This is a genomic window from Antiquaquibacter metalliresistens (genome assembly GCF_029211225.1).
GTDB classification, from domain to species: domain Bacteria; phylum Actinomycetota; class Actinomycetes; order Actinomycetales; family Microbacteriaceae; genus Rhodoglobus; species Rhodoglobus metalliresistens.
Window position 1 is genome coordinate 255,516 of record NZ_JARGEM010000004.1, and the last position, 115,343, is coordinate 370,858.

Annotated in this window: 102 protein-coding genes and 2 tRNA genes (2 of these 104 cut by a window edge); 68 read left to right on the forward strand and 36 right to left on the reverse strand. The window is 69.4% G+C overall.

Annotation, left to right across the window (positions count from 1 at the left end):
* Positions 1-358, reverse strand: the beginning of a protein-coding gene (pucL, locus tag PYV02_RS09300; protein WP_275758420.1) for a factor-independent urate hydroxylase. Its footprint begins 536 nt before the window's first position; the window shows 358 of its 894 coding nt (coding positions 1-358); the start codon lies at positions 356-358; its stop codon lies beyond the left edge, outside the window.
* Between the two features lie 59 nt (positions 359-417).
* Entirely contained in the window at positions 418-1,716 is a 1,299-nt protein-coding gene (gene allB, locus PYV02_RS09305; protein WP_275758421.1) for an allantoinase AllB, read from the reverse strand.
* Positions 1,717-1,788: 72 nt separating this feature from the next.
* Here allB and PYV02_RS09310 point away from each other — a divergent pair, with 72 nt between their 5' ends.
* From PYV02_RS09310 to PYV02_RS09320, 3 genes are read left to right on the forward strand one after another with little or no spacing between them, the layout of a single operon-like run.
* A complete protein-coding gene (locus PYV02_RS09310) occupies positions 1,789-2,829 on the forward strand; it encodes a methylenetetrahydrofolate reductase C-terminal domain-containing protein (RefSeq protein WP_275758423.1) in 1,041 nt (346 codons plus the stop codon).
* Positions 2,826-2,975, forward strand: a complete 150-nt coding sequence (locus tag PYV02_RS09315; RefSeq protein WP_275758425.1) for a hypothetical protein — start codon at positions 2,826-2,828, stop codon at positions 2,973-2,975. Before PYV02_RS09310 ends, PYV02_RS09315 begins: the two co-directional genes overlap by 4 nt.
* Positions 2,972-3,544 (forward strand): class I SAM-dependent methyltransferase, encoded by a 573-nt coding sequence (locus tag PYV02_RS09320; protein ID WP_275758427.1) that lies wholly within the window; start codon positions 2,972-2,974, stop codon positions 3,542-3,544. The genes PYV02_RS09315 and PYV02_RS09320 overlap by 4 nt, the downstream gene beginning before the upstream one ends.
* Here the strand turns inward: PYV02_RS09320 and PYV02_RS09325 are convergent.
* The 9 genes from PYV02_RS09325 to PYV02_RS09365 form a co-directional block, all read right to left on the reverse strand.
* Positions 3,525-5,141 (reverse strand): ABC-F family ATP-binding cassette domain-containing protein, encoded by a 1,617-nt coding sequence (locus tag PYV02_RS09325; RefSeq protein ID WP_275758429.1) that lies wholly within the window; start codon positions 5,139-5,141, stop codon positions 3,525-3,527. The genes PYV02_RS09320 and PYV02_RS09325 overlap by 20 nt on opposite strands.
* 230 nt (positions 5,142-5,371) lie before the next feature.
* Positions 5,372-5,920, reverse strand: a complete 549-nt coding sequence (locus PYV02_RS09330) for a pyridoxamine 5'-phosphate oxidase family protein (RefSeq protein WP_275758431.1) — start codon at positions 5,918-5,920, stop codon at positions 5,372-5,374.
* Positions 5,913-6,659, reverse strand: a complete 747-nt coding sequence (locus PYV02_RS09335; protein WP_275758433.1) for a creatininase family protein — start codon at positions 6,657-6,659, stop codon at positions 5,913-5,915. Before PYV02_RS09335 ends, PYV02_RS09330 begins: the two co-directional genes overlap by 8 nt.
* Positions 6,656-7,969, reverse strand: coding sequence for an FAD-binding oxidoreductase (locus PYV02_RS09340; RefSeq protein ID WP_275758435.1), 1,314 nt, complete (start codon positions 7,967-7,969; stop codon positions 6,656-6,658). Before PYV02_RS09340 ends, PYV02_RS09335 begins: the two co-directional genes overlap by 4 nt.
* Positions 7,970-8,140: 171 nt before the next feature.
* Positions 8,141-8,899 carry an SDR family NAD(P)-dependent oxidoreductase gene (locus tag PYV02_RS09345; protein WP_275758437.1) on the reverse strand — a complete coding sequence of 253 codons (759 nt, stop codon included), beginning with the start codon at positions 8,897-8,899 and terminating at the stop codon, positions 8,141-8,143.
* 7 nt (positions 8,900-8,906) lie between these two features.
* Positions 8,907-10,079, reverse strand: a complete 1,173-nt coding sequence (locus tag PYV02_RS09350; protein WP_275758439.1) for an ABC transporter substrate-binding protein — start codon at positions 10,077-10,079, stop codon at positions 8,907-8,909.
* Positions 10,080-10,137: 58 nt separating this feature from the next.
* A complete protein-coding gene (locus PYV02_RS09355) occupies positions 10,138-10,977 on the reverse strand; it encodes an ABC transporter permease (RefSeq protein WP_275758440.1) in 840 nt (279 codons plus the stop codon).
* Positions 10,977-11,735, reverse strand: coding sequence for an ABC transporter ATP-binding protein (locus PYV02_RS09360; protein WP_420833609.1), 759 nt, complete (start codon positions 11,733-11,735; stop codon positions 10,977-10,979). Before PYV02_RS09360 ends, PYV02_RS09355 begins: the two co-directional genes overlap by 1 nt.
* A complete protein-coding gene (locus PYV02_RS09365) occupies positions 11,732-12,982 on the reverse strand; it encodes an amidohydrolase family protein (RefSeq protein ID WP_275758444.1) in 1,251 nt (416 codons plus the stop codon). Before PYV02_RS09365 ends, PYV02_RS09360 begins: the two co-directional genes overlap by 4 nt.
* A gap of 177 nt (positions 12,983-13,159) precedes the next feature.
* On the opposite strand from PYV02_RS09365, the gene PYV02_RS09370 reads away from it, so the two are divergent.
* Positions 13,160-13,729, forward strand: a complete 570-nt coding sequence (locus PYV02_RS09370) for a helix-turn-helix domain-containing protein (RefSeq protein WP_275758468.1) — start codon at positions 13,160-13,162, stop codon at positions 13,727-13,729.
* Positions 13,726-14,679 (forward strand): PDR/VanB family oxidoreductase, encoded by a 954-nt coding sequence (locus tag PYV02_RS09375; RefSeq protein ID WP_275758470.1) that lies wholly within the window; start codon positions 13,726-13,728, stop codon positions 14,677-14,679. Before PYV02_RS09370 ends, PYV02_RS09375 begins: the two co-directional genes overlap by 4 nt.
* Positions 14,680-14,833: 154 nt before the next feature.
* Here PYV02_RS09375 and PYV02_RS09380 read toward each other — a convergent pair whose 3' ends face one another.
* Complete coding sequence (locus tag PYV02_RS09380) at positions 14,834-16,075, reverse strand: amidohydrolase family protein (RefSeq protein WP_275758472.1); 1,242 nt, start codon at positions 16,073-16,075, stop codon at positions 14,834-14,836.
* 60 nt (positions 16,076-16,135) lie between these two features.
* On the opposite strand from PYV02_RS09380, the gene PYV02_RS09385 reads away from it, so the two are divergent.
* Positions 16,136-17,059, forward strand: a complete 924-nt coding sequence (locus tag PYV02_RS09385; protein WP_275758474.1) for an XdhC family protein — start codon at positions 16,136-16,138, stop codon at positions 17,057-17,059.
* Here PYV02_RS09385 and PYV02_RS09390 read toward each other — a convergent pair.
* Together PYV02_RS09390 and PYV02_RS09395 are read right to left on the reverse strand one after the other, a co-directional pair.
* Positions 16,989-19,577, reverse strand: a complete 2,589-nt coding sequence (locus PYV02_RS09390) for a molybdopterin-dependent oxidoreductase (protein ID WP_275758476.1) — start codon at positions 19,575-19,577, stop codon at positions 16,989-16,991. The two genes, PYV02_RS09385 and PYV02_RS09390, sit on opposite strands and share 71 nt — an antisense overlap.
* Positions 19,574-20,320 carry an FAD binding domain-containing protein gene (locus tag PYV02_RS09395; RefSeq protein ID WP_275758478.1) on the reverse strand — a complete coding sequence of 249 codons (747 nt, stop codon included), beginning with the start codon at positions 20,318-20,320 and terminating at the stop codon, positions 19,574-19,576. Before PYV02_RS09395 ends, PYV02_RS09390 begins: the two co-directional genes overlap by 4 nt.
* 117 nt (positions 20,321-20,437) lie before the next feature.
* Between PYV02_RS09395 and PYV02_RS09400 the strand changes: the two genes are divergently transcribed.
* From PYV02_RS09400 to serA, 4 genes are all read left to right on the forward strand, one after another.
* Positions 20,438-23,584, forward strand: a complete 3,147-nt coding sequence (locus tag PYV02_RS09400; RefSeq protein ID WP_275758480.1) for a lamin tail domain-containing metallophosphoesterase family protein — start codon at positions 20,438-20,440, stop codon at positions 23,582-23,584.
* Positions 23,585-23,593: 9 nt separating this feature from the next.
* Positions 23,594-24,004, forward strand: a complete 411-nt coding sequence (locus tag PYV02_RS09405; protein ID WP_275758482.1) for a hypothetical protein — start codon at positions 23,594-23,596, stop codon at positions 24,002-24,004.
* On the forward strand, positions 24,001-24,384 hold the full coding sequence (locus PYV02_RS09410) for a bacitracin resistance protein (protein ID WP_275758483.1): 384 nt from the start codon (positions 24,001-24,003) through the stop codon (positions 24,382-24,384). The genes PYV02_RS09405 and PYV02_RS09410 overlap by 4 nt, the downstream gene beginning before the upstream one ends.
* A gap of 82 nt (positions 24,385-24,466) precedes the next feature.
* Positions 24,467-26,059 (forward strand): phosphoglycerate dehydrogenase, encoded by a 1,593-nt coding sequence (serA, locus tag PYV02_RS09415; protein ID WP_275758485.1) that lies wholly within the window; start codon positions 24,467-24,469, stop codon positions 26,057-26,059.
* A 4-nt stretch (positions 26,060-26,063) separates the two neighbouring features.
* On the opposite strand, the gene PYV02_RS09420 is transcribed toward serA, so the two are convergent.
* Positions 26,064-26,321: a DUF6458 family protein gene (locus tag PYV02_RS09420; RefSeq protein WP_275758486.1), complete on the reverse strand. Its 258-nt coding sequence runs from the start codon at positions 26,319-26,321 to the stop codon at positions 26,064-26,066.
* A 108-nt stretch (positions 26,322-26,429) separates the two neighbouring features.
* On the opposite strand from PYV02_RS09420, the gene PYV02_RS09425 reads away from it, so the two are divergent.
* Both PYV02_RS09425 and PYV02_RS09430 read left to right on the forward strand, forming a co-directional pair.
* Positions 26,430-27,467, forward strand: a complete 1,038-nt coding sequence (locus tag PYV02_RS09425; protein ID WP_420833610.1) for a 3-isopropylmalate dehydrogenase — start codon at positions 26,430-26,432, stop codon at positions 27,465-27,467.
* 33 nt (positions 27,468-27,500) lie between these two features.
* A complete protein-coding gene (locus PYV02_RS09430; RefSeq protein ID WP_275758488.1) occupies positions 27,501-28,607 on the forward strand; it encodes a branched-chain amino acid aminotransferase in 1,107 nt (368 codons plus the stop codon).
* A gap of 485 nt (positions 28,608-29,092) precedes the next feature.
* On the opposite strand, the gene PYV02_RS09435 is transcribed toward PYV02_RS09430, so the two are convergent.
* Positions 29,093-29,722 carry an alpha/beta family hydrolase gene (locus PYV02_RS09435; protein ID WP_275758490.1) on the reverse strand — a complete coding sequence of 210 codons (630 nt, stop codon included), beginning with the start codon at positions 29,720-29,722 and terminating at the stop codon, positions 29,093-29,095.
* 36 nt (positions 29,723-29,758) lie between these two features.
* On the opposite strand from PYV02_RS09435, the gene PYV02_RS09440 reads away from it, so the two are divergent.
* The 12 genes from PYV02_RS09440 to PYV02_RS09495 all read left to right on the forward strand — a co-directional run bounded on the left by PYV02_RS09440 (position 29,759) and on the right by PYV02_RS09495 (position 45,958).
* The gene (locus PYV02_RS09440; protein ID WP_275758492.1) at positions 29,759-30,523 is read left to right on the forward strand and encodes a fumarylacetoacetate hydrolase family protein; all 765 of its coding nucleotides are present in this window, start codon (positions 29,759-29,761) and stop codon (positions 30,521-30,523) included.
* Position 30,524: 1 nt separating this feature from the next.
* On the forward strand, positions 30,525-32,162 hold the full coding sequence (locus PYV02_RS09445) for an MFS transporter (protein WP_275758494.1): 1,638 nt from the start codon (positions 30,525-30,527) through the stop codon (positions 32,160-32,162).
* A 23-nt stretch (positions 32,163-32,185) separates the two neighbouring features.
* A complete protein-coding gene (gene gltX, locus PYV02_RS09450; RefSeq protein WP_275758496.1) occupies positions 32,186-33,664 on the forward strand; it encodes a glutamate--tRNA ligase in 1,479 nt (492 codons plus the stop codon).
* A gap of 35 nt (positions 33,665-33,699) precedes the next feature.
* On the forward strand, positions 33,700-34,383 hold the full coding sequence (locus PYV02_RS09455) for a hypothetical protein (protein ID WP_275758497.1): 684 nt from the start codon (positions 33,700-33,702) through the stop codon (positions 34,381-34,383).
* 60 nt (positions 34,384-34,443) lie between these two features.
* Positions 34,444-34,515 (forward strand) — tRNA-Gln (locus tag PYV02_RS09460).
* Positions 34,516-34,893: 378 nt separating this feature from the next.
* Positions 34,894-36,189: a CehA/McbA family metallohydrolase gene (locus PYV02_RS09465; protein WP_275758499.1), complete on the forward strand. Its 1,296-nt coding sequence runs from the start codon at positions 34,894-34,896 to the stop codon at positions 36,187-36,189.
* A 17-nt stretch (positions 36,190-36,206) separates the two neighbouring features.
* The gene (locus PYV02_RS09470; RefSeq protein WP_275758501.1) at positions 36,207-36,623 is read left to right on the forward strand and encodes a DUF4430 domain-containing protein; all 417 of its coding nucleotides are present in this window, start codon (positions 36,207-36,209) and stop codon (positions 36,621-36,623) included.
* 299 nt (positions 36,624-36,922) lie between these two features.
* Positions 36,923-38,677, forward strand: coding sequence for a LuxR C-terminal-related transcriptional regulator (locus PYV02_RS09475; RefSeq protein WP_275758503.1), 1,755 nt, complete (start codon positions 36,923-36,925; stop codon positions 38,675-38,677).
* Positions 38,678-38,938: 261 nt separating this feature from the next.
* Positions 38,939-42,970: a DUF7927 domain-containing protein gene (locus PYV02_RS09480; protein ID WP_275758505.1), complete on the forward strand. Its 4,032-nt coding sequence runs from the start codon at positions 38,939-38,941 to the stop codon at positions 42,968-42,970.
* A gap of 41 nt (positions 42,971-43,011) precedes the next feature.
* Entirely contained in the window at positions 43,012-44,475 is a 1,464-nt protein-coding gene (locus tag PYV02_RS09485) for a SpaH/EbpB family LPXTG-anchored major pilin (RefSeq protein ID WP_275758507.1), read from the forward strand.
* 75 nt (positions 44,476-44,550) lie between these two features.
* Positions 44,551-45,441: a class C sortase gene (locus PYV02_RS09490; protein WP_275758509.1), complete on the forward strand. Its 891-nt coding sequence runs from the start codon at positions 44,551-44,553 to the stop codon at positions 45,439-45,441.
* On the forward strand, positions 45,428-45,958 hold the full coding sequence (locus PYV02_RS09495) for a hypothetical protein (RefSeq protein ID WP_275758511.1): 531 nt from the start codon (positions 45,428-45,430) through the stop codon (positions 45,956-45,958). The genes PYV02_RS09490 and PYV02_RS09495 overlap by 14 nt, the downstream gene beginning before the upstream one ends.
* 27 nt (positions 45,959-45,985) lie before the next feature.
* On the opposite strand, the gene PYV02_RS09500 is transcribed toward PYV02_RS09495, so the two are convergent.
* From PYV02_RS09500 to PYV02_RS09520, 5 genes are all read right to left on the reverse strand, one after another.
* A complete protein-coding gene (locus tag PYV02_RS09500) occupies positions 45,986-47,617 on the reverse strand; it encodes an FAD-dependent oxidoreductase (protein WP_275758514.1) in 1,632 nt (543 codons plus the stop codon).
* A 34-nt stretch (positions 47,618-47,651) separates the two neighbouring features.
* A complete protein-coding gene (locus PYV02_RS09505) occupies positions 47,652-48,572 on the reverse strand; it encodes a PDR/VanB family oxidoreductase (protein ID WP_275758516.1) in 921 nt (306 codons plus the stop codon).
* A 67-nt stretch (positions 48,573-48,639) separates the two neighbouring features.
* Entirely contained in the window at positions 48,640-49,017 is a 378-nt protein-coding gene (locus tag PYV02_RS09510; protein ID WP_275758518.1) for a VOC family protein, read from the reverse strand.
* Between the two features lies 1 nt (position 49,018).
* Positions 49,019-50,407, reverse strand: coding sequence for an FAD-binding oxidoreductase (locus tag PYV02_RS09515; RefSeq protein WP_275758520.1), 1,389 nt, complete (start codon positions 50,405-50,407; stop codon positions 49,019-49,021).
* Positions 50,404-51,522: an amidohydrolase family protein gene (locus PYV02_RS09520; RefSeq protein WP_275758522.1), complete on the reverse strand. Its 1,119-nt coding sequence runs from the start codon at positions 51,520-51,522 to the stop codon at positions 50,404-50,406. The genes PYV02_RS09515 and PYV02_RS09520 overlap by 4 nt, the downstream gene beginning before the upstream one ends.
* Here PYV02_RS09520 and PYV02_RS09525 point away from each other — a divergent pair.
* Positions 51,493-52,002 (forward strand): cupin domain-containing protein, encoded by a 510-nt coding sequence (locus PYV02_RS09525; protein WP_275758524.1) that lies wholly within the window; start codon positions 51,493-51,495, stop codon positions 52,000-52,002. The genes PYV02_RS09520 and PYV02_RS09525 overlap by 30 nt on opposite strands.
* Here the strand turns inward: PYV02_RS09525 and PYV02_RS09530 are convergent.
* From PYV02_RS09530 to PYV02_RS09540, 3 genes are read right to left on the reverse strand one after another with little or no spacing between them, the layout of a single operon-like run.
* Entirely contained in the window at positions 51,989-52,909 is a 921-nt protein-coding gene (locus tag PYV02_RS09530) for a cytochrome b/b6 domain-containing protein (protein WP_420833613.1), read from the reverse strand. The two genes, PYV02_RS09525 and PYV02_RS09530, sit on opposite strands and share 14 nt — an antisense overlap.
* 14 nt (positions 52,910-52,923) lie before the next feature.
* The gene (locus PYV02_RS09535; protein ID WP_275758526.1) at positions 52,924-53,874 is read right to left on the reverse strand and encodes an electron transfer flavoprotein subunit alpha/FixB family protein; all 951 of its coding nucleotides are present in this window, start codon (positions 53,872-53,874) and stop codon (positions 52,924-52,926) included.
* Between the two features lie 25 nt (positions 53,875-53,899).
* A complete protein-coding gene (locus PYV02_RS09540) occupies positions 53,900-54,667 on the reverse strand; it encodes an electron transfer flavoprotein subunit beta/FixA family protein (protein WP_275758528.1) in 768 nt (255 codons plus the stop codon).
* Positions 54,668-54,856: 189 nt separating this feature from the next.
* On the opposite strand from PYV02_RS09540, the gene PYV02_RS09545 reads away from it, so the two are divergent.
* From PYV02_RS09545 to PYV02_RS09565, 5 genes are read left to right on the forward strand one after another with little or no spacing between them, the layout of a single operon-like run.
* The gene (locus tag PYV02_RS09545) at positions 54,857-55,999 is read left to right on the forward strand and encodes an acyl-CoA dehydrogenase family protein (RefSeq protein ID WP_275758530.1); all 1,143 of its coding nucleotides are present in this window, start codon (positions 54,857-54,859) and stop codon (positions 55,997-55,999) included.
* A complete protein-coding gene (locus tag PYV02_RS09550; RefSeq protein WP_275758532.1) occupies positions 55,996-57,027 on the forward strand; it encodes an enoyl-CoA hydratase/isomerase family protein in 1,032 nt (343 codons plus the stop codon). The genes PYV02_RS09545 and PYV02_RS09550 overlap by 4 nt, the downstream gene beginning before the upstream one ends.
* A 15-nt stretch (positions 57,028-57,042) precedes the next feature.
* A complete protein-coding gene (gene mmsB / locus PYV02_RS09555) occupies positions 57,043-57,939 on the forward strand; it encodes a 3-hydroxyisobutyrate dehydrogenase (RefSeq protein ID WP_275758534.1) in 897 nt (298 codons plus the stop codon).
* Positions 57,936-58,715: an enoyl-CoA hydratase gene (locus PYV02_RS09560; protein ID WP_275758536.1), complete on the forward strand. Its 780-nt coding sequence runs from the start codon at positions 57,936-57,938 to the stop codon at positions 58,713-58,715. Before mmsB ends, PYV02_RS09560 begins: the two co-directional genes overlap by 4 nt.
* Positions 58,716-58,725: 10 nt before the next feature.
* Positions 58,726-59,487, forward strand: a complete 762-nt coding sequence (locus PYV02_RS09565; protein ID WP_275758537.1) for a 3-hydroxyacyl-CoA dehydrogenase — start codon at positions 58,726-58,728, stop codon at positions 59,485-59,487.
* A 63-nt stretch (positions 59,488-59,550) separates the two neighbouring features.
* Here PYV02_RS09565 and PYV02_RS09570 read toward each other — a convergent pair whose 3' ends face one another.
* Together PYV02_RS09570 and PYV02_RS09575 are read right to left on the reverse strand one after the other, a co-directional pair.
* Complete coding sequence (locus PYV02_RS09570; protein ID WP_275758539.1) at positions 59,551-60,081, reverse strand: MarR family winged helix-turn-helix transcriptional regulator; 531 nt, start codon at positions 60,079-60,081, stop codon at positions 59,551-59,553.
* A gap of 3 nt (positions 60,082-60,084) precedes the next feature.
* A complete protein-coding gene (locus tag PYV02_RS09575; protein WP_275758541.1) occupies positions 60,085-60,720 on the reverse strand; it encodes an MBL fold metallo-hydrolase in 636 nt (211 codons plus the stop codon).
* A 164-nt stretch (positions 60,721-60,884) separates the two neighbouring features.
* On the opposite strand from PYV02_RS09575, the gene PYV02_RS09580 reads away from it, so the two are divergent.
* Genes PYV02_RS09580 through PYV02_RS09590 form a run of 3 tightly spaced genes read left to right on the forward strand, consistent with a single transcriptional unit; the run spans position 60,885 to position 64,216 of the window.
* Positions 60,885-61,166: a metal-sensitive transcriptional regulator gene (locus PYV02_RS09580; protein ID WP_275758543.1), complete on the forward strand. Its 282-nt coding sequence runs from the start codon at positions 60,885-60,887 to the stop codon at positions 61,164-61,166.
* Position 61,167: 1 nt separating this feature from the next.
* On the forward strand, positions 61,168-63,258 hold the full coding sequence (locus tag PYV02_RS09585; protein WP_275758545.1) for a copper-translocating P-type ATPase: 2,091 nt from the start codon (positions 61,168-61,170) through the stop codon (positions 63,256-63,258).
* 19 nt (positions 63,259-63,277) lie between these two features.
* On the forward strand, positions 63,278-64,216 hold the full coding sequence (locus PYV02_RS09590; RefSeq protein ID WP_275758547.1) for a diacylglycerol/lipid kinase family protein: 939 nt from the start codon (positions 63,278-63,280) through the stop codon (positions 64,214-64,216).
* Here the strand turns inward: PYV02_RS09590 and PYV02_RS09595 are convergent.
* Positions 64,200-64,658 carry a hypothetical protein gene (locus tag PYV02_RS09595; RefSeq protein ID WP_275758548.1) on the reverse strand — a complete coding sequence of 153 codons (459 nt, stop codon included), beginning with the start codon at positions 64,656-64,658 and terminating at the stop codon, positions 64,200-64,202. The genes PYV02_RS09590 and PYV02_RS09595 overlap by 17 nt on opposite strands.
* Positions 64,659-64,742: 84 nt before the next feature.
* Between PYV02_RS09595 and PYV02_RS09600 the strand changes: the two genes are divergently transcribed.
* From PYV02_RS09600 to PYV02_RS09615, 4 genes are all read left to right on the forward strand, one after another.
* Positions 64,743-64,818, forward strand: a tRNA-Glu gene (locus PYV02_RS09600).
* A 264-nt stretch (positions 64,819-65,082) separates the two neighbouring features.
* A complete protein-coding gene (locus tag PYV02_RS09605) occupies positions 65,083-65,343 on the forward strand; it encodes a type II toxin-antitoxin system Phd/YefM family antitoxin (protein WP_275758550.1) in 261 nt (86 codons plus the stop codon).
* Positions 65,340-65,690 carry a type II toxin-antitoxin system RelE/ParE family toxin gene (locus tag PYV02_RS09610; protein ID WP_275758552.1) on the forward strand — a complete coding sequence of 117 codons (351 nt, stop codon included), beginning with the start codon at positions 65,340-65,342 and terminating at the stop codon, positions 65,688-65,690. Before PYV02_RS09605 ends, PYV02_RS09610 begins: the two co-directional genes overlap by 4 nt.
* A 189-nt stretch (positions 65,691-65,879) precedes the next feature.
* Positions 65,880-66,278: a hypothetical protein gene (locus PYV02_RS09615; protein WP_275758554.1), complete on the forward strand. Its 399-nt coding sequence runs from the start codon at positions 65,880-65,882 to the stop codon at positions 66,276-66,278.
* Here the strand turns inward: PYV02_RS09615 and PYV02_RS09620 are convergent.
* Positions 66,268-66,642, reverse strand: a complete 375-nt coding sequence (locus tag PYV02_RS09620) for a DUF2200 domain-containing protein (protein WP_275758556.1) — start codon at positions 66,640-66,642, stop codon at positions 66,268-66,270. The two genes, PYV02_RS09615 and PYV02_RS09620, sit on opposite strands and share 11 nt — an antisense overlap.
* A gap of 87 nt (positions 66,643-66,729) precedes the next feature.
* Between PYV02_RS09620 and PYV02_RS09625 the strand changes: the two genes are divergently transcribed.
* Positions 66,730-67,263, forward strand: coding sequence for a prepilin peptidase (locus tag PYV02_RS09625; RefSeq protein ID WP_275758558.1), 534 nt, complete (start codon positions 66,730-66,732; stop codon positions 67,261-67,263).
* Here PYV02_RS09625 and PYV02_RS09630 read toward each other — a convergent pair.
* Positions 67,260-67,544 (reverse strand): 2TM domain-containing protein, encoded by a 285-nt coding sequence (locus tag PYV02_RS09630; protein WP_275758560.1) that lies wholly within the window; start codon positions 67,542-67,544, stop codon positions 67,260-67,262. The genes PYV02_RS09625 and PYV02_RS09630 overlap by 4 nt on opposite strands.
* A gap of 186 nt (positions 67,545-67,730) precedes the next feature.
* Between PYV02_RS09630 and PYV02_RS09635 the strand changes: the two genes are divergently transcribed.
* The 22 genes from PYV02_RS09635 to PYV02_RS09740 all read left to right on the forward strand — a co-directional run bounded on the left by PYV02_RS09635 (position 67,731) and on the right by PYV02_RS09740 (position 104,395).
* Positions 67,731-68,735, forward strand: coding sequence for a TerC family protein (locus PYV02_RS09635; protein ID WP_275758562.1), 1,005 nt, complete (start codon positions 67,731-67,733; stop codon positions 68,733-68,735).
* A gap of 105 nt (positions 68,736-68,840) precedes the next feature.
* On the forward strand, positions 68,841-69,719 hold the full coding sequence (locus PYV02_RS09640; protein WP_275758564.1) for a PP2C family protein-serine/threonine phosphatase: 879 nt from the start codon (positions 68,841-68,843) through the stop codon (positions 69,717-69,719).
* Positions 69,720-69,723: 4 nt separating this feature from the next.
* Positions 69,724-70,905 carry an FHA domain-containing protein gene (locus tag PYV02_RS09645; protein ID WP_275758566.1) on the forward strand — a complete coding sequence of 394 codons (1,182 nt, stop codon included), beginning with the start codon at positions 69,724-69,726 and terminating at the stop codon, positions 70,903-70,905.
* Complete coding sequence (locus tag PYV02_RS09650; protein WP_275758568.1) at positions 70,905-72,503, forward strand: serine/threonine-protein kinase; 1,599 nt, start codon at positions 70,905-70,907, stop codon at positions 72,501-72,503. The genes PYV02_RS09645 and PYV02_RS09650 overlap by 1 nt, the downstream gene beginning before the upstream one ends.
* Complete coding sequence (locus tag PYV02_RS09655; RefSeq protein WP_275758570.1) at positions 72,500-73,216, forward strand: hypothetical protein; 717 nt, start codon at positions 72,500-72,502, stop codon at positions 73,214-73,216. The genes PYV02_RS09650 and PYV02_RS09655 overlap by 4 nt, the downstream gene beginning before the upstream one ends.
* A 96-nt stretch (positions 73,217-73,312) precedes the next feature.
* Complete coding sequence (locus PYV02_RS09660) at positions 73,313-78,844, forward strand: Ig-like domain-containing protein (protein ID WP_275758572.1); 5,532 nt, start codon at positions 73,313-73,315, stop codon at positions 78,842-78,844.
* A 263-nt stretch (positions 78,845-79,107) separates the two neighbouring features.
* Positions 79,108-84,558: an Ig-like domain-containing protein gene (locus PYV02_RS09665; RefSeq protein WP_275758574.1), complete on the forward strand. Its 5,451-nt coding sequence runs from the start codon at positions 79,108-79,110 to the stop codon at positions 84,556-84,558.
* 53 nt (positions 84,559-84,611) lie between these two features.
* Positions 84,612-85,580, forward strand: a complete 969-nt coding sequence (locus tag PYV02_RS09670; RefSeq protein ID WP_275758576.1) for an AAA family ATPase — start codon at positions 84,612-84,614, stop codon at positions 85,578-85,580.
* Positions 85,581-85,584: 4 nt separating this feature from the next.
* Positions 85,585-86,880 (forward strand): DUF58 domain-containing protein, encoded by a 1,296-nt coding sequence (locus tag PYV02_RS09675; protein WP_275758578.1) that lies wholly within the window; start codon positions 85,585-85,587, stop codon positions 86,878-86,880.
* Positions 86,877-89,225, forward strand: a complete 2,349-nt coding sequence (locus PYV02_RS09680) for a transglutaminase-like domain-containing protein (protein ID WP_275758580.1) — start codon at positions 86,877-86,879, stop codon at positions 89,223-89,225. The genes PYV02_RS09675 and PYV02_RS09680 overlap by 4 nt, the downstream gene beginning before the upstream one ends.
* Positions 89,222-93,679, forward strand: a complete 4,458-nt coding sequence (locus PYV02_RS09685; RefSeq protein ID WP_275758582.1) for an FtsK/SpoIIIE domain-containing protein — start codon at positions 89,222-89,224, stop codon at positions 93,677-93,679. The genes PYV02_RS09680 and PYV02_RS09685 overlap by 4 nt, the downstream gene beginning before the upstream one ends.
* 109 nt (positions 93,680-93,788) lie before the next feature.
* Positions 93,789-94,082, forward strand: coding sequence for a WXG100 family type VII secretion target (locus tag PYV02_RS09690; protein WP_275758584.1), 294 nt, complete (start codon positions 93,789-93,791; stop codon positions 94,080-94,082).
* Between the two features lie 64 nt (positions 94,083-94,146).
* A complete protein-coding gene (locus PYV02_RS09695; RefSeq protein WP_275758586.1) occupies positions 94,147-94,425 on the forward strand; it encodes a hypothetical protein in 279 nt (92 codons plus the stop codon).
* On the forward strand, positions 94,422-96,737 hold the full coding sequence (locus PYV02_RS09700) for a hypothetical protein (RefSeq protein WP_275758588.1): 2,316 nt from the start codon (positions 94,422-94,424) through the stop codon (positions 96,735-96,737). The genes PYV02_RS09695 and PYV02_RS09700 overlap by 4 nt, the downstream gene beginning before the upstream one ends.
* Positions 96,734-97,339: a hypothetical protein gene (locus tag PYV02_RS09705; protein ID WP_275758590.1), complete on the forward strand. Its 606-nt coding sequence runs from the start codon at positions 96,734-96,736 to the stop codon at positions 97,337-97,339. The genes PYV02_RS09700 and PYV02_RS09705 overlap by 4 nt, the downstream gene beginning before the upstream one ends.
* 106 nt (positions 97,340-97,445) lie before the next feature.
* Positions 97,446-98,009, forward strand: coding sequence for an FHA domain-containing protein (locus PYV02_RS09710; protein WP_275758592.1), 564 nt, complete (start codon positions 97,446-97,448; stop codon positions 98,007-98,009).
* A gap of 163 nt (positions 98,010-98,172) precedes the next feature.
* Positions 98,173-99,600, forward strand: coding sequence for a 3-isopropylmalate dehydratase large subunit (gene leuC / locus PYV02_RS09715; RefSeq protein ID WP_275758594.1), 1,428 nt, complete (start codon positions 98,173-98,175; stop codon positions 99,598-99,600).
* Positions 99,600-100,196 (forward strand): 3-isopropylmalate dehydratase small subunit, encoded by a 597-nt coding sequence (gene leuD / locus PYV02_RS09720; RefSeq protein WP_275758596.1) that lies wholly within the window; start codon positions 99,600-99,602, stop codon positions 100,194-100,196. The genes leuC and leuD overlap by 1 nt, the downstream gene beginning before the upstream one ends.
* A gap of 12 nt (positions 100,197-100,208) precedes the next feature.
* A complete protein-coding gene (gene murA / locus PYV02_RS09725; protein WP_275758598.1) occupies positions 100,209-101,576 on the forward strand; it encodes a UDP-N-acetylglucosamine 1-carboxyvinyltransferase in 1,368 nt (455 codons plus the stop codon).
* Positions 101,577-101,579: 3 nt separating this feature from the next.
* On the forward strand, positions 101,580-102,314 hold the full coding sequence (locus PYV02_RS09730; RefSeq protein ID WP_275758600.1) for a lysophospholipid acyltransferase family protein: 735 nt from the start codon (positions 101,580-101,582) through the stop codon (positions 102,312-102,314).
* Positions 102,311-103,309 (forward strand): NAD(P)H-dependent glycerol-3-phosphate dehydrogenase, encoded by a 999-nt coding sequence (locus PYV02_RS09735; RefSeq protein WP_275758602.1) that lies wholly within the window; start codon positions 102,311-102,313, stop codon positions 103,307-103,309. Before PYV02_RS09730 ends, PYV02_RS09735 begins: the two co-directional genes overlap by 4 nt.
* Positions 103,310-104,395 carry a D-alanine--D-alanine ligase family protein gene (locus tag PYV02_RS09740; protein WP_275758603.1) on the forward strand — a complete coding sequence of 362 codons (1,086 nt, stop codon included), beginning with the start codon at positions 103,310-103,312 and terminating at the stop codon, positions 104,393-104,395.
* On the opposite strand, the gene PYV02_RS09745 is transcribed toward PYV02_RS09740, so the two are convergent.
* Entirely contained in the window at positions 104,385-104,834 is a 450-nt protein-coding gene (locus tag PYV02_RS09745) for a DUF3515 domain-containing protein (protein WP_275758605.1), read from the reverse strand. The genes PYV02_RS09740 and PYV02_RS09745 overlap by 11 nt on opposite strands.
* Positions 104,831-105,304, reverse strand: a complete 474-nt coding sequence (gene rraA, locus PYV02_RS09750) for a ribonuclease E activity regulator RraA (RefSeq protein WP_275758607.1) — start codon at positions 105,302-105,304, stop codon at positions 104,831-104,833. The genes PYV02_RS09745 and rraA overlap by 4 nt, the downstream gene beginning before the upstream one ends.
* A 36-nt stretch (positions 105,305-105,340) precedes the next feature.
* On the opposite strand from rraA, the gene thiL reads away from it, so the two are divergent.
* Complete coding sequence (thiL, locus tag PYV02_RS09755; RefSeq protein ID WP_275758609.1) at positions 105,341-106,300, forward strand: thiamine-phosphate kinase; 960 nt, start codon at positions 105,341-105,343, stop codon at positions 106,298-106,300.
* On the opposite strand, the gene PYV02_RS09760 is transcribed toward thiL, so the two are convergent.
* Together PYV02_RS09760 and PYV02_RS09765 are read right to left on the reverse strand one after the other, a co-directional pair.
* A complete protein-coding gene (locus PYV02_RS09760) occupies positions 106,297-107,049 on the reverse strand; it encodes a site-2 protease family protein (RefSeq protein WP_275758611.1) in 753 nt (250 codons plus the stop codon). The two genes, thiL and PYV02_RS09760, sit on opposite strands and share 4 nt — an antisense overlap.
* On the reverse strand, positions 107,046-107,603 hold the full coding sequence (locus PYV02_RS09765) for an RsmD family RNA methyltransferase (protein ID WP_275758613.1): 558 nt from the start codon (positions 107,601-107,603) through the stop codon (positions 107,046-107,048). Before PYV02_RS09765 ends, PYV02_RS09760 begins: the two co-directional genes overlap by 4 nt.
* Positions 107,604-107,710: 107 nt before the next feature.
* Between PYV02_RS09765 and PYV02_RS09770 the strand changes: the two genes are divergently transcribed.
* Positions 107,711-109,834: an ATP-dependent DNA helicase RecG gene (locus PYV02_RS09770; RefSeq protein WP_275758615.1), complete on the forward strand. Its 2,124-nt coding sequence runs from the start codon at positions 107,711-107,713 to the stop codon at positions 109,832-109,834.
* Positions 109,835-109,869: 35 nt separating this feature from the next.
* Entirely contained in the window at positions 109,870-110,358 is a 489-nt protein-coding gene (gene coaD, locus PYV02_RS09775; protein WP_275758617.1) for a pantetheine-phosphate adenylyltransferase, read from the forward strand.
* On the opposite strand, the gene PYV02_RS09780 is transcribed toward coaD, so the two are convergent.
* Complete coding sequence (locus PYV02_RS09780; RefSeq protein WP_275758619.1) at positions 110,355-110,921, reverse strand: TetR/AcrR family transcriptional regulator; 567 nt, start codon at positions 110,919-110,921, stop codon at positions 110,355-110,357. The two genes, coaD and PYV02_RS09780, sit on opposite strands and share 4 nt — an antisense overlap.
* A gap of 108 nt (positions 110,922-111,029) precedes the next feature.
* Between PYV02_RS09780 and PYV02_RS09785 the strand changes: the two genes are divergently transcribed.
* From PYV02_RS09785 to PYV02_RS09800, 4 genes are all read left to right on the forward strand, one after another.
* Positions 111,030-111,860 (forward strand): alpha/beta hydrolase, encoded by an 831-nt coding sequence (locus PYV02_RS09785; protein WP_275758620.1) that lies wholly within the window; start codon positions 111,030-111,032, stop codon positions 111,858-111,860.
* 135 nt (positions 111,861-111,995) lie between these two features.
* Complete coding sequence (locus PYV02_RS09790; protein ID WP_275758622.1) at positions 111,996-112,619, forward strand: hypothetical protein; 624 nt, start codon at positions 111,996-111,998, stop codon at positions 112,617-112,619.
* Positions 112,620-112,683: 64 nt separating this feature from the next.
* Positions 112,684-113,694 carry a glucose-6-phosphate dehydrogenase (coenzyme-F420) gene (fgd, locus tag PYV02_RS09795; RefSeq protein WP_275758624.1) on the forward strand — a complete coding sequence of 337 codons (1,011 nt, stop codon included), beginning with the start codon at positions 112,684-112,686 and terminating at the stop codon, positions 113,692-113,694.
* A 61-nt stretch (positions 113,695-113,755) separates the two neighbouring features.
* On the forward strand, positions 113,756-113,899 hold the full coding sequence (locus tag PYV02_RS09800) for a DUF1905 domain-containing protein (RefSeq protein ID WP_275758626.1): 144 nt from the start codon (positions 113,756-113,758) through the stop codon (positions 113,897-113,899).
* Between the two features lie 240 nt (positions 113,900-114,139).
* Here PYV02_RS09800 and PYV02_RS09805 read toward each other — a convergent pair whose 3' ends face one another.
* A complete protein-coding gene (locus PYV02_RS09805; protein ID WP_275758628.1) occupies positions 114,140-114,817 on the reverse strand; it encodes a DUF998 domain-containing protein in 678 nt (225 codons plus the stop codon).
* A gap of 58 nt (positions 114,818-114,875) precedes the next feature.
* Entirely contained in the window at positions 114,876-115,259 is a 384-nt protein-coding gene (locus tag PYV02_RS09810) for a VOC family protein (RefSeq protein ID WP_275758629.1), read from the reverse strand.
* 81 nt (positions 115,260-115,340) lie between these two features.
* On the opposite strand from PYV02_RS09810, the gene PYV02_RS09815 reads away from it, so the two are divergent.
* Positions 115,341-115,343 carry the start of a flavodoxin family protein gene (locus PYV02_RS09815; protein ID WP_275758631.1) on the forward strand. 492 nt of this gene lie beyond the right edge of the window, so 3 of the gene's 495 nt are visible here — the first part of the coding sequence; its start codon is at positions 115,341-115,343; its stop codon lies off the right edge, out of view.

Below are 115,343 nucleotides of genomic sequence, written 5' to 3' on the forward strand. Positions count from 1 at the left end.
AGGTGTGATCGTGCTCGGCGCCGTCGATCACGACGCGATCCCACGCGAACTCCTCGATCTCGATGCGCGCACCCTCGATCGGCTCCACGTCCGTGACGAAGTGACGGGCGAGCGCGAGCCCGTACTCCTCGATGGTGGGGATGCCGAACGACTTCGCGTAGGCGAAGGCCGTGTTCTTCTGGGTGTCGGTCGGCAGCACGTTGGACTGGTCGCCGACCAGGTACGCCGGATCGAACGGACCCCGCATCGCGGTGGTCACGTTGAGGTCGCGGATCTCGTGTCGAGGCGAGTCGCGCACGATGCGCACGACGCGATTCTCTGCCTTGCCGTACTGGTTGTCGCCGAGGATGATGCCCATGCTGCGATCCTGCCACCGTGATGTGTCGGGCGCGTTTCCGGTGGTCGAGCGGATCTCGTTCACCGCTGCAGCAGCTGCCCCGACCCTGGGGCTTCGCCCCGCACCCACACCCGCCGGGCCACTCCGCGCAGCTCGCGTCCCTCATAGGCCGACACCGGGTTCTTGTGCAGCAGCGACTCGGCGTGCACGGTGAACGTCTCCTGCGGCGCGAAGGCCACGAGGTCGGCGTCGGCTCCGATGGCGATGCGGCCCTTCTGCTGCAGACCGACGAGGTCGGCCGGGCCACGTGACATCCACCCCACCACCGTCTCGAGCGGGATGCCGCGGCGCGACGCCTCCGTCCACACCGCACTGAACCCGGTCTGCAACCCCGCGATGCCGCCCCACGCGAGCTGGAAGTCGCCATCGCCCGCCGTCTTGAGCTCGACGGTCGCGGGGGAGTGGTCGGTGACGACGAGGTCGATGTCGCCGTCGATGAGCGCCGTCCAGAGCGCATCACGGTTGGCGTCGTCGCGGATCGGCGGGCAGCACTTGAACTGAGTGGCACCGTCGGCGATCTGCTCCTCGGCGATCGTCAGGTAGTGCGGGCAGGTCTCGACCGTGATCGGCAGTCCCTGCGCCCGCGCGGCGCGCAGTGCGGGCAGGGCGGCCGATGACGAGAGGTGCAGGATGTGCGCCCGCGCCCCCGTGCGCCGCACTCCCGCGATCACCCGCTCGATCGCGGTCACCTCGGCCTCGTCGGGCCTGGACTGCACGAAGGCGCCGTAGTCGGTGCCGCCGTGGCCCACGTGCGCGTCGAGCACGCCCGGGTCTTCGGCGTGCACGATGAGCAGACTGCCGAGTTCGGCGATCTCCTCGAGCGCGCGTTCGAGTTGCTCGGCGTTCAGGTGGTCGAACTCGGGCACGCCGCTCGGGGCGAGGAAGGCCTTGAACCCGAAGACGCCGGCCTCGTGCAGCGGGCGCAGCGCCCCGAGGTTCTGCGGCACCGCTCCGCCCCAGAAGCCGGTGTCGACGCTCACGGTCGCGACCGCGCGCTTGGCCCCGAGCGCCTCCACCGTGGTCGTCGCCGGGATGCTGTTGAGCGGCATGTCGACGATCGTCGTCACGCCCGCCGCCGCCGCCGCCCTCGTCGCCGAGGCGAAACCCTCCCACTCCGTGCGCCCCGGCTCGTTCACGTGCACGTGGGTGTCGACGATGCCGGGGATCAGCACCTCGTCGTCGGCGAGGGTGACGAGCGGACCGTCGAGCGCACTCTCCGAGATCGCGGCGATGCGACCGTCGGCGATGCCGATCCACGCCTCGCGCACCGCCCCGTCGATGTGCGCCGCGGTCGCGTGAACGACAAGGTCGAAAGCCATGCCTGCAAGTGAAACACAGCGGCGTTTCGTGTCAGTAACGCGCGCGAAACCGCGTCGTGCCACGCTGGCATCATGACCACCACGCTCGCCTGCCCCAAGCACATGGAGTACGGCCCCTGCGGCGGCGTCGAGTTCGACGGGCGCTGCGAGGTCGCGGAGTTCCGCTGCGTGTTCCTCGAGCTTCCGACCGTGCGCTGGCACGGCGTCGAGTCCGACCTGCCGCCGGGTGCCTCCGATCCGGTGCCGCCCGCGCCCGTGTCGGCGGGTGCCACGGCGATGCGGGAGCTGCTCGCGACGCGACCGATCGTGGTGGCCGACTTCCCGGCCCGTGCACTCGACGCCGACTCCATCGTCGAGTGCGGGGGCATCCTCGCCGGTTCCGTGGATGCCGTGCTCGCGGGCGATGCCGGCGCCGCCCGCGTGCAGTTCCCGCCCGCCTACCGCGCCGCCCTCATCCAGACCGCCGGACTGAATGTCTGGACCGGCTTCAACTGCCGCGACCGCAACCGGGTCGCGATGGAGGGCGAACTCGCCGCCCTCGCCCACGTCGGCGTCGCCGGTGTGCACTGCGTGACCGGCGACCACACCCTCACCGGGCAGCGGCCGGATGCCACGCCGGTGTTCGACCTGGACTCGACGGAGGCGGCATCCCTGGCCCGTGCCAACGGTCACCTCGTGAGCGTCGCGGAGGCACCGGCCACCCCGCCCGTGGAACGCCGCCCGAACCGACTGTTGGAGAAGGCGCGTGCCGGTGCCGAGGTGTGCTTCGTCAACCACGCCGGTGGGGCCGTGCCGGTGGCGGAGTTCATCAAGCGGGCGCAGGATCTCGGCGCCGACCTCGCCTACATCCCGTGCGTGCCCGTGGTCGTGGACCGCGAGAGTGCCGGGCTGCTGCGCACCTTCACGACGCTCGTGCTGCCGCCGCTGTACCTGGAGCGCATCCTCGACGCCGCGGACCCCTTCGAGGAGGGCATTGCGGCCGCGGTGGAACTCTCGCGGGAGTTCCTCGAGATCGACGGCGTGCGAGGAGTGAACCTCTCCGGCGGCACCGGGCCGCTGCGCGAAGCCTGGTTCGCCGAGGCGCTCGCCCGCATCGGCCGGGAGCTCGCATGAGGGCCATCCCCGCCGCCGCCGCCCGCACCGCCGCCCCCGCCCGCACCGCCGCCCCCGTCTCAGCGAGTGTGCAGTTCGTGCGGGTGTCGACGCCGCGCACCCGCACAAACTGCACACTCGCGGGCTGCGGCAGGGGCCTCGCATGAGGGCCGAGGAATGGGATGCGCGCTACGCCGCCAGCGACGCGGTGTGGTCGCTCGAGCCCAACGCGTGGGTCGAGCGCACGCTCGCCCACCTCGACCCCGGCACCGCCGTCGACCTCGGCGCGGGTGAGGGGCGCAACGCCCTGTGGCTCGCGTCGCTGGGCTGGGAGGTGACCGCGGTCGACTTCTCCGCCGTGGGGCTGGCCACCGGCGCGCGGCGGGCCGCCGAGCTCGGCCTCGACGTCGAGTGGGTGACGGCGGATGCCACCACCTGGGTCTCCCCGCAGCAGGTCGACCTCGTGGTGATCGCCTACCTGCAGCTGCCCGCCGCCGACCTCGCCCGAGCCATCGGCAACGCCGCGGGCTACCTGGCTCCCGGCGGCACGCTCGCGCTCGTCGGACACGACCGCGCGAACACGGTGGGCGGACCTGCGGATGCCGCGCTGCTGCACACGGTGGAGGAGCTGCGGGCCGCCGCATCCGACCTCGACATCGTGGAGTGCCGCCAGGTGGAGCGCGTCACGTCGAAGGGCGTCGCGCTCGACACGGTGCTCATCGCGCGAGCGCGCTGACCGGCGTGAGCTCGAGCGTCGCGGCATCCCAACGCCGTCGCAGCCAGCGGTCGTGGCTGGCGATCACGACGGCGCCGGGGTAGCCGCCGAGGGCGTCCTCGAGCTCGGTCGCGAGGGTGAGCGAGAGGTGGTTGGTCGGCTCGTCGAGCAGGAACAGGTGCGGCGGGCGGGCGATGATGAGCGCGAGGGCGGTGCGGCGCTGCTGGCCGATCGAGAGGCTGCCGACGGGGCGATCGAGGTCGAGTGCCGCGATCAGCCCCAGGCTCGACAACGGCACGGACTCGGCGCGCCGTTCGCCGAGCGTGCGCTCGTAGAGCGCTCGCGGGGACAGCGTGGCATCCGCCCAGCGCACGTCTTGATCGAGCAGTGCCACGCGCAGCCCACGGCGGCGCTCGACCGTGCCGGCGGTGGGGACGATGCGCCCGGCGAGCAGGCCGAGCAGCGTCGACTTGCCGGCACCGTTCGGCCCGGTGACGAGCAGCCGATCGAGGGCGGCGACCCGCAGCTCGTCGATGGCGAGGCGATCCTCAACGCGCACGGCGGCGGCGTGCAGCAACTCGCCCTCCAGCGGTTGCGATCCGGTCGGGATGCCCGCGAAGCTCAACGCGGCCGGCGGCGGCGCGGCGCGGGTGGCGAGCAGGGTGTCGATGCGACCCTCCGCGTCGCGCACCCGGCGGGAGATCGCGCGCTGCACGTTGCCGCCCTTGAACTTCGTGATGAACTTGTCGTTGTCGCGGGGTCCGCGGCCGTGGGCGACGCTGCGCGCCGTCACCGCCGCCGTCTCGCGCAGACTCGCGAGCTCGCGCTCCTCGGCGGCGAAGGTCGTCTCCCAGCGTGTCCGCTCGGCGGCCTTCGCCTCGAGGTACTGGGAGTAGCTGCCGCCGAATCGCGTCACGCCGGCCCGTGAGGGGTCGATGTCGAGCAGGTCGGTGGCGACCTCGTCGAGGAAGGCGCGGTCGTGGCTGGCGAGCACGACCGCACCGCGCCAGTCGCGCAGGCGCGCGACGAGGAACGCCACGGCGGCGTCGTCGAGGTGGTTGGTCGGCTCGTCGAGCAGCAGGGCGTCGGGCCGGGCGAGCAGCAGTGCGGCGAGTGCGACCCGGCTCCGCTGGCCGCCGGAGACCTCGCCGAGCGTGCGCTCGAGCGGGATGCCCGCAACCCCGAGCCCGGCGAGCAGCTCGTCGCGGCGGGCGTCGAGACTCCACACGTCCGCGGCCTCGGCGGACTCGAGCGCGGCGGCGTAGCGCGCCTCGGCGAGCGGGTCGGTGGTGAGGGCGGCCGCGGCATCCCCGAGTTCGACCTCGATGGCGCGCACGTCGGCGATCGCCCGCTCGATGACCACGTGCAGCGGTGTGCTCGCGTCGAAGCCGACCTCCTGGGCCAGGTAGCCGGTGCGGGCGGGGCGCTCGATCGTGCCGCCGTCGGGCCGTTCGACGCCCGCGAGCAGTCGCAGCAGTGTGGACTTGCCCGCGCCGTTCTCGCCGAGCAGGCCGAGGCGCTGCCCGCCCGAGGCCGTGAGGGAGAGGTCCGTGAGAACGCTGCGGTCGCCGTAGGCGTGCGAGATGCCGTCGGCGCGCAGCACAGAGATGGCTGACACAGAGGGAGTCCTGTTCGTGCTGAGAACGAACCCCGCCGGGCATGGCCGCGGACGCGGGGAGATCAGGACCTACAGCAGCACGAGCGTCGACACTAGACCGCGTCCCCCCGTACGTCAAGCGATGCGCCGCCCGCCCCCGTGCGGCGAGCGTGCAGTTGCTGCCGGTGGTGCTGTCGCGCACCCGCAGCAACTGCACACTCGCGGGCGGGGGCGCGGCGGGCGCGGCGGGGTCAGCCGGGCAGGTACTGCTTCTGCCAGTCGCCGTCGGTGAGGGTGAACTCGGTGCGTCGTGAGGCCGCTTGCGGGTCGCCCTGCCAGAACGTGAGCCGGTGCGGGCGCACCAGGAACCCGATCCAGGTCTCCGGGGGATGCCGCAGGTGCTCATCCTCGCTGAACGAGGCCCACAGCGCCCGCCGTTCCTCCAGCGGCAGCTGCGCGTACTCGTGCGTGTTCTGCCAGGCCAGCTGCTTGAGGTACGGCACGCGGGCGCGGTAGGCGCGATCCTGCTCGACGGCCGGTGCGAGCTCGGCGGTGCCGAGCACCACGAGCTGACGTGTGAAGTCCGGCCACAGGATCGTCAGCGCCACGCGCGGGTCGTCCGCGAGCTGCTGCACCTTGCGCGAGCGGGAGTCGGTGTGGAAGTAGAAGCCGTGCTCGTCGAACTCGCTCAAGAGCAGGGTGCGCGCATCCGGTTCCGCCGTCGACATCGTCATGCGCGGCCGGTTCGGGTCGTCGTTGGCGGGCAGCCAGTCGACGAGCATCTCCCAGTGTTCAGACATGGCGGAACCTCGCGATCTCCTCGAGTGCGGCGACCCCCTGGGCGACGGATGCCGCGAGCAGTTCCTCGCCGTGTGCGAGGTTCGCCGTGGTGGGGTCGCCGATCACGCCGGATGGCCCGAAGTCGTTCGACAGCCAGCCGAAGCTCACCGCGCCCCCGTTGAACTTGATCTGCTCGTAGTCGGCGAGGTGGTCCGGCACCCACCGCTGGGTCACGGAGAGGTCGACGAGTTCTGGTCGCAGCGCCAGGATCATCGAGGTCTCGCCGTGTCCGCCGTGGATGCCGAACCCGTTCTCGGTCTCGCCGGCCGGGATCGACGCGTTCATGAGGAACGTGCGCAACCCGGTCTCCCGGCGGATCTCGCGCAGTGCCACTTGCAGCAGCGCGATGTTGCCCCCGTGCCCGTTGTAGAGCACGAGGGTGCGCGCCGGCGTGTTCGCGACGGATGCCGCGACCTCCAGCACCGTGCGCATGAGGGTCTCCCACCCGATCCACACCGTGCCCGGCGCCCAGTCGTGCTCGTCGGACTTCGTGAACGCCAGCGGCGGCAGCAACCACGCGTCGAGCGGGCTCGCCTCGACGATGCGGCGGGAGAGCTCGTCGGCCATGATGAGGTCGGTCGAGAGGGGCAGATGGGGGCCGTGGTGCTCGATCGAGCCCACCGGCAGCACGACGATCGAGTCGGCCGTCAGCGTGGTCACAAGGGCCGGGCCGGGCAGTTCGTCGAGTCGGCGGCTCACACCTGGCTCCCGGTGTCGATGGGCGCCTTCGCCTGCAGCTTGCCCGGGTTCAGCAGGTGCTGCGGGTCGGTGGTCTCCGCGAGCGCCGCGGTGCGGGCGGGCTCGTAGTCCACGAACCACTGGTGTGGGTTGTGATACCCGACGCCCAGAGCGGCGAGCTTCTCGAATCCCGCGTAGACGTCGTCGGGGTTCGTGTAGGTGCCGGCGAGCATCCCGATCGGCCTGCCCTTCTGGGCCTCGATGTGCAGCATGCCGCCAGGGTAGACCGCGTGCACCTCGTCGATGCGGTCGACGAGCTCGTCGCCGGCGACCTCGACGTGGAAGTACGTGTTGGGGTAGGCCTTCTGCAGCCACTCGATGGGGTGGTTGTAGCTGACCATGCTGATCTTCATGCAGATCTGCGAGCCGGACTCCACGCGGTCGACGCGGCCTCCGGCGTTCTCGACGAGCGCCGTCGCCGCGTCGAGGGATGCGGCATCCAGAATCGCCCGCAGGCTCGCCCGCCCGGCCGGGATCTGCAGATCGGCCGGGAGCGCCTCGGCGAGCGTGGGCAGGTCGGCGCTCACCAGTCGCGGGGTGGGCTCCAGGTCGGCGAACGGCCGGATCACGCTGAGCGCCTGCTCGAACGTGTCGAAGCTCGCGAAGAACCCGCGCCAGTCCTGCAGCGGCTCGAGCTTGACGGTGACGCGCGCGATGATCCCGGCGGTGCCGTAGTTGTGGATGTAGGGCTCGGTCGCTTCGCCCTCGAGGTGGATGAGCGTCGCGTCTGGCACGGCGTGCACGACGTCGAGGGCGAGCACGAAGCCGGTGTGCAGCATGCCGTGCTTGATCGAACCGGTGCCGCCGGAGCCACCGGAGACGAAGCCGCCGACCGTGGAGTTGGCGGTCGACGGGTACATCAGTACCTGCTGACCGGCCTTGTTGGCGGTGGTCTCGATCGCGACCATCGACGCGCCGGCCTCGGCGGTGAGGTAGCCGTCGCCGACCTCGAGGATCTCGCGCGCGCGCGAGGTGTCGAGCACGAGTCCGCCCTCGAAGGGGATGGCCTGCCCGTAGTTGCCGGTGCCCTTGCCGCGCGGGGTGATCGGCACACCATGACGCACCGCGGCGCCGACGGCCAACGCGATCTCCTCGGCGTTGGCGGGGTAGGCGACGAGGTCTGCCAGTCCGAGCGGCAGTTGCTCGCTGATCACGGGCGACAGGCGCGAACCGTCGACGGACGCTCGCTCGCGGGCGGCGAGCTCGACGCTGACGCCCTTGTCGCCGAGCAGTTCGCGCAGTTCGGCTTCGAGGGCCTCGATGTTCGGCATTGCTGTCCTTCCTGCCTGGTGCTGGTGCTGGTACTGGTGCTGCAGTCGCGGTGCGGCAGGATTTGATGACGGTCGGCGGGAGCTACGAGTCCCGCCAACCGTCAGCATCTCCCGCCAATCCTGTGAAATCTCCCGCCAGAGGAATGGTGCTCCCGCCGCGGGTGGTGCCGGTCAGTGCATGACCATGCCGCCGGTGACGTTGATCGCCTGGCCGGTGAGGTAGTCGGAGTCCTCGCTGGCGAGGAAGAGGGCGACGGCGGCGACATCCTTCGTCTCGCCGAGTCGGCCGAGGGGGGAGTAGCTCGACCACTCCTCGACCATCGCGTCGGTGCGGGTCGCTGCACCCATCTCGGTGAGGATGTAGCCGGGGCAGATGGAGTTCGCGGTGATGCCGTGCACGCCCCACTCGAGCGCGGCCTGCCGGGTGAGCGCGACGACGGCGGCCTTCGATGCGGGGTAGGCGCCCTCGCCAGCGCCGCCCTTCTTGGCCGCCATGCTCGCGAGGTTGACGATCTTGCCGCCGTGTCCGGCGTCGAGCATCGAGCGCACGCACACCTGCATGGTGGTGAGCATCGCGCGGGTGTTGATGGAGAAGGTCTCGTTCCAGTCCTGCACGGTCACCTCGAGCAGCGATCCGAAGCGCAGGATGCCCGCGCAGTTGACCAGCACGTCGACGCCGCCGAGGGCGTCCACCGCCGCCTGGGTGGCGGCCGCGGTGGCCACCGGATCGAGCAGATCCACCTCGAAGAAGCTGCCGCCGATCGTGTCGGCGTGGGCCGAGCCCTGCTCGGCGAGGCGGTCGAGGATGCCCACCCGGGCACCCTCGACCGCGAAGCGGGCGGCGATCTCGCCGCCGATGCCACGGGCCCCGCCGGTGACGATGATGCGCTTGCCCAGCAGGCGCTGGTTCGTCACCGACGGGGTCGTCATGGCGGTGCTACTTCAGGCCGAGCGAGGCGTCGACGAACTCGTTCGTGTAGAGCGCCTCGGGCGTCAGGCCCTCGGCGATCTCCACACCCTGAGCCGTGAAGATCGGCACGACGATGTCGAACAGCGACGCGACGCGAGCCTCGTCGAAGTTGCCGAGCGTGTCATCCGGTCCGTTGGCGATGATGCCGTCGGCCAGCTGCGTCTCGAACGAGAAGTCGGCAACCTCTGCGCTGTAGACCCAGCCGGTGTCGTACGCATCGACGAGCTCGAGCACGAGCGCGTTCGTCGAGTCCTTCAGCGTGCCGTCGTAGTAGTCGATCTCCGCCTGCTGCATGACGGGGACCAGGAGCGAGAGGCAGTCGGCGTAGGCCTCGACGTCATCCGGACGAACCGAGACCATCGCGGCGTACTTCGGGTACCCGGCGTCGTTGATCAGCTGGTAGGCGACCGGCTTGCCCCACTCCGGAACCTCGTTCTCGTAGATGTACGGCTCGGCGGAGGCGAAGCCCTGCTGTGCGATCTTGCCGCCCTCCGACACGAACACGGCGGGCTGGCCGTCGTAGGTCGAGTCGATCTGGTCGGCCGAGAGCACACCGGCACCGACGAAGTAGTCGATGTAGACGCCACCGGGGAAGACGCGGACGGTCGCGCCGGCCTCACCGAGGCCCGCGATGTCGGTGACATCCGGGTAGGTCTCCGGGTCCCACATGATCATCTGCGGGTCCTTCTCGAGCGGCTGGAACACGCCGACCGTCGGGAGGTCGACGGAGTGGGCGATCGCCTCGTCCGTGCCGACGTACGCCATGAAGATGGAGTCGTCGCTGTACAGCTGGGCGTTGGGCTGCGCGAAGCCGACTGCCGGGCCACCGGCGAGGATCGTGACATCCACACCCGTGTACTCGCCGCTAGCCATGAGCGGGCCGGTGACGGTCTTGTTGGTGTCGTCGATCGTGTAGGTGTCGCCGAGGAGGGCGTAGAGGTGGCCGTGCTCGGCCTCCGGGTTCCAGTCGGTCTGGATCTTGATGTCCGCGGGGCAGCCGGCGGCGGCGAGGTCGACGGCGCCGATCTCGAGTTCCGGTGCTGCGCTGTCCTCGGGCGCGGGGGTGCTGCAGGCGGCGAGCGTCATCGCGCCGGCCGCGAGGCCGACCGTGATGAGCGCCCTGGTGCGTGTGATGCGCATCGGTTCTCCTTGTGTGTTGTGGATGTGATGGTGCAGGGGTGGGTCAGTGTGGTCTGGGTCAGCCGAAGTCGTACCACTTGCCGACGGCGCGCTTGCCGATCCAGCCGAACAGCAGGAAGATCACGACGCCGAACAGCGAGGCGACGAGGATCGACGCGAACAGTTCGGCCGAGTTCAGGCGAGCACCGTACTTGGCGATGAGGGCGCCGATGCCGGGGGTGCCGCGCTGGAAGAAGAAGTCGCCGACGATCGCGCCGACGACGCTCAGGCCCGCCGAGATGCGCATGCCGGCGAAGATCGCCGGGGTCGCCGCCGGAAGCTCGAGCTTGGTGAGGATGATCCAGCGCGACGCACCCTGCAGCTTGAACAGTTCGCGATGCCCCCGGTCGACGGACTGCAGGCCGAACAGCGTGTTGGACACCATGGGGAACAGCGCGATCAGGATGCAGACCACCACCCGGGCGAAGAAGTCGTAGCCGAACCAGAACCCGATGAGCGGCACCACCGCGAGGATCGGGATGGACTGGAGGATCACCGCGTAGGGGAACGTCGTGCGCTCGACCCACTTGGCCTGGTTCATGCCGATCGCCCAGACCACTCCGAGCGCGATCGCGATCGCGAGACCGACGAGCGCCACGGTCGCCGTGTTGCCGAGGGCGCGGTAGATGTCGGGAGCGGTCTTCGGGTCGACGAGCTTGCCGAGCACGACGTGCGGCTCGGGCAGCAGGAACCCGCGCTCGCCGAGCGCGGCGTGCAGCGCGTACGCGCCGACGATGAGCGCCGCGAGGAGCCCGATCGGGGGACCCCACAGGCCGATCCTGCCCGGTCCGAAGTTCGTGCCCCGTCGGCGTAGGCGCACCGCGACCGGTGCCGCGCCCTCGTTCGCCGTGTCGGCCATCAGTGGCCCTCCCTCAGTGCGTGCGAGACCTTGCCGACGAGTTCCGCGAACTCGGCGGTGTAGCGGATCTCGGGGTCCCGTGGCATGGGGAACGGCACCTCGAACTCGTCGACGATCGTGCCCGGACGCCCGGACATCACGATCACGCGGGTCGAGAGGTACACCGCCTCGGAGACGGAGTGGGTGATGAACAGCCCGGCGAACTGGGTCTCGGCGAACAGCCGCAGCAGTTCGTCGTTGAGGCGCTCGCGGGTGATCTCGTCGAGCGCACCGAACGGCTCGTCGAACAGGAAGAGCTCGGGGTCGAGGGTCAGTGAGCGCGCGAGCGAGGTGCGCATGCGCATGCCGCCGGAGAGCTGGCGCGGCAGGTGCTTCTCGAAGCCCGTGAGCCCGACGAGGTCGATGGCATCCTTGGCCTTCTTGCGGCGCACCGCGATGGTGTCCCACTGCAGTTCGGCGAGCAGCTCGACGTTCGCTTGCACGTTGCGCCACGGCAGCAGCGTCGCGTCTTGGAAGACGTACCCGATGCGGTTCGTGTCGAGCTGCACGGTGCCGTTCGAAGCCTGCTCGAGACCGGACGCGATGCGCAGCAGCGTGGACTTGCCGCAGCCGGAGGGGCCGACGACGGTCACGAACTCCCCGCGTTTGACGGTCAGGTCAACGCCGGTGAGGGCGACGGTGCCGTCCGGGAAGGTCATCGCGACATCGCTGAAGTCGAGCAGGGTGTCGTTGAGGGTCGCAGTTGACAAGGGTGTCACCTCGTTTCGAATACGGTCACGCGGGCGGGGGCAGGACGGGCGGTCTCATGGGTGGTGACGCTGTGCGAGACCAGACGGCCGGCGTGGATGACGTACCGGTCGGCCGGGGCGTTGGCGACGATATCCGACAGGCTCGTGCCGCGCACGGCGAGCAGTTCCGCTCGAGCCCCGACGTGCACGCCGGCGGGCGGCAGGCTCATCACCGAACGGGCGCCGTCGGTGACGGCCGTGACGGCCTCTTCGAGCGAGAGGTGCCCGGCGGTCACCAGCAGCGATGCGGTTTCCAACGCGTCGCTGCGGCCGACGGGGTTGAAGGGGTCGCGCACGTTGTCGGCGCCGGCGGCGACGCGCACACCGGCATCCAGCAGGCGACGCAGCGCGGTGAGTCCGCGGGGCGTCGCGACCGGGTGATCCCAGCCCTGCAGGTAGAGGTTGGTGATCGGCAGCGAGATGATGCCGAGATCGCTCTCGAGCACGTCGGCGATGACGCCGTCGAGCTCGTCGTTCTCGAGCGTGCCGAGCCGCACGCAGTGGCCCGCGGAGACGGGGACGTCCCAGTCGCGCACGATGCGGGCGAACTCGATGATCGTCGGGTCGCCGCCGAGTCCCTCGTCGGTGTGCAGATCCACACCGAGGCCGCGCCGCTCGGCGAGACCCAGCAACCGGCCGAGGTCGCTCAGCGGTTCGGGCGAGAGGTGCGGGGCCCCGCCGACCAGGTCGAGTCCGAGGTCGAGGGCGGCCTCGATGGTGGCATCGGGGATGTCGTAGCCGGGCAGCGCGACGAGCTCCAGATCCATGAGTCCCGCCAGGCGTTCGCGCACGTTCACGAGCGCTCGGGCACCACGCAGCGGGTCGTCGCCCACGAGCATGTCGACGTGACTGCGGATCGCGGTCGTGCCGTTGCGCAGCATCGCGAGCGCCTGGTCGAGCGCGCGTTCCTCGATGCTCTCCGCGGTCATCTCGTCGGAGTAGGCGCGCCACGACACGATCGCGCGCTCGAGGTCGCCGGCGGGTGGGGCGATGAGGTCCCAGGTTCCCGCCTTGTCGAGGTGCGCGTGGGGCTCGGCGGGGGCGGTGATGAGCAGGTGACCGGCGAGGTCGAGGGTCGCGGCATCCGGTTCGACGGGGCCGCCGGCGGCGGGGCGCACCGAGCGCACGATGTCTTCGATGAGTTCGACGTCGACGATCGAGCCGTCGGCGAGCGTGGCGTTCCTCAGCAGGCTGACCTGGCGGGGAAGGGTGGGCACGGCGCTCGGCTTTCGGGAGGTGAGACGTGATCGGTGCGCCGTCGAACCGATTGCAGGAATGTTGATGTGCTCAACAGGGATGAATCTAGGCAGCGCTCGTTTCCGGCGCGTAACGCGATCGTTTCCACGTGTTAATTACGAGGCGAGGGGTCACTCGGCTGTGATAGATGTTCACGGGTGACTGGCATCGACTCCGCGATCGACCGGCAGGCCGAACGCATCGGCCATCGCATCCGGGCGCTGCGTCGCGCGCGCGGGTTCACGCTCGTGCGGCTCGCGGAACTCGCGGCGCTCTCGCATCCGTTCCTGAGCCAGCTCGAGCGTGGCCGCGCCCGGCCGAGCATGGCCTCCCTGGAGCGGATCGCCAGGGCGCTCGGCAGCAGTCAGTTGGAGCTGATGTCCGCCGTCGATGAGGCGACGACCGGTCTCGTGCGCGTCGACGAGGGCACCCGCGGTCACTACGCCGAGGGCCAAGCGCGGCTGCTCGTGCACGGCACCCGGAGCTTCAGCCCGATGGAGTTCACTGGATCGAACACGGAGTTCGGCACCGCGTTCAGCCACGACGAGGACGAGTTCCTGCACGTCGTCACTGGGGTGATCGAGGTCGATCTCGGCACCGGCAGCACCACGGTTTTGCGAGCCGGCGACTCGCTCTACTACGGTGGCGGCACACCCCACCGTTGGCGTGCCGTCGAGCCCGGCGGTTACCGGCTCTTCATCGTCAAGGAGAAACCGGAGCAGTTGTGAACGCCCTCGACGACACCGCGTACGACATGGTGGTGCACCGCCGGGATGACTCGACCGAGGGCGTCGCCGTGCTCGAACTGGTCCCCGCCACCGACCGCCCCCTGCCGCGCTGGCAGCCCGGCGCGCACATCGATGTGCTGCTACCGAACGGGGACGCCCGCCAGTACTCGCTGTGCGGCGAGCCGGGCGCCCAGGCGTACCGCATCGGGGTGCTGCGTGAGCCCGACGGGCGCGGCGGCTCGGCGTGGATCCACGACACGCTGCACCCAGGGGCATCCGTGCGCGTCGCGGGGCCACGCAACCACTTCGAGTTCGTGCCCGAGCGCGGCACCCGCTACCGATTCCTGGCCGCGGGCATCGGCATCACCCCGATCGTGGCGATGCTGCGCTCGGCGGCGGAGTCCGGTGTCGACTACGCGCTCGAGTACTCGGGGCGCTCGCGCGCGCACATGGCGCTGCTCGACGAGGTGCTCGCCGAGCACGGTTCGCGAGTGAGCGTGCACGCCGCCGACGAGGGGCGGCGGCTCGACATCCCCGCGCTCTTCGCGGACCTGCCGCCGTTCACCACGACCTACTGCTGCGGGCCGGCCCGCTTCATCGAGGCGGTCGAGCAGGCCGCGCGCGGGCGCCAACTCAAGGTCGAGCGCTTCGAGGCGAAGGAGCTCGGCGAGCCCGTGCTGAAGGTGCCGTTCGAGGTCGAGCTCGCGTTCAGCGGGGAGACCATCACGGTGCCGCCCGAGAAGACGGTGCTGCAGGCGATCGAGGATGCCGGGGTGCTCGTGCTCTCCAGCTGCAAGGTCGGCACCTGCGGCACGTGCGAGACCCGCGTCATGGCCGGCGAGGTGGACCATCGCGACTCGATCCTCACCGCCGACGAGCAGGCGGCGAACGACGTGATGTACGTGTGCGTGTCGCGTTCGGCTGGGCCGTCGCTGACGCTCGAGCTGTAGAGGGGCTGACGCCGTCGGCGGTCGGTCGGCGGCTCCGCCCATAGACGCCCGCCATCCCCACCGCACGGCCGACGCGTTGCGTGGCAACGCGTCGGAACCGGCGGCGTGGGCCCACCCGAGCCACCGACCGACCGCCGACGGCTGAGTCGGGGCGTCAGGTGAGGCGCTCGCGCAGGCGGGCGACGAGCTCGGTCTCGTCGGCGTGCACGAGCGCGTAGTCGCGCACCACGACGTGGCCGTTCACGACCACGTGCTTCGGTCGGCGGCCGGGATTCGCCCAGAGCAGGCCCGCGATAGGGTCGGCCACGCCCGCATCGGCGACGCCCGAGACATCCCACACGCACAGGTCGGCGGCGCTGCCGGGGCGCAGGTGGCCGAGTTCGGGGCGCCCGAGGCCGGTCGCGGAACCCTCCGTGGCCATGGCCAGCACCTGCCGGGCGGCGATGGGCGGTCCGACGAGGGGGGCGACCTGCATGGCGAGGCGGGCATCCGCGAGCAGGTGCCCGGCGTCGTTGCTGCCGCCCCCGGAGGTGCCGAGTCCGACGGCGAGGCCCGCGGCGCGCAGGGCGGCGACCGGGGCGATGCCCCAGCCCATCGGCAGGTCGCAGCCGGGGGCGTGCGTCGCGGTCACCCCGGCGGCGGCGAGCCGCGCGATCTCCTCCGGCGTCACGTCGCACAGGTGCGCGAGGGTGACGTCGTCGGCGAGCCAGCCCCACTCCTCGAGCAGGTCGAGGGGTCGTCGGCCGTACCTCTCGAGGGCGATCTCGGTGTCCACCTGCTCGTTGGACTGGGTGCGGCGGCGCAGTCCGTGGCGCCGCGCGATCTCGCCGAAGAGCTCGAAGGTCTCGCGGGGGTCGCTGTGCACGCCGGCGGGGCCGATCGCCAGCTGCAGCATCCCGTCGGCGGTGTCGGGCAGCAGCGCCTGCACGATCGCCTCAGCGGATGCCGCGGCCTCCTGCGGATCGTCGCGGGCCGCACCCCGCACGAACACGAGCCGCCCGCCGAGGGATCGCGCGGCCTCCGTCGTGGCGCGTGCGATCGACACCGTGTCGGCGCCGCTCGGCCACGTCAGGTGGTGGTCGGCGACCGTCGTCACGCCGCACAGCAGCCCCTCGGCGACCCCGACCGCCGCGGCGACACCCGCGAGTTCCGCGTCCACGCCCGCCCGCGCGTAGGCGGCCGCCATCGTGGGCAGCCAGTCGCGCATCGCGACGCCGCGGGTGCCGGGCAGGGTGCGGAAGGCCGACTGCAGCAGGTGGTGGTGGGCGTTGACGAGACCGGGGGTGACGACGCATCCCGAGGCGTCGAGCGTCTCGTCGTCGCCGGGGAGCGACAGGTCGCCGGTGGTCTCGGTGTGCTCGTCGACCATGATGGCGATGGCGTCGCGGATCAGCATGTGCCGTTTCTAGCAGCCGCATGTAACGCCGGTGAAACGGTGGCGTGTCACGCTTGGGTCATGCACGAGATCGCCGACCGCCTGCTCGCGGCCCACGACGCCGGACGCCGACTCGTCGTCGCAACGGCGATCGCGATCACCGGCAGCGCCCCGCGCACGGTCGGCACCTCGATGGCCTGGGACGGCGAGGCCGTGATCGGCACGATCGCCGGCGGCTGCGTCGAGGGTGCCGTCGTCGAGGTCGCCGGTGAGGTGCTCGCCGACGGGGTCGCGCGCACCGTCGAGTACGGCGTCGACGACGAGACGGCGTTCAGCGTCGGGCTCACGTGCGGTGGCCGGTTGCGCATTCACGTGCAACCGTTCACCGACTCGATCGCCGACGATCTGCGCGCCGCGCGGCCGGTCGAGGTCTGCGGGTACGTCGACGAGCCGCCCGTGCCGCGACGCATGATCGTGTTCGGCTCGATGGAGTTCTCGTCCGCGCTCGCCGCCGCCGCACGCGTACTGGGTTACGGGGTTACCGTGTGCGACCCGCGCCCGCTGTTCCTCACCGAAGCGCGGTTCCCCGGCGTGGAACGTGTCGTGCAGTGGCCCACGACCTACCTCGCCGAGACCGCGATCGACGAGCGCACCGTGATCTGCGTGCTCAGCCACGACGCACGCTTCGACGCCGAGCTCATCGCCATCGCGCTCGCGAGCGAGGCCGGCTACGTCGGCGCGATGGGCTCGCGCACCACGCACGATCGGCGCGTCGCATCCCTGCGCGAACGCGGGCTGGATGCCGCGACCATCGCCCGACTGCACAGCCCGATCGGTCTCGACCTCGGCTCGTCCACGCCGGAGGAGACCGCGGTGTCGATCCTCGCCGAGGTGCTCGCGGAGCGCAGCGGGGCGAGCACGCGGCCGTTGGCGGTTACGACCGGCGCGATCCATTCACGAGCCGCCACAGCCGATCCCGCGACATCGGCAGCTCGGTCGGCCTGACCCCGAGCGCGTCGCGGATCGCGTTCGCGAGGGCGGGGGCCACGGGGTTGTACGGCGCCTCGCTCATCGACTTCGCGCCGAGCGGCCCGAGGCCGTCGTGGGTGTCGGCGAAGAGTACCTCGGTGACGGGCACGTCCGCGAACTGGGGCACGTGGTAGTTGCGGAACGCGTCGGTGAGCACCTCGCCCTCGGTGAGCAGCATCTCCTCGTAGAGCGCGGTGCCGATCGCCTGCGCGGTGCCGCCCTCGATCTGCCCGCGCAGTTGCTCCGGGTTCATCACGGTGCCGGCATCCGCCGCCTGGATCGACTGCAGGATGCGCACCTCGCCGGTGCCGGGGTTCACCGCCACGCGGAACGCGTGCACGTTGAAGGCCACTGAACGCGGGCTGCCGTCGTGGCTGCCCTCGGCGCGCAGGCCCGGCACCGGGCCCCGCTCGTCGATCATGGCGCGCAGCGAGAGCGCGGCGGCGTGCAGCGCCTTGCCTGCGACGACGACGCCCGCGGAGCCGAACGCGCCCGTGTCGTAGCCGACGACATCCGTGTCGGACTGGGCGATGCGGATGCGGTCAACGCTCACCCCGAGCGCGGTGGCCGCGAGCTGCGCGTGCACCGTCGTGGTGCCGTTGCCGAACTCCGCGGTGCCGACGCTCGCGAGATATGCCCCGTCGGGCATGAGTTCGATGGATGCCTCGGCGAAATGCCCCCGCGGTGCGATGGTCGCGATCATCGACAACGCCATCCCCTCGCCCACGGGCCAGCCGTGGGGCCCGGTCAGCGACCGGTCGAGGGCGCCCTCGGCGAGGTCGAGGCACTGGTCGAGTCCGTAGCTGACCATCGAGAGGTCGGTCTGCGCCTCGGCCTCGGTGACGACGAAGCGATCGCCGGGCACGATCACGTTGCGACGTCGCAACTCGAAGGGGTCGATGCCGAGGGCTCGCGCGAGATCGTCCATCGCCGATTCGATCGCAAAGATCACCTGCCCCAGCCCGTAGCCGCGGAACGCGCCGGAGGGCAGGTTGTTGGTGTACACCGACTGGGCCGACACGCGCTTGTTGGCGCAGCGGTACACCTCGATCGACTCGTGGATCGAGTGGAACATCACGCCGATGCCGTGGTTGCCGTAGGCGCCGGTGTCCATGAGCTGGTCGACGTCCATCGCCGTGAGGATGCCGTCGGCGTCGGCCGCGAGCGTCACCGCGATGCGCATCGGATGGCGGGTCGGCGCGATCGTGAACTCGTCCTGCCGGGTGAACTCGTATTGCACCGCGCGGCCGGTGCGCAGCACCGCGAGGGTGACGAGATCCTCGGTGAGCAGCTCCTGCTTGCCGCCGAACCCGCCGCCGACGCGTGCCGTGAAGACCCGCACCTTCTGCGGGTCGAGCGCGAAGATGTGGGCGATCTCGTCGCGCACCAGGAACGGCACCTGGCTGGAGGTGCGCAGCACGAGCCGGCCGCCCTCGTCGAGCCAGCCGCGCGTGGCGTGGGTCTCGAGCGCGGCGTGGCTCACGCGCTGGGTCTGCCACGTGCCCGTCACGGTGGCCGCGGCATCCCGGATCGCGGCATCGACGTCGCCGAGGTGACCGGCGAACTCCGCGACCGTGTTGCGGGCCGGGTCGTGGATGCGCGACTCCGGACCCTTGTCGCCGTGGATCGCGGGGGCCGAGCCCGAGCGCGCCAGTTCCGGGTCGAACACCGCGGGCAGCACCTCGTAGTCGATGTCGATCAGCGCTAGGGCGCGTTCGGCGATCGCGACGGTGTCGGCCACGACCGCGGCGACCCGCTGACCACGGAAACGCAGCACCGGGTCGAGCACGAGCGTGTCGTCCGGGTCGTCGGTGCGCGACTCGTGCCGTCCGGTGGAGAACGGGGTCGCGGGGGAGTCGAGGTGGGTGAGCACCGCGTGCACGCCGTCGAGCGCGCGGGCCGCTGCGGTGTCGATCGCGAGGATGCGCGCGTGCGGGTGCGGGCTGCCGAGCACCTTCAGGTGCAGCAGTCCGGTGGTGCGGGTGTCGAGCGTGTACGGCTCGCTGCCGGTGACGACCCGCCGTGCCGCGGGCGCCACCACGGAGTCGCCGGCGAGCCCGGTCGCGGAGGTGTTGCGCACGCCGTCAAGCGCGTCGTGGATCGAGCGGTAGCCGGTGCAGCGGCACAGGTTGCCCTTGAGCATGCGCGGCAGGTCGTCCGGCTCGGGCATCGCCGAGGCGGTGACGACCATGCCCGCCGTGCAGAACCCGCACTGGAATCCGCCCGCGGCGACGAACGCCTCCTGCACCGGATGCAGCGCGCCCTCGCTCCCGAGTCCCGCCGCCGTCACCACGCTCACCCCGTCCAGCCGATGCACCGGCACCAGGCAGGAGTGCACGGGGGAGCCGTCGATGAGCACGGAGCACGCCCCGCAGTCCCCGGCATCGCAGCCCTTCTTCACCTCGAAGTGGCCGAGGTCGCGCAGCACCGTGCGCGCCACCCGACCGGGTTCGGGCTCGAGTTCGTGTGGCTGCCCGTTGACCGTGAACCTCATGCCAGCTCCTCGATGATCTCGAGCGCGAAGCGGTGGCTCATGGCGCGCCGCCAGTCCGGCGATCCGTGGGCGTCGTCGTACCAGTCGTCGATGCTCTCGAAGGCCGCCTCGAAGTCGGTGGCGAGCAGGGTGTGCGGGCGGGTCGCACCGCCGGTGATGGCGAGGTGGGTTCGGCCCGTGGCATCCCGTCGCCCGGTGACGAGGGTGCCGGTGCGGCCGAGCGGCGAGAGGGCGATGCGGCGGAACGCGGTGCGCGGCATCGGAAGCGGGAACTCGACCGCGCGGATCACCTCACCGGGCTGCAGCACGGTGGTGCGCACCCCGGTGACGAAGTCGGCGGCGGGCACGGTGCGTTCGCCATCGGCCGTCCAGAGCAGCAGCCGGGCGTCGAGACCGACGGCGAGGGCGATCATGGCCCCGGCAGGCAGGGCCATCGCGAGGTTGCCGCCGATCGTTGCGATGCGCTGGATCTTCCAGGAGGCCAGCAGGGAGTCCGCGCACTGCTGGAACAGCGGGGAGTCGTCGAGTTCGCGCACGTCGGCGATCGGGCAGGTGGCGCCCACCGTGAGCCGCTCCGCGGAGCGCGTGACGCCATGCCAGCCGAGGCCGGTGAGGTCCACCAGCTCGGTGATCCCCGGCTGCGGCTCGGAGTACAGCCACGTGCCGCCACCGAGTGGCGTGCCGCGGGCGAGGTCGGTCCGCGTGCGCGCCATCCGCACCGACTGCACCGAGACGAGGTCCATGATCCCCCGAGTCAACCCCACGAACGTGTCGGACGTGTAACACGACGGTGGTCACCGTTCACTCGACACGCCCCCGCATGATGCCATCCGTTCAGACGCACGGGAGAGATTCGAGCCGTGCTCCGGCTCCCGATCGCTGTCCTGACCGCCGCGGTGTTCGTCATCGGCGGTGCCGCCGCACCGGCCGCCGCGGCATCCAGCCCCACCGTCGTCATCAACGAGATCGCGAACGGCGGCATCGCCTCCGACTCCGACTCGTTCTTCGAGTTGCGCAATGCCGGGGATGCCGCGGTCGACCTCACCGGCTGGCACGTGTTCCGCTGCAGCTGGCAGGGGCTGCGCGCCAACGTCGGCAGGCCGGAGACCGACCTCACCGGCGTCGTGCTCGCCCCCGGCGAGATCTTCACCGTCTCCAAGACCGGCATGCCCGGCGACGCGCACTTCACCCAGCCCTTCGCGCTCACCGGGTTCGGTCTCTACCTCGAGGGTCCGGATGCCGCGCTCGTCGACGCCGTCGGCGTCTACCCGAACGAGCCGTGGCCCACCCAGTCGGAGTGCACGGTCGGCGAGAACCTCACCAACAGCCTGGACTTCGCGACGAACCAGTCGTGGCAGCGCACCGCATCCGGACAGTGGGTCGCCGCCCCGGCGACGATCGGTGCCCAGAACGTGGCCGCGGCGCCCGCGACCGCCGACACCTCGGTCGTGATCTCCGAGATCGCCTCGGCCGGTCCCGGCTCCTCCGGCGACGAGTTCGTCGAGCTCGTCAACACCGGCGACGAGATCGAGTCGATCGGCGGGTGGAGCCTGTACCGCTGCACCGCGACCGGGCGATCCCGCGCCAACACGCTCGAACTGACCGTGCAGGCCGGGGTGCAACTCGCGCCCGGCGAGCGCTGGGTGATCGGCGGCGCGCAGTTCGAGGGCGCGGCCGGGGCTCGGCTGCACTCGTCGCTTGCCGACCTCGAGTTCGGTGTGCTGATGCGCGACGGCGAAGGCGCCCTCGTCGACCGGGTCGCCGTCTCCGCGTACGGCGACAGCGCCTGCCAGCAGCCGAAGCTGCCGGCCGTGCTCGACGCGGTCGCCGGCGAGTCCTACCAGCGCGCCGGCGACGGTTGGGTGGTCGCGCCGCGCACCCCGGGCGAGCGCAACGCGAGCCGCACCGAGTCGATCGGCGACGCCGTCGTGACGCCAGGCCCCATCGCCATCAGCGAGCTCGCGACCGACCCCTCCACCGAGGGAATGCCGGCCGGCACCGAGCAGCGCAACTACATCGAGCTCGGCAACTACGGCGACGAGCCGGTCGACGTCTCCGGCTACACCGTGCGCCGCTGCGAGGCGGACGGCATGCGCAGCCGCGAACTGCAGTTCACCGTGCCGCAGGGCACCCGGTTGGCGGCGGGGGAGGTGCTGCTGGCGGCGCGGGCGGGCACGGCCGCGGCATCCGTGGCCGATCTCACCTATCCGGAATCGCTGAACTTTCTCGGCACCGGCGTCTGGGTCGAGGATGCCGCGGGCACCCTCATCGACCGGGTCGGCGTCTACGCCGCCAACGAGATGGACGCCAGCAACGTCGCGGCCAGCCCGTGCACCTCGGGGCACGCGCTGACGACCTACCAGCCGGACCGGCTGCTGAGCGAGACCTTCCAGCGCGCGGGCTTCGCCGGCGACAACGCCGAGGACTTCGCGGTCGGCGAGGCGACGCCCGGCGAGCTCGACCTGCTCGCGCGCGCCGATCCCACCGCGCGGGTCGTCACCCCCGCCACCGCCGCACTGCCAGCGCCGACCCGAGCCTTCGGCACGGCGCACGTGATGCCGACGACCGCGGCCACCGTGCTCGAGTCGTGGTCCGGGGTGACCGACGGCGCCCCGCTGACGACGCTCGTCGGCCCGGCCGAGACGCCGGGGGCGCTGCCGATCGCCGACGACGGCTGGGGCTACCCGTACCACCGCTTCGTGCTCGACGCGTCGGCCATGGTGGCCGGTGACCAGGTCGGCTGGACCGGAACGACCGTCGCGCGCGGCGAGGTGCAGTTGAGCGTCTGGAACGGCGCCGCCTGGAGACTGCTCGACAGCGGCTCCGGGGAGCTGCTGGGCGTCCTGGAGGCGCAGGACCTCATCGACGGCACCGTCACCCTGCTCGTGCAGGATGGTCCGCGCACGACCCCGACCGTCACGACCGAGCGCGATGGTGCGCTCGAGAACCCCACCGACTACGACTTCGCGCTCACGCACATCACCGACACCCAATACCTCTCCGAGAGCTACCCGGAGGTCTACGCGCAGCTGGCCAGCTGGATCGCGGACAACGCCCAGGAGCGCAAGATCGCCTTCGCCGCGCACACCGGCGATCTCATCCAGAACTGGGTCGATCCCGACCAGAGCCAGGCCCGGGCGCGCGTGGAGTTCGAGCGCGCGTCCGCGATCCAATCGATCCTGGATGACGCGGCCGTGCCCAACAGCGTGCTGCCCGGCAACCACGACAACAAGCGCGGGGTCACCAACGAGCTGTTCAACGAGTACTTCGGGCCGGAGCGCTACGCGGGCACCGCGTGGTACGGCCAGTCGATCGCGCCGGACGACAACAGCGCGAGCTTCTCGACGTTCGAGCACGAGGGGGCGAGATTCCTGGTGCTCTCGCTCGGCTACGCGTACGGCGAGGCGGAGATCGCCTGGGCCTCCGAGGTCGTCGCGAGTCACCCCGACCACAACGTGATCATCGCCACCCACGAGCACGTGATGCCGAAGACGCTCGAAGAGTCCGCGCACCGCTCCGTGAACTCGCGCTGGATCTCCCGCGGCCAAGAGCTCTGGGATCGGGTGATCGCGCCCAACCGCAACGTCGCCATCGTGCTCTCCGGCCACTTCCACGGCATCGGCCAGCTCGTCACCGAGAACGCCGGCGGCATCGAAGGCCACACCGTGGTGGAGTTGCTCGCCGACTACCAGGAGTTCCGCACGCACACAGGGGAGCGCGCGACCGGCTTCTACCGCATGCTGCAGTTCGACGTGGATGCCGGCGCCATCGCCGTGGACACCCGCTCGGTTCGCCTCGCCGCCGCCTACAGCGCCGACTACGACTACCGCCAGTTCCTGCCGGACAACGGGCTCGCGACGACTCCCTCCAACGCGCGCCCGTGGCGCATCGTCGACTCGGGCGTGCAGGGCCGCTACAGCGAGGAGGACGACGAGTTCACCGCCGCGGTCACCCTCCAGCATCCCAAGGCCGTCACCACCGAGTCGATCGCCATCGGCGGACGCTAGGGTGTGGGCATGAGCGCCGATCCCGACGAGGATGCCGCCGCCCTCGCCTGGGCCGGTGACGAGTCCGACCGCCCGACCAAGATCACCAAGGTCACACTGCCGCGGCCGGAGGATCCCACCCCGCGACCGGCGACCCCGGGCATCCTCCTGATCACCTACGGCGTGCTCGCCGGTCTCTTCCTCGTCTACACGATCGGCTGGATCACCGTCGTCGTGAACTCCGGCTACACCGCGCCCGACCTGCTCGGCGAGATCATGTGGCAGCTCGGCGAGTTCCTCGCCATCGCGAGCCCGGCACTGTGGTTCGCGACCGTGCTGCTGCTCACGCGGGATCGCAAGCCGCTCGTGCGTCTGCTGCTGCTCATCGTGGGATTGGTCGTCGTCATCCCGTGGCCGTTCCTGCTGGGAGGTGCGGCGTGAGCGGCATCGCGGACTCCGAGAACCCCATCGAGGCCGTCGTCGAGGACGACGCGCGCGAGTCGAAGCGCGGCCGCTACGGTTGGCTGAGCCTCGCCGTCGCCGCGATCTTCGGGCTGTTCTTCGCCTACGACGTGTGGGAGGCGATCGGCAACATGATCAGCCTCCCGCAGTACTACGAGCTGCTCGGGCTCGATCCGGCAGGCATCCCGTGGTGGGTGCTCGTGATCAACCTGCTCGTGCCGATCGCGGCATTCGCGATCGCGTTCTGGGTCGGCCGGCGGCAGAACCTCGGGGGCCGGGCGCTCATCTTCCTGCTCGGCCTCGCGGTCTCCGCGGCGCTCGGGCTGGGGCTCGTCGCGCTCGCGGGCGCGGTGGGCTGAAAACCGCCGACCGCTGGGCCCGATACACTCGACCGGGGCTGCGTGGAGGCGCGCGGCCGAGCCGATACGTAAGGATCCACTCGTGGCCAAGCCGGTCGTCCTGATCGCCGAAGAACTCTCACCCGCCACCGTCGAGGCTCTCGGGCCCGATTTCGACGTGCGGTCCGTGGACGGCACCGACCGTGCCGCGCTGCTGTCCGCGCTCGCGGACGCGCACGCGATCCTCATCCGATCCGCGACGAACGTGGATGCCGAGGCGATCGCCGCGGCGAAGCAGCTCAAGGTCGTTGCCCGCGCCGGGGTCGGTCTCGACAACGTCGACATCAAGGCGGCGACCGAGGCCGGCGTCATGGTGGTCAACGCTCCGACGTCGAACATCATCTCCGCCGCCGAGCTCACGGTCGGTCACATCCTGTCCCTCGCCCGGCACATCCCGGCGGCGCACGCGAGCCTCGCGGCGGGCACCTGGAAGCGCTCCAAGTACACCGGCACCGAGCTCTTCGAGAAGACCGTCGGCATCATCGGCCTGGGTCGCATCGGCGCGCTCATCACCGAGCGCCTGCAGGCCTTCGGCATGAACGTGGTCGCCTACGACCCCTACGTCACGAGCGCGCGGGCGCAGCAGCTCGGCGTCACGCTGCTGAGCCTCGAGGAGCTGCTGGCGCAGGCCGACTTCATCAGCATCCACATGCCGAAGACCCCCGAGACGACGGGGATGATCGGCACCGACCAGCTGGCGATGATGAAGCCCACCGCCTTCGTCATCAACGTCGCGCGCGGCGGACTCATCGATGAGCAGGCCCTGTATGCGGCCCTCAAGTCCAACCGCATCGCGGGTGCCGGTCTCGACGTGTTCGTGAGCGAGCCGCCAACCGACTCGCCCCTGCTGGGGCTCGACAACGTCGTGCTCACCCCGCACCTGGGCGCCTCCACCGACGAGGCGCAGGAGAAGGCGGGCGTCTCCGTCGCGCGTTCGGTGCGTCTCGCGCTCGGCGGCGAGCTCGTGCCGGATGCCGTGAACGTCGCCGGTGGTGCCATCGACCCGACGGTGCGGCCGGGCATCCCGCTCATGGAGAAGCTCGGCCAGGTGTTCTCCGGTCTCGCCGACCACCCGATCACCGCCATCGATGTCGAAGTGCGCGGTGAGATCGCCGAACTCGACGTCAGCGTGCTCAAGCTCGCCGCGCTCAAGGGCGTGTTCTCGAACATCGTCAGCGAATCGGTGAGCTACGTGAACGCGCCCCTGCTCGCCGAGCAGCGCGGCGTCGCCGTTCGCCTGATCACGGATGCCACCTCCGACGAATACCGCAACCTGCTGACCATCCGCGGAGCCCTCAGCGACGGCTCGCAGATCTCCGTCTCCGGCACCCTCACGGGCACCAAGCAGGTGCAGAAGATCGTCGAGATCAACGGATACGACGTGGAGGTGCCCGTCGCGGAGCACCTGATCGTGATGATCTACACCGACCGTCCGGGCATCGTGGCCGTCTACGGCAAGGAGTTCGGCGAGGCGAGCATCAACATCGCGGGCATGCAGATCGCGCGCCAGGGCAAGGGCGGTCAGGCGCTCAGCGTGCTGACCGTCGACTCACCCGTGCCCGAGGCGCTGCTCGCGAAGGTCGCGGCGGCGATCGATGCCGACCTCCTGCGAGAGATCGACATCACCGAGGCCTGATCGCTCAGGCGACGTCGGGCGGGGTGGTGGAGGTGCGCCGCTGGCTCACCGACGCGCCATCCGCGTCCACACCGTGCTCGACGGTGGTGACCGACTGCCGCTTGCGCAGCATCAGCACCAGGCCGATCACGAAGACGACCGCACCGGCTGCCATCAGGATGTAGCCGACGAGATCGAGGTTGATGAACCCCGTCTCGAAGTTCAGCGCGAAGGTGAGAATCGCGCCGATCACGAACAAGACGATTCCAGTTCCAATACTCATGTCTTCGACGCTAGGCAGCCCGTCGCCCGGGCGGGAGGGCCTTGCGCATCGCCGTGACATCTGGGCGGGATTCCGAGGATTTCGCGGCTTCCTGGCGCCGGTATCGTGATGCTCATGGATCTCGCAGTCGTCGCAGGTGACGGAATCGGCCCGGAAGTCGTCGCGGAAGCGCTCAAGGTGCTGGAGGCGACCGGTGTGCCGGTCACCACCACCGCATACCCCTTCGGTGCGACGCACTACCTGGAGACGGGGCACATCCTCGACGCGGACAACCTGACCGCCCTCGCCCGCCACGATGCGGTCCTGCTCGGCGCCGTCGGCGGCGACCCGCGCGATCCGCGTCTGGCCGGTGGCATCGTCGAGCGTGGGCTGCTGCTGAAGCTGCGCTTCGCCTTCGACCACTATGTGAACCTGCGCCCCAGCGCGATTCTGCCGGGGGTGCGCTCGCCGCTGGCCGCGCCCGGCGAGGTGGACTTCGTGGTGGTGCGCGAGGGCACCGAGGGGCCGTACACCGGCAATGGCGGCGTGATCCGCCCCGGCACCCCGCACGAGGTCGCCACCGAGGTCTCCCTGAACACCGCCTACGGGGTCGAGCGCGTGGTGCGCTACGCCTTCGAGCTCGCCGAGCGGCGACGCAAGAAGCTCACCCTCGTGCACAAGACCAACGTGCTCGTGAACGCGGGCGGTCTGTGGCGGCGGCTGGTCGAGGCGGAGGCGGCCAATCATCCGGACGTGGCCTGGGACTACCTTCACATCGATGCGGCGACCATCTTCATGGTCACCGACCCTGCTAGGTTCGACGTGATCGTCACCGACAACCTCTTCGGCGACATCATCACCGATCTGGCCGCCGCGATCAGCGGGGGCATCGGACTGGCGGCCTCGGGCAACATCAACCCCGACGGCGCCTTCCCCTCGATGTTCGAGCCCGTGCACGGTTCGGCGCCGGACATCGCCGGGCAGCAGTTGGCCGATCCGACCGCCGCGATCCTGTCCGCAGCACTCCTGCTGACCCACTTGGGGCACGCGGATGCCGCGGCCAAGGTCACCGCGGCCGTCACCGCCGACCTCGCCGCCCGCGGGGAGACCAAACGCAGCACCGCGCAGGTCGGCGACGCCATCGCCGCGGCCGTGGCGTCGGCGTAACCTAGGATTTCCGACCAGTTCAGAGGGACCACCATGAAGAACCTCCTCGCACCCCAAGACCTGCAGTTCGCGGTCACGGTCAACGAAGCGGCGCGTTCCGCTGCCGAGCACGCCGACATCATCGCCGAGCCCGGTTTCGGCAAGCACTTCACCGACCACATGGTCGACATCTGCTGGTCGGAGCACGGCGGCTGGCACCGACCGCGCGTGCAGCCCTACGGGCCGATCCAGCTCGACCCGGCCGCTGCGGTGCTGCACTACGCCCAGGAGATCTTCGAGGGGTTGAAGGCCTACCGTCACCCCGACGGTTCGATCTGGACCTTCCGGCCCGAGGCCAACGCAGCACGCATGCAGCGCTCGGCCGCGCGGCTCGCACTGCCCGAGCTGCCCACCGAGTACTTCATCGAGTCGCTGCGCCAGCTGATCGCGGTCGACGGTCGCTGGGTGCCGTCGGCACCGGAGACCAGCCTCTACCTTCGTCCCTTCATGTTCGCGAAGGAGGCGTTCCTCGGCGTGCGCCCGGCGAAGAAGGTCAACTACTACGTGATCGCGAGCCCGGCCGGGGCCTACTTCACCGGAGGTGTGACCCCGGTGTCGATCTGGGTGACCACCCACTACGCCCGCGCCGGTCGCGGCGGCATGGGGGCGGCGAAGACGGGCGGCAACTACGCGTCGTCCCTGGTTGCCCAGCAGGAGGCGTACGAGCACGGTTGCGCGCAGGTGCTGTTCCTCGACTCGGAGACCAGCACGTATCTCGAGGAACTCGGCGGCATGAACGTCGTGTTCGTCACCAAGGACGGCACACTCATCACGCCCGAGTCCTCGAGCATCCTCGAGGGCATCACGCTCGACTCGATCCTGCAGCTCGCGCGCGACCGCGGGCTCAAGACGGAGCAGCGTCGCATCACGATCGACGAGGTGCGCGAGGGCGTGGCATCCGGTGAGATCGTCGAGATGTTCGCGTGCGGCACCGCGGCGGTCATCACGCCCATCGCGGCGTTCAAGGCCGACGGCTACACGATCGGCGACGAGAACGCGCCCGCGGGGGAGCTCACACTGTCGCTGCGGGAGGAACTCACCGGCATCCAGCAGGGGCGCGTCGAAGACCGCCACGGGTGGATGCTGCGCCTCGACGCCTGAGCCGGCCACTCGGCGTCGCGGGAGCAGGCTCCGGTGGCGCGCGAGCAGGCTCCGGTTTGCCCGGCAGGCTTCCGTCTTGCCTGGCAGGCTCCGGTTTGCCCGGCAGGCTTCCGTCTTGCCTGGCAGGCTCCGGTTTGCCCGGCAGGCTTCCGTCTTGCCTGGCAGGCTTCCGTCTTGCCCGGCAGGTTTCCGTCTTGTCCGGCAGGCTCCCGCTTTGCCCCGCAGGCTTCCGTCTTGCCGGCAGGCTCCCGTCTTGCCCCGCAGACTCCCGTTGTGAAGGAACTCCTTCATAACGGGAGTCTGCCGAAAGTGCATGCGGGAGTCTGCCGGAAGTGCATGCGGGAGTCTGCCGAAAGTGCATGCGGGAGTCTGCCGAAAGTGCACGCCGGAGGCCGCCGAAGCTGCAGGCGGGAGCCGGAGGGCGCGCGACCGGAGCATCGCAGGCGCGGCTCGCGCGGCCCCGCTCACGAACCCGCGGGCGCCGTTCACACTGCTGTGGCCGCCCCCATGAACGCCGTGACCGCGTCCGCCGCCTCCGCGAGGTTCTGCCGCTCGGTGCGCCCGCTGATCGCCTTGCGTGGTCGGAACCCGTGGTCGCCGTCCTCGAGCCAGTGCACGGCGATCGTCGGCGACAGCGCAAAGCCCGGCACCTCGTCGGCCCCGCCGAACTCGTCGCGCGTGCCCTGGCAGATCAGCGTCGGGCACTCGAGCGCGGCCAGGTGCGCGGTGCGCAGCTGTTCGGGCTTGCCCGGCGGGTGGAACGGGTAACCGAGGCACACCAGCCCGGCGATGCGACCCGCGGTCCAGGACTCCTGCGCGATGAGGCTCGCGACGCGCCCGCCGTAGGACTTGCCGCCGATGAACGGCCGCTCGGCATCCACGGCGTCGAGGGCGGCGAGGTACTCCTCGGTCACGGCCTCCGCGCGCGGAGCGGGCTTACGGGTGCCGGAGCGTCGCGCGGCCATGTACCCGAACTCGAAGCGAGCGGTGCGGATGCCACGGTCCGCCAGCAGCGCGCAGAAGCCGCTCATCCATCCCGAGTCCATCGCCGCGCCGGCCCCGTGGGCGAGCACCAGCGTGGCGCCGTCGTCGGGGCCGAGGTACAGCAACTCCATGCGCCCAGGATGCCACGCCGGCCGTAGGCTCGTGGCGTGAAGATCGCGCGATTCTCGACCGCCGGAAATGATCCCCGCTACGGCATCCTCGACGATGACGCCCTCGTCGTGCTGAGCGGGGACCCGATGTTCGCGGGATTCGACACCACCGGCGAGCGCGTGCCGCTCGAGGGGGTGCGGCTGCTCGCCCCGGTGATCCCGCGCTCCAAGGTGGTCGCGATCGGTCGCAACTACGCCGACCACGCGAATGAGCTCGGCAACGAGGTGCCCGCCGAGCCGATGATGTTCCTCAAGCCGAACACGTCGGTGATCGGTCCGGATGACGCGATCGTGCTGCCCCCGCAGAGCCGCCGTGTCGACTTCGAGGGCGAACTGGCCGTCGTCATCGGGCGCATCGCGAAGAACGTGCCGGCCTCGCAGGCCGCGAGCGTGGTCTTCGGCTACACCGTGGCCAACGACGTCACCGCGCGCGACCTGCAGCAGACCGACGGCCAGTGGTCGCGCGCGAAGGGCTTCGACACGTTCTGCCCGCTCGGTCCGGTGATCGAGACGGAGTTCGAGGTGGCCGGTCAGTCGCTGACGACGCGGGTGAACGGCGAGGTGCGGCAGCGGGGCACGCTCGACGACCTCGTGCACTCGGTCTCCGCGATCATCGAGTACGCCTCCGCGGTCTTCACCCTGTTGCCGGGCGATGTCATTCTCACCGGCACCCCCGCGGGGGTCGGGCCGGTCATGGCCGGCGATGTGGTCGAGGTCGAGGTCGAGGGTATCGGGGTGCTCTCGAACCCCGTGCGCGGCTAGCATGACGGCCCCGGCACAGCCCGCAGCCTCAGCGTTCGCGCCCCTGCGCATCGGCGTCTTCCGCGCCATCTGGCTCGCCTCGATCGTCAGCAACATCGGCGGCTGGATGCAGACCGTCGGCGCGCAGTGGTACCTCGTGGAACAGGGGTCGTCGGCGACCACGATCGCGCTGGTGCAGACGGCGTCGGCGGCGCCCGTGCTGCTGCTGGGCATCCCGGCCGGCGTCATCGGCGAGTTCCTCAACCGCCGGCGTCTGCTCATCGTGGTGCAGGCGTTCCAGGCGGCGGTCGCACTGTTCCTCAGCATCCTGACGGCGCTCGGCGACATGAACCCGGCGCTCCTGCTCGCCATCACCTTCGTGCTCGGCGCGGGGGCCGCGGTGCAGTTGCCGGCCTACCAGGCGCTCGTGCCCGACATCGTTCCTCGGGCCGTGATCCCACAGGCGGCAGCGCTCAGCTCGATCGGCATCAACATCGCCCGCTCCATCGGACCGGCGCTGGCCGGGCTCGCGATCTCGAGCCTCGGCATCCCCTTCGTGTTCGCCCTCAACGCCCTGTCGTTCGGGGTGTTCCTCGTGGTGCTCGTCGTCTGGCGCGGCTACATCGCGCCGGTCTCGCGGGCCGAGCGGTTTCTCGAGGCGACGCGTGCCGGCCTGCGCTACGTGCTGCACGCGGGGGTGGTGCGTCGGCTGTGCCTGCAGCTGGCGGTGTTCATCGCTCCGGGCTCCGCGCTCTGGGCGGTGCTGCCGCTCATCGCGTCTGCCCGGCTCGGGCTCGACTCCAACGGGTACGGGCTGCTGCTGGCGGCCGTCGGCGTGGGATCCGCAGCCGGAGCCTTCGTGATCTCCCGCGCCCAACGCGCGCTCGGCACCGGGGGAGCGATCCTGCTGGCCTCCGCCGCCTACGGTCTCGGCGTCGTGGGCATCGCCCTGTCGGTCTCCCTGGCCCTCACGCTCGGCATCCTCGTGATCACCGGCGTGGCGTGGATCGTCGTGATCGCGCTGCTCAACGGGTCGGTGCAGTCCTTCCTGCCCACCTGGGTGCGGGCGCGCGGGCTCTCCGTCTACCAGATCGTGCTGTTCGGCGGCACGGCGATCGGCTCCGCGCTCGCGGGCGCGGCGGCGGAGGCGTTCGGCCTCGTGCCCGCGACGATCGGTGCCGGTGTGCTCGTCATCGTCGGCGGGCTCGCCCTTCTGCTCTGGCCGCTGGTCGCTATGGGGGACAAGGGCCGCGAGATCAGCCCGCTTCCCCTCGACGAACTGCCGCCGCTGCGCACGGAGTCCGTCGAGATCGACGGCGACGCGCAGACCCTCGTGCTGATCAAGTACGCGGTCCCCGCCGAGCATCGCGAGGAGTTCATCGCGCGCATGCGCCTCGTGGGTCGCAGTCGCAGGCGCACCGGCGCGCGAACCTGGGAGCTCTACGACGACCGCGAGGTGCCCGGGGTGCTCGTCGAGGCGTTCTCTCTCGGCTCCTGGCGGGAGCATCTCAGCCAGCACGACAATCGTCTCACCGAGTACGACCAGCACGTGCTGAGCTCCGCGCGCGAACTGGCCTCCGCCGACCCCGTCGTCGAGCACCTGACGACCGTGCCCCCGGCGCCGCGACGGCGTTCCCGGCGCTCGCGGCCCGCCCCCTGATTGCGCCCGTAGACTTGGCTTCCGTGTCAGCTGACTTCTCCACCGCCACCGGTACCGATGTTCGCGTGCGATTCTGCCCATCGCCTACCGGGGTGCCGCACGTCGGCCTGATCCGCACGGCGCTGTTCAACTGGGCGTACGCGCGCCACACCGGCGGCAAGCTGATCTTCCGCATCGAAGACACGGATGCCGAGCGCGACAGCGAGGAGAGCTACCACCAGCTGCTCGAGGCGCTGCGCTGGCTGAACCTGGACTGGGACGAGGGCGTCGAGACCGGCGGACCGCACGAGCCGTACCGTCAGTCGCAGCGCACGGACATCTACCGTGAGGTCATCGACCGGCTGGTCGCATCCGGCCACCTCTACGAGTCGTTCGTGACGCACGAGGAGATGGAGGCGCGCAACCTCGCCGCGGGCCGCGACCCCAAGCAGGGCTACGACAACTTCGAGCGCGACCTCACCGAGGCCGAGCGTGAGGCGTTCAAGGCCGAGGGCCGCCAGCCCGCGCTGCGACTGCGCGTGCCCGACATCGATCTCAGCTTCGACGACCTCGTGCGCGGCGAGATCACCTTCCCCGCGGGCTCGTTCAGCGACTTCGTCGTCGTGCGTCCGAACGGGGTGCCGCTCTACACCTTCGTCAATCCCGTGGATGACGCGATCATGGGCATCACGCACGTGCTGCGCGGTGAGGACCTGCTGTCGTCCACCCCCCGTCAGATCGCCCTCTACCTGGCGCTCATCGAGATCGGGATGACCGACTTCATCCCGCGCTTCGGCCACCTGCCGTACGTCACCGGCGAGGGCAGCCGCAAGCTCTCCAAGCGCGACCCGGAGTCGAACCTGTTCCACCACCGCGACCGCGGGTTCATCCCCGAGGGCCTCGACAACTACCTCGCCCTGCTCGGCTGGTCGCTGTCGGCCGACCGCGACGTCTTCACGCTCGACGAGATGGTCGCCGCCTTCGACGTCGTCGACGTCAACCCGAACCCCGCGCGCTTCGACCTCACGAAGGCGGAGGCGATCAACGCCGACCACATCCGCATGCTCACCGTCGAGGGCTTCGCGCACCGCATGCTGCCCTACCTCGGCGACCTCATCAAAGACGACGCCGACCGCTCGATGCTGCTCGCGGCCGCGCCGCTCGTGCAGACCCGCATGCAGCTGCTGGGCGAGGCGCCCGGCCTGCTGGCGTTCCTCTTCACCCCGGATGACCTGCTCGAGGTCGACGCGGACGCGATGCCCGGCGCCGACGGCGCCCTCGTGCTCGATGCCGCCGCCGAGGTGCTGCCCGCCGTGGCACCCTGGAACACGGAGAGCATCGAGGCGGCGCTGCGCGCCAAGCTCATCGATGAGCTCGGCCTCAAGCCGCGCAACGCCTTCGGCCCCCTGCGCAGCGCGATCTCGGGCCGGCGCATCAGCCCGCCGCTGTTCGAGTCGATGGAGTTGCTTGGGCGGGAGTCCACCCTCGCGCGAATCGTGTCCCTGCGCGCGAGGCTCGGATGATCGACTCTGTCGGGGCTCTCGCTTAGCGTGGGATCGTGACATCCCCAATTCGTCGTAAGCGACCGTGGTGGCTCGGTTGGCTGCCGACCGTCGCGCTGCTCGTCGTCATCGTCGGTGTCATCGGCACCGCGATCGCGCTGTTGCGTGGCGGGATCGCCGAGCCGCTCCCGCAGGCCACCGAGGGGCAGGTGACCGACCTCAACTGGTCGATCTTCACCGCGGAAGGCCTGGCGTACGTCGACCGCAGCAGGCAAGTGCGCATCGACTTCTCCGATCCGCCCGTCGAGGCCGAACCACTCGCGCTGCCCGAGAACGGCGAGGTCACGATCGGGCCCAAGAGCAGCGGCGATGTCGAGCTCGACTACAGCCTCATCGTCAACGGCGGCGGTCAGGCGCCGGGCGGGGCGAAGCTCGTCGTCACCGAGTTGACGATCACCACGGTTGACGGCGCCATCGAATCGATCGTCGCGCCAAACCGCAGCGTTTGGACCTTCCGCTTTCTGCTCGACCAGCTCACCAAGCGCGGTGAGGTGCTCGGCTGGGAGGTCGACAAGGATGCGATCTTCGCCCAGGTCGAAGCGGCCACGCGAGCGGGCGAGCCATACACTCTCGAGTTCGGGCCGGGCGACCGGGTGGGCGTGCAGATCGGCGCGATCGCCGACTGTGACACCTCGGGGTACTGCGTTGTCGAGTACGTCGTGACCCCGGCCGTGCGCTAAGCTTGGCAGTCGGTCCGGCTGTGGTCGCGACCGTCTCCGCCCCGGCCCCGCCGGGGGCGGTGGGGTATGGTGTAATTGGCAACACGGCTGATTCTGGTTCAGTTGTTCTTGGTTCGAGTCCAGGTACCCCAGCTCGAGACCCCGGTCAGCCGGGGTTTTTGTCTTCCTGTGGGCGAGTTCAGACGACTGCCAAAGCGGTCGTCGCCCTCGTCCCGATGACCGCATCGGCTGCGCTCGACGGCGGCGGCCCTCTTTCGGATCGCCTCGAGAACGACGCTGAGTGCCACGAATGAACGCTCGATGAACGCTCCCCAAGCACGGCTTTAATTCGGCCGATCCACGGTGATCGCCCTGATTGACTGTCGACTGCCGCAGCTCGCGGTGCGCACCTCAGGAGTTCCCATTTCATCCGCATCTTCACGACGCACATTTCTTCGCCTTTCTGCCGTGAGCGGTGTCTCTGCCCTCGTCGGCGCTGGAGCGCTCGTCGGTACGCAGTCGTTGATTGCAATGGCGAACGCATCTACGCCGCCGGCCGACCCCACAGAGCACACCGCCGCCGTCTCGGGAACCATTGTCTCGACGGACGGCATTCAACTCGTCGCGAGCGTCGAGGTCTTCGACGAGCAAGGTGAGCGCAGCATCCGAGTGCAGTCTGATCTCCTCGGTCGATTCGAGGTCACGCTGCCGCTTGGCCAGTGGAACTTCGTTGTCTCTCGCGGCTATGAGTTCACGAGGCAGTCGATCCAGGTGCAACTCGCCGATCGCCTTCGCAAAGACCTCGGAGCGATCACGCTTGAGCGTCACATCGACCTCTCTACCTCGGGCTGGTTCGCGGGGGACCTCCACCAGCACAGCAGCTACAGCGACGGCTACCAAGATGTGGGCACGGTCATGCTCTCGGCGGTGGCGAACGGCATGTCGTGGGGAGTCCTCACCGATCACAACTCGGTCGCCGGCGCGCCTGAGTGGCTCCACGGTGAACGCGTGTTCGCGACCGAGCCGATGCGCTATGTCCCCATGCCGGGATGCGAGATCACGACCGATCGCGGACACTTCAACCTCATCGGCGCAGGTGTGGTCATCGAACCCGACACCGCCGGTGGCGTCGCAGCCGTCGAGCGGATCGTCGCCGCGGCGAAGGCGACCGGCGGACTGCTCCAGCTCAACCACCCGCACCTTGAGGCACCCATGGGCTTCGCGGACTGGGAGCTTCTGGAGAAGTTCGACCTGCTCGAGGTCTGGAATGGCAAGGGCCAGCCGAACGCCTCGACCAACGCGGCGGCAAAGCAGACCTGGTACGACCTGCTTTCGAGGGGGATCTTCATTCCGGCCACGTGCGGCAGCGACAACCACGACGTCACGGGCGGGTACCTTTGGGCGCGCGACGGTGACGCGTGGATGAACCGGGGGCTGTACTCGGGCTCACCGGCAACGTATGTGCAGACGGGAAACGCCGCCACGCGCGATTCGGTGCTCCTCGCTCTCAAACAGGGGCGCTCCTTCATCAGCAATGGACCGCTGCCCCGCTTCACCGTCTCCGGCAGTGGGCCCGGATCGACCGTCGCCCCCGGCATCCATGATGTCCATGTGGCGGCGACGGATGTCCGCGGCCTCGAACGCATCGCCGTGATCGTCAACGGCGACGTACGTCACGAGCGCACATTCTCGGGAGAGCTCGACGCTGAGCTGTCCTATGAGTTCACCGGAACCTCCGGTGACTGGTGCCTCATCGAGGCATTCGGAGTTGACGGCGGCTACGCCCTCAGCAACCCGGTCTTCATCGGCACCACGCCCCCCGCATGATAGGAAAACGACAGCACATGGCTCGACTCATCACCACCCTCACCATCGGTGCGCTCGCGGCACTCGCGCTCTCCGGGTGCGCTGGCGCCTCGGCTCCGACGTTCACGAAGGACGCTACCGACGACACCCCGATCACCATCAGCCTCAGCGCGATCGACATCGACGAGAACGCTCTCGCGAGTGGCGATGTCACGGTGCTTGGCGACGACGCCAACGCGATGGAGGTGCTCGACTGGTTCTTCGAGGAGAAGGGGCTTGCGTTCGAGCAGGACAACGGCCTCATCTCGACCATCGGCGACCTCGCGGGGGACCAGAACCAGGGCTGGTTGATCTACGTCAACGACACGATGGCAGAGGTGGGTGCCGAGGAACTGATCCCCGCGGATGGCGACCTCATCGAGCTGCGGTACGTCGACTACGCGAGCGCTTTCTAGCCACCGTTGAAGTGGCGCGGCTTCGGCCGCGCCACTTCTTTGCTGCGCGCGAGGCTGTGTCGACGTGGGCTCCCGGAGCCGCCGAGCGTCGTGCCTCGGCTCGCCACAACACCCGCGCAGAGCTGCGCTAACGTAGTGATCGCCCGCCAGCGAGTTCTCCTGGTTGTCGAGAAAGGCCCCACGTTGTTTTCGCGCCCGTCGGCCCGCGTTCCGAAGAATTGGGATGCTGCGGCGGCGTTTGGGCGTGGACCGGGGCTCTCCACACTGAGCGCCTGCGTACCGTGACTGCGGATCCCATAATGTTCGACGCCAACGACGGTTCGGCACGGCGTCTGCTCGCCGAAGCTTCCGGGGGTGATCCCTCGTCTGACCGCGACCTGGGGACTCCCGCACCGCTAGGGGAATCCCGAAGTGAAGCACTGCGAGCCTACGACCGGGCGTTGCTGGGACCTGACACCGATGAGTCCATGCTTGCGCAACTTCCGGTCGTCGATGTTCGGTACCTTTCCGCGCTTGGCGCGGCGATCGCGGCTGGAGATTTCAGCGGCGCGATGACGACGGCCCGTGATGGCTGGTACGACCTGTTGCTCGGAGACCGCGATGAACTCCGCCGAGTCCTCGAGGGGATGCCGCCGGCCGCAGTGCGGGAGCGTCCCGTGCTGTCCATGCTGCTCGGTCTGGTCTACTACGCACACCCATACCTCAGGGTGAAAGGGATCCGCTATTTCGTCGTGGCGATGAATGCCGCGAGAGCGGAGCAGGACGGTCCGAGCACTGTTGACCGGGCCCTGATCCTCACATCGGGGGGCGTCGCCTACCGGCTCATCGGCCGACCAGAGCGAGCCGTCGGCGCCGCGCGATCAGCATGGCGGATACTGCTGCAACTGACCGAGGAGCAGCGGCGTGCGGTGCCTATGCTGACCGCGGTGTTTGCACAGCTCGGCATGACTCTCTACTCCAGCGGCAATGTCGACGAAGCGCTCGACGTGTTCGAGCACGGGCTCGCCGAGGCGCCCGCCGAGGGTTACCGACACGGGTTCGCGAACCTCTCCATGCTTGCCGGTATCCACGCTCTGCGCGGTGAGTTGCCGGAAGCGGAGGAGTATGTGCAGCTGGCCAGGGACGGCGCATGGCCGGATGTCCTGCGTTCCACGTACTCGGGCACGTTCTATCGGATCGCCGAGGCCATCATCGCGTTGGAGCGCTTCGACACTCACACCGCGCGAGCCCACCTCGCGTCAATGGTCCATGATCGCCGCACGATCGAGCATTGGGTTGAGATCGCCATCACGGAGGCGCTCGTCGACTTGGTCGACGGTAAGCCCGGTGCCGCAGAGGCGGGCCTTCATGCATTCGCTTCCCTCAGGAAGGGTCAGGGGCGATCCCCGGGCGCTCGCGCACGGCTAGCGTCGACACGTGCGCTGTTGCAGCTCGCGCTGGGCAATCCCCGTGCAGCCAGCGCCGTTCTCCAACGTGACGCCGTCGCGGGATACGCGAAGAGCATTGGACTCGCGCGCGTGCAACTTGCGGAAGGCCATCATGGAGCCGCGCTCCAGCACATTCGTTCCACCTCGGGGGCAGCCATGTCGGTGCGATGGCTCGCCGAGGCGATCGCGATCGAAGCCGCGAGCTTGCTCCGGTTCTCGGAGGGTCCCCGAGCCGGAGCGGTCGTGGCGCAACTGGGGAGCCTTCTCGAACGCACGCACCAGCGCGTCGCGCTCACCCTGTTGCCCGACGCCGATTTCCAGCGACTCGCTGGCGCTCTCTCGGACGCTGGTTTCTCCCATATCGTCTCGGACCTGCCTGCCAGATCGAGGTTTCCCGACCCCGACTCGACCACGCTCCTGACCGACCGCGAGTTCGCCGTGCTCCAGGCCCTGATGCGCACCTCCTCGGCGGCGAGCATCGCGGCCGAGGAGGTCGTCTCGGTCAACACGGTGAAGACGCAGCTCAAGAGCCTCTACCGAAAGCTCGGCGTCTCGTCGCGCGATGAAGCCATCGCCATCGCGATCGACCGTCATCTCGTCGTCGACCAGCCCGAATCCCTGACCTGAACTGCTCGCGGCACGGGCCTGATGACGAGGGTGAAGCCGGGGTGAATGGCCGGCCTCGCGCGGACGGGGCCGAGTAGCGTCCCACTTAGGCGTAGGGATGCGCCAGGGGGTTCATCGACCGTAGTGCGTCCACGACGTCGCGGTGATGAAGGCACTGGGAGAGGGGGCAACATGCCGGTGTTTGTTGCGCCGAGAAACAGGTCGGGCCACCAGAAGGCCGCGCGTCGGTGGCCCGGGTGGTCATCGCGGGCGGCGACCGGTGTGATCGCCTCTTTCGCGCTCCTGGTGGCCACGGTCTCGGTGCCGGCGTGGGCCGATCCGCAGTCGGTGCACGAGATCACTGCGAACTGGGTCGGCGACCCGCTGCCGACGGAGGCGCCTTTCGGTCAGCCGATGACCGCGGAGTTCCACGTGAACACCAACGACACCCAGGACCCGTACTCGAACGCACCGGTCGCGAACGTGCGGGCCACCCTCACGGCCGGCAACGGTGTGTTCACGAGCATCCCGCCGATCTGCAAGACGAGCGGTGTGACGCCGGTCTCGGAGATCTCGGCTGACGGGACGATCCTGCTGTGCAACCTCGGCACGATCGACGAGGGCACCGCATCGGTCATCCGGGCCGTCGTGCGTGCGAACTCCACCCAGGGCGGCGACCTGACGGTCACGGGCACGGCCACCTCCGACACGGCGGTCGCCGAGGCCGGCCCGGCCGACGCGGGGCCGCTGCCCATCACCTATGTGCACGGGATGGACCTCTCGCTCGCGCAAGCCCCCGGGAACTTCCAGGGCCTGATGCAGACGAGCCGTCTCGGCGACACTCGCCCATTCCTCCAGATGAACTATTCGCTGATCCTCAGTGCCGGCAGTCGTCCGGGACCGGCGACCTATTCGTTCCCGGTGAACATCAGCGCGAACATCGCCGGGGCCACCAACGGACTGACCTGGGAGGGGTGCGTTCCCATCGGCGACGGATCGAGGTCGACCGGCCAACCGTTCTCCGACCCGGCGAAGCCGGATCGCGCGAACTTCCCGACCTGCAGCGTGAGCGGCTCGGGCACGAGCTACACGGTCACCCTGTCGAACCTGGACTACACGCTCGTCAACACCCCGAGCAAGGACAGCATGGGTCAGGCGCTTCCCGGCAGCGGCGCCTACGTCGCCTCGGGCACCGTGCGCTTCAGCATCCCCGCGCAGGTGACGGCGATCACCAACTACAACTTCAGCGCGTCACCGGGCCAGTTCGTGTTCGACGACGCCGTGTCGATGCCCGACGCCAACGCCGCGAACAACGTCTCGAGCGCGACACTTCAACCGAGCGGCAGCTTCTCCAATATCTGGGCGGGTACCCCCACGTACTCGCGTTCGGTGTGGGATGCGAACCTCTGGGTGAGCCCCGGCACGAGCACTGGAATCGTGCTCCCGGTACCGGGCCTGGACACCGTGGCCGACTGGGACCAAGTGGTCGCGCAGAGTCAGGCTACCGGTTCACCGCGCCTGGATACCCCCCTCTACATGCAGGCCCAGAGCTACATGTGGGCCGACTATCAAGGCCCCGGAGGCGCCCAGATGGCGGGCGTGTGCACCATGAGCCAGAACCCGGCGTTCGTCATCGACTTCATGGACGGCGGCGGTCATAGCGGCGGCGGGTTCGAGGGATACGCCAACTTCACGACCGCGCGGTTCTTCTACACCACGCAACCGTTGGACACGAAGACCGAGACCTGCGGCGAAGCGGCGCCGAGTGCGATGTGGGTCGAGGTGTTTCCGCCGGCGGGGTCATCGGTCTCGGATCCACGAATCGCCTCCAATAACACCATGCCCCTGCCTGCTGGCGTCACCGCCGTGAAGATGACGTGGAACCCCGCGGTCGATCGCTCGGGCACCGGCTTCGTCCGCGCCTTCGGGCACATCGACCCGGCCGCGCCCACGTCAGGCGAGGGCTGGACGGTCGGGGCCTTCAACTCCCCGCACAATCCCGCGACCACGTGGCCCGGGTGGCCTGCCCTGAACGGCTGGGTGAACCTCAGCACCCAGGGCGGCGGCACCGTGATCCCGGGCAGCACGTACGGGCCGAACACCAACGCGATTCGCGATGCCTTCCGGCTGCAGGGCGCGCAAGGCCTCATCGAGAAGGCCGTCTCCGACACCGTCGCGCTGCCCGGAGTGCCGGTCACCTACACGCTGCGCGCCCAGGCGCAGAATCTGGTGACCAGCCCGCCGCCGACGACGTTCACCGTCGTCGATACCCTCCCCGTGGGAATGGTCTACGTGCCGGGAACGGGAAGCCCCGCACCGACCAGCGTCAGTGCCGACGGGCGGACCCTCACCTGGACGTTCACGAATGTCGCAGCGAACGTCTTCCACGAGATCACGTATCAGGCCCAACGCCCGGCCGACAGTGCGACTGCACCGGGAACCAGGCTGGTGAACACTGCCGTGATCAACGCGACCGGTGACAACCGGCCCGCGAGTACGGCCGGGCGATCCGCGAGCGCCACGGTGACGGTGCCGGCCGCATCGGCGAGCGTCTTCGGCAAGTCGACCGAGGCGAACGTGCTCTCCTTCGAGGGTGACAGCTCCGCCTGGCGGCTGACCATCAACTCGCGGGATCCGTTCACGAACGCCTTCACCGACACCATCGACATCCTGCCCGCGGTCGGCGACGGCCGGGGCACGAACATCGATGGCACCTACACCGTGACCGGTGTCACCGCGCCAGCCGGTTCGACGGTGTACTACACCTCGGCTCCGCCGGCCGCGTTGAGTCTCGACTCACGTGATCCGTCCAACGGCGGAACGCCGGGATCGGTGTCGGGAAACACCGTGGGATGGTCGACGACGCCGATCGACCATCCGACCGCCATTCGGGTCATCGGGCCGGCGCTCGCCCCCGGAGCCACCCAGACGATCCGCATTCTGTACTCGACTCCCGCGGGCAGCAACTGTGAGGCGCCGGCTGCGGGCGACAACAAGGCAGGGCAGATCCTGGTGAACTCGGCCGGCGCGTACGCCGGGCACACGGCGCTGCCGATGCTCTCGTCCGCGACCACGCAGATCGGCAACTGCTACGCCGCGAACCTGAAGAAGTACGTGCAGGACGCCGACGGCCAGTGGCACGACGCGAACACGATCGCCGACTACCCCACCTTCCATCCTGGCGACACGGTGCGCTACCGGGTCGTGATCGAGAACACGGGCCAGGGACCCCTGACCGGCATCGTCATCACCGACGACAAGCAGCCGCAACTGGGCTCGTTCACCGTCGACGAACTGGCGCCCGGGGCATCCGAGACCCACGAGTACACCATCACGCTGCCCGCCGATGCGGCAGTGGGCATCGTGAACACCGTCTCGGCGACCACCGATACGCCGCCGGATGTGGACGAGCCCCCCACCATCCCGTCCGACCCGGCAGGCATCGAGGTGGCCAACTACACCGTCGCGAAGACCGCCGATCCTGCGTCTGGTACGGGAGTACTGCCGGGCGACACGATCACCTACACGATCACCGTCACCCAGCAGGGCACCGCGGCAGCGGCCGCATCCTGGCAAGACGACCTTGCCGGTCTCCTCGACGACGCCGCCTACAACGGTGACGCCGCTGCGACCATCGGCACGGTTTCGCTCGCGGGCGACGTGCTGGAGTGGTCGGGCACCCTGCAGCCCGGAGAGACCGCCACCATCACCTACTCGGTCACCGTCGACGCCGCCGAGGCGCTCGGAGACGGGCTTGTGACCAACGTGGTGTTCTCGCCCGGTTGCACCGACGGCTGCGAGACGGAGCATCCCGTGCGCTTCGTGGTGCAGATCGAGAAGCTCGGCGAGGCCGAGGATGCCAGCTGGGTGCGGATGGACGGCTCGGTCTTCGAGTTGCTCGAAGACCTCAACGGCCAGCCTGGCGGAGTGCTCGCAGCGCCGGCGCCGATAGAGATCGCACTCGGCCTCTTCGAGGTGAGCGGCATCCAGCCTGGCACCTACTGGCTTCGCGAGACCGCGGCACCCGTGGGATTCAGCCTGCTGGCCCAGCCCGTGCAGTTCACCGTCCACCCGCACGGCACGGTGACGATCGACGCGAACGGTGGCGACGTCGTCTCCGCCGTGGGGAGTCTGATCACCGTGCGCGATGTGCCCGCGATGGAGCTGCCCGAGGCCGGGGGCGCGGGCACCTTCATCTTCTCGGCGATCGGGGTGTTGACCCTCGTCGCCGCGCTCACGATGGCGCTGGTGTTGCGTCGCCGTCGCCAGCACCGAACGCGCGAAGAGGTGACCGGCACCCACGAACCGTCTTGAAGTCGATCCGAAGCAAGCCAGCACATCCCTGGAGGAACCACATGAACCGATCCCGTCCATCCCGGTGGCGCGTCACGGCCGCGACCGTTGCCGTCGGCATCGTCGCAGCGCTGGGCGCCGCGTTGCCCGCGAGCGCCGCCCCGCTCGTCGACCCGGATCAGCCCGGGTCGCTCACCATCCACAAGTTCGAGCAGCCGGAGGTGCCGACCGGACTGCCCAACAACGGCACCGAGCAGGTCGTGCCAGGGCTCACCCCGCTCGCCGGCGTCGGATTCACCATCTACAAGGTCGACCCGATCGACCTCAGCACGAACAGCGGATGGCTGGCGGCGAACACCCTCTCGCAGACCTTCGACGGCACCGTGGCATCCATCACGGGTGCCGGGTACTCGGCGACCGCGGTCGGCGGGGAGCTCCTCACCGATGCGAACGGCGAGATCACCGTCGGCAACCTGGATGTGGGCCTCTACTACGTGGTCGAGACCTCGCCCACCGCCGGCGCGACCGCTGTGACGCCGTTCCTGGTGTCGGTGCCGATCACCGACCCCGCGAACCTCGACACCTGGTTGTACGACGTGCACGTCTACCCGAAGAACTCCGTCGTCGCGGCTGACAAGACCGTCGAGGACTCCGAGGACATCAAACTCGGAGACGAGATCGAGTTCACGATCACCACCGAGATTCCCGACGTGGACGCGATCGACGCCTACCGGATCGTGGATGCGCTCGACTCCAAGCTCGACTACGTCAGCACCGCCGTCACCCTGGTCGACGGCACCCCGCTCGCACCGGGCGACTACGTCGCGACCTTCGACACCGCCACGAACACCGTCACGGTCGACTTCACCGCGTCGGGCCTCGTCGTGCTCGCCGCGCACAGCACCACCCAGGTGCGGACCGTCATCACGACGACCGTGAACACGGTCGGCGAGATCGCCAACACCGCACTGCTCTACCCGAACCAGCACGCCATCGATGAGGAACTGCCCACCCCGTCGCCCACGGTGGAGACCAAGTGGGGTGAGGTCACCTTCGAGAAGGTCGACACGAGCGGCAACCCCCTCACCGGAGCCGTCTTCTCGGTGTATCCGACCGAGGCCGACGCTCGCGCCGGTACCAACGCCATCGTGCTCGGCGGTGAGACGGAGTTCGCGGTCGGCGCTGACGGCCAGGTCACCATCTCCGGCCTGCGGTACTCGGACTTCGCCGACGGTGTGACGGTGGCACCTGGTGAGATCGGCTACCAGACCTACTGGCTTGCCGAGGTCGTCGCTCCCGTCGGATACGAGCTGTTGGCCGCGCCGATCGAGTTCACCGTCACCGCGGCCACCACGGCGGTCGGTATCGACCTCGAGATCGTCAACGTGACCTCGAATGGGGGCTTCGCGTTGCCGCTGACCGGAGGCGCGGGCACCACGCTGTTCGTCCTCGGTGGTGGCCTGTTGCTGGTCGGTGCGGTGTTCTTCGCGCTGTACGCCCGTCGGGGAAGTCGCGCCACCGCGTGACACACGTTCCTGACCGTGAGTGGTCCCCCCCCCGCTCACGGTCAGGATCACCCCGGGAGAACGAGACAGACGGTCATGGGCATCACGACGCGGACATGGGAGTGGCCCCACACCATCGTCGTGGTCGTCGCCACGCTCGGTGTGGGCGTGATGGTGTACCCGTCGGCGGCATCCTGGTTTTCGTCGATCGTGCATCACGACGAGGTCGCTGGATACGTGCAGAGCGTCGAGAGCCTGCCGGCGACCGATGGGCAGTCACTCCTCGACGACGCCACCGCCTACAACGAGGCGCTTCCCGACGGCCCGATCCGCGACCCATTCGTTCTGAACGTGCAGGGGGAGCAGACCGCGATCGGCGAGGGCAGCGACGCCTACTTCCAGGCACTGGTCGTGCCCGGAACGGACGTCATGGCACGCATCCGCATCCCGTCCATCGGCGTCGACCTGCCGATCTACCACGGCACCGACGACGCGACCCTCGCGCGCGGCATCGGTCACATCTTCGGATCGGCCCTTCCCGTCGGGGGCGACGGCACGCACGCCGTGCTCACCGGACACAACGGATTCGCCCAGGCGACCCTCTTCGACGACATCGATGAGCTCGACGATGGTGACCTCATCATCATCAAGGTGCTCGGTCGCGACCTCTATTACGAAGTCGATCAGCAACTCACGGTGCTTCCGAACGAGACGGATGAGCTGCGCAAGGTGCCCGGTCACGACTACCTCACGCTCGTGACCTGCACCCCAACGGGCGTCAACACGCACCGGCTGCTCGTGCGTGCCGAACGTGTGGATGCGCCGTCGGACGATAACGGCGCCTACGCCCTTCTCGACGGCACCGCGCCGTCCGGATTCCCCTGGTGGGCCGTTGCGCTGATCGCCACTCCGATCGCAACTCTCGTCCTCATCCGACCTCGCCGTCGTCGAGCGAAGACTGACGCGGGCCGCCATGTCGCGGCGTGAACGCGGCAACACCGACCGCCGGGCGCGGCCGGCACTCCTCGCGTTGGCGATCGCGATGTCGGCACTCGGTCTCGCGCTCACCGGCGCGACGGTGGTCGCCCCCGATGCCGTCGACAGGGTCACCGGCAATCTCAAGGTCACCGTCGTCGGACAACTCAGCGATTGGTTCGCCCCGGGAGAGCTTCCGACGATCACGCTGGGCGGCCCGGGCGATACGCGCGACCTCGACCGCTGCAGCGGTGAGTTCACCGAGATGATCAGCTACCGCGCTGACGGCGTTCTTCCGCTCTACTCGGCGCACAACTCCTGCGGTGGCGACATCATCCTGGGATGGGAGATCGGCCAGCAGGTGAGGGTCGGCGGCTCCGACGTCATCTATGAGGTCGTCGAGGAGCGGCACACGCCCAAGTCGTCGAATGCGGCGAGCCTCGTCGGCATGGCCGGGCAGTTCATGGTTCAGACCTGCTACTACGGCGAGAACCGGATGCGATTCCTCTCCCTCGCACCCGTGACCTGATCGGGCACGAGCGCCCCGGCGGGGGAGCTACCCGGCCAACGCCCGATGCACGGATGCCACGGCGCTCGAGCCCTCGCCCACCGCCGCCGCGACGCGCTTCATCGAACCGCGCCGCACATCCCCGGCCGCGAAGACGCGCGGCGTCGAGGTCTCGAACGGCAAGGGGTCGCGGCCGAGTCCCCGCCACCGATCCAGGGACTGCGCCGTGATGTCGCCGCCGGTGCGGATGAAGCCGGCGTCGTCCAGGTCGAGGCCCTCGAGCCAGGTGCTGGCCGGGTCCGCGCCGATGAAGCAGAACAGTCCGCGGGCGGGAACCTCGCCGGCGGTGTCGATGCGCACGGTCTCGAGCGTGTCCGCTCCGCCGAGGGCGGTGACGTTCGAGCCGAGGTGCACCCGCACGCGTGGGTCGTCGCCGATGCGGGCGACGAGGTACCGCGACATGCGGGCGCCGAGGTCGTGTCCGCGCACCACCAGGTGCACGGTGCATCCGTTCTCGGCGAGATAGAGCGCGGCCTGCCCGGCCGAGTTCGCCCCGCCCACGATGACCACCGGGGACTCGGCGACCTGCCGCAGTTCGAGGGCCGTCGCGGCGTAGTGGATGCTGGTGCGCTCGAAGTCCTCCCAGCGATCGAGCCGCAGCCGGCGGTAGGCGGCGCCCGAGGTGACGATGGCGGTGCGTGCTCGGATGGTGCGGCCGTCGGTGAGCTCCACCTCGAGGCCGTCGTCGGCGGAGCGCAGCGCGGTCGCCTCGCACGGCGCGCAGACCCGCACGCCGAACTTGATCGCCTGCAGCGTCGCCTGCCCGATCAGGTCGGTGCCGCTGACGCCGAACGGAAATCCCAGGTAGTTCTCGATCCGCGAGGTGGCGGCCGCCTGGCCGCCGGGCGCGACGGCATCCACGAGCACGGTGCTCAGGCCCTCGGAGGCCGCGTAGATCGCCGATGCCAGCCCGGCAGGTCCGCCCCCGATCACGACGAGGTCGACGGTGCCCTCGTCGCCGGGCTCGTAGCTCAGACCCAGGCGGTCGGCGATGATGCCTGGCGTCGCATGCACGATCGGCTCGCCCTGGATGAACGCTATCGGTAGGTCGTCGAGCGCGTAGGAATGGTCGGGAATCGAGTCGAGCGTCTCGGGCGTCAACTCGACGGCGGTGTGGACGAGGTCGAACCGCTCGGCGAACCGGCGCAGCGCGAGGAACTCGCGGGACGAGGCGAGCCCGACGAGCTTGAGCGTCAGTGCCGCCGCGCCCCGCCGCAGGGACTCGCGTCGCGCCCACAGGGCGTGCAGCACGAGGTCGCCGAGTTCGTCGTCCTCGGCGAGCACCCGACGCAGGTCGGCACGAGCGAGCCGCCGGATGCGACCGGCCCCGCTCACGCGGGCCGAGAGGAAGGCGCTCTGGCCGTTGAGCAGTCCGAGCTCCCCGGCGAACGAGCGCGGCCCCATCGTCGCGATCACCTGCTCCTCGCTCCAGGCGAGGGCCTCGCGTACGAGCTGGATCTCGGCGGTCTCGACGAGGATCATCGGATAGTCGCGTTCGCCCGCGCGGAAGACGTGGTCGCCGACCGCGACCTCCCGCGGCTCGGCGAGCGCGCACAACCGCGCCCACTGCGCATCGGTGAGGTGCGGCGCCAGTGTCGGGTCCGTGACGTACTCGGCCATGCCGGTACCCTACCGATCTCGGCAGGCGTGCGAGTCAGAGGTCGAGCACCAGGCGCTGGCCCGGCGCGGCCCGGGAGACGCAGATCATCATCCGATCCCCGCGGGAGCGTTCCGCGGCCGTCAGCACGCTGTCCCGATGATCGACGGTGCCGGCGAGCACGACCGTCTCGCAGGTGCCGCAGGTGCCCTCCTGGCAGGAGGAGAGCACGAATGCTCCCGCCGCTTCGGCCGCCTGCAGCAGGGATCGGTCGGCGGGCACGTCGACCGTGACACCGCTGGCCGCGAGCTCCGCCTCGAACGCCTCGGCCGCGGCCCCGCTGGCGGCCGGGGTGAAGGCCTCCACCCGCAGTGGTGTGTCGCCCTCGCGCCCCCAACGCCGTCGTGCGGCGTCGATGAGTCCCTCCGTGCCGCAGAGATAGACGAGTCCGCCGTCCCCGTGCCAGGCGGCGAGCGCCGCGAGATCGGGGCGGCCCTGCCGACGGGTGTCGAAGACGTGCACCCGGTCGCCGTATCGCGACAGCTCGTCGCGGAAGGCCATCCGTTCGGCGCCCCGCCCGACGTAGGCGAGCCTCCAGTCCGCTCCGGCGGCGTCGGCGACTTGCAGCATCGGCAGGATCGGGGTGATGCCGATGCCGCCGGCAATGAAGAGGTAGCGCTCGGCGGGTTCGAGCGCGAAGTGGTTGCGCGGCGCACGGGCGAGGAGCGTCGCTCCCGTCGTGAGGGTCTCGTGCACCCACGCCGACCCACCGTCGGCCCGACCGCTTCGCCGTACCGCGATCCGCCACACCGGGGAGCCGGGTTCGCCGCACAGCGAGTACGAGCGATGTCGACCGTCGGGCAGACGCACATCGATGTGGGCGCCGGGCTCCCACGAGGGAGTCACCACGCCCTCGGGGTGTGCGAGGTCGAGAATCGTCACTCCCCGCACCCGGTCATCGCGTGCGATGACGGTCAATCGCAGATGGTCATCGTCTCGCAAACGGGTTCTGCCCTTCCTGTCAGTGGTCGCGCCCCACGCCGGCTCAGAGGTCGGTGCTGTCGTCGTCGTAGCGGATCAACTGGATGCGCAGGCCACCGGGCTCGACGACCACGGCCGTGTCGCCCTTCGCCGGCACCAGTCGTGCGGGCTCGCGCACCGGGGCGAAGCCGCCGTCGTCCGCGGTGAGCTCCGCGAAGGTGCGCTCGAGATCGTCGGCGTAGAAGGCGATGTGCGAGTGGCCGTCCGTGTCCGCTTCGATCAGTTCGAGCTTGAACCCGCTGCCGTCGCCGACCATGGCGATGCGCCGATTCGGGTCATCGAGCTTGCGCCCGATGCGCTGCACCCGCATCCCCAGACGTTCGAGCATCGCGATTCGGGTGTCGAAGTCGGCGACCTCGAGCGCGACGTGGTCGACGCGCATCTCAGTGCGCCTCGGGCGCGCCGACGGTGACGCCCTCCATGAGCGCGCGTCGGGCCTGCTGGGCGAAGTTCGAGCTGATCGGTGCATCCGGCCCCGGCCAGTGCCCGGGGTTCAGCAGGCCGTAGGGATCGGACGTCGCCGCGAGCGCACGCAGCGCATCGACGTTGCGGTCGATGTACCACTGATGCGGATTGTGGAAGCCGACCCCCAGCGCGTCGAGCGCATCCAGCCCGGCCATGGTCTCCTGCTTCGAGGAGAACGGGGCGGTGATCATGCCGTGGGTCTCCGGCCGGTTTCCCTCCAGGTGGATCAGGGCCCCCGGATAGACCGCCTTGACCTCCTCGAAGCGATCGATCAGCGCCTCGCCTCCCGACTCGATGTGGAACCACCCGCCGGGGTTGGAGTGGATGAGAAACCAGCTCGGGTGGTTGTAGGAGAGCCCAGACATCCGCGCCATCGCCGGGATGCCCTCCCGCACCGCCTCGACGCGGCCTCCCGCGGCGGCCACCCGCGCGCTCACCTCTTCCACCGTGCGCGCGTCGAGGATCGCGCGGAAGCTCGCGCGGCCCGCCGGCACGGCATCGTCCTTCGGGAACGCGACGTTCATGCCCGCCTCGTCCGCCGAGACCAGACGCGGCGGCGGCACGAGCTTGGGCACCTCGCGCACGAGCTCGAACGCGTCCTCGAGCCGGTCGAAGCTGGCGTAGAGCGCCCGCCAATCCTGCAGCGGTTCGAGCCTCACGGTCGCCGCCACGATCACCCCGGTGAGTCCGTAGGCATGGATGTAGGGGATGACCTCGTCGCCCTCGATGTGGAGCACCCTCGGCTCGTCGACCGCGTGCACGACGTCGAGCGCGACGACGAACCCGGCGGCGTTGCTGCCGTTGGCGATCGAACCCGTTCCACCGGAACCGCCGCCGATGAAGCCGCCGATGGTGCTCTGCACGGTCGAGGGATACATCCACAGCTGCTGTCCGTCGAGCGCGGCCTTACGCTCCAGATCGATCACCCGGGCCCCCGCCTGGGCGGTGACCGATCCCTCGCCCAGCTCGAGCACCCGATCCATGCGGGTGAAGTCGAGCACGATGCCCGCCGCGAGCGGGACCGCCTGGCCGTAGTTGCCCGTGCCCTTGCCGCGAGGGGTGACCGCGACGCGCTCCCGCACGGCGATGCGCATCACGGCCACCACGTCGTCGGCGTCTCGCGGGTAGACGACGACGTCGGCGACCGTCGCGGGCAGATCGTTCACGAGGATCGGCGACATCGTGTAGTCGTCCCTGGAGGCCTTGGCGCGGGTCGCCGGGTCCAGTTCGACCTGCTCGTTGCCCACCGCCTCGATCAACGACTCGATGACCGCGGGACTGACGGCGGCGATGCTGGCGGTGTTCATGGTGTTCCTCTCGGTGGGCGATTGATGGTGTTCCCTGAGGCGTCGCCGTCGATGGCGCTGCTCGATCGGCTGGTGGTCACTGCGACGACGCGACCGTTGTGCAGGACGACCCGGTCTGTGCGGGCGTCGGCGAGGGCATCCCCGAGGGAGGTGCCCGGCACGAGCACGAGATCCGCGACCGACCCCGGTTCGATCGAGTTCGCCTCGAGCCCCAGCACGGCGCGCGCGCCCGTGCTGACGGCGTACCAGGCATCCGCCGGGGTGAGGTGCCCGGCGAGCACGAGCAGCGATGCGGTCTCGAACGGGTCCGCCCGCCCGAGCGGATTGAACGGGTCCCGCACGTTGTCCCCGCCCCCGGCGACGCGCACGCCGTTGTCGAGCAGCAGGTGCAGTGGGGGCAGGCCGCGGCGGCGGGGATCGCCGTCCCAGTCCTGCAGGTAGAGGTTCGTTCCTGGCAGGGTGATGACGTCGACCCGGGATGCCGCGAGGCGGGAGGTGATCGCGGCCTGTTCGTCGGCCGGCAGCGTGCCCAGGAGCACGCTGTGACTTGCCGCCCGGGCACGCGAGGCGGGCCACTCGCGGGTGGCGTCGGCGAGCGCGCTGAGGCTCTCGCGGCCCTCGAGACGCTCGTCCATGTGGAGGTCGAGACCCAGGCCGAGACGGTCGGCGAGCGCGACGAGCCGCTCGACCTCACGTGTCGGATCGGGGGTGGTGTGCGGGGCGCCCCCGATGAGGTCCAGCCCCAGCTCGACGGCCCGCTCGATCACGGCGTCGGGCACGGTCGGTCCGAACAGCGCGACGAGCTGGAGGTCGATGACACCGGCGAGCTCGTCGCGCAGCGCGCAGAGCACGCGCACCCCCAGCAGCGGGTCGCCGCCGGCGGGCGGGATGTCGACGTGGGTGCGCACCGCGGTCGTGCCGTGTCGGAGCATCGCATCGAGTTGCCGCATCGCTCGCTCTCGCATCGCATGCGGGGTTCGGATCGCGGCCCAGCGTTCGGCGGGCCAGGGGCGCGAGAAGATCGCATCGATGCCGCCGATCGGCGGATCGAGCAGGTCCCAGGTGTGCGCCTTGTCGAGGTGCGCGTGCGGCTCGGCGGGGGCCGGGAGGAGCACCAGGCCGGTGCCGTCGAACTGCCTCGGATCGCCGGGCTCGGTGGTCGCTGCGCCCTCGGCATCAGCCGACTCGAGCTCATCGTCGCGGCGAACGACCTCGATCACGAGGAGCCGGTTTCGGCCCAGGTGGTGCGCGGCGAGGATGCCATCGTCGACGGCACGAGCGGACCCGAGAGCGGCGCCGCGAGCCAGGCCCTGCTGCTGCACGGGCAGGCTCCGTTTCACGTCATGCGGTTCACGATCGAGAACCCGACGTTCTTCGACTACTTCCGCCACCCCGAGGCCGAGTTCGTCTTCGTGCTCTCCGGCTGGTTGGAGATCGACCTCGAAGGCGACGGCGTGCACGTGCTCGCCGCCGGCGACTCGCTCTATTATGGGGGCGGTCGTGAGCACCGTTGGCGCTGCGTCGGCGGTCAGCCGTGCCAGCTGCTCATGGTCAAGCAGCCGCCGTCGTTCGTCGAGGAGCTCAGCGCTTCGTGACGTTGCCCGTCAGGGACGCGATCGGCAGCAGGAACAGCGGGCGGGCCAGCAGCCACACCGCGATCATGAGCACCACGGAGCCCGCGAAGATCCAGAACCCCACCCAGTTGACGGCATCCTGCCCGCCGTACATGTGGTTGAGGTTGCGCAGCGCGCCGGTGGCGAACACGAGCGCGACGTGGGCGATCACGAACAGCACGAAGTAGATCATCACCGGCAGGTGGATGGCCCGCGCCACCGTCACGGGATAGACCTTGCTCAGCTTCGCGAAGCGCTGGTTCCACAGCGGCGACATGCGGAAGCCGGAGACGATCGCCAGGGGAGCGGCGATGAACACCGTCGCGAAGTACGCCAGCTGCTGCAGCGAGTTGTAGTTCACCCAGCCGTTCTCGGTCGGCCAGTTGAGCGAGGCGTACTGGATCGCCACGGAGACGGCGTTCGGGAACACCTCCCAGCTCGTCGGGATGATGCGCATCCACTGCCCGGAGACGAAGAGCAGCACGACGAACAGCACGCCGTTGGCCACCCACAGCACGTCGAGGCTCAGGTGCAGCCAGAGCGAAAGGCTGATCTTGGTCGGCGGGTACTTGGTCTTGATCGGTCCGGCGTTGTTGCGGGTCCAGTAGGCCGGCGGGCGCGTGGTGGTGCGCACCTGCCACCCGGTGCGCACGATGAGCAGCAGGAAGAACACGTTGAGGAAGTGCTGCCACGCCAGCCACGCCGGGAACCCGACGGGAGCGCCCTCGGGCAGGTGGTACTCGCCCGGATAGGTGGTCATGAAGTCCTGCACGGCGGGCACATCGCGCAGGATGTTGGCCAGCAGCACCGCGGCGGCCGCGAACACGATCGCGATCGGTCCGAGCCACAGCAGCGCGACGATGCGATCCTTCGCCGTCGTGCCCTCCAGGATGCCGATGCCGCTCACGAGCGACGCGCTTCGATCGCGTCGATCAGCTGCGGCACGACCGTGAACAGGTCGCCCACGATGCCGAAGTCGGCGACCTCGAAGATGGGGGCGTCGGCGTCCTTGTTGATCGCGACGATCGTCTTCGCGGTCTGCATGCCAGCGCGGTGCTGGATCGCTCCGGAGATGCCGAGCGCGATGTAGAGCTGTGGCGCCACCGTGACGCCGGTCTGACCGACCTGGTACGACTGGGGCACGTAGCCCGCGTCGACCGCGGCACGCGAAGCCCCGACCGCCGCGCCGAGCGCATCGGCCAGGCGCTCGACGAGCTCGAACTGCTCGGCGGATCCCAGTCCGCGGCCACCCGAGACGACCTTGGTCGCCGTCTTGAGGTCGGGCCGATTGGATGCCTGGGTCGCCTCGGCGAAGGAATCGACCGTGCCGTAGCGGGCCGGGTCGACCTCGACGGCGACGGCGGTCACGGTGCCGGCGGCGGCATCCGCGCGGGCGTCGATCGAGCCCTCGCGCACGGTGATCACGAACGGGCTTCCCTCGACCGACGACTCCACGGTGTAGGCGCCGCCGAATACCGAGTGCGTCGCGACGATGCGGCCGTCGGTGAGCCCGACATCCACGGCGTCCGCGGCGAGGGCGGCACCGAGGCGCGCGGCGATGCGGCCGGCGACGGCGCGTCCGTCCACCGAGTTCGTGATCAGGATCGCGGCGGGCTCGAGCGCGACGGCGGCGGCCGCGAGGGCCTCGACCTGCGCTCCCGCGAGGGCGGTGGCATCCCCCTCTGCGACGTAGACCTGCTCGGCGCCGAGCGCGGCGAGCGCGCCGGCGGCGGCGGGGTTCGTCACGACGGCGACGGGGGTGCCGAGTCGCTTCGCGGCGCCCAGCAGCATGGCCGCCGAACTGCGCGGCTCGCCGGTGGCGGTGACCTCGATGAGGGCGAGGATGTTCGTCATGGTTGTCTCCTGAGCTCTCGGTGGCCTAGACCAGTCGGGCCGCGACGAGGAACTCGGCGAGTTCTGCGGCGGCGTTGCCGTCATCGACGACCTTGCGGCCGGCTTCGCGGGCGGGGCGCTCCTTCGTCGCGAGCACGATCGACGCGCTCGCGGGCGTCTCGACGCCGAGGTCGGCGACCGCGAGCGTCTCGAGGGGCTTCTTCTTGGCCGACATGATGCCCTTGAAGTTGGGGAAGCGGGGCTCGGCGGCACGCTCGGTCACCGCGATCACGGCGGGCAGGCTCGCGTGCACCTGTGCGGTGCCGTGCTCGCTGCCGCGCACTCCGGAGACGGTGTCGCCGGAGACGGTGACCTCATCGAGGGAGTCGAGGCTCGGCCGACCGAGCAACTCGGCGATCCAGCCGGCGAGCACCCCGCCGCGGCCGTCGGTGGATTCCGCACCGGCGACGACCAGGTCGGCGCCCGCACGCTCGATCGCCGCGGCGAGCACGGCTGCGGTGCGCGCGAGGTCGGCTCCGGCGAGTGCGTCGTCCTCGACGTGGATGGCGCTGTCGGCGCCCATCGCGAGGCCCTTGCGCAGGGCCTCCGCGGCATCCGCCGGTCCCATGGTGAGCACGACGACCTCGACCGACTTGTCGGCGTCCTTGGCCTGCAGCGCGATCTCGATCGCGCGCTCGCCGATCTCGTCGATGACGGCCTCGCTCGCGTCACGGTCGAGGAGTCCCGTGGTCGGGTCGAGCGTGCGATCCCCCCACGTGTCCGGTACCTGCTTGACCAGGGCGATGATCCTCATCGTGCACTCCTCCATTGACGTGTAGCACCATTCTTGCGGAAATTTCGAAGCCTTCCGCATGGCCAGCCTACGCGCTTCTCCCAAGCATCCGCTTGGTTGCCGTAATTTAGTCGGACTACCGAGTATATTTTAGGACATCCAATCAAAAGGGCGGTGGATGCATCGCCCCCGATCGTCTCGTGAGGCGCCATGCTCGCACTCGTCGAAGAACAGAGGGCGCTCGTCGACCTCGTTCGCACGTTCGCGGAGCGAGAGCTCGCGCCGCACGCACTCGAGTGGGATCGTTCGTGCGTGTTCCCCATCGAGGTGCTGCGCGAGGCGGGCGCGCTCGGCCTTGGCGGCATCGTCGTGGGCGAGGAATTCGGGGGATCGGCGCTCTCCCGCCCGGACGCGGCCCTCGTCTTCGAGAACCTCGCGCGGGGTGACACGACGATCGCTGCCTACATCTCGATCCACAACATGGTCACGGGCATGCTCGACCGCCACGGCACTCGGGAGCAGCGCGCCAGATGGCTTCCCGCGATGGTCTCGATGGACGTGCTCGGCAGCTATTGCCTCACCGAGCCGGGCTCGGGGTCGGATGCCGCGGCCCTGCGCACGAGCGCCACCCGCGACGGCGACCACTACGTGATCAACGGCGCGAAGCAGTTCATCTCCGGCGCCGGTGCCGCCGGCGTCTACATCGTGATGGCGCGCACCGGCGAGCCCGGGCCCAAGGGTATCTCGGCGATCGTCGTCGAGGCGGGCACCGCGGGCATGTCGTTCGGGCAACTCGAGCACAAGATGGGGTGGAATGCGCAGCCGACCCGAGCGGTGACCTTCGAGGATGTCCGCGTGCCCGTCGCGCAGCGGCTCGGGGACGAGGGCGGCGGCTTCGAGATCGCGATGCGGGCGCTCGACGGCGGGCGCCTGAGCATCGCCGCCTGTTCGCTCGGGGGTGCGCAGTGGGCCTACGAGCAGGCGGTGCACCACCTCGCCGCCCGCAGCGCGTTCGGCGGCAGACTCATCGACAACGCCGCCGTGCAGTTCCAGCTCGCCGACATGGCCACGAACCTGGAGGCATCTCGCGTGCTTCTGGCGAGCGCTTCCGCCGCGCTCGAGCGCGGCGACGCGGATGCCGTTCGCCAGTGCGCCATGGCCAAGCGCTTCGTGACCGACGCGTGCTTCGACGTCGCCAATGCCGCCCTGCAACTCCACGGCGGCTACGGGTATCTCGCCGACTACGGTGTTGAGAAGGTCGTGCGCGATCTGCGCGTGCACCAGATACTCGAGGGAGCGAACGACATCATGCGGATGATCGTGGGCCGGCAGATCGCGGCGGGAATCGTATGAGCGCAGTCGTGTTCGAGCGGCGCGGTCGACTCGGCATTGCAACGCTCAATCGTCCGGCCGCGCTCAACGCCCTGACTCACGAGATGGTCGTCGCGCTGCAATCGCAGCTGGACGACTGGCGCGATGACGACGCGGTGCAGGCGGTGGCGCTGACCGGTGCGGGCGATCGCGGGTTCTGCGCGGGCGGCGACATCGTCGCCATCTATCACGATGCCCGTGAGGGCGGCACGGCATCCGTCGACTTCTGGCGCGACGAGTACGTGCTCAACGCCGCGATCGCGCGGTACCCGAAGCCGGTGGTGGCGTTCATGGACGGCATCGTGCTCGGCGGTGGCATCGGCCTCGCCGCGCACGCGAGCCATCGGGTGGTCACCGAGCGGTCCTCGGTCGGCCTGCCGGAGACCACGATCGGCTTCGTGCCGGATGTGGGGGGCACCTATCTGCTCTCCCGCGCGCCCGGCGAGCTCGGCACCCACCTCGCGCTGACCGCCGGATCGGTCGGCGGTGCCGATGCGATCGCGCTCGGGCTCGCGGACGTGTTCGTGCCCGCCGAGCGTCTTCCGCAGCTCGCCGCGACGCTCGAGGCCGCATCGCCCGACGAGGCCATCTCGATCGTCGCCATCACGCCGCCGCCCTCGCCGTTGCTGGCCCAGCGCGACTGGATCGACGCGGCCTACGCGGGGGACGACCTCACGACGATCCTGGAGCGCCTCGATGCCCTCGGCACGCCGGAGGCGGCCACCGCTGCGCAGTCGATCCGTCGAAAGTCGCCGACGGCCCTGCTCGTGACCCTTGCGGCGCTGCGTCGCGCTCGCCGGCTGCCCGACCTCGAATCCGTGCTCGACCAGGAGCTGCGGGTCTCGGTGCACGCACTGAGCTGGCCCGACCTGGCCGAGGGTATCCGTGCCCAGGTCATCGACAAGGACCGCACGCCGGCATGGCGCCCGGCCTCGATCGATGCCGTCGACCCCACCGATGTGCAGGCGGCCTTCGCGCCGCTGGATGTGGAACTCGGCCTCGGCCGCTGACGACAGGAGCAGGCAATGACCGCGATCGCTTTCATCGGGCTCGGCAACATGGGCGGGCCGATGGCCGCCAATCTGGTCGCGGCGGGACACTCGGTCACCGGCTTCGACCTCGTGCCCGCGGCGCTGGAGCGGGCGGGGGAGGCGGGGGTGCGGATCGCGGCCTCCGGTGCGGCGGCCGTGGCATCCGCCGACGTCGTCATCACGATGCTGCCGAGCGGTGCACTCGTGCTGTCCGCGTACCACGAGCTGCTCTCGGCGGCACCAGCGGGCGCGCTGTTCATCGACTCGTCGACGATCTCCGTGGATGACGCGCGCGAAGCCCACGCGCTCGCGACGAGCCGTGGCTTCCGCGCCGTCGACGCCCCGGTGTCCGGCGGAGTGGTGGGAGCCACCGCGGGCACCCTCACATTCATGGTGGGTGCCGCGACCGACGACTTCGCCGCCGCCGAGCCCGTGCTCACCGCGATGGGCTCGCGCATCGTGCACTGCGGCGAACCCGGTGCAGGCCAGGCGGCCAAGATCTGCAACAACCTGATCCTGGGCGTCTCGATGATCGCGGTCAGCGAGGCCTTCGTGCTCGGCGAGAAGCTCGGGCTCAGCAACCAGGCGCTGTTCGACGTCGCATCGACGGCATCCGGGCAATGCTGGGCGCTGACCACGAACTGCCCGGTGCCCGGCCCCGTGACGACGAGCCCCGCCAATCGCGAATACCGGCCCGGGTTCGCCGGTGCGCTGATGGCGAAGGATCTGGGGCTGGCCGCGGAGGCGTTCGCCTCCACCGGAACCCACGCCGAGGTCGGATCGCTCGCCGCCGAGTTGTACCGTAGGTTCGCGGACGAGGGCGGCGCGGCGCTCGACTTCTCCGGCATCATCACCGAGATCCGCGCACGGTCGACGAAGGGCGCAGCATGACAGCCGAGTACGAGACGATCCTGGTCGAGGTCCGCGGGCGGGTCGGCCTCATCACGCTCAACCGGCCCGACGCGCTCAACGCCCTCAACCTCACCCTCATGCACGAGGTGCTCGCCGCGGCCCGAGCGATGGATGCCGATCCCGACATCTCCGTCATGGTGCTCACCGGCTCCGATCGGGCCTTCGCCGCCGGCGCGGACATCAAGCAGATGGCCACGAGTGACTACGCGGAGGTGCTGAACAGCAGCCTGTTCTCCGAGTGGGATGAGCTCACCGGCATCCGCAAACCGATCATCGCCGCGGTGGCGGGCTTCGCCCTCGGGGGCGGCTGCGAGCTCGCCATGCTGTGCGACTTCATCGTCGCGGCGGACACCGCCAAGTTCGGGCAGCCCGAGATCAACCTGGGCGTGATCCCGGGCATGGGCGGTTCGCAGCGTCTCACGCGCGCGATCGGCAAGTCCAAGGCCATGGAGATGGTGCTCACCGGTCGAACCATGGATGCCGCCGAGGCCGAGCGCTCCGGGCTCGTCGCCCGCGTCTTCCCGGCCGAGACCATGCTGCAGGAGGCGCTCGCCATCGCCGAGACGATCGCCGCCAAGTCACTGCCGGTGGTCGCGGTCGCCAAGGAGGCGGTCAACCGCGCCTTCGAGACGAGCCTCAGCGAGGGCGTTCGGTTCGAGCGCCGCGCCTTCTACGCACTCTTCGCCCTCGAGGATCAGAAGGAAGGCATGACCGCCTTCATCGAGAAGCGGGCCCCCGAGTTCAAGCACCGCTAGGAGTTCGAGCATGCAGATCACCGGAACCACCGCGCTCGTCACGGGCGGCGCATCGGGACTCGGCCTCGCGACCGCGCGCCGCCTCATCGCGGACGGCGCCGGCGTGGTCATCGCCGACCTGCCCTCGTCGGCGGGCGTCGAGCGTGCCGCCGAACTCGGCGATCGCGCGGTCTTCGTGCCGACGGACGTCACTGACGAGGCGAGCGTGCAGGCCGCGGTCGACGCCGCCAGTGCGTTTGGCGGCCTGGATGTCGTGGTCAACTGCGCCGGCATCGTCAACGGCTTCCGAGTGGTGGGCAAGAAGGGCCCCTTCCCGTTGGATGCCTTCTCGCGCGTCATCGCCATCAACCTGATCGGCACGTTCAACGTGATCCGGCTCGCCGCCGCTCGCATGATCGAGACGCCGACGGACGGCGAGGAGCGCGGCGTCATCATCAACACCGCATCGGTGGCGGCGTTCGACGGGCAGATCGGGCAGGCCGCCTACTCCGCGTCCAAGGCGGGCGTGGCCGGGATGACCCTGCCCATCGCCCGCGACCTCGCCGAGCACCGTATCCGCGTGATGACCATCGCGCCCGGACTGTTCCACACGCCCATGTTCGACTCGCTGCCGCCCGAGTCGATCGCCTCGCTCGCGGCGTCCGTGCCGCACCCGCATCGGCTCGGCAAGCCCGAGGAGTACGCGGCGCTCGCCGCGCACATCATCGAGAACCCGATGCTCAACGGCGAGACGATCCGTCTCGACGGTGCCGTGCGCCTCGAACCGCGCTGACGGGTCGCGGCGGAGCTGCCGTGCGGGGTCGGCAGCGGTTCGGTGGCGCCCCCGCCGAGGGCTTCAGCCGAGCGGTTCGGGCGGGTTCACCGGGTCGAAGTCGCCGGCGTCCTGTCGGAATTTGGCGAGGATGCGGACGAGCTCGCCGACGTCGGCATCGTTCAGCCCCGGCCGCTCGAAGAAGCTGTTGAGCAAGACCGTGGCGCGTTCCGCCACGTCGCGCCCCGCCTCGGTGACCCGGATGATCGTCGCACGCCCGTCGTTGGGATGCGCCGTGCGCACCACGAGTCCGTCCGCTTCGAGCCGGTCGACGGTGTTGGTGACGCTCGTGGGGTGCACCTGCAGGCGCCGGGTGGCGCTGGCCATCGGCATCCCGCCCTCGCGGGCGAAGCTCAGCAGGCGCAGCATCTCGTAGCGTGCGAACGAGAGTCCGAGCGGCTTGAGGATCGCCTGCACGCGCCCGAGCATGAGCTGCTCGGCGCGCATGATCGAGGTGACGACGGCCATGCCGTCGGCCGCGGCACCCCAGCCGTGCTGGCGCCACTGCCGGTGGGCTTCGGCGATCGGATCCCACGGCAGGGGCTGGTTGGCCACCGGCTACAGCTCCAGGGATTCGCCGGGCTCGAGCGGGAAGAACTCGCCGCCGCCGCGCTGGGTCACCGTCTCGATCCTCGCGTTCGCCATCGACCGGCCGATCTGCGAGAGCGGAGCCTCGTGGGTCGGGAAGGCCCGCTTGGGCTTCACCGCGAGCACGTAGTCCATGGCCTCGCCGATCTTCAGCCACGGGGCGCCGACGGGTGCCGCGAGCGTTCCCACCGGCACGGGGGGCACGGTGTACGCGTCACCGGCGTAGTAGAACTCGTCGTCGACGAGCACGCCGACGTTGTCGACGACGGGGATCGACTCGTGGATGATCGCGTGCTTGGCGCCGAAGAACTTCAGGTCGAACGGCTCGATGGCCAGCTCATCGCCGTCGTGCACGATCTCGACCTCGAAGTCGGCGGCGGCCTTGGCGACGCCCTCCGGACCGAGAATCCGCGCCTTCGGATTGCGGTCGAGAATGCGCTGCAGCTGTTCGGGCGTCCAGTGATCGGGATGCTCGTGCGTGACGACGATCGCGACGACATCGACGAGATCGCCGAGCGGCATGGTGAACGACCCGGGATCGATGACCAGGGTCGAGCCGCCCTTGTCGATGACGACGCAGGCGTGCTCGTGCTTGGTGACCTTCATGCTTCGAGGATAGCGACGCGGCGGGTGTGCGCTGCAGCAACCAATGCGGAGGACGACACGCCGCGCGGGCGCGCGCGTCGTGCTCTGCGCGGCGCGCCGTCCTCCGCAACGGTGGGCGGGATGCCGGGGGTTGCGGGAATACCCCAGGGGGGTACTATGTTCGGGTGATAGACGATCTCAAGAAGCGGGCGCTGCACCGCACGCGCATCCTCGAAGGACAGATGCGCGGGCTGGAACGGATGATCGAGGCGGAGGAGTACTGCGTCGACATCCTCACGCAGTCACTCGCGATCCAGAAGTCGCTGCGCAGCCTCAACAAGCTGCTCGTCGAGAACCATCTGCGCACGCACGTCGCGGAGATGTTCGCCGCCGGCGGCGACGAGCAGACGAAGGCGATCGACGAGCTGCTCAAGGTGTACGAACTCGAGAACAACAGGGGTAACTGACATGCAGCACGAGCACCACGACATGCACGAGCATCACGAGATGCACGACTCCAGCGTGCACGCCGCCATGGGCCACGGTGATCATTCGGCCATGGGTCACGGCGATCACTCGGCTATGGGTCACGGTGATCATTCCGCCCACGACCCGGCGCAGTTCCGCCGCAAGTTCTGGCTGAGCCTCGTGCTCACGATCCCGACGCTCGTGTTCTCGACCGGGCTGCAGGACATCCTGGGCCTCTCCGGCCCTCGATTCCCGGGTTCGCAGTTCATTCCCGCCGCGTTCGGCATCGCGATCTTCTTCTACGGCGGGCTCGTCTTCCTCAAGGGCGCGGTCGCGGAGCTGCGCTCGAAGCAGCCCGGCATGATGACCCTGATCTCGCTCGCGATCGTGGTCGCCTTCGGCTACAGCCTCGCGGTGACCCTCGGCCTGCCCGGCATGGACTTCTGGTGGGAGCTCGCAACCCTCGTCACGATTATGCTGCTCGGGCACTGGATCGAGATGTCCGCCGTGATGGGCGCGCAGAACGCCCTCGGCGAGCTCGCCAAGCTGCTGCCCGACGAGGCCGACATGGTGCACGGCGATCACGTGATGACGGTGCCGGTGTCGCAGCTGAAGGTCGGCGACCACGTGCTCGTGCGCCCCGGCGCCGCAGTGCCCGTCGATGGCGAGGTGGTCGACGGCGAGTCCGAGGTGGATGAGGCGCTGCTGACCGGCGAGTCCACCGCGGTCGCGAAGGCGGTCGGCTCGGCCGTGATCGGCGGTTCCGTCAACGGTTCCGGCGCCCTCACCGTGCGCGTGACCAAGGTCGGCGCGGACACCGCCCTGGCCGGCATCGCCAAGCTCGTCGAAGACGCACAGTCCAGCAAGTCGAGCGCCCAGTTGCTCGCCGACAAGGCCGCTGCGCTGCTGTTCTACGTCGCGCTCGGCGCGGCGATCGTCACCCTCATCGCGTGGCTGTTCCTCGCCCCGGGCGACCCAGCCTTCGTGCTCGAGCGCGTCGTCAGCGTGCTGGTGATCGCCTGCCCCCACGCGCTGGGCCTGGCGATCCCGCTCGTCTCGCAGCTCTCGACCGCCATCGGCGCGCGCAACGGCATTCTTGTGAAGAACCGGCTTGCGCTCGAGGAGGCCCGCGCGATCGACGTCGTGCTCTTTGACAAGACCGGCACCCTCACCACGGGCACGCAGGGCGTGGTCGCGGTCGTGCCCGAGGACCCCGAGGTGTTGCGCCTTGCCGCGGCCGTGGAGGCCAAGTCGGAGCATCCGATCGCCAGGGCGATCGTGGCCGCCGCCAAGGAGCGAGGAGTGCGCGTGCCGCGGGCGAAGGGCTTCACGGCGCTGGCGGGCCGTGGTGCGAGCGCGACCGTCGACGATCGCGAGCTGCTCGTGGTGAGCGGACGCGTCGTCACCGAACGCGGCCTCGTGCTCGATCCCGAGCTGGTCAACGCGAGCCGCGAGCGGTCCGCCTCCGGCGCGACGGTCGTGTACCTCGTCGAGGGCGAGTCGGTGCTGGGGATGATCGCGCTCGCGGACACCATCAGGCCCGAGTCATCCGAGGCCGTCGCCCTGCTGAGGGCGCGCGGCGTGCGCGTCGCCATGCTCACGGGGGACTCCCGCGAGGTCGGGCAGTGGGTGGCCGCGCAGCTGGGCATCGATGAGGTGCACGCGGAGGTGCTGCCGGCGCAGAAGTCGGAGGTGGTGCGGCACTTGCAGGCCGATGGGTCCAGGGTCGCGATGGTCGGCGACGGCGTGAACGATGCGCCGGCGCTCGCCCAGGCCGACCTCGGCATCGCGATCGGGGCGGGCACGGATGTCGCGATCGAGTCCGCCGGCATCGTGCTGGCTTCGAGCGACCCGCGTGCCGTCGCGGACACCCTCACGCTGAGCCGCGCGACCTGGCGCAAGGAGTTGCAGAACCTGTGGTGGGCCGCCGGCTACAACATCGTCGGCATCCCGCTCGCCGCAGGCGTGCTGTTCGGCGCGGGCATCCTGCTGCCGCCGGCCGTCTCGGCGATCTTCATGTCGGTGTCGACGGTGGTCGTCGCGCTGAACGCTCAGCTGCTGCGGTTCACCAGGCTCGGCGACCGCCGCTGAGTTCGGTCATACTTAGCCCGTGCCGACGAAGAAGTCCCTGCGCCTGGTGGTGGCGATCAACCCGACCGCCTCGTTCGGCAAGGGCCGCGATGTGGGCCCGGCGGTGGTGCAGACCCTGCGCGCGCTCGGTCACGACGTCACGAGCCTTCAGGAGCCCGATTTCGATCAGCTCATGGCGGCCGGTGCGAAAGCCGTGGCGGCCAAGCCCGACGCGTTGATCGTGGTGGGCGGCGACGGGATGGTCAACCTCGGTACGAACCTCGTCGCCCGCACCAAGGTGCCGCTGGGCATCGTGCCCTCGGGCACGGGCAACGACATGGCCCGCCACCTCGGCATCCCGCACGAGAACGCCGAGCATGCCATCGGCGTGCTGCTCGAGTCGCTGACGGTGCCCGCGCAGTCCATCGACGCCGGGCTCGTGCACTACGTCGACGAGCAGACGGGTGAACCGTCGAGCCGCTGGTTCCTGTGCGTGCTCTCGGCCGGGTTCGATGCGATCGTGAACGAGAGGGCGAACCTGATGACCCGCCCGAAGGGCGCGAGCCGGTACACCATCGCGCTCGCGCTCGAGCTGGCCAGGCTCCGCCCGATCAGCTATCGCCTGGTGCTGGACGGCGAGGTGATCGAGACCACCGGCGCCCTGGTGAGCGTCGGCAACGCGTCATCGATCGGCGGCGGCATGCGGGTGACCCCCGACGCGAAGGTGCACGACGGGCTGTTCGATGTGCTGGTCGTGCAGTCCCTCTCCCGGCTCTCGTTCCTGCGCGTCTTCCCGAGCGTGTTCAAGGGCGAGCACGTGAGCGACCCGCGGGTGACCATCCACCGGGCCAAGCGCGTGCGCATCGAATCGGATGGCATCGTCGCCTACGCGGACGGCGAGCGCATCGCGCGACTGCCCATCGACATCGAGATCGTGCCGAAGGCGATCAGGATCCTGGCGCCTACCCTGCTGCCGTGACCGGGGCGTCGGTGGCCACGCACGAGTAGGCGAACACCTCCTGCTCGTCGACCTCCTGCTTGACCACGATGAACTCCTGATCGGGTTTGGTACCGCCGGCGGCGAGCACCTCGTCCTTGAAGGCAGCGAACGACTCGGAGCACGACGCCGAGACCGCGTTCTGCATGCCTCCGGCGGTGTCCACGTCAGCCGGCGTGAGCGTGCCCTGTCCGATCACGACGTGGGTGTGGGCGCTGCCGCAGGGGGCGAGCTCGACCTCGGCCGGATCCGAGGTGAAGCTGAAGCAGTCGTCGACGGCGAGATACCGGGTGCTCGCGACGGTGGTCTCGGTGATCGCGCCGTCCGCGTCCCGGGGCGGGCCGGGGTTGAGCAGGGAGCAGGAACTCAGCAGCGCGGTCGTGACGAGCAGGATGAGCAGAGCGGGTGTGGTGCGTGCGGGCATAGCAGGAACCCCTTCGCTGTGTGCGAGCATGCCTCGGTTGGTGTGCTTCCGGCCGGTGTGGCATACTCGTGTAGTTGTCGTGACGGCCCCATCGTATAGTGGCCTAGTACGCCGCCCTCTCACGGCGGTAACGCGGGTTCGAATCCCGCTGGGGTCACCATAACGAAGAGCCTGGTCAGGCAGCGTTCTTGATGCCTGATCCCCATGTGGCTCTTGGCCACAGAGCCTTGTTCGAGTCTGATCGCGCTGGACGTCGGCATTGATATGAGAACGCCCATTGGACGCATGGTGGCTCACATGCGGATCGCCGTAGCGGCGGGGGAGGCGACGCGACGCCCTGCCGGTCGGTCGAGTCGGACTGAATTCGGTCACAATCCGGTCAGGATCAAGTAACCTGAGGATGGTCCCGTCGAAGGAGGCCCGGATGTCGATGGCACAGATCAAGCCCATCAGCTACCTCAAGTCGCACGCCGCGCAGATCGCGCAGGAGCTCGCCGACGGCGCAGACCCGCTCGTGGTGACGCAGAACGGCGTCGCCCGGCTCGTGGTGATGGATGCCGGAGATTACGAGCGCCGCGAGCAGACGCTTGCGCTGCTGAAGCTCCTCACGCTCGGCGACCGGGAGATCGAGCGCGGACAGCACGTGGATGCGGACGAGGTGTACACGGAGCTCGCCGGAGAGTGAAGATCCGCTATACCACCGGCGCGCGAAGCGATCTCCTCCACCTCCGTCGCTACGTCGTCGAGCGGTTCGACGCCGCGGCCTGGTCCCGCTCGCTCGCGGAACTGCGCGACCCGGTCGCCCTGCTGGCCGACCAGCCGCGGCTCGGCACCGTGCCGCCGGAACTCGAGGAGCTCGGCATCGACCGATACCTCGAGCTGGCCGTCGGTCGGAACCGTTTCATCTACGAGCTGCGCGACGACACCGTCTTCATCCTGCTCGTCGTCGACCACCGGCGCGACTTCCGGGCTGTCCTGGCTAGACGGCTGCTCGAACCACCCATCATCGATGCCCGCGCGGGAGACGAGTAGCCCAGACGCACCCGGGGACCACTGCAAACGAGAGCCTCCGTTCGAGCGGGGGTTCGGGTCATCCCGGGATCCGTCCCAGCGCTGTCATGCGCGATCATCCAGGCGGAGCCGCCCGTGATGGGACCAAAGCCTCTCGACCGGTGCAACGGCGACGGGTGAGCCTGGATGCACCGAATCGAGGAGCACGTCATGTCAAGGTCAGTCATCGCGAAGCTGTTCTACGGATCGCTCATCGCATTCGCCGTCGTGATCGTTCTGGTCGGTGTTGTGATCGGCCTCGCCATCTCCACGAGAAGTCTGATGATGGACGGCCGGGACGTCGTGGGCGTCTCCCCGTCCGGCTGGTGGATCGTCGCCGTCGCAGTGGTGATGCTGCTGCTGATCGTCGGAGCATCCATCGCCCAGCTCGTGGCGTGGATCGGAGCGCTGATCGAATCCGCCACGCTCGAGAACATGACCTGGTTCGTCGTGGTGCTGGTCGGGGGCATCCTCGGCTTCGGCGTGATCGTCATGCTGATCTACCTGCTCGCGGTGCCAGCACGCACCGTGCCGTCGTCTCCGGCCGCAGCTGCCGCGGTCAGCCAGTAGCGCGCGACGACGCCGCCGCGGCAGGCTGCCGCAGCACCTTCTCCATCGCCTTGCCTCTGGCGAGTTCGTCCACGAGCTTGTCGAGGTAGCGGATCTTCTGCATCAGCGGGTCCTCGATCTGCTCGACGCGCAGCCCGCAGATCACGCCGGTGATGAGCGAGGCATTGGGGTTCATCCGTGCCTCGGCGAAGAACCGCTCGAAGGTCGTGCCCTCGTCCAGATGACGTGCCAGCTCCGCGCCGTCGAATCCGGTCAACCAGCGGATCACCTCATCGAGCTCGGCCTGCGTGCGGCCCTTCCGCTCGAGCTTGGTCACATAGAGCGGGTAGACCTTCGAGACGCTCATGTCGAAGATCTTGTGCATACCCCGAGGCTAGGCGCGCGGCGCACCGTCGGCAACGGCTCGGGATAACCCGCGCGCGCTCCGGCGGCGCGCGCGTACCCTCGCCGCATGCGGTTCGTGGCGCCCATCGGTTGCGGGCTCGGGGGAGCCGCGGCGCTGGCGATCGCGTGGTGGCGACTCGGGGGCACGTGGATGCTCGTGCCGTTCGCCGCGCTCGCGGTGGTGGCATCCGTGCTCGCCTGGATCGACCTGACCACGCATCGCCTGCCCAACCGCATCGTCGTGCCGACGATCGTGGCCGCGGTGCCGGTGCTGGGTGCCGCCGCCGTGTTCGACCACGAGCCGAACCGCGTGATCGGTGCAGTGGTCGGCGGGGTCGCGCTCTTCGGCGGCTACCTGCTGCTCGCGCTACTCTCGCCGACCGGCATGGGCATGGGCGATGTCAAGCTCGCCGCGATCGTCGGATGCTTCGCCGGATCGCTCGGCGTCACCGCCTGGCTGCTGGCGGCCATCGCCGGGTTCGTGCTCGGCGGAGTCGTCGCCACCGTCGGCATCCTCGCCGGGCGCACCAGGCGCGACACCGCGATCCCGTTCGGTCCGTGGATGCTCGCCGGGCTGGGGGTCGCGATCGCCCTCGGCTAGGCCTTGGGCTCGCCGTTCATGCGTCGCACCTCGGCATCCACCGCGCTCTCGGTGATGTAGCCCTGACCCGGGCCGTAGATGCTCAGCGCCTGGAAGAATGCGCCGATGCCCATACCGGCGATCACCCATGCGGGCCAGAAGTAGCCGCCCCAGCTGGTGAGCGCCCACACGGTCGTCACGATGATGGTGACGCCCAACCACACGAAGAGGTAATTGCGGAAGTCGGCCTTGGCCTTGAGGCGCTTGCGGGCGGCGTTGCGAAGGTCGTCTGGGGTGTCCATGGCTTCGAGGATAGGGGCGCGGCCGGGGGTCCGCTAGGCTGATCGCGCGAAGGGGAGTATCCCGATTCGCCGAGTCCGTCAAGACGACCCCCGATGACGCGGGTCCGGGCCGGCGGCATCCAGCATTCGGATGCGGGAGAGACTTTCGGGTCTTGCCCTGTCCTCCTACTCCCCGAATGGATCCCCATGGAAATCGCCCTGCCCGTCTGGTTCGAGGTCGGCACCTACGTCGTGCTCGGTCTCATCCTCGCCTTCGACATCTTCATGGCGTACCGGCGCCCGCACGTTCCCTCCACCCGCGAATCCGCGCTATGGATCTCGTTCTACGTGCTGCTCGCCCTCATCTTCGCCGGACTCATGCTCGCGATCGGCAGCCCCGAGCATGCCGGGCAGTTCGTCGCGGGCTGGCTGACCGAATACAGCCTCTCGATCGACAACCTGTTCGTCTTCCTCATCATCATGGCGAGGTTCTCGGTGCCCAGGAAGTACCAGCAGGAGATCCTGATGGTGGGCATCATCCTGGCGCTGGTGTTCCGCGGCATCTTCATCCTGCTCGGTGCGGCGCTCATCGAGAACTTCAGCTGGATCTTCTACCTCTTCGGCGCCTTCCTGGTCTGGACCGCCATCCAGCAGGCGTTCACGAACCACGACGAGGAGGAGGAGATGGAGAACCGTCTCATCCGCTTCCTGCGTCGCCGCATCGCGATCACCGACACCTTCGAGGGCGCCAAGCTCAAGACCACGATCGACGGCAAGCGCGTCTTCACCCCGGTGCTCATCGTCTTCATCGCCCTCGGCACGACCGACCTCGTGTTCGCGCTCGACTCGATCCCGGCGATCTTCGGCATCACGCAAGACCCGTTCATCGTCTTCACGGCGAACGTCTTCGCGCTCATGGGCCTGCGGCAGCTCTACTTCCTGCTCGGCGACCTCGTGGAGAAGCTCGTCTACCTCAAGTACGGCATCGCGTTCATCCTCGCCTTCATCGGCGTGAAGCTGTTCTTCCACGCCCTGCACGAGAATGAGCTGCCGTTCATCAACGGCGGTCAGCACGTGGAGTGGGCCCCGGAGATCTCCACCTGGGCCTCGCTCGGCGTGATCGTCGGTTCGATGGCGGTCGCGGTCATCGCGAGCCTGATCAAGCTGCGGGTGGACCGCCGCCGCACGCGCGAGGTCGAACCCGTCGAATGACGATGGGGAGCGCTGCCCATGTGCGAGGTTCGCTCGGATGCGGGGAGCTTGCTACCGTGTGACTACCTGCGTCCGGCGCGCGGGTGCTCGGGTGCGGGAGGCGCGATGTCGGTTGAGGTGCGACAGCAGTTCGACCTGCCCGGCGCGACCGCCCGGTTCCGATTCTCCGGACACTCCGACCGGGGCAGCGTCCGCAAGCTCAACGAAGACAGCTACCTCACCGCCGCGCCGTACTTCGCGGTGGCCGACGGCATGGGCGGCCATGCCCACGGCGACCGGGCGAGCCAGGCGGCGATCGCCGCGTTCGCGGACCTGCCCGGAGGTTCCCCGGCGCGCGCCCAGGATGTGCTCGACACGATCGCCCGCGCCAACGAGGCCGTGCTCGGGCTGACCGAGGGAACGGGCGACGGCGCGCTCTCGGGCACGACGCTCACCGGCATCGCTCTCGTGAACGTCGTCGGGGACGAGACCTGCCACTGGATGGCCTTCAACATCGGCGACTCCCGTACCTATTCATGGGACGGTCGCACGCTCGCCCAGCTCTCCGTCGACCACTCGGCGGTGCAGGAGCTCGTGGATCTCGGGCGCCTGACGCGCCAGGAGGCGGAGCGTCATCCGTATCGCAACGTCGTCACTCGCGCGCTCGGTGCCGATGACGAGGTCGAGGCCGACATCTGGCTCATCCCGGCCAGGGCACGTCAGACCTTCCTACTGTGCTCGGACGGCCTCACCAAGGAGCTGGCGGATGACGAGATCGCTCGCATCATCGTGTTCCACGACGCCGAGGCGCAGCGGGAGAGCGATGGCCTGCCCCTGACGCTCGCCGAGCGGCTCGTGCGGGCGGCGGTCGCCGCGGGCGGCTCCGACAATGTCACCGTGGTCGTTGTCGAGTTCGAACTCGTCGGCGACGACACGAACATCGACGACACGCTCGAGCGCGGGAGCTTGCCCGGCGTGCTCGAGGACACCAGGCCGAGGAGCTGACGCGTTGACGTATGAGATCAAGCCCGCGGGCGCCGGCGGATGGTTGGCGATCGCGGCGGGCACCCGCCTGCTCGTGGTGCCCGAGCTCGATGACGTGGCGGCGGCCTGGGCCGCGCTGACCGGGCCCGACGGCTTCCAGGCCGCACTCGACCGCTTGACCAGCCGGGGTCTGGGCGCGACACCGCCCTTCGCCCTGATCGAGTGGGAGCCGGGGGTGGATGCCCGCATCATCCTCCGCGGAGATGCGACCATCGCGGTGACCGACGCCGACGGCGAACAGCAGCTCACCGCCACCGGGGTCTCCACCTGGGTGGAGCGCATCCTCCCCGGGATCACCGCCCTGACGATCGTGGTACCCGGTGGTGCGGTGCCCGTCGGCGAGCACACCTTGCCGCTTGCGCTGGGGGCCGGGCTCGTTGCGTCGGTCTCGACCGCTGGCACCGCCGCGAGCGGCGCGCCCGCCGCGGTTGACGCCGCGGCCTTGTCGCCGCAGTCGCAGCCGCCGGCGCCGGAGCCCGCGGCCCAGCGGCCGACCCCGGCCGAACCGACCCCGCCGCAGCCCCTCGAGGAGGCGACGGTCGTCGTCGGCATCGACGAGTCGAGCGGCATCGTCCCACCGGCACCGCAGCCGGCCGAGGACGAGCAGGGCTACGACTACCTGTTCGGCGACACCATGTACCGCTCGGTCTCCGACGCCGCCGTGGTCGCCCCCGATGCCGAGGGCGAATCGGTGGAAGCACCCGGCGACCACGACGGTCACACCGTGCTCACCTCCGACCTCGCTCGAGTGCGGGGCCAGCGCAAGTCGCGAACCGCGCCGCCGAGGCCCGATGCCCAGCCCGCGACGCGATTCGCGCTGGTGGTCTCCACGACGGGCGCCCGCGAGCCGCTCACCGGGTCCGTGCTCGTCGGCCGTGGCCCGAGCGTGAGCAAGGTCACGGGCGGGGGCATTCCCAGGCTGCTCACCCTGGGTAACGGCGATCAGGACATCTCGCGAAACCACGCCCAGATCTCGGTGGAGGGCGGCACGGCGGTCGTGACCGATCTGCACTCGAAGAACGGCACCGCGATCATCCTGCCGGGCAAGGACTCCCAGCGCCTTCGAGCGGGTGAGCCGACCGCCGTCATCCCGGGCACCGTGATCGATCTCGGCGGCGGTATCACCCTGACCCTGGAAGAGGACTGATGCGCCGCGCGCCATCTCAACCGCCGGAGCTGCCCGGCTACACCTTCGTGAAGCTGCTCGGCTCGGGCGGATTCTCGGATGTGTTCCTCTATGACCAGAAGCTGCCGCGTCGCCGGGTGGCGGTGAAGGTGCTGCTCACCGAGGAGATCACCGCGGCCAGTCGGGCCGCCTTCGTCGCCGAGGCCAATCTCATGGCGCAGCTCTCGGCGCACCCCTACATCGTCACCATCTACCAGGCCGACGTCTCCGCCGACGACAGGCCCTACTTCGTCATGGAGTACTGCTCCGGCCCGTCCCTCGCCGAGCGCTACAAGCGGGAGACCTTCGCGGTCGCCGACGCGGTGCGCACGGGGGTGCGCCTCTCGAGCGCCGTGGCGACCGCGCATGCCGCGGGCATCCTGCACCGCGACATCAAGCCGGGCAACGTCTTGAGCAACGACTACGGCTGGCCGGCGCTCACCGACTTCGGCATCTCGTCCGCACTCGACGACGAGCTGCCGACCCACACCACGACGACGCTCAGCGATCTCGCGGACACCGGCACCGGCAGCCAGGCGATCGGCCTGAGCGTGCCCTGGTCGCCGCCGGAGATGTTCGAGGACGACCCCGAGCCCGACGTGCGATCCGACGTGTTCTCGCTCGCGGCGACCATCTGGACGATCCTCGCCGGACAGACCCCCTTCGAGGTGCGGGGACGCTCCAACGGCACGCTCGATCTCATCGGCCGGATCGAACGCGGCGCGATCACCCCCATGTCGCGGGATGACGTGCCCCGGTCGTTGATCGCCGTGCTGCAGAAGGGCATGGCCTCCGATCGCGCCGACCGTTTCGCGACCGCGGTGGACTTCGCCCGCGCGTTGCAGCGCGTGGAGCTCGAGCTCGGCTACGCGCCGACGACGATCGAGGTGCCGAACATCACCGTCGAGGCGCCCGAGCGCGACGCCGAGGACGGCGGCGACGAAACCCGGGTGCGCAGCGTCGCAACGGTCGAAGCGCAGCCTGCGCCGCGAACGCAAGAGTCTCCGGCCGCCGAACCCACGGTCGTACGCAGCGCTCGCCCGATCGTCGCCCAGCCCGCGGCCGAGCGAGTGGATGCCCCAACCGAGGCCCCGACCGAGACCGTGGTACGCCGTCGCGAGCCCGCCCCGGTGCCCGAACCCGAACCGGTCGCGGTCACGAAGCCTCGCCGCGGGGTGCTGCCGTGGGTCATCGGTGCAGTCACACTCGTGGTCGCGGCCGCGGTGACGCTCGGCATCGTGCTGGGAGCACCTGTGGGCCCGGGCGGTGAGGCCGCGAACACCCCGACGCCCAGCGGCGTACCGATCGTCGTCTCGACGGTGCCCACGCCAGAACTCGCGGGCGCGCCAGCCCTGGAGGGAACCACGCTCACGTTCACGCTCGTGAACCCCGACCCGCAAGACGGTGACCGCTTCGTGTGGCGCCCGGACCCCGCACCGGACGAGGGGTTCCGCCGCATCGACGGCGACACGGTCTCGATCGAGGGCTACACGCCCGGAAGCACGGTGTGCATCCAGGCCTACGTGCTGCGTGATGCGAAGACATCCCCGAATCCGCTCTCGGAGTGCTACCCGCAATGAAGCCGCTCAAGCTGGAGTTCTGCGGGGAGTGGTACGACATCGAGTCGCCGAACGACTTCCACATCGGGCGGGAGTCCGACCTGGTGATCGATGACAACCCCTATCTGCATCGCAGGTTCCTGCGCATCTATGAGGACTTCGGCATGTGGTGGCTGGCCAACGTGGGCACCCTGCTCTCCGCGACGGTCACCGATGCCACCGGTGCCGTGCAGGCCTGGCTCGCACCCGGGGCGCGGTTGCCGATCGTGTTTCCGCAGTTGCAGGTGCTGTTCAGTGCGGGCTCGACGACCTACGAGTTCACGCTCTTCGCGCCGGACGACTACTTCAAGGCGTCGGCGTCGGCGATGATGGGCGGCGGGCAGACGACGATCGAACCGATTCCGCTCACGAGCAGCCAGCGTCAACTCGTCGTCGCGCTCGCCGAGCACGTGCTGCGGCAGGACTCTCCAGGTCGCGGCGAGATCCCGACCTCCGCCGAGGCGGCGACGCGACTGGGCTGGTCGATGACGACCTTCAACCGCAAGCTCGACAACGTCTGCGACAAGCTCGACAAGATCGGCGTGCAGGGCCTGCGCGGCGGCAAGGGCAACCTCGCCACGAACCGGCGCCTGCGGCTGGTCGAGTACGCGGTCGCGACGCGGCTGGTGAGCAAGGACGACCTGTACCTCCTGGATCGCACGGAGGGGACCTCGCCCGAACCCGACGAGGTCTGACGCGCCGTCATCCGGCCATTCGGAGCGTGTTAGGTTGTTGTCGAAATCTCACACTTGGTGGGTGCTGTCAGTTCGGTCGACGCAGGGGCGGGCTTCGTGAACGTGCTGATGAAGTGGCTCAGGGCACGCAGGGCGACGGCCTCGGCTCTCGTGGTCGCGCTCATCGCCGGCGTTCCGTTGACGATCGCGGCGTTGCATCCGGGTTTTCCGATCTCGGATGTCGATATGACGTCGCGGGATGTGTGGGTGACCAATGGCGAGTTGTTGCTCGGTGGTCGGTTGAATCGTCAGATCGACGAGTTGAACGGTTCGGTGGTCGCGTCGAGTCCGGCCTTCGATGTGTTGCAGGACGGCGACACCCTGTTCATGGTGGATCCGGATGCCGGGCGGGTGGAGTCGGTGGACCCCGCCTCCACGCAGGTGACGTCGGCCATCGACGTGCCGGCGGGCGCCGAGGTGAGCTATGGCGGCGACATCCTGGCCATCGTCTCTCCTGGCGGCGACCTCTGGGCGATCCCTGCGGTCGGTGATCTGCAGTTCAACTTCGTGTCGACGCCGCCGATCGTGGAGTTGGGCCCTGGGGGACACGCGGTCGTCACCGCGGACGGCACGGTGCTCGCCGTCTCGCGTGAGAACGCAACGCTGTATCGCGTCACGTCGCTTGCCGATCTGCCGGTCGAGAGTGCGTTCCCGTCGGTTGGTGAGTTTCAGTTGGCGGCGGTGGGTGATCAGGCGGTGGTGTTCGATCAGTCGACGAACGAGATGGTGAACCAGTCGGGTTCGCGATTCGGTCTCGGCGATCAGCGCGGTCTGCGCTTGCAGCAGAGCGGGCCCGCATCCGGCCGCGCGGTGGTCGCCACGGGCGACGGGCTCGTGAAGGTGGATCTCGCCTCGGGGGCGACGGAGGTCATCCCGGCGAACATCCCGGCACCATCCTCCGACCCGACGGCGGTGGCGGCGCCCGTGAACCAGGCAGGTTGCGCCCATGGGGCGTGGGCCGAGTCCGGTCGCTACCTCTTGGCGTGTGATGGTGCGGTGTCGCAGGCGTTGGATATTGAGCAGCCGACGCGGGGGAGTCGGTTGGAGTTCCGGGTCAACCGCAGTGTGATTGCGTTGAATGATCTCTCCAACGGCAATGTGTGGTTGATGGATGAGAACATGCGCCTGGTGGAGAACTGGGATGACGTGATTCCGCCGGTGGAGGAGGAGTCTGAGGAGGAGGGTGAGGAGCAGTCCTCGATCCAGACGTTCGAGGACACTCTGGCTGAGCGTACTGAGGTGAACCGTCCGCCGACGGCGCAGGATGATCAGTTCGGTATTCGGCCGGGTCGCACGACGATTCTGTCGGTGTTGGACAACGACTCCGATCCTGATGGTGATGTGTTGGTGATCTCGGCGTTCGATGGGGTTTCGGAGTCGACGGGGGTGTTGGATCCGATCGATGGTGGTCGGGCGTTGCAGTTCACGCCGGCGGAGGGTTTCGTCGGCACGATTGCGTTCAATTACACGGTCGATGATGGTCGTGGTGGTACGGCGAGTGCGAATGTGCAGGCGCGGGTGGTGCCTGACACGGTCAATGAGGCGCCGTATTCGGTGCGTGAGCCTGGGGTTAGTGTCGAGGCGAATCAGACGGTCAGTTACAACGTGCTTGCGGATTGGCGTGATCCGGATGGTGATGATCTTTACCTGATAGCGGCGAGTCCGAAGTCGGGCGATCTGGTGCGGTTCACCCCGGATGGGTTCGTCACGTTCACGCATCAGACCAGCGAGCTTGGTGAGAAGGAAGTCGTCTTCACCGTCTCCGACGGCTCGGACACCCCGTCGCAGGGCACGTTGACGGTCAAGGTCGAACCCGGCGGCACCCTGAACCCCGTCGGCACCCCGGACTTCGCCACCGCGTTCGTGAACGAGACCGTGGTGGTCGAACCGCTGCTGAACGACCTCTCCCCATCGGGAGCGCAACTCGATCTCGTCGGCCTCGAAGAGCCCGGCGGGGATGCCACGGCCAACCTCAACACCGACCGCGGCACGATCACGTTCACCTCGTCGGGGCCGGGCATCTTCTACATGAAGTACACGCTGCAGGCCGGCGCGAACACGAGCGTCGGCATCGTGCGCATCGACGTGCGCGAAGCGCCGGCGGATGCCGCCCTGCCGCCCATCGCCGTCAAGGACACCGCGTACCTGCGCGGCGAGGAACCGGTGACCGTTTCGGTGCTCTCGAATGACGTGAGCCCGACGGGCCGCATCCTCGCCATCCAATCGGTCTCCGTGCCCGCCGAGTACGTGGCCAAGGGTCTCGTCGTCGAGACCCTCGAGTCCACCCTGGTGCGCATCACCTCCCCGGCCGCGCTGACCGAGCAGGTCAACTTCACCTACACGATCTCCGACGGCGTCTCGTCCGCGACCGCGGGCGTCACCGTCGTACCGGTTCCGGCACTGACGAAACACCAGCCCCCGATCGCGCAGAACGACGCTGCGACCGTGCGCGTCGGCGACATCATCACCCTCGATGTGCTCGCCAACGATCGGCACCCCGACGACTCGTCGATGTTCCTCGACGCCGCGCTCGTCACCGAGCCGACGGCCGGCATCGCCTTTGTGTCCAAGAATCGGCTGCGGTTCCAGGCGCCCACCGAGGCGGGCGAGTACCGCGTCGACTACCGCGTGCTCGATCCTTTCGGTGAGACCGCGGTGGCGACGGCGGTCTTCACCGTGACGGCGCTGGATGACGCGAACAATCGCGATCCCGTGCCCGAGCCCCTCATCGGCCGGGTGCTGGCGGGCGGCACGATCCGCATCGACCTGCCGCTGAGCGGCATCGACCCGGACGGGGACTCCACGCAGCTGCTCGGCTTCCCGCGTAACCCCGCACTGGGCGCCATCGCGGAGACCGGCACGGACTACTTCGTCTACGAGGCATCCCCCGCGGCGGCGGGCACCGACGAGTTCAGCTACCAGGTGTACGACGCGCTCGGGGCGACGGGCACCGCGACGATCAAGATCGCCGTCATCCCCGAGCCGAGCGACCTCCAGCCGCCGTCGGCGGTGCCGGATAGCGTCTCGATCCGCCCCGGCCGGGTCGCACAGGTCGATCTCACGGCGAACGACTCCGACCCGCAGGGCGCGCCCATCAAGGTCTCCGAAGAGCTCATCGACGTGCCGGACGGCATCGTCGCCGAGGTGGTCGACCTCAAGTACCTCGTGATCACGGCGCCGGAGACCGAGCAATCGTTCTCGTTGCGATACGAGCTCACCAACGACCGAGGAGGGTCCGCGGTCACCTACGTGCTGGTGCAGGTCACCCCCGACGCGCCCCTGCTGCCGCCTTCCGCCGACGACGTGCCGATTCTCACGCGCGAGATCGCGGGGAAGGAGTCGATCACCGTCGACCTCTTCGACGGGTTCGCCTTCAACCCCGCCGGGCGCACCGAAGACCTCGTGGTCACCCTCGAGGGCCCCAACGCTTCCGCCGGCGAGGTGCTCGAGACGCCGGGCAGGGTCACCGTCACACCGGGGGAGTCCCGGCAGGCGATCGCCTATCGCGTGACGAACGTGGAAGACGATCTCAGCGCACTGGCGTTCATCATCGTTCCGGCGGCGACGGACGAGAGTTTCGACGATCCACCGATGATCGACCCGGCGCTCCCACCGCAGTACGTGAGCATGAACGAGACCCGAGAGTGGAACCTCGAAGACATCCTCGTCGTACCCTCCGGCCGCGACGCCCACATCTACGACAAGTCCTCCGTGACGGCCGTGCAGAGCAACGGCGATCCCAGCTACGTCGACGACAACACCATCCGCTTCACCGGACCCCTCGACTACCGCGGACCCGCCGCCATCAACTTCACCGTCTCCGACGGCGACTCGAAAGACGACCCCAAGGGCAACGTCGCCAACCTGACGCTGCCGATCATCGTCGGCGACCCGGAGTTCCGCGACACCCCGCCCGAGTTCACCACCCCCACCACGCAAGTGGAGGTCGGCGAGACCACGGTGATCGACTTGCGCGGTTCGACGGCGCATCCCAACCCGCAGATCCTGCGCGAGGTGACGTATTCCGAGGTCCGCGCGTCGAGCAATGCGCTCGGCACGAGCCTGAACGGTTCCCAGCTGAGCCTGACCGTGCCGCGCAACACACCCAAGGGCACCACGTACACGGTGGATGTGACGCTGCGCTGGGACAAGTTCACGGTGCCGGGCAAGGTGCAGGTGATCGTCGTCGGCTCCACCAGACCGTTGCCGGTCGCCGTCACCGACGATTACGAGACCAAGCGGCCGGTGACCAGCTACGTCATGACTCCGCTCGTCAACGACTCGAACCCGTATCAGACCACCGGCGAACCGCTGACGATCACCGACGCGAAGATCACCAACGCGGGCAACGTCGGCGCCGTGACCTTCACCGACGATCAGATTCGCATCACACCGGCCTCGACACCGCAGTATCTGGTGATCGAGATCGCCTACACGATCGCGGATGCCACCCAAGACCCGGACCGTGAGGTCAACGGCATCATCAACTTCACCATCACCGACGTGCCCGCGCAGGTCGGCACCCCGTCGGTGCCGGCGCAGGGCGACGAAGGCACGGTCGCGCTAGGATTCTCCGCCCCGGGCACGAACGGCAAGCAGATCACCTCGTACGAGATCCAATCGAGCCCATCCGCGAGCATGCCGACGAACTGCATGGACCCGGGATGCACCATCACCGGTCTCACGAACGGCACCGCCTACACGTTCCAAGTGCGGGCCATCAACGAGAACGGACCAGGGCCATGGTCGTCTCCGAGCAACGCCGTCGTGCCGTACACCTCGCCAGCGGCCCCGACCGTCGATCTGCAACTCGTCGACCCGTGGGCGCCGGGCGGGGCGGTGCGCGCGACCTGGCAGGCGCTGAACGGCGCCCAGACCGGCGGCGGCACGGTGCAATACCGCTACCAGCTCAACGAACTGGGCTTCAGCGCGTGGGGCAGCGCGACCACTGCGGACTTCGCGGGCCTCGGCGCCGGCTCGTACCGTGTGACCGTCGAGGCGCGCAACACCGGCAACAAGGTCTCTACGGGCACGTCCGTGAGCCGGACGATCACGCAGCAGGGCCCCGCACCCGTGCCGTCCGCTCCCGTCACGAACGTCACCGACTCCACGGCGGCGGGCTCGATCACCTGGAACTGGGGCGCCGTGAGCCCGAACCCCGGTGGCAGTGCGAACCTGCGATACCAGGTGAGCGTCAACGGCGGCGGTGCGATCGACATCGGCAACACCACGAGCTATTCGCGCAGCGGTCTGTCGGCAGGCAACTACTCGCTCGCCGTGCAGGCCTGCAACAAGAGCGGGTGCAGTGCGATGAGCGCAGCCTCCGCCGCCGGGACGATCGTCGACCCGCCGCCGCCGTCGAACACGACCGTGACGACCACGACGTGCATCGTCAGCAGCAGCGACTTCAACAACTACGTCAGCTCGTGCTCGAACGTCTACCTGAATCCGGGGGACCGCGTGAATGTGAGCTGCCGCGGTCAGCAGAACGGAGTGCAGTTCATGCACATCAACGTCGGGCCCAACGCGGGGTGGTACATCCGAGGCGCCGACACCGACCGCGATCCGTACTCGCTGCCGAACTGTTGAGTCACCGGGACGCATGGGGAGTGCTGCCCATGCGTCCCGCATTCCGGGGGCCGCGCAGCGTGTTAGGTTCTTGTCGAATACTCACCGTTCTTGACGATGAGTGAGGGGACGACGATCAACGCGGGGGCAAGTTCTTGAACGCGCTGACCAAGTGGGTCAAGGCAAGGAAGACGACGGCATCGGCTCTCGTCGTTGCGCTCATGGCCGGCGTTCCGTTGACGATCGCGGCGTTGCATCCCGGTTTCCCGATCTCCGATGTGGACATGACGTCACGGGATGTGTGGGTGACCAATGGCGAGTTGTTGCTCGGTGGTCGGTTGAATCGTCAGATCGACGAGCTGAACGGTTCGGTCGTGGCCTCGAGTCCGGCCTTCGATGTGTTGCAGGACGGCGACACCCTGTTCATGGTGGATCCGGATGCCGGGCGGGTCGAATCGGTCAACCCCGCGTCGACCGAGGTGACCTCGGCGATCGACATACCGCAGGGCTCGGAGGTCTCCTACGGCGGCGACGTGCTCGCCATCGTCTCGCCGCAGGGGGAGCTCTGGGCCATACCCGCCATCGGTGATCTGCAGTTCAACTTCGTGTCGACGCCACCCCTGGTGGAGCTGGGTGTCGGCGGGCATGCGGTCGTCACCGGCGAAGGGGCCGTGATCGCCGTATCCCGGGAGTCGGGCAAGCTCTACCGCGTCGAGTCGCTCGTGGACGTCCCCAAGGAGAGTGCGTTCCCGTCGGTTGGTGAGTTTCAGTTGGCGGCGGTGGGTGATCAGGCGGTGGTGTTCGATCAGTCGACGAACGAGCTGGTGAACCAGTCGGGTTCGCGATTCGGTCTCGGCGATCAGCGCGGTCTGCGCTTGCAGCAGAGCGGGCCCGCATCCGGCCGCGCGGTGGTCGCCACGGGCGACGGGCTCGTGAAGGTGGATCTCGCCTCGGGGGCGACGGAGGTCATCCCGGCGAACATCCCGGCACCATCCTCCGACCCGACGGCGGTGGCGGCGCCCGTGAACCAGGCAGGTTGCGCCCATGGGGCGTGGGCCGAGTCCGGTCGCTACCTCTTGGCGTGTGATGGTGCGGTGTCGCAGGCGTTGGATATTGAGCAGCCGACGCGGGGGAGTCGGTTGGAGTTCCGGGTCAACCGCAGTGTGATTGCGTTGAATGATCTCTCCAACGGCAATGTGTGGTTGATGGATGAGAACATGCGCCTGGTGGAGAACTGGGATGACGTGATTCCGCCGGTGGAGGAGGAGTCTGAGGAGGAGGGTGAGGAGCAGTCCTCGATCCAGACGTTCGAGGACACTCTGGCTGAGCGTACTGAGGTGAACCGTCCGCCGACGGCGCAGGATGATCAGTTCGGTATTCGGCCGGGTCGCACGACGATTCTGTCGGTGTTGGACAACGACTCCGATCCTGATGGTGATGTGTTGGTGATCTCGGCGTTCGATGGGGTTTCGGAGTCGACGGGGGTGTTGGATCCGATCGATGGTGGTCGGGCGTTGCAGTTCACGCCGGCGGAGGGTTTCGTCGGCACGATTGCGTTCAATTACACGGTCGATGATGGTCGTGGTGGTACGGCGAGTGCGAATGTGCAGGCGCGGGTGGTGCCTGACACGGTCAATGAGGCGCCGTATTCGGTGCGTGAGCCTGGGGTTAGTGTCGAGGCGAATCAGACGGTCAGTTACAACGTGCTTGCGGATTGGCGTGATCCGGATGGTGATGATCTTTACCTGATAGCGGCGAGTCCGAAGTCGGGCGATCTGGTGCGGTTCACCCCGGATGGGTTCGTCACGTTCACGCATCAGACCAGCGAGCTTGGTGAGAAGGAAGTCGTCTTCACCGTCTCCGACGGCTCCCAGCAGACGGCGCAAGGCTCCCTCACCGTGAAGGTCGAACCCGCGGGGTCGCTGAACCCGGTGGGCACGCCCGATTTCGCGACGTCCTTCGTCGGCGAGACGGTCACGGTCAAACCGCTGCTCAACGACCTCTCGCCGTCCGGTGCGCAGTTGAGCCTCGTCGGGCTGGAGGAGCCGGGTGGCGACGCGTCGGCCAGCCTCAGCGCCGATCGCGGAGAAGTCACCTTCACCTCGTCGGCACCCGGCATCTTCTACATGAAGTACACGCTGCAGGCCGGCGCGAACACGAGCGTCGGGATCATCCGCATCGACGTGCGGGAGAAGCCGGCGGACCTCGAGCTGCCGCCGGTGGCGGTGAAGGACACGGCCTATCTGCGCAGCGAGGAGCCCGTGACGGTCTCGGTGCTCTCGAACGACGTGAGCCCCACGGGCCGCATCCTCGCCATCCAATCGGTGTCGGTTCCACCGGAGTACGCGGCCAAGGGTCTCGTCGTCGAGGTGCTCGAGTCCACCCTGGTACGCATCACCTCGCCGGCCGCGCTGACCGAGCAGGTCAACTTCACTTACACGATCTCCGACGGCGTCTCGTCCGCGACCGCGGGCGTCACGGTCGTACCCGTGCCCGCGCTGACCAAGCATCAGCCGCCCGTCGCGGCGAACGATGCGGCGACGGTGCGCGTCGGCGACATCACGACGCTCGACGTGTTGGACAACGACTTCCACCCCGACGACTCGACGATGTTCCTCGACACCACCCTCGTCACCGAGCCCGACGGCGGCATCGCCTTCATCTCTCGTGACCGCCTTCGCTTCCAGGCTCCGGAGGAACCGGGGGAGTACCGGGTCGACTACCGCGTGCTCGACCCGTACGGCGAGTCGGCCGTCGCGACCGCGGTCTTCACTGTCACGCCGCTCGACGATGAGAACAACCGCGACCCCGTGCCCGCCCCGCTGATCGGTCGGGTGCTGGCGGGCGGCACGATCCGCATCGACCTGCCATTGAGCGGCATCGACCCGGATGGGGACTCCACGCAACTGCTCGGGTTCCCACGATCGCCGGGTCTCGGCTCGATCGTGGAGACCGGGAACGACTACTTCATCTACGAGGCGTCGCCGGCAGGCGCCGGCACCGACGAGTTCAGCTACCAGGTGTACGACGCGCTCGGGGCGACGGGCACCGCGACGATCAAGATCGCCGTCATCCCCGAGCCGAGCGAGTTGCAGCCGCCGTCGGCGGTGCCCGACAGCGTCTCCGTGCGACCGGGCAGGGTCGCCCAAGTGGATCTGCTCGCCAACGACTCCGATCCGCAGGGCGCTCCGATCAAGATCTCGGAGGAGCTCATCGACGTACCGGAAGGCATCAAGGCCGAGGTCGTCGACCGCCGCTATCTCGTGCTCAACGCTCCAGAGACCGAGCAGTCCTTCTCGCTGCGCTACGAGCTCACGAACAATCGCGGTGGCACCGCGCTGTCCTACGTGCTCGTGCAGGTCACCCCCGACGCGCCGCTGTTGCCCCCCACCGCGGATGACGTGCCCATCCAGACGAAGGAGATCGCCGGCAAGGAGTCGATCACCGTCGACCTGTTCGACGGGTTCGCCTTCAACCCCGCCGGGCGCACCGAAGACCTCACCGTCACCCTCGAGGGGCCCAATGCGAGCGCCGCCGAGGTGCTGGACAGCCCGGGGCTCGTGGAGGTGACGCCGCAGCAGAGCCGCCAGGCGATCGCCTACCGCGTGACGAACGAGGAGGACGAACTCTCTGCGATGGCGTTCATCCTGGTGCCGGCCGCCGTCGATGAGGACTTCGACAGTCCGCCGTACATCGACCCCAACCTGCCGCCGCAGTACGTTTCGATGAACGGCGAGCGCGAGTGGAATCTCTCCGACATCGTCATCGTGCCATCGGGACGCGACCCGCACATCTACGAGCGGGGCACGGTGACCGCGGTGCAGGGCGACGGCTCGTCGAGCTACGTCGACGACGACACCATCCGCATCGCCCCGCCGACGGGCTATCGCGGGCCCGCATCGATCAACTTCACCGTCTCCGACGGGGACTCCAAGGATGACCCGAAGGGCGTCGAGGCGCAGCTCACGCTCAACGTCATCATCGGCGACCCCGAGTTCCGCGACACCCCGCCGGAGTTCACGACACCGAACGCGCAGGTCGAGGTGGGTGAGACGACGGTCATCGACCTTCGTGCGTCGACGGCGCACCCGAATCCGCAGATCCTGCAACAGGTGACGTACTCCGATGCGCGCGCGTCCAACGGTGCCCTCAATGCGACCCTCAACGGCTCCCAGCTCAGTCTGACGGTGCCGCGCAACACGCCGAAGGGCTCCACCTACACCGTCGACGTCACCCTCCGTTGGGACCAGTTCACCGTGCAGGGAACCGTGAACGTGCTCGTCGTCGGATCATCCCGACCCCTGCCGGTCGCAGTGACGGACGACTACGAGACAAAACGACCGGTGGGCACCTACACGATGTCGCCGCTGACCAACGACTCGAATCCGTATCAGACCTCCGGTGAGCCCCTCACGATCGTGGACGCCCGGATCACGAACGCCGAGAACGTGGGCACGGTGAGTTTCACCGATGATCAGATCAGCATCACCCCGGTCTCGACGCCGCAATACCTGGTGATCGGCATTGCATACACCATCGCGGATGCGACGGAGGATCCCGACCGGCAGGTCAACGGCACCATCAACTTCACCATCACCGACGTGCCCGCCGAGGTCGGCAAGCCCAGCCGCGGTGGATCCCAGTACGGCGGCGACAGATCGGCGAGCATTAGCTGGACCGCCCCGGCGACCAATGGCAAGGAGATCACCTCCTACGAGGTGCGCAACATGCAGAACGGGACCGTGGCGACCGTTGGCGGCACGACCTACTCGCACACGGCGACCGGCCTCACCAACGGCACGACCTACACCTTCCAGGTGCGAGCCATCAACGTGAACGGTCCAGGACCGTGGTCGACGGCGAGTGATCCGATCACCCCGTACGGCACGCCTCAGCAGGTGAGCCCGACCGTCACCGTCGTCGACCAGTGGGGTCCCGGCGGTGTGATCCGGGCGAGCTGGCCGGCCGTCGCGGGCACCGGCGGCACCACGACGTACTACTGGAGCGCATCCAACGGTGCGAGCGGCAACACGACGAGCCTGCAGACCCCCGACATCGGCGGTCTCGCGGGCGGTTCATACACGGTGCAGGTCTATGCGCGCAACGAGGCGTACCAGGGCCCCACTGGCACGTCGAACGCCGGCTCGATCACCAACCAGGGAATCCCGGGCACGCCCACGATCACCAGTTCGTCGCCGGGCAACGGCACGACGTCGCCCAGCAACGTGAGCTGGAGCTGGAGCAGCGTCTCGGCGAGCCCAGGCGGCACCGCCAACATCCAGTACGAGGTCAGCTACAACGGTGGCGGATGGCAGGGTGTCGGCGCCGCAACCAGCTACACCCTGAACGGCCGGGGGACCGGTGACCACACGCTCTCGGTGCGCGCGACGAACAAGTCGGGGCCAGGTGGTGCGAGCGCCGGTGTCACCGTCACGCTCTCGACGCCGGCGACGGTGAGCATGTGCATGACCGGGACCGGACCGATCTCGGGGAGCAGCTATTTCCACATCTACTGGACCGGGCAGTCCGGCGGCGACCACACCGTCTCGGTGCGGAACACGCACGGCAACCCGCAGTTCACGTCGACGCGTACGGCGTCGGGTTCGGACAACGGAGCGACCTTGGGGGCGTACGCGGCACGCAACACCGCGGGTGATCTCGCTCAGCAATACCGCTACGTGTTCGACGGCTCATTGGGCCCCTGGACGCCGATGTCGAGCATCCCGATGTGTTGAGCTAACCCCATGTGTTGAACTGAGACCCCAACCCACCACCCAGAGAGGCCCCCATGCCAGTAACCCAGGAGCAGGCGACGTGGTTCGCCGACGCGTTCCAGAAGCTCGTCGCCAACGTGGACAAGGCGATCGTGGGCAAGGACGAGGTGATCCGGCTCGTGCTGACGGCGCTCGTCTCGGACGGGCACGTGCTGCTCGAGGACTTCCCCGGCACGGGCAAGACGGTGCTGGCCAAGGCGCTTGCGAACACGCTCGACGGCACGACGAGCCGCATCCAGTTCACCCCGGACTTGCTGCCCTCGGACGTGACCGGTGTGCAGATCTACGACCAGGGCAAGGGCAAGTTCGTGTTCCACCCGGGGCCCATCTTCGCCTCGATCGTGCTCGCGGACGAGATCAACCGTGCGAGCCCGAAGACCCAGTCGGCTCTCCTCGAGGTGATGGAGGAGGGTGTCGTGACCGTGGACGGCGAGGGCCACGCGGTCGGCGCCCCGTTCCTCGTGATCGCCACGCAGAACCCGGTGGAGCAGGCGGGAACCTACAAGCTGCCCGAGGCGCAGCTCGACCGATTCCTGATCAAGACGAGCCTCGGCTACCCCGACGGCAAGACCGCCGTCGCGCTGCTGATGGACTCGGCCACGCGAGCGCGCGCCTCGCTCGTGAGCCCCATCATCAAGCCCGAGTCCATCGTGGCGATGGCGCAGCTGGCCGCTGAGGTCTTCGTTGACGAGTCGGTCATGCAGTACCTCAGCGACATCGTCGATGCCACTCGCAAGAACCGCGATGTGCTGCTGGGTGTGAGCATGCGTGGCGCGATGGCACTCGCGCGCGCCATCAAGACGTGGGCGATCACCCAGGGACGCACCTACGCGACGCCGGATGACGTGCGCGAGCTGGCTCCGCACGTGCTGGCGCACCGGCTGCTGCTGGACCCGGAGTCGGAGTTCGCCGGGGTGAAGGCGGCGGATATCATCGCGCGCATCCTCGTGGACATCGAACCTCCCGTCTACCGCGCCGCCTGAGTCCATGACGGCGACCACCTTCCAATCCGACAGCGGCCTGCCCGCGTCCGTCGCGCGCGCGCGAGCGGCACTCGTGCGCGCCGGCAGAGTCGCATGGACCGTGCTCGGTCCGGTGCTGCGTGCGGTGTGGCGCGTCGTGTGGCCCGTGATCGGGGTCGTGACGCCCGCGGGGTGGATCGTGCTGGCGCTCGGGGCGCTCGCGCTCGCGCTCAGCGCCGTGTTCGGATGGCAGGAGTTCACCTACCTCGGCATGGTGCTGCTCGCCGCCTTCGTGCTCTCAGGCTTCTTCCTGTTCGGGCGCGCCTCCTACGGGGTGCTCGTCGAGCTCAACCCGCGTCGTGTCGTGGTCGGTGATCGTGCGATGGGACGCATGCTCGTCACCAATACCGGGAACCGCAACCTCCCGCCGACCCGCATGGAACTGCCGGTCGGCCGCGGTGTCGCGGAGTTCCAGCTGCCCGCGATGAAGCCGAAGCAGGAGCAGGAGGAACTCTTCGCCGTGCCCACCAACCGGCGTGCGGTCATCGTCGCCGGTCCGGCGGAGTCGGTGCGGGGCGACTCGCTGGGCCTGCTGCGGCGTGCGCTCAAGTGGGCCGAGCCGGTCGACCTGTTCGTGCATCCGCGCACCGTTCGCCTGGCCGCCAGCGCCGCTGGACTCGTGCGTGACCTCGAGGGGCAGGTCTCGAAGAAGATCACCAACAACGACATCGCCTTCCACGCACTGCGGCCGTACGTGCCCGGCGACGACCGGCGCTATGTGCACTGGCGCACCTCGGCGCGCATCGGGCAGCTCATGGTGCGCCAGTTCGAAGAGACCCGTCGCTCGCAGGTGACCATGATCCTCGCCACGCGTGAAGACCTTTACGGCTCGGAAGACGAGTTCGAGCTCGCGATCTCGGTGACGGCCTCGATCGCGGCCCAGGTCATCCGCGACGGCACGCAGATGAACGTCGTGAGCGAGTCCGGCGTCTGGCGCACTCAGACGGTCGTGAAGATGCTCGATTCGTCCTGCCGCATCGAACCGACGGCGAGCCGCGAGTACGCGACGGTTCGAGACTTCGCTCGGGAGCGCACGAAGCGGTTGCCGAATCCGAGCGTCGTGATGATCATCGGCGGATCGCGCATGACGACCGCGGACTACCGCAGCGTGCAGACGTTGTTCGGACAGGACACGGCGCAAGTCGCGGTGCACGTCGAGCTCGGCGCGGCGCCGAAGTTCGGTGCGGTCCAGGGCCTCACGATGATCGAGGTCGGCAGTCTCGACGACCTGTCCCGCCTCGTGCGGGGGCTCGCATCGTGAGCGCGCCGACGACCGAACGCACGCCGCCGCGCTGGCCGAGCCGCCGCGCCTGGGCGGACGTGGCGGTGCTGCTCGTGCTCACCCTGCTCGGCGTCATCGGGTTCGAGCCGTCCTTCGGCGGCTACGGATTCCTGCTCGCCGGGCTCGGCGGACTGCTCGTTGGGGCGGCCACGGGCATCCTGACCTCGGTGTTCCGGCTCGGGGCGATCATCACGGCACTCGTCGCGATCGTCGGCTTCTTCCTGTTCGGCACGCTGTTCGCGGTGCCGCACCTGGGTCTTCTCGGGTTCGTGCCGACCCTGCAGTCCCTCGCGAGCCTCGCGATCGGTTCGGTCTACGGCTGGGCCGACATCGTGACCCTCTCCACCCCGATCGGCGCTCCGCAGTACATCGCGGTGGTGCCGTACGTGGCGACCTGGATCGTCGCGCTGCTCTCGACCACGCTCGCGTGCCGCTGGCTGCCGACCCCACCGCGCGCCGCGTGGCGGTTCGCGATCGCGCTGATCGCGCCGATCGCGCTCTATCTCGCCGGCATCCTCGTCGGCACGGACGAGCCCTATCAGGCCGGCATCCGCGGCGTGGTCTTCGGTGTGCTCGCCCTCGTCTGGCTGGGATGGCGCAGGCCGACCGGGCAGATCGCGAGCGCCGGCGGAGGGCGACTTCGCAGCCGGAAGCTCGCCGGCACCGCGGTGATCGTGGTGGGAGCGGTCGTCGTCGGCGGTGCGGCCGCGTTCGTCACGGCCCCGCCGAAGGACGAACGCTTCGTGCTGCGCGAGGAGATCGAGCCGCCCTTCGACCCGCTCGACTATCCGAGCCCGCTGGCGGGATTCCGGCACTACACGAAGCAGGTCACCGACGACGTGCTCTTCACGGTGGAGGGCCTCGCGGTCGGCGATGTGGTGCGGCTGGCGACGCTCGACGCGTACACCGGCAAGCTCTGGAACGTCACCGACCCCGCGACCGATGCGGCCGGCTCCGGCTCGTTCGCGCTCGTCGGTCGCGACCTGCCCGAACCCTCGCTCATCACCCCGGAGCGGCGCGACGGCGTCACGTTCACGATCCAGGACTACGCGGACGTCTGGGTTCCGGGCGTCGGGTATCCCATCGACCTCCAGTTCACGGGCGGCGATGCCGCCGGGGCGGGCGACGATCTGCGCTACAACAGCGCGACCGGCACGGCCGTGCTGACCTCGGGCCTCAAGGAGGGCGATCGCTACACGATCGATGCCGAGGTGCAGGAGGTCATCGCGCCGAGCGAGCTCGCGGACGCCCAGCCCGCGGCGGTCAATCTCAGCCCGGTCAACGGCGTGCCCGACATCGTGACCGTGCGTGCGCAGGAGTTCGCCGGCGACGGCGGCACGCCCATCGCGCAGTTGGAGGCGATGCGGCTCGCGCTGGTCGATTCCGGCTTCCTGAGCCACGGCCGTGCATCCGACTCGGTGCCCTCGCGCGCCGGCCACGGCGCCGACCGCATCACCGAGCTCTTCGAGCGCAACCAGATGATCGGCGATCAGGAGCAGTACGCCAGCGCGTTCGCACTGATGGCCAGATCGCTCGGCTACCCGGCGCGGGTCGTCATGGGCTTCGCACCCGAGGTGCCCGAGGGCGGTGCCGCGGTCGAGGTCACCGGCGACGACGTGACCGCATGGGTCGAGGTCGCCTTCGACGGCGTTGGCTGGGTCGCATTCAACCCGACACCGGATGAGACGGACATCCCGCAAGACCAGGTGCCGAAGCCGCAGAGCGAGCCGCAGCCGCAGGTGCGGCAGCCACCGCGTGCGGACAACGACGAGGAAGACCTGCTCTCACCCGTCGAGCTCGAGGAGACCGAGGAGGACGAGAACGGGCTTCCGTTCAACATTCCGGGCTGGGTCTTCGTGCTCGGGCTCAGCGTGCTCATCCCGGCCGCGCTCTTCTTCATCCCGCTGCTGATCATCGGCGCGATCAAGTCGCGGCGGCTGCGCAAGCGCCGCACCACCGGCCCGCAGCACGACCGCGTTGCCGGTGCGTGGCAGGAACTGACAGACCAATACTCCGAGCTCGGATTCGAGGTGCCGCCGAAGCTCACCCGCGTGATGGTCGCCTCCCGGCTCGAGGAGCAGCTCGGCGTCGACGCGCCACGGCTCAGGCCGCTCGCGGCCGCCACCGACGAGGCGGTGTTCTCGGGCGACGACGTCGACGACGCGCGCAGCGACACGGTGTGGACCGAGTCGATGGCGGCCGTCGAGGTCGCGCGCGGCGCGGTGACTGCGAGCCGACGGCTTCTCAGCAGGTTCCGCATCCGCAGCGCGAGGGACTGGGTCGCTCGCGCGGCACGATCGACCAAACCCGAAGGCAGGCGATGAAGCTCAAACTCACCCTCCAGCGTCCCTCCGGGCCCGAGGCCGACATCGTCGTGACGACGGATGCCGCGGCCACCGTCGGGGACGTGGCATCCGTGATCGCCGCCACCGACCCGCAGCGCGCGAAGACGCCGCCCACGGCATCGACGCTGCGGATCGTCGACCCCTCGGGCGCGTTCACAGTGCTCGAGCCGGACGTCGCGATCGGCGAGTCGTCGGTGGGGTCGGGGGCGAGCGTCGCGATCGTCGCACCGGGTTCGGCGCCCGCGGCCAAGCCCGTGACCGCGGTGACGCTCACCGTGATCGAGGGCCCGGACCGAGGCAAGACCTTCGACCTGACGGTCGGCACGCGTTACCTGGGGCGCGACGCTGCTCTCTCCGACGTGGTGCTGAACGATCCGCTCGTCTCGAAGCGGCACGCTCGCCTCGACGTGTTCAGCCAGTCGATCCGGTTCGTCGACCTCAACTCGGCCAACGGCCTGGAGGTCGACGGCGGGCTCGTCAGCCGCGTCGACCTCGAGAACGGCGGCACGGTTCGCGTCGGCGACACGGTGCTGCAGGCCGTGATCGCCGAAGCGGATGCCGCGGCGCCCCTGCAGCACGAGGGCCCCATCGCCCTCACGCGCTCCCCGCGGGTCGACCGCCGCTACCCCGGCCAGAAGCTCGTCGGTCCGCTGTTTCCGAGCGAGGTGGACAAGCAACCCTTCCCGTGGCTCGTGCTCGCCGCGCCGCTCATCCTCGGCCCCGTGATGTTCATGGTCACGGGAAACCCCACGTCCCTCATCTTCATCGCGATGTCGCCACTGCTGGTGGCCGGCAACTTCCTGGCCCAGCGTGCGACGCGCAACCGCAAGCGCAAGCTGGATTTCGCCAAGTTCGACGAGCGCTACGAGGACCTCGCGACGACTCTCGCCGCCGAGCGCGAGCTCGAACGCGCCGTGCGCCAGGCGGAGACCCCCGGCACCCGCGAGGTCTACGACGACGCCATGCGCCTCGGTCCGCTGCTGTGGACGCGACGGCCGGAGCACTGGCAGTTCCTGACGCTGAACCTCGGCCGGGGCATCCTGCCCTCGCGCACCACGGTGACCCTCAACGGCGAGGAGAACGCGCTGCCCGAGCCGCTCAAGCGCATGAAGTCGCTCATCGACCAGTACGAGGAGATCGACGAGGTGCCGGTCGCGGAGAACCTGTTCTTCGCCGGCGCCCTCGGCGTGGTCGGACCCACGGACGCCGCGGCCGGGTACGCCCGCGGCCTCGTCGTGCAGGCGACCGGCCTGCACTCCCCGTCGGAGCTCGTAGTCGCCGCGATCGTGAGCCCGGGCTGGACGGCCGAGTTCGAGTGGCTGAAGTGGCTGCCGCACACCGCCTCGGCGCACAGCCCGATCTCCGCCCCGCACCTGGCCAACAGTGCGGCAACCGGCAACGCCCTGCTCTCCGCGCTCGAGGAACTGGTCGCGGCGCGGTCGAAGAAGCGGTCGGAACGCGGGGCGGTGGCGATCCGCGACTCGGCGATCGTCGCGGGCGCGAACGCGGGGGAGGGTGGCAAGTCCACCGCGCCGCCGCCGTCGGCGACTCCGGCGATCCTGCTCGTGGTCTCCGACGACGCACCGGTGGATCACGCGCGCCTCGTGCAGATGGCCGAAGACGCCGCGGATGCCGGAGTCTTCCCGATCTGGGTCTCGCAGACCTCGAGCGCGCTGCCCGCCGTCGCCCGCACGTTCGTCACCACCGGCGCCGACGACCACGCCAGCGTCGGGTTCGTGCGCGTCGGTGAACCGGACATCGCCGTGCGACCGGAGCCCGTGTCGCGCCCCGAGGCGCTCGCCTTCGGCAAGCGGCTCGCTCCCGTCTTCGACGCCGGTGCAATGCTGCAGGACTCGAGCGACCTGCCGCGCACCATCTCCACGCTGAGCCTGCTGGGGCCGGAGATCGCGGTCAACCCCGAGGTGTCCATCGAGCGCTGGCGACAGAACGACTCCATCCACGACCGCAGTGGTGTGCTCAAGCCCCGACGTGCGGGCCGGCTGCGGGCGATCGTCGGCCAGTCCGGCGTCGACGCCATGCACCTCGACCTGCGCAACCAGGGTCCGCACGCGCTGGTCGGCGGCACGACGGGGGCCGGCAAGTCGGAGTTCCTGCAGGCCTGGGTGCTCGGCATGGCGGCGGAGAGCAGCCCCGATCGGGTGACCTTCCTGTTCGTCGACTACAAGGGCGGCTCGGCGTTCGCCGACTGCGTCAACCTGCCGCACTGCGTCGGCCTCGTCACCGACCTCTCGCCCCACCTCGTGCGCCGCGCCCTCACGAGCCTGCGCGCCGAACTGCGACACCGCGAGCACCTCTTCAACCGCAAGAAGGTCAAAGACCTCATCGAATTCGAGAAGACCGGCGACCCCGAGGCTCCGCCGGCGCTCGTGCTGGTCATCGACGAGTTCGCGGCGCTGGCCAAGGAGGTGCCGGAGTTCGTCGACGGCGTCGTGGATATCGCCCAGCGCGGACGATCGCTGGGCATCCACCTCATCATGGCGACGCAGCGACCGGCGGGTGTGATCAAGGACAACCTGCGCGCGAACACGAACCTGCGCATCGCGCTGCGCATGGCCGACGAGTCGGATTCCATGGATGTCGTGGGCGAGAAGATCGCCGCGAGCTTCGATCCGGCGATCCCGGGCCGCGCGATCGCGAAGACCGGTCCTGGTCGACTCACCGCCTTCCAGTCGGCGTACGCGGGCGGCTGGACCACGGATGAGCCCGTGCGGCCGGCGATCGAGGTCGCCGCCCTGCGGTTCGGCGTCGAGGTGGCATGGGAGTCATCCGACGGCGCCAAGCAGGACACCCCGACGGATCAGGGGCCGACCGACCAGACGCGGCTCGTGAAGACGCTCATCGCCGCAGCGAAGGCCGCCGCGATCCCGGCACCGCGCCGTCCGTGGCTCGATGAGCTCGCTCCCGCGTTCGACGTCACGAAGCTGCGCCAGCGCACCGACACCGAGCTCGTGCTCGGCGTCAGCGACATCCCGGAGGAGCAGCGGCAGGATGTCGCGGTCTTCCGCCCCGACACCGACGGGCACCTCGCCGTCTACGGCACCGGCGGCTCGGGCAAGACCGTCACGCTGCGCACGCTCGCCGCGGTCGCGGGCATCACTCCGCGCGGCGGGCCGGTGGACGTCTACGCGCTCGACTTCGCCGGTAACGGCCTGAAGATGCTCGAGACCCTGCCGCACGTCGGCTCGGTGATCGCCGGTGACGACGTGGAGCGCGTCGTGCGACTGCTGCGCACGTTGCGCGACGAGCTCTCGGCGCGTTCCGAGCGCTACTCCGCGGTGAACGCCTCGACGATCACCGAGTACCGCGCGCTCGCCGGCAAGCCGGAGGAGCCGCGCATCCTGCTGCTCGTCGACGGGTTCCCGGCGTTCCGCACCGACTTCGAGGCGACCGGCGCGACCGCGCCGTGGTACGCCGTGTTCCTCGACCTGCTGGCCGAGGGACGCCAGGTCGGCATCCACGTGGCGATCACCGCCGACCGGTCGGGCAGCGTCTCGACCGCCGTGAGTTCCGCGATCCAGAAGCGGGTCGTGCTGCGCATGGCCGACGACACGAGCTACGCGATTCTCGACGCCCCCAAGGACGTGCTCGACAGCAGCTCGCCTCCCGGTCGCGCGGTGGTCGACGGGCGCGAGACCCAGATCGCCGTCGTGGGCGGCAGCCCGAACACGGTCGAGCAGTCCAAGGCGACCACCGCGCTCGGGGAGGCCATCGCCAGAACCGGGCGTGCCGCCGCGAAGCCGGTGGGGTCGCTGCCGCGCGAGTACGCGGCATCCACGCTGCCCGATTCGATCGGCGGGATGCCCGTGCTCGGTCTTTCCGACGTCGACCTCGGGCCCGTGGGCTTCGACCCGGTCGGCGCGTTCCTGCTCGGCGGGCCACCCGCGAGCGGTCGCTCGAACGCCCTGCGTTGGCTCGTGCAGAGCGTGGGCAGGGCGGGCGCGACGAAGACCTACTACCTCGGGAACCCGCGATCGGAACTCGCGAACGCGCCCGGCTGGGCCGCGGTCGCCCGCACCCTCGACGAGGTCGGCGAGCTCGCCCGCACCCTGACGGCGGAGGTGGGCAAGGCCAAGGACGAGCCTCGCATCGTGGTCGTCGTCGAGGGGATCGGAGACTTCCTGTCGACGGCGGCGGACAGTGCGCTGGTGGAGCTCATCAAGGCGATCAAGCGGTCGAACCACGTGCTGATCGCCGAGGCGGAGACCGCGGCGTGGAACTCGTCCTGGCCGCTGCTGGCGGAGGTGAAGGCGGCCCGAACCGGCCTGCTGCTGCAGCCGGAGACCATGGAGGGCGAGCTCGTGCTGCGCACCGCGTTCCCGCGGGTCGCGCGTGCGGACTTCCCCGTGGGGAGGGGTTTCTTCGTCGCGCGCGGGAAGGTGGTGCGCGTGCAGCTGCCCGTCGTCGAAGGGTAGCGGGGTCGATGGGGACCGGTCCCCATCGACAGAGGAAATCTCGGCAATTAGATTCGAACCATCCACAAGGCCGCGCAAGAGGTGCGGCGGACACTAAGGGGAACTCGTCATGAGCAACATCAACGTCAGCTACGACAGCATCAACAACGCCGCCAGCCGCCTCGACCAGGGCCGCGATGAGCTCACGATGAAGGTGCAGGAGCTCAACGCCCTCATCAACAGCCTCGTCGGCGAGGGCTTCGTCACCTCGCAGGCCTCGGGCGCCTACCAGGCCGCGTTCGAGAACTACTCGAACGGCGCCAAGCAGACGATCGACGGTCTCACCGGGCTGTCGAACTTCCTGCGCAAGACCGCGCAGACGCTGCAGGAGACCGACCAGGCGATCGCATCGGCCATTCAGTAGTCGTCGGTTTCAGCGGGGCCGGTCCGTCTCGTGCGGGCCGGCCCGCGGGTTCTAGGGGTGTGTCGTGACCGATCTTCAGATCGATGTGAGTGCGCTGCGCAACGCGGCTCAAGGGCTGCGCAACTCGAGCGGGCATGTGCCGACGGGGGCTCCAGTGGATGCCGGGGGATGCGGCAGCTCCTCGGTGATCGGAGCGGTCGAGGAGTTCAACATGTGGGCGATGGTGACGTTCACGACGCTCGCATCGAAGCTCGAGAGTCAAGCATCCGCCGCGGACGCCGCGGCGACGGAATTCGAGACGCGTGAGGCGGAGATCGCCGCCGACGCCGGGGGAACACCATGAGCAACTGGGATTACATGCATCCGGACATCGGCAGCATGGCCAATCTCGAGTCGTCGACCACCACGATGTCCGAGGCGCGCAACGGCCTCTACAACGCGGAGCTCGGCACGCAGGCGGCTCGGGCCGTGGCCGACTACTCCGTGTGGTCGGGCACCGCCGGGGCGGCTTGGCGCTCGAAGACGCTGTCGGTCGAGAACGAGCTCACGCCTCCGCGCACGAGCCTCACCAACGCCATCCGCGCGATCAACGCCTACATCGACGAGGTGAACGCCATCAAGTCCCAGGCCGCGACCGAGCGCGAGAAGCTGCGCAACGCCACGGCCATCGTGATGCACTTCGACGGCATCGATCTGAACCCGATCGACAACGTCGCCGAACTCGTGCGCAAGGCCAATGCCGGGCGTCAGGTCATCGAGGCGGAGGCGGCGATCATCGGCCTCGGCAATCGTCGCCAGGATGCGGACAACGCGCTCGTCAGTGCGCTGCGCAGCGCCGTGCCCGAGTCGTGGGCCGACACCCGCCGGGCGTTCGAGTCGGTCGGCCTCACGTCGTCGAGCGATCTGACGCCGGCGGCGATCGCGGATGCGATGGCGGCGCTCAGCGCATCCATCCTCGCGGGCGAGGGCGGAGGCTCCGTCGAGGACCTGCGGCGCTTCCTGGAGATCTACGGCAACGACGCGGACGTCATGAGCGAGTACTTTGTGCAGCTCGGCGGGGCCAACACCGTCGCGCTCATCGACGAGCTCGGCGACGCCTACGGCTACTCCAACGGCAATGACACCGCGGCCCTCGAGGTCGCGCAGCGTCTGCGCACCGGCCTCTCGCTCGCATCGCAGGGCTGGGATGAGCCGACGGCGAGCACCTTCGCCGACCAGATGTTCAACGGCACCCCCGACGGCGACATCGACGGCGGCTGGTTCGAGCCGGGACGCGTCGCGGCGATCGGATACCTCTTCGCGGACTCCGCGAACGCGCCGATGGGCGAGCAGCTGACGATCGCGACGGTCGCGCTCGTCGACCAGTGGGAGCGGCTCGACCACGGCGCGGGCATCGCCTACGGTCTTCCCGGCACGCTCGGCGACCCGGGAATGGGGGCGACGTCGCTGTTCGGCGCGGACCGCCCGCACGGTGCGGAGCTGTTCACCGCGCCGCAGAACTCCGCCGACCCCGACCAGTTCTGGTGGTCGAACATCGACATGGCGGGCGAGGTGTTCGAGACCCTCGGGCGCTATCCCGACGGAGCCTACGAGTTCCTCGACGGTGGCAGCGGCGAGCCGAGTCGCATGGAGTACTGGTTCGGCGATCGTGACTGGAAGCTCGACGGATTCGAGGGCATCTCCGATCTGCTTGCCGGCGCGCAGCAGGCCGAGGGCGGCCCCTACAGCACGCCGCCGATCGACGCCGTCAACGACCGGATGGCCGAACTCACCTCCCAGGCGATCTGGGAGCTTGCGGGCAACGAGTCGTTCCTCACCGAGAACCTCACCGAGGACGCCTCGGGTGCGCTCGCCACGAGCATCGCGCCGTACCTCGATGGCATCGCCGACTACATGCTGCGGCGCGGGCCGCAGGATCCTGACGGGTACGGGTTCACCGACGCCACCCAGTTCTGGTCCGGGACATCCATTCCGGTGCCGGTGCTCTCCGACGACGTGCTCGCGGAGTTCCTCGCGGCGATCGGCTCGCACGACACCGGCGCCGGCGTCATCCAGGGCACGATCGACGGATTCCAGGAGTACTACATCCGGGCCGGTATCGCGCATCCGGAACTGCTCGACGAGGGTCTCTCGCGCTCGACGTGGCTGCAGGGTGCGCTCGACGGCAGCGGCATCACGGGACACATCGGCGCCGCGGAGCGGTACGACGAATCCGTGGATGAGGCGATCGACGGCTTCATGGACGTGGTCGGCGCGCTGCCCATTCCGGGGCTCTCCGACCTCGGCGGTGTCGCGGGCGTCGTCGGCGGCTACGCGCAGGGGCAGGTCGAGGACGCCTTGGTGCAGGCATGGAAAGACTCCCTCCACACCACCGATCAGGTCACCGCGGAGATGTCGAACCACGCGAACGCGCAGGCCATCAACGCTACGCTCAATCTCGGACACCAGCTCGAGACGGTGCTGGGTCGGGACCTCGACATTCCGGAGCTCGGGGCCGACCAGTCCCCGGATGCCTACGCGGAAGAGCTCAACGAGTGGTGGATCGAGACGGCCGGGCAGTTGCAGGCGGAGAACGCCGTGCCGGGGCTCGACATCCACGAGTTGATCGGCATGTACCTCGACAGCCGCGACGCCTCGTCGTATCGGGCCCAGTGAGGGCGGTCGTCGCGGCGGTCGTCGTCGCCGTCGGCGTCGGCGCGCTCGCCGGCTGCACCCCGCCCGCGGCGGTGCCCGACCCCGAGGTCGTGTGGGAGTCGCAGGGCACGTCGCCGCTCGAGGACGACGCGGCCGTGGTCGCCGCCCGTGCGGCGGATCTCGCCCGCGCGCTGGCGTTCAACACGCTCGATTTCGCCCGCGACGACTTCACCGCCACGCACACGGCCGCGTACGCCGCCAAGATCTACGACGCGTTCGAGACGACCTACGTGGACATCGAGGCCGAGCCTCGCGCGCTGCCCGGCCCGTCGATCTGGATGCCGCTGGCCGTCGAGGAGGGCGATGACGGCACCATCGCGGTCGTCGTGTGTGATGCATCCGACCACTGGATCATCGAGGACGGCGTCGAGCCGAGCTACGACCTCACCGACGCGTTCGAGCTCACGGTGCTGCTGGAGCGCGACGGCGATCGTCTCGTGGTCGCCGACAAGCAGGTGAGCCTGAACGAGTGCGACGCGACGGGAGCGCCGATCGGCCGATTCGATCCGACGCCCGTGCCGCCCAGCGAGGTCACCTCGGTCGTGGCTCCGCGGAAGCCGTGAGGGGCCGCGCCGCATCCGGACGCTGAGCAGCACCGCTCGCTGCCCGCATCGATCCCGTTCGGCTACCATCGTCACGCGGAGGATTCCTCGCACGAAGGGGGCGGTGATGGCAGAGGACGACAGCTTCATCGGCCTACCGCCCGGCATGGCGCCGCCCGTGCACACGGACTCCGGAACGGTGCGTCGTGAGCGCCCGGATCGGTCGCGCACCGAACGCGATGAGATCGTGTTCTTCCCCGCTGCGCCGGGTGCGCCCGTGGTGCCGCCGAGCGCTCCGGCGGAGGACACCATCCACGACGTGCCGGTGGCCGAGTCGGCGGCGCCCCGCCGCGCGGCCCGGGCCTGGCGACTGATCGTGCCGGGGCATCCCGAGCCGATCGTCGTGGACGGCACCGTGTTTCTGGGGCGCAATCCCGCCGCGACCCCCGGCGTGACCGCGACGGGCCTGCTCGCGCTCGATGACCCGGCGAAGTCGGTGTCGAAGACGCACGCGATGCTCGAAGTGGATGCCACCGGCCTGTGGGTGCACGACCTGGACTCCACGAACGGGGTGTGGGTCGTCCCCGCCGAGGGTGAGCCGGTGGAGGTGGTCCCGGGCCGCAGGATCGAGGTGCCCGCGGACGCGACGCTGGAGCTCGGGGACTTCGTCATCCGGGTCGAACACGCCTGAGCGCGCACCGCTGGGCGACCGTGCCACCCGCGGTGCTACCCTGAAACCCATGCGGTTCGAACGACTTCTCCTTCGTCGCCGCGGCGAGGCCACGTTTCCGGCCTGACTCGTCGCGGAGTCCTGACGTGGGCCGATCTACGACGATCGAAGAAGGAACAGCATCATGAGCGACACTCCGCGGACCCTGGCCGAGAAGGTCTGGGACGACCATCTGGTCAAGAAGGGTGAGAACGGCGAGCCCGACCTCATCTACATCGACCTGCACCTTGTGCACGAGGTCACGAGCCCCCAGGCCTTCGACGGTCTGCGCATGGCGGGCCGTCCGGTGCGACGACCCGACCTCACCATCGCCACCGAGGACCACAACACCCCCACGCTGCTGATCGACCGGCCCATCGCCGACCCGATCAGCCGCACCCAGATCGAGACGCTGCGCGCCAACGCCAAGGAGTTCGGCATCCGCCTGCACTCCCTCGGCGACATCGAGCAGGGCATCGTGCACGTCGTCGGACCGCAGCTGGGCCTCACCATGCCGGGCATCACGGTGGTCTGCGGCGATTCGCACACGTCCACGCACGGCGCGTTCGGCGCGATGGCCTTCGGCATCGGCACGAGCGAGGTCGAGCACGTGATGGCCACGCAGACCCTGCCGCTGAAGCCGTTCAAGACCATGGCCGTCACGGTCGAGGGCGAGCTGCGTCCCGGGGTCACGGCCAAGGACATCATCCTCGCGGTCATCGCGCAGATCGGCACGGGCGGGGGACAGGGCTACGTGCTCGAGTACCGCGGCAGCGCCATCCGTTCGCTCTCCATGGAGGGCCGCATGACGATCTGCAACATGTCGATCGAGGCCGGTGCCCGGGCCGGTATGGTCGCTCCCGACCAGATCACCTACGACTACCTCAAGGGCCGCCCGCACGCTCCGGAGGGCGCCGACTGGGATGCCGCGGTCGCCTACTGGGAGACCCTGCGCAGCGACGACGACGCCGTGTACGACGCCGAGGTCTTCCTCGACGCCAACACGCTGGAGCCCTTCGTCACGTGGGGCACGAATCCCGGTCAGGGCGTCTCGCTGAGCGACACGGTGCCGCATCCGGAGGCGTTCTCCGACCCGAACGACCGGGCCGCCGCCGAGCGTGCCCTCGAGTACATGGATCTCGCCGCGGGCACACCGATGAAGGAGATCCCGGTCGACGCCGTGTTCATGGGCTCGTGCACCAACTCGCGCATCGAAGACCTGCGCGCCTTCGCGAGCATCATCAAGGGTCGCAAGAAGGCCGACGGCGTGCGCGTGATGGTCGTGCCCGGCTCGGCTCGCGTGCGCATCGAGGCCGAGGCCGAAGGCATCGACAAGATCGTCGAGGAGTTCGGGGCGGAATGGCGGTTCGCGGGCTGCTCGATGTGCCTGGGCATGAACCCCGACCAACTGGCTCCGGGCGAGCGTTGCGCCTCAACCTCGAACCGCAACTTCGAGGGGCGGCAGGGCAAGGGCGGTCGCACCCACCTCGTCTCACCGGTCGTCGCGGCGGCCACCGCCATCCGCGGCACGCTCTCGAGTCCCGCGGATCTCGCGGTGGAGGTGAACGCGTAATGGACAAGATCGACGTGATCACGGGGATTGGCGTGCCGCTGCAGCGCAGCAACGTCGACACCGACCAGATCATCCCGGCCGAGTTCCTCAAGCGGGTCACCAAGACCGGCTACGAAGACGCGCTGTTCTTCGGCTGGCGACAGGACCCGGAGTTCGTGCTGAACCGGGAGCCGTTCGTGCGCGGGTCGATCCTCGTCGCGGGTCCCGACTTCGGCACCGGATCGAGCCGCGAGCACGCCGTCTGGGCGCTGCGCGACTACGGGTTCCGGGCGGTGCTGAGCCCGAAGTTCGGCGACATCTTCCGCGGCAACGCCGGCAAACAGGGCCTGCTCGCCGCGCAACTGAGCGAGGCGGACATCGAGACCCTCTGGCTCATCATCGACGAGCACCCGGGAATAGAGCTCTCCGTGGATCTGGTTGCCAAGACGGTGACGGCAGGCAAGGCCCAGTTCGCTTTCGAGATCGATGACTACACTCGGTGGCGCTTGCTCGAAGGGCTCGATGACATCGGGCTGACGCTGCGGGACGAGGACCGGATCACGGCCTTCGAATCCCGCCGCGAGAGCTGGCGGCCCACGACGCTGCCGGCGCGATAGACAGAGGTGCGCATGAACTCCCTGACAAAGGATGCCCAGATGGCGGCGGAGCGGGTCGGCCTGACCTCCGACAGCATCATCATCCACGGCGGCAAACCGCTGCGCGGTCGGGTCGACGTGCGCGGGGCGAAGAACCTCGCCACCAAGGCGATGGTGGCGGCACTGCTCGCCGACACCCCGAGCACCCTGCGCGACGTGCCGGATATCTCGGATGTCGGGGTCGTCACGGGCATGCTCGGCGCGTACGGCGTGTCGGTGGAGAAGATCGCGCCGGGGGAGCTGCGCCTGGATCCGGCCAACGTGGAACGGGCGCACTTCGCGAAGATCGACGCACTCGCGGGCTCGAGCCGCATCCCGATCCTGTTCTGCGGACCGCTGCTGCACCGCCTCGGTGAGGCGCTGATCCCCGACCTCGGCGGATGCCGCATCGGTGACCGACCCATCGACTTCCACATGGACGCCCTGCGCGCGTTCGGTGCGATCGTCGACAAGAGCTATGAGGGCATCCGGCTCACCGCCCCCGACGGGCTGCACGGCGCCCACATCGAGCTGCCCTACCCGAGCGTGGGCGCCACCGAGCAGGTGCTGCTGACAGCCGTGCTCGCCGAGGGCGTCACGGAGCTGAAGAACGCGGCGATCGAGCCCGAGATCATGGATCTCATCGCGATCCTGCAGAAGATGGGCGCCATCATCAACGTGGAGCCCAACCGCGTGATCTTCATCGAGGGGGTCGAGAAGCTCTCCGGCTACGACCACCGGGCGCTGTTCGACCGCAACGAGGCCGCGAGCTGGGCATCCGCAGCACTGGCCACCGGTGGCGACATCTTCGTCGCCGGTGCGAAGCAGCAGGAGCTCATGACCTTCCTGAACATCTTCCGCAAGGTCGGTGGCGCCTTCGACATCCAGGAGGACGGCATCCGCTTCTACCACCCGGGCGGCGCCCTCAAGCCGGTCGTGGTGGAGACGGACGTGCATCCCGGTTTCATGACTGACTGGCAGCAGCCGCTGATCGTGGCGCTCACCCAGGCCGAGGGTCGCTCGGTCGTGCACGAGACCGTGTACGAGAACCGCTTCGGCTTCACGGATGCGCTCATCGAGATGGGCGCCGACATCGTGGTGCACAAGGACGGCCTCGAGTCCGTCACCCGCCGGGTGCCGCGTCGCCCGCTCGAACAGGCGGCCGTGATCGTCGGCCCCACCCCGCTGCACGGCGCGGATGTCGAGATCCCCGACTTGCGCGGCGGTTTCAGCCACCTCATCGCGGCGCTCACCGCGAGCGGCACCTCCACCGTGAGCAACATCGGCATCATCAGCCGGGGCTACGAGCACTTCATCGACAAGCTCGCCGATCTCGGCGCCGACTTCGTCTACGAAGGCTGATCGGTGGCCAAAGGCGAGAAGACGTTCGGCTGGCGCGTCCTAGCGGTCGTCGTCATCCCCTTCTTGCAGTTGGTCGGTCGGTACCGCGTTGTCGGCTCGGTGCGCATCCCGAAGACCGGCGCGGTGATCATCGCCCCCAACCACGTGACCAACATCGACCCTCTCGTCACCGCCTACGTGGTGTGGCGTGCGGGCCGGGTGCCACGATTTCTCGCCAAGGCGAGCCTGTTCCGGATTCCGGTGCTCGGCGCGATCCTGCGCGGCACCGGGCAGATCCCGGTCGAGCGCGCCGGGCGCCAGCGGGAGTCAGACCCGTTGGATCGGGCATCCCGTCTCGTCTCAGACGGTCTCGCGCTGCTCGTCTATCCGGAGGGCACGCTCACGCGCGACCCCGACCTGTGGCCGATGCGCGGCAAGACGGGCGCGGTGCGCCTGGCGCTGGAGTACGGCGTGCCGATCCTGCCGATGGCGCACTGGGGCGCGCAGCGCATTCTGCCGCGCTACTCGAAGCGGCTCAGCCTGTTCCCTCGAAAGGATGTCGACGTGATCATCGGTGAGCCGGTCGACCTGGGTCGATTCAAGGATGCCCCGCGCACCTCCGCGATGTACGCCGAGGCCACCGAGGTGGTCATGCAGGCCATCACCGCCCTGGTGCAGGACCTGCGGGGCGAGCAGGCTCCCGCGGTGCGCTGGGACCCGGCCGACCACGGCCAGACCGAGTTCGGCAAGCTGCCGTGACGCGCGTCGCGGTGCTGGGTGCCGGCTCCTGGGGCACCACGTTCTCGAAGATCCTCGCCGACGGCGGCAACGACGTCGTGCTGTGGGCACGCCGGGCTGAGCTCGCTCGGGAGATCACGCAGTCCAAGCGCAACAGCGACTACCTGCCCGGCATCAATCTGCCGCGCGGCCTGTGGGCGAGCGCGAAGCTGCACGAGGTGCTCGACGGCGCGGAGCAGGTCTACTTCTCGGTGCCCTCCCAGTCGCTGCGCGAGAACCTGCGCATCGTGCGCGAGCTCATCCCCGACGGGGTGCCGGTGATCTCCCTCATGAAGGGCGTGGAGAAGGGCACCGGCTCGCGCATGAGCGAGGTGATCCGCGCGGAGCTCGGCATCGACGCGAGCCGGATCGCCGTGGCATCCGGTCCCAATCTGGCGCTGGAGATCGCCAAGGAGCAGCCGACCGCGGCCGTGATCTCCTCCGAGAGCATCGAGACCGCGACCGCGGTGGCGATGACGGCGACGAACCGCTACTTCCGCAGCTTCGTGAACACGGACGTGATCGGCACCGAGTTCGGGGGCGTGCTCAAGAACCTCATCGCCGTGGCGATCGGCATCGTCGACGGCGTCGGCTACGGCGAGAACACGAAGGCCTCGATCATCACCCGCGGACTCGCCGAGATGACCGACTTCGCGGTCGCCTACGGCGGGCGCGCGGAGACCCTCGCGGGCCTCGCCGGTCTCGGCGACCTCATCGCCACGTGCGAGTCGTCCCTGAGCCGCAACAACACGGCGGGGCGTCTGCTGGGCCAGGGCTACAGCTATTCCGAGGTCATCAACCAGATGAACCAGACGGCGGAGGGACTCTCGTCGGTGGCGCCCGTGCTCGAGCTCGCGCTGGCCAGAGGCGTGCAGATGCCGATCGTCAGCCAGGTGGCCGAGGTGCTTGCCGGTACGCTGAACCCGCGCGACATCGCGCCGCACCTGACGACCGACGACCTGCCGCAAGGGGAATAGATGCTGACCGTCGCCCTCCTGTTCGGCGGCCGGTCGTCCGAGCACACCATCAGCTGCGCCACGGCGGGCGGGGTGCTCTCGGCGATCGACCGGCAGAAGTACCGCGTCATCCCGATCGGCATCACGACCGACGGGGCATTCACGCTGCAGCCGGACGACGCCCGCCTGTTCGCGCTGAACCCCGAGGCCATGCCGACGGTCGTCGACAACGGCAGCCGCGTGCACTTTCCCGACTCGGCGATCAGCCGCGAGTTCACGGTGACGGATGCCGCGGGCACCACCACCTCGCTCGGTGACGTCGATGTCGCCTTCCCCATCCTGCACGGGCCCTTCGGCGAAGATGGGACCATCCAGGGACTGCTCGAACTGCTCGGCGTGCCCTACGTCGGCAACGGGGTGCTCGCCTCGGCGCTGGGCATGGACAAGCACTTCACGAAGACCGCGCTCGAGGCGGCCGGTATCGCGGTGGCGCCGTGGGTGACGGTCACGCGCTCCAGCTGGGCGCACGACAACGACCTGTGGCGCGGTCGCGCCCGCGGGCTCGGCCTGCCCGTGTTCGTCAAGCCCTCGCGCGCCGGCTCGAGCGTGGGCGTCACGAAGGTCAGCGACTGGGACGAGCTCGACGCCGCGCTCGAGGTGGCGTGGGCGGAGGATACCAAGGCCCTCATCGAGCAGGCCGTCGAGGGTCGCGAGATCGAATGCGGCGTGCTCTCCGGCCGCGGCGGCGAGCGCACCCGGGTGAGCGTCGCCGGCGAGATCGTCATGCACGGGCGGGACTTCTACGACTTCGACGCCAAGTACATCGACCCCGACGCGGCCGAGCTGATCTGCCCGACCGACCTGCAGGAGGGCGAACTGCGCGAGATGCAGCGCACCGCGGCGCGGGCGTTCGAGGCGATCGGCGGCGCGGGGCTCGCCCGGGTGGACTTCTTCTTCACCGGCGCCGAGTTCGTGGTCAACGAGCTGAACACGATGCCCGGGTTCACCCCGATCTCGATGTTCCCCAAGTGCTGGGCGGCGAGCGGGCTCGACTATCCCGAACTCATCGACGAGCTCATCGAGCTCGGGCTGGAGACTAGCCGGTAACGTCTTCGATCGCCAGGCACCCGCCGACCTTCGGCAGGTACGAGACCGCGTTCGCGAGATCGGTGAGCACCACGCCGTCGGCGCGGTCGTCGATGATCACCTCGATCGCCGGCTCGCGACCGTAGGTGGTCGCGACGAGCACGGGATCGGCGATGTCGTCGATGAGCCAGTCCACCCCGTCGAAGGTGAGGCAGCGAAGCTCCGAGGTCGGCGCCGGCGCGGGCACCCCGCAGCGCAGGATCACACCGACCGGCTCGCCCCACGCGCTCGTGCCCTGCGCGTTCGTCTCGCGCTTGCCCAGGTCGTCGACGCTGTCGGGCAGGTGCACGATCACGTCCGCGCACGCCGGCGAGATCGCGTCGTCGGCCGGCTGCAGCGAGACGATGGGGGTGCAGCCGGCGAGCAGCAGCAGTGGCAGGAGGAGTGCGAGCCGCCTCATCGCTCGACCAGGATTCCGTCGTCGTCGGCCCACAGCATCCGGCCGGGGGTGAAGGTCACGCCGCCGAAGCTCACCGGCTCGTCGGCCGTGCCGGCGCCGGTCTTGCTGCTCTTGGCCGGGTTGGTGCCGAGCGCCTTCACGCCGAGCGGCATGCCCGCGATCGTCGCGGAGTCACGGATCGCACCGTTGATCACGACGCCGCTCCAACCGTGATCGATGGCCGATTGCGCGATCAGGTCGCCGAGCAGCGCCGTCTCGAGCGAGCCACCGCCATCGACGACGAGCACCCCACCGTCACCCGCGGTCGCGAGCATCGACCTGACCAGGGCGTTGTCCTGAAAGCACGCGACCGTGCGAATCGCACCGGCGAAGCGGGTGACACCGCCGAAGGACCGCAACTGCAGCGAGAGCGACCGCAGTTCGTCGCCGCGCTCGTCGAACAGGTCGGCTGTCGCAATCGGCTCGCTCATGCGTCCCTTTCCACAATCCGAGGCTAGCGTGGCCGTGTGAGTGAAACCCTCGGATCGCTGGGTGAGTCCGCCGTGCTCGCCCGCATCTTCCCGCGACTGCCCGCCGCGACCGCGCAACGGCTGGGTCCGGGGGATGACGCGGCCATCGTCGCGGCCCCCGACGGTCGCGTCGTCATCACCACCGACACCATGATCCACGGCCCCGACTTCCGCCTTGCCTGGTCGAGCCCGCGCGAGCTCGGCTGGAAGGCGGCCGCCACCAACCTCTCCGACATCGCCGCGATGGGTGCCGTGCCCACCGCGCTCGTGGTCGCGCTCGCCGCCCCAGCCGACACCGAGGTCGCGTTCCTGGAGGCCTTCGCCGACGGTCTGCGCGAAGCCTGCGCCGCCCTCGCACCCGGCAGCGGGGTGGTGGGCGGCGACCTCTCCGTCTCGACCGTGCTCACGATCGCCGTCACCGCGCTCGGCGACCTCGAGGGCCGCGATCCGGTGCTGCGCTCTGGTGCGCGCCCGGGGGACGTCGTCGCCGTGTCCGGGGACCTCGGGCTGGCCGGAGAGGGTCTGCGGCTGCTGTTCGAGCGGGGCACCGTCGCCGGGGTGCCGGATGCCGCGGCCATCGCGCTGCTCCGCGCCGAGCATCCCGCCGCCCTCGCCGCCCAGCTCACGCCGCGCCCGCCGATCGCGGACGGCCCGGCCGCCGCGCTCGCCGGCGCTACCGCGATGCTCGACCTCAGCGACGGGCTCGCGATCGACGCCCGCCGTCTCGCCGACGCGTCCGTCGTCGGGCTCGATCTCGACGTCGACGACCGCATGCAGCTCGTCGGCGGCGAGGACCACGCGCTGCTGGCGACGTTCCCGCCCGGCGCGGCGCTGCCGGGAGGCTTCCGCGCCGTCGGTCGTGTCATCGACGGTGCGGGGCTTCGTGTGCGCGGCGTGCCGTTCGACGAGCGTGGTGGCTGGGATCCGTACGAGAACTGGGACGGCGCGGCCGGTTAGGGCAGCCAGAACCGGTACAGGGCGTCGCCCTGCGCGACGAGCAGTGGCGGCACGCCGAACAGCCGCAGCAACTCGAAGATCGCGCCGAAGAACGCTGTGTTGACCGCGGGGATCCACAGCAGCACGAAGAGCACGACGATGCCGTACGGCGCGACGCGGCCGGCGGTGGCCAGCCAGCGGGTCGGCAGGTACGGTGCGACGATGCCGAAGCCGTCGAGGCCCGGCACGGGCAGCAGGTTGAGCACCGTCGCCGTCACCTGCAGGAACAGCAGGTAGCCGACGGCCGCCCAGAACGCGGAGTATCCGCCGGGGTGCAGCCCGAGCGCGAGGGCGAGCACCACCGCGATCGTCAGGTTGGTGAGTGGCCCGGCCGCGGAGACCGCGGAGTTCGCGAACCGCGTGCGCAGCGCCGACCGGTCGATGAACACCGCCCCGCCGGGCAGGCCGATGCCGCCGAGCAGCACGAAGATCAACGGCAGCACGAGGCTGTAGACCACGTGCGTGTAGCGCAGCGGGTCGAGGGTGAGGTAGCCACGGTAGAGCACCGAGCGGTCACCGAACCGGAAGGCCACGAGGGCGTGGGCGAACTCGTGCAGGGCGAGCGAGACCACCCAGGCCGCGGTGACGAACAGGAACGCCATGATCGGCGGCGGCCCCACCTCGGCGATGAGGGCCCAGCCGGTACCCGCGGTGACCGCGAGCAGGCCCAGGAAGATCCAGCTCGGCCTCCGCGACGGCTCGCCGCTCACGGGCGCACCGCCCAGGAGATCGCGGTGTCGCCGTAGTCCTTGCGCCGCTCGAACTCGAGTCCCTCCGGCCAGGTGGGCTCCGGGGTTCGCGCGCTGCGCTCGAGCACGACGACCGCGTCGGCGGCCAGGTGCGGCACGAGCGCCTCGAGGTTGCGCTCCAGTTCCGGGTTGCCAAGCTCGTACGGCGGGTCGAGGAACACCAGGTTCCACTCGCCGACCGCCGCGTTCAGGTAGGGCTGCACCGGCTGTCCCGCGGTCTGGATGCGCGGGGCCGCGCCCCTCGGAGCCCGCGCGGTCACGCGCGCGGCGTTCGCCTTCGCGGTGCGGATGTCGCGGTCCACCAGCACCGCGGAGGCGGCACCTCGCGAGGCGGCCTCCAGCCCGAGCGCGCCGGAGCCGGCGTAGAGGTCGAGCACGTGCATCCCATCGATCGCATCGCGCGCCTCGAGCGCGGAGAAGATCGCCTCCCGGACGCGGTCGCTGGTCGGCCTGGTGCCGGAGCCCGGCACGGCGATCGTCAGCGACCCGGCGAACCCGGCGATGATGCGAGTCATGGCAGCACGCTACCGGTGATCGAGCGGAGTCGAGATCGGCGGCGTGATCTCGACAAGCTCGATCACCGGTAGCGAGCGCGATCACCGCTCACGAGTAGCGTTGATGCGTGGCATCCCCCCTCGACCAGAAGCTCGCCGCAGTGCTCGGCGACCGCACCGCGGCGGCGTTCGCGCGCGGGCTGGGGCTCGCGACCGTCGGGGACCTGCTCGCGCACTACCCGCGCCGCTATGCCCGCCGTGGCGAACTGACTGCCCTCGTGCAGCTGCCGCTCGAGGAGAACGTCACGATCGTCGCCGAGGTGCTCGAGGTGCGCAATCGCCCGATGCGGGCCAAGCGCGGATCGATCCTCGAAGTGGTTATCGGCGACGGCAAGGGCACGTTGGCGCTCACGTTCTTCAACCAGGCGTGGCGGGCGAACGAACTGCGCCCCGGCGTGCGCGGCATCTTCGCGGGCAAGGTGGGCGACTACCGCGGCTCGAAGCAGCTCGCGCATCCCGACTACGAACTCTTCGATCAGGATGCCGACCCGGCGCTCGCGAAGGCGTGGGCCGAGCTGCCCATCCCGATCTACCCGGCCACCTCGACGGTGGCCAGCTGGCAGTTGCAGAAGGCGATGGGTGTCGTGCTCGACACCCTGCCCGAGCTCGACGACCCGGTTCCGGATGCCGTACGCGCCGAACGCAAGCTCGTGCCGTACCGCAGGGCCCTCGAGCTCGTGCACCGCCCCCAGGCGGACGCGGACTGGGGCGCCGCGCGCAAGGCGCTGCGGTTTCAGGAGGCCTTTGTGCTGCAGGCGGCCCTGTTGCAGCAGCGCGCCAGGCTGCGCGAGTCCGCCGCGACCGCGCGCGAGGCGGGCAGGCTGCTCGAGGGCTTCGACGAGTCGTTGCCGTTCGAACTCACCGGCGATCAGGTGAGCGTCGGCCGGCAGATCTCCACGGACCTCGCCGCCCCGGTGCCGATGAACCGGCTGGTGCAGGGCGAGGTCGGCTCCGGCAAGACCCTCGTCGCGCTGCGGGCGATGCTCGCGGTGGCGGAGTCCGGCGGCCAGTCCGCCCTGCTCGCCCCCACGGAGGTGCTCGCCGCGCAGCACCTGCGCTCCATCGTGCGCACGCTCGGTCCCGACCTCGCGGCCCGACTGCGGCCGACGCTGCTCACCGGGCAGTTGCCGACGGCGGAGCGCAAGAAGGCGCTGCTCGCGGCGGTGACGGGTGCGGCATCCATCGTCGTCGGCACGCACGCGCTGCTCAGCGACAACGTGGGATTCTTCGACCTCGGGCTCGTCGTCGTCGACGAGCAGCACCGCTTCGGGGTGGAGCAGCGCGAGGCGCTGCGGCTGAAGGGGGCTCAGCCGCCGCACGTGCTCGTGCTGACGGCGACCCCGATCCCGCGCACGGTCGCGATGACGGTGTTCGGCGACCTCGACATCTCCTCGATCGCGGAACTGCCGGCGGGCCGGTCGCCGATCGCGAGCCACGTGGTGCCGCTCGCCGAGAAGCCCGGCTGGGTCTCCCGGGTGTGGGAGCGGATGGCGGAGGAGCTCGCGCAGGGCCACCAGGCCTTCGTGGTGTGCCCCGCGATCGACGCGAGCCACGTCGAGGCCGGGGACGAGGGCGGTGGTGCGGCGAACGTCACCGAGACCCTCGAGCAGCTGCGCGCCAACCCGTTGCTGTCCTCCGCCCGCATCGAGGCGTTGCACGGCCGGATGAGCTCCGACGACAAGGATCGCGTGATGCGCGCCTTCGCGGCCGGTGAGATCGACGTGCTCGTCGCGACGACCGTGATCGAGGTGGGGGTGGACGTGCCGAACGCCTCCACGATGGTCGTGCTCGACGCGGACCGGTTCGGGGTGTCGCAGCTGCACCAGCTGCGCGGTCGGGTGGGCCGTGGCGGTGTGCCGGGCCTGTGCCTGTTCGTGACAGGGGCGGAGGAGGGCACGCTCGCGCGCGAGCGGGTGGAGGCCGTGGCATCCACCCTCGACGGCTTCGAACTGGCGAACAAAGACCTGGAGCTGCGGCAGGAGGGCGACGTGCTCGGCAGCACGCAGTCCGGGGGGCGTTCGAGCCTGAAGCTCGTGCGCGTCGCGAAAGACGGCGAGCTGATCGCCGAGGCGCGGGAGGTCGCCGCGGGCATCCTCGACGCCGACCCGACGCTGGAACGGCACGACGCACTGCGCGACGCCCTGGCTCGGCGACTCGATGCGGAGGCCGAGGCGTTCCTGGCGAAGAACTGAGCCGGTGGCAACCTCGGCCCGCTAGGCTTTGGCCCATGAGCAGGATCGCCGTCGTTCCCGGGTCGTTCGACCCCATCACTCGGGGGCACCTCGATGTCATCGAGCGGGCCGCCGGCATCTTCGACGAGTTGCACGTGGTGGTGGTGCACAACCCCGGCAAGACCGCCCTGCTGCCGATCGCGCAGCGGGTCGCCCTCATCGAGCAGTCGCTGCGCGACGCCGAGGTCGCCGGCAACATCATCGTGACCAACTGGAGCGTCGGCCTGCTCGTCGACTACTGCACCGATGTCGGCGCGAGCATCATCGTCAAGGGCATCCGCTCGCAGATCGACGTGGCCTATGAGACGCCGATGGCCATCGTCAATCGCGACCTCGCCGGGGTGGAGACGGTCTTCATGCTGCCCAACCCCGCGCACGCGCACGTGTCCAGCTCGCTCGTGCGGCAGGTCGCCTCGCTCGGCGGCGACGTGAGCCCCTACGTTCCGACGGCGGTCGCCGACTACCTCAACGCCCCCGTGCCCTAGAGCCCGCTGACCAGACGGGCGGTCGACACGAAGGTCGGCCGGATGCTCGCCGCGCCGTCGAGGTAGCCTCCGACCATCGCGGCATCCCGCAGCAGCACCAGCGCCGCGGCGCGCTCTGCAGGGCGGTCGAGGCCGGCGGCGGTGATCACCGTTTCGAGCGTGCCCCGGAACCACGCGCGGTGCGCGGCGACGGTCTGACGCACGCTGCTGGCCGGGTCGGGGTACTCCGCGGCGGCGTTGATGAAGGGGCAGCCGCGGGTGTGCCTGAGTGTCACGTCGTCGGCGATCGCCTCGATCACCATCGCGATGAGCTCGCGCGGCGTGGCGTCGGTGGCGGCCGCCGCAGCGAACGCGTGCTTGAGCGCGGCATCCTCCGACTCGAGATAGGCCTCGACGAGGTGCTCCTTGCTGGGGAAGTGGCGATAGAAGGTCGCGCGCGTGACGCCGGCCTCGGCGACGAGACGGTCGACGCCGACCGAGTGGATGCCCTCGCGGTAGAAGAGTTCGCTCGCCGTGCGCAGCAGGCGCTCTCGTGGTTCGGAGACGCGCTGGATGGTGCTCATTCTTCGATGATAGAACGATCTTTCTCTTCGTGCTTGACAGGCCCGGGTCGGCGTCGCTACATTCAGCAGCAAGAAAGAACGATCATTCTGCCAACCGAGGGAGCAATCATGACCACCACCACTCCGACGACGATCGTGCTCATCCACGGACTCTGGATGACGCCGAAGAGCTGGGACACCTGGGCGGAGCGCTTCCGCGCCGCAGGCCACGACGTGATCGTGCCCGGTTGGCCCGGCATCGACGATCGCTCCGTCGTGGACGTCCGTAGCAACCCGCAACCGCTCAAGGGCATCGGCCTCAAGCAGATCGCCGACCACTACGAGGGCATCATCCGCGCGCTTCCGGGGTTCTCGGCGGGACGGAAGCCGATCATCATGGGCCACTCGTTCGGCGGCCTGCTCACGCAGATGCTCGCCGACCGCGGCCTCGGCTCTGCGTACGTCGGGGTCACTCCCGGGCAGCCGGCAGGCATCACCACGCTGCCGCTGTCGACCGTTCGCACGGCGTTTCCGATCCTGCGCAATCCCTTCAACCGCAATGGCGCCTCGCCGATCACGAAGGCGCACTTCCACTTCACCTTCGGCAACGACCTCTCGCGGGCCGAGTCGGACCGGCTGTGGGAGGAGTTCGCGGTGAACTCGTACAACCGGGTGTTCTTCGAGGGCGTCGCGGGCGCGTTCAACGAGAAGGGCGGCGTGAGCCACGTGGACTACGGTCGCACCGACCGCGCGCCGCTGCTGATCATCACCGGCGAGATCGACCACGTGGTGCCGCCGGCCATCGGCAAGGCGATCCTCGCGAAGTACGCCAAGTCGGGCAGCCCGGCCGTGGTCGAGCACCGGGAGTTCCCCGGCCGCACGCACCGCATCGTTAGCCAGGAGGGCTGGGAGGAGGTCGCCGACTCCGCACTCGACTGGGCGCTGACGCACGCCGGATGATCGCACGCCGCACCCGTCCCCCTCCCGCGAACGGGGGAGACGGGTCGCGGCGTGCCACCCGCTACTGTGGCGTGAAGAGTATGCGGAGCCGCGGACTGGTTCCCGACTCCGCGCCATCGCAGCGGAGGGGGCCCAGTGGACGCACCGCCGCCCCCGCCCGCGTTCCCCGAGGGGTGGTCCGGTCCCGCGATGGCGATCCAGGCCGTGCGGCAGATTCCGCGGCCGATCCTCGTGTCGCTCGTACCATCCGGTCTGCCGCCGATCGTCATCGACCTGCGTTACCTGACCTACGACTGGGATGTGCCCCTCGCCTCGTTCCCGGCCGACCCTGGCGTCGTGCAGGTCGGCACGCACTTCCTCGATGAGGATCCGCGCGAGCTCTCCGCGCGGGCCACCGGCGTCGACCCGCTGCTGTGGTTGATCGGGCTGCACGCGTTCTCGGGGCAGCGGGCATCCTGGTTGCGGCCCGGCGACCGGTTCAAGCTGCGGTGGTGGCCTGACCTCGACGTCATGCCGCACACCCCCGAGCAGGCGCGAGTGGTCAAGACGCTCGCCGGCGGACTCATGACGGTCGAGAAGCTGGCGCAGAAGGCGAGAGTGGATGAGCCGCTCGCCCAGGCGGTCGTCAACGCGCTGAGCCTGATGGCGGCCCTGCGTCGCGTCGAGGGGCCGGGAGCGGCTCCCGCGCTGCCGCCGATGTCCGCCGACTTCCAGCCGATCGTGAAGGTCGGCCGTCACAGCACCCGTCGCGGGGGCTAGCGAGGGCGGGCGATCGAGCCGAGACCGGTCCGATGGTCGAACGAAGCCCGGAGCAAGCGCCAGAATGGATGACGTGACCCTCAAACTCGGCTTCAAGGCATCCGCAGAGCAGTTCGACCCCCGAGAGCTGGTGGAGATCGCCGTCGCGGCGGAAGCCCACGGCATGGAGTCGGTGACCGTGAGCGACCACTTCCAGCCGTGGCGGCACGAGGGCGGGCACGCGCCGTTCTCGCTGACCTGGATGGCGGCGGTCGGCGAGCGCACGTCCAGCATCCAGATCGGCACCTCGGTGATGACCCCGACGTTCCGCTACAACCCGGCCGTGCTCGCGCAGGCGTTCGCGTCGATGGGGGTGATGTACCCGGGCCGCATCATGCTCGGCGTCGGCTCCGGTGAGGCCCTCAACGAGATCGCGACGGGGTGGCGCGGCGAGTGGCCCGAGTTCAAGGAGCGCTTCGCGCGCCTGCGCGAGGCCGTCGACCTGATGCGCCAGTTGTGGACCGGCGACCGGGTGAGCTTCGACGGCGAGTACTACTCCACGGTCGACGCCTCCATCTATGACCGCCCCGAGACGCCGATCCCGGTCTACATCGCCGCGGGTGGTCCGATGGTGGCCCGCTACGCCGGTCGCGCCGGCGACGGGTTCATCTGCACCTCGGGCAAGGGCATGGGCCTGTACACGGACGAGCTCATCCCCGCCGTGAAGGAGGGCGCGTCGCAGGCGGGCCGCGAATTCGACGCGATCGACCGGATGATCGAGATCAAGCTCAGCTACGACACCGACTACGACACCGCCCTCGAGAACACCCGGTTCTGGGCGCCGCTGGCGCTCTCCAAGGAGCAGAAGCACGACATCACCGACCCGATCGAGATGGAGAAGGCGGCGGACGCCCTGCCGATCGAGCAGATCGCTTCGCGCTGGATCGTCGGCAACGACCCCGACCAGGTGGCCGCGTCGATTCGTGAGTACGTGGATGCCGGCCTCAACCACCTCGTCTTCCACGCCCCGGGGCAAGACCAGCGCCGGTTCCTCGAGCTCTTCGAACGCGACCTGGCACCGCGGCTGCGCGGGTAGCCCGCCGCGGGCGGGGCAATGCCGTGAGCGCCGGGCGACGCGGTATGTCTACGCTGTGAACATGGCCGGCGTGGACGGGGTTGCCGTGACATCCGCCCTCATGCCGAGCGGGCACGGCTATCACTTCATCTCACTGAGTGCTGCCCTGCGCAAGAAGCTCGGCAAGGGCGTCGGTGACACCGTCGAAGTCGCGATCGAGCGCTGAGCCGCACCGACGGATCGCGCCATGGGTGCACCGACTGGTCGAGCCCTGAGTCGCACCGATCGATAGCGCCCCCGCGAGTGCTGCGACCCGAATGAAATGCAGCACTCGCGATGGCTCCCCCGACGTTCACGGGGCCCCCGCCCCGCAAACGTCATGTGTTCCCCCTGTGCCCTTACGCTACGGCGTACGGATCGTTCCGCCCAGGGACCTTAGGCCCATGGGCCTGAAACCCGCGCGAGGTCAGTCGCGTGCGATTCGCGCGGATCCGAGGGCGACGATCCCGATCGCGGTGAACCAGGACAGGAACGACAACTGCGTGGTGCGCTCGAGCAGCCCGAACACCGGGCTCGTGATGAACGCCGCGCCCACCCCGCCCGTGACGAGGATCGCGGCCCCGGCACCGATCGAGAACTTCCACAGGCGGGACCACTCGGGGTCGCGCCGCCACGCGACCGCGGTGAGCGCGGTCGCGGCGACGAGCGTCATCGCCGAAACCCCCGCGAGCACGATGTGCACGGTGCCGGCCGGGGTCACCTCGGCGCCCATCGGGTCTTGCGGGAACGGTTCGAGCATGAGCACGCCGGCCGCACCGCACGCGACCAGCAACCAGCCCGCCACGGTGAGCGGCACGGAGCGGCGTTGCGTCGTCTGCGGCAGCGCGATGCCGAGCACCGCCACGCCCACGTTGTAGGCGGCGAAGCCCACGGCGAGCGCCTCGCGGTGCGCGCCGCCGGGACTGGTGAGCGAACTCACCGAGTCGGAGACGTGGGAGTAGCCGGGCACGATCGCGCCCCCGACGATGGTCGTGCCGATGTAGGCGGCGACGGCGCCGAGCGCCCCGATACCGGCCGCGATGCGCCAGCGACGGCCGCGCGGGCGCGGGAGGGCGGGGGCGACGGAGATGGGAGTGGTCGACATGCGAGCCAGGCTCGCGGATGCCGCGCGCCCCTCACAGGGCCAGAGGTCCCGCCTGCGGCTAGTGCGCGATCTCCCACACGTGTCCCGCCGGGTCGCGGAATGCCGCGGTGCGGATGCCCCAGGGGCGGTCGATCGGTCCGTTGACGAGGGTGACGCCGCGTTCGGCGAGCAGTCGGCACGTGGCATCCACGTCGTCGACGGTGATGGTGAGCTGGATGCGCGCACCGGCGTCGGGGGAGGCGACCGGCACCGGTTCGATGAGCACAGGGGCCTCGCGCGCGTCGAGCAGGTTGATGAGGGTGTTCGGCAGTTGGAAGACGGCGGATGCGTCGTCTTCATAGTGCACGGGCAGACCGAACACCTCGACGTAGAAGCGCTTCGTGGTCTCGAGGTCTTCGGCGAACAGGGTGATCGCGCTGATCGGGCCGGTCCAGTTGGTCATGTGCTCAAATGTACACACTGTGAACTTCAGGTGGGACCTTCTGCCCTGCTGCGACTGCCGACCCCGGCGTTGACTGACGGCATG

Excerpts from the sequence above, each read along its gene's own strand:
- PYV02_RS09500 (WP_275758514.1), bottom strand. The coding sequence starts at position 47,617 with ATGGCCGAGTACGTCACGGACCCGACACTGGCGCCGCACCTCACCGAT.
- PYV02_RS09690 (WP_275758584.1), top strand. The coding sequence starts at position 93,789 with ATGAGCAACATCAACGTCAGCTACGACAGCATCAACAACGCCGCCAGC.
- PYV02_RS09805 (WP_275758628.1), bottom strand. The coding sequence starts at position 114,817 with ATGTCGACCACTCCCATCTCCGTCGCCCCCGCCCTCCCGCGCCCGCGC.
- PYV02_RS09585 (WP_275758545.1), top strand. The coding sequence starts at position 61,168 with ATGCAGCACGAGCACCACGACATGCACGAGCATCACGAGATGCACGAC.
- PYV02_RS09785 (WP_275758620.1), top strand. The coding sequence starts at position 111,030 with ATGACCACCACCACTCCGACGACGATCGTGCTCATCCACGGACTCTGG.
- PYV02_RS09550 (WP_275758532.1), top strand. The coding sequence starts at position 55,996 with ATGAGCGCAGTCGTGTTCGAGCGGCGCGGTCGACTCGGCATTGCAACG.
- PYV02_RS09330 (WP_275758431.1), bottom strand. The coding sequence starts at position 5,920 with ATGTCTGAACACTGGGAGATGCTCGTCGACTGGCTGCCCGCCAACGAC.
- PYV02_RS09350 (WP_275758439.1), bottom strand. The coding sequence starts at position 10,079 with ATGCGCATCACACGCACCAGGGCGCTCATCACGGTCGGCCTCGCGGCC.
- PYV02_RS09565 (WP_275758537.1), top strand. The coding sequence starts at position 58,726 with ATGCAGATCACCGGAACCACCGCGCTCGTCACGGGCGGCGCATCGGGA.
- PYV02_RS09495 (WP_275758511.1), top strand. The coding sequence starts at position 45,428 with ATGTCGCGGCGTGAACGCGGCAACACCGACCGCCGGGCGCGGCCGGCA.
- PYV02_RS09395 (WP_275758478.1), bottom strand. The coding sequence starts at position 20,320 with ATGGACCTCGTCTCGGTGCAGTCGGTGCGGATGGCGCGCACGCGGACC.
- PYV02_RS09560 (WP_275758536.1), top strand. The coding sequence starts at position 57,936 with ATGACAGCCGAGTACGAGACGATCCTGGTCGAGGTCCGCGGGCGGGTC.
- PYV02_RS09345 (WP_275758437.1), bottom strand. The coding sequence starts at position 8,899 with ATGACGACCCCGTCGGTGACGAACCAGCGCCTGCTGGGCAAGCGCATC.
- PYV02_RS09315 (WP_275758425.1), top strand. The coding sequence starts at position 2,826 with ATGAGGGCCATCCCCGCCGCCGCCGCCCGCACCGCCGCCCCCGCCCGC.
- PYV02_RS09630 (WP_275758560.1), bottom strand. The coding sequence starts at position 67,544 with ATGGACACCCCAGACGACCTTCGCAACGCCGCCCGCAAGCGCCTCAAG.
- PYV02_RS09810 (WP_275758629.1), bottom strand. The coding sequence starts at position 115,259 with ATGACCAACTGGACCGGCCCGATCAGCGCGATCACCCTGTTCGCCGAA.
- PYV02_RS09780 (WP_275758619.1), bottom strand. The coding sequence starts at position 110,921 with ATGAGCACCATCCAGCGCGTCTCCGAACCACGAGAGCGCCTGCTGCGC.
- PYV02_RS09605 (WP_275758550.1), top strand. The coding sequence starts at position 65,083 with ATGTCGATGGCACAGATCAAGCCCATCAGCTACCTCAAGTCGCACGCC.
- PYV02_RS09655 (WP_275758570.1), top strand. The coding sequence starts at position 72,500 with ATGAAGCCGCTCAAGCTGGAGTTCTGCGGGGAGTGGTACGACATCGAG.
- PYV02_RS09435 (WP_275758490.1), bottom strand. The coding sequence starts at position 29,722 with ATGGAGTTGCTGTACCTCGGCCCCGACGACGGCGCCACGCTGGTGCTC.
- PYV02_RS09575 (WP_275758541.1), bottom strand. The coding sequence starts at position 60,720 with ATGAAGGTCACCAAGCACGAGCACGCCTGCGTCGTCATCGACAAGGGC.
- PYV02_RS09650 (WP_275758568.1), top strand. The coding sequence starts at position 70,905 with ATGCGCCGCGCGCCATCTCAACCGCCGGAGCTGCCCGGCTACACCTTC.
- PYV02_RS09685 (WP_275758582.1), top strand. The coding sequence starts at position 89,222 with ATGAAGCTCAAACTCACCCTCCAGCGTCCCTCCGGGCCCGAGGCCGAC.
- leuC (WP_275758594.1), top strand. The coding sequence starts at position 98,173 with ATGAGCGACACTCCGCGGACCCTGGCCGAGAAGGTCTGGGACGACCAT.
- rraA (WP_275758607.1), bottom strand. The coding sequence starts at position 105,304 with ATGAGCGAGCCGATTGCGACAGCCGACCTGTTCGACGAGCGCGGCGAC.
- PYV02_RS09595 (WP_275758548.1), bottom strand. The coding sequence starts at position 64,658 with ATGCCCGCACGCACCACACCCGCTCTGCTCATCCTGCTCGTCACGACC.
- allB (WP_275758421.1), bottom strand. The coding sequence starts at position 1,716 with ATGGCTTTCGACCTTGTCGTTCACGCGACCGCGGCGCACATCGACGGG.
- fgd (WP_275758624.1), top strand. The coding sequence starts at position 112,684 with ATGGATGACGTGACCCTCAAACTCGGCTTCAAGGCATCCGCAGAGCAG.
- PYV02_RS09710 (WP_275758592.1), top strand. The coding sequence starts at position 97,446 with ATGGCAGAGGACGACAGCTTCATCGGCCTACCGCCCGGCATGGCGCCG.
- PYV02_RS09670 (WP_275758576.1), top strand. The coding sequence starts at position 84,612 with ATGCCAGTAACCCAGGAGCAGGCGACGTGGTTCGCCGACGCGTTCCAG.
- PYV02_RS09635 (WP_275758562.1), top strand. The coding sequence starts at position 67,731 with ATGGAAATCGCCCTGCCCGTCTGGTTCGAGGTCGGCACCTACGTCGTG.
- PYV02_RS09380 (WP_275758472.1), bottom strand. The coding sequence starts at position 16,075 with ATGCTGATCCGCGACGCCATCGCCATCATGGTCGACGAGCACACCGAG.
- coaD (WP_275758617.1), top strand. The coding sequence starts at position 109,870 with ATGAGCAGGATCGCCGTCGTTCCCGGGTCGTTCGACCCCATCACTCGG.
- PYV02_RS09640 (WP_275758564.1), top strand. The coding sequence starts at position 68,841 with ATGTCGGTTGAGGTGCGACAGCAGTTCGACCTGCCCGGCGCGACCGCC.
- PYV02_RS09700 (WP_275758588.1), top strand. The coding sequence starts at position 94,422 with ATGAGCAACTGGGATTACATGCATCCGGACATCGGCAGCATGGCCAAT.
- PYV02_RS09390 (WP_275758476.1), bottom strand. The coding sequence starts at position 19,577 with ATGAGGTTCACGGTCAACGGGCAGCCACACGAACTCGAGCCCGAACCC.
- PYV02_RS09800 (WP_275758626.1), top strand. The coding sequence starts at position 113,756 with ATGGCCGGCGTGGACGGGGTTGCCGTGACATCCGCCCTCATGCCGAGC.
- PYV02_RS09485 (WP_275758507.1), top strand. The coding sequence starts at position 43,012 with ATGAACCGATCCCGTCCATCCCGGTGGCGCGTCACGGCCGCGACCGTT.
- PYV02_RS09515 (WP_275758520.1), bottom strand. The coding sequence starts at position 50,407 with ATGAACACCGCCAGCATCGCCGCCGTCAGTCCCGCGGTCATCGAGTCG.
- PYV02_RS09540 (WP_275758528.1), bottom strand. The coding sequence starts at position 54,667 with ATGAGGATCATCGCCCTGGTCAAGCAGGTACCGGACACGTGGGGGGAT.
- PYV02_RS09625 (WP_275758558.1), top strand. The coding sequence starts at position 66,730 with ATGCGGTTCGTGGCGCCCATCGGTTGCGGGCTCGGGGGAGCCGCGGCG.
- PYV02_RS09675 (WP_275758578.1), top strand. The coding sequence starts at position 85,585 with ATGACGGCGACCACCTTCCAATCCGACAGCGGCCTGCCCGCGTCCGTC.
- PYV02_RS09340 (WP_275758435.1), bottom strand. The coding sequence starts at position 7,969 with ATGCCGAACATCGAGGCCCTCGAAGCCGAACTGCGCGAACTGCTCGGC.
- PYV02_RS09445 (WP_275758494.1), top strand. The coding sequence starts at position 30,525 with ATGACGGCCCCGGCACAGCCCGCAGCCTCAGCGTTCGCGCCCCTGCGC.
- PYV02_RS09740 (WP_275758603.1), top strand. The coding sequence starts at position 103,310 with ATGCTGACCGTCGCCCTCCTGTTCGGCGGCCGGTCGTCCGAGCACACC.
- PYV02_RS09465 (WP_275758499.1), top strand. The coding sequence starts at position 34,894 with ATGGCGAACGCATCTACGCCGCCGGCCGACCCCACAGAGCACACCGCC.
- PYV02_RS09490 (WP_275758509.1), top strand. The coding sequence starts at position 44,551 with ATGGGCATCACGACGCGGACATGGGAGTGGCCCCACACCATCGTCGTG.
- PYV02_RS09355 (WP_275758440.1), bottom strand. The coding sequence starts at position 10,977 with ATGGCCGACACGGCGAACGAGGGCGCGGCACCGGTCGCGGTGCGCCTA.
- PYV02_RS09665 (WP_275758574.1), top strand. The coding sequence starts at position 79,108 with ATGACGTCACGGGATGTGTGGGTGACCAATGGCGAGTTGTTGCTCGGT.
- PYV02_RS09420 (WP_275758486.1), bottom strand. The coding sequence starts at position 26,321 with ATGAGTATTGGAACTGGAATCGTCTTGTTCGTGATCGGCGCGATTCTC.
- PYV02_RS09430 (WP_275758488.1), top strand. The coding sequence starts at position 27,501 with ATGAAGAACCTCCTCGCACCCCAAGACCTGCAGTTCGCGGTCACGGTC.
- PYV02_RS09510 (WP_275758518.1), bottom strand. The coding sequence starts at position 49,017 with ATGCGCGTCGACCACGTCGCGCTCGAGGTCGCCGACTTCGACACCCGA.
- PYV02_RS09765 (WP_275758613.1), bottom strand. The coding sequence starts at position 107,603 with ATGACTCGCATCATCGCCGGGTTCGCCGGGTCGCTGACGATCGCCGTG.
- PYV02_RS09470 (WP_275758501.1), top strand. The coding sequence starts at position 36,207 with ATGGCTCGACTCATCACCACCCTCACCATCGGTGCGCTCGCGGCACTC.
- PYV02_RS09620 (WP_275758556.1), bottom strand. The coding sequence starts at position 66,642 with ATGCACAAGATCTTCGACATGAGCGTCTCGAAGGTCTACCCGCTCTAT.
- PYV02_RS09745 (WP_275758605.1), bottom strand. The coding sequence starts at position 104,834 with ATGAGGCGGCTCGCACTCCTCCTGCCACTGCTGCTGCTCGCCGGCTGC.
- PYV02_RS09615 (WP_275758554.1), top strand. The coding sequence starts at position 65,880 with ATGTCAAGGTCAGTCATCGCGAAGCTGTTCTACGGATCGCTCATCGCA.
- PYV02_RS09535 (WP_275758526.1), bottom strand. The coding sequence starts at position 53,874 with ATGACGAACATCCTCGCCCTCATCGAGGTCACCGCCACCGGCGAGCCG.
- PYV02_RS09320 (WP_275758427.1), top strand. The coding sequence starts at position 2,972 with ATGAGGGCCGAGGAATGGGATGCGCGCTACGCCGCCAGCGACGCGGTG.
- PYV02_RS09385 (WP_275758474.1), top strand. The coding sequence starts at position 16,136 with ATGCACGAGATCGCCGACCGCCTGCTCGCGGCCCACGACGCCGGACGC.
- leuD (WP_275758596.1), top strand. The coding sequence starts at position 99,600 with ATGGACAAGATCGACGTGATCACGGGGATTGGCGTGCCGCTGCAGCGC.
- PYV02_RS09545 (WP_275758530.1), top strand. The coding sequence starts at position 54,857 with ATGCTCGCACTCGTCGAAGAACAGAGGGCGCTCGTCGACCTCGTTCGC.
- PYV02_RS09310 (WP_275758423.1), top strand. The coding sequence starts at position 1,789 with ATGACCACCACGCTCGCCTGCCCCAAGCACATGGAGTACGGCCCCTGC.
- PYV02_RS09475 (WP_275758503.1), top strand. The coding sequence starts at position 36,923 with ATGTTCGACGCCAACGACGGTTCGGCACGGCGTCTGCTCGCCGAAGCT.
- PYV02_RS09405 (WP_275758482.1), top strand. The coding sequence starts at position 23,594 with ATGAGCGCCGATCCCGACGAGGATGCCGCCGCCCTCGCCTGGGCCGGT.
- murA (WP_275758598.1), top strand. The coding sequence starts at position 100,209 with ATGAACTCCCTGACAAAGGATGCCCAGATGGCGGCGGAGCGGGTCGGC.
- PYV02_RS09425 (WP_420833610.1), top strand. The coding sequence starts at position 26,430 with ATGCTCATGGATCTCGCAGTCGTCGCAGGTGACGGAATCGGCCCGGAA.
- mmsB (WP_275758534.1), top strand. The coding sequence starts at position 57,043 with ATGACCGCGATCGCTTTCATCGGGCTCGGCAACATGGGCGGGCCGATG.